Raw genomic sequence first — 91,288 nt, 5'->3', positions numbered from 1 at the left:
AGCCCCACATGACCTGCCGAACCAGCACGCCCACAGCAGCCAGACAGCCCCACATGACCTGCCGAACCAGCACGCCCACAGCAGCCAGACAGCCCCACATGACCTGCCGAACCAGCACGCCCACAGCAGCCAGACAGCCCGACACGACATACCGAGCCAGCACGGCCATAGCGGCCGGCAGGCGCTGCGAACGGGATTCCGGTCAGTTGTCGGCGAGGTCGTCCAGGACGGCGCGGTCGGCCTTGTCCAGTTCGGGCCCGTCGGGGCCGTCGAGCATGTCTGGTCGCCGGAGCGCGGTGCGGCGGAGCGACTCGTCGCGGCGCCAGCGGGCGATTCGGCCGTGGTCGCCTGAGCGGAGGATGTCGGGCACGGCCAGGTCTCGCCACACCGGGGGCTTCGTGTAGACCGGTGCTTCCAGCAAGCCGGCCGCGTGCGACTCCTCGGCCAGCGAGTCGGCATTGCCGAGCACTCCCGGCAACAGACGCACGACGGCTTCCATGATGACCAGGACGGCCACCTCGCCGCCGAAGAGGACGTAGTCGCCGAGCGAGACCTCGGTGACCGGCATGCGGGTTGCGGCGTGGTCGATGACTCGCTGGTCGATGCCCTCGTAGCGGCCGCACGCGAAGATCAGGTGGGATGCTTCGGCCAGTTCGTGCGCAGTCCGCTGAACGAACGGCGCACCGACCGGGGTCGGCACGACCAACCGCGCCTGCGGCGTGGCCAATGCGTCCAATGCCTGACCCCACGGCTCCGGTCGCATCACCATGCCGGGGCCGCCGCCGTAGGGCGTGTCGTCCACCGTGCGGTGCACGTCCGAGGTCCAGGTGCGCAGGTCGTGGACGCCCACGGACAGCAGCCCGGAAGACTGCGCCTTGCCGATCAAGGACAACGACAGCGGCGCCAGGTATTCCGGGAAGATCGTGACTACGTCGACCCGCATCACAGGTCCAGCAGGCCCGCCGGGGCGTCGACCACGATCCTGCCGCCGGCCAGGTCGACCTCGGGCACGATCGCCTTCACGAACGGCACCAGAGCCGAACGGCCGCCGGGCAACGTCAGCACCAGCAGGTCGGATGACGCCGCGTGGTCGATCCGGGAAACCGTGCCCAGCACCTCGCCGGCGGGGCTCACCGCGGACAGGCCGAGCAACTGCTGGTCGTGGAACTCATCCGGATCGTCCGGCATGTCCAGGTCGTCGGAGTCGACGAGGAGCAGCACATTACGGAGATTTTCCACGAGGTCGCGCTCGTAGTAACCGTCGAACAGCACCAGCGGTCGGCCCTGATGGAAGCGGACCTCTTCGACCGTCAAGGTGTCGGGCACGACGGCCGCCGCGGTGGACGCCGTCGGGTCGGTGCGTAACACCGACCCGACGGCGAACCGCTGTTCGGGTTCGTCGGTCCGAACCTCGACGGTGACCTCACCACGGACGCCGTGAGGCCGGCCGATCCGGCCGACGACGAGAAGCATCAGTAGGCGTCGACGATGTCGACCCGGACGCCCCGGCCGCCGATCGAACCGATGACCTGGCGCAGCGCCTTGGCGGTGCGCCCGCCGCGGCCGATCACCGTGCCCAGGTCTTCCGGGTTGACACGCACTTCGAGCCGCTTGCCGCGGCGCGAGTCGACCAGCCGGACGCGCACGTCGTCCGGGTGGTCGACGATGCCCTTGACGAGGTGCTCCAGCGCCGGCCGGAGTGCCACGTCAGGCCTGCTCGCCTGAGTCCGCAACCGCCTGCTCCTCGGACTTGGGTGCCTCAGCCGCCGGCGCGTCGGCCTTCGGCTCCGCGGCCTTCGCCGCCTTCTTCGTGGCCTTGGTCGGCGCCGGAGCCTCGTTGAGCCCGGCGGCGGCCCGCGCCTCGACCTCGTAGGCCTCGCGCCGGTCGACGCGCGGAGCGGCGACCTTCAGCGGCGGCGGAGCCGGGAGGTTCTTGAACTGCTGCCAGTCGCCGGTGCGCTCGAGGATCCGCTGCACAGCCTCGCTCGGCTGCGCACCCACCGACAGCCAGTACTGCACCCGGTCGGACTTGACCTCGATCAGCGACGGCTCTTCCTTAGGGTGGTAGATGCCGACGTACTCGATCGCCCGGCCGTCACGCTTGGTGCGCGAGTCGGCGACGACGATGCGGTATTGCGGGTTGCGGATCTTGCCCATCCGCAGAAGCCGGATCTTTACGGCCACAGTCTGTTCGCTCCTGTTGCGATACGTGGGTGATCGGTCGGCCGACGCAGTGGGGTTTGAGCCGATGACCGTTCGTGGACTGGCAACGCACCCGGGGTAGAGGGCGCCGAGTGCATGCCGGATACCAACCAACCATTCTGCCAGACGGTTTTGAGACGTATCCGCCGGGTCGCACCGAAGGCGGGACGCGGTCCCGGGTTCGTCGGGGGCGCCGTCAGAGACAAACCGGTCAAACCGCCTGGGGACGATCCCAACCGGGCGGCCGAGCGTCCGACACCGACCAGGTCGGATCCGGCCGGAACTCGCACCAGGTCCCGTCGAACGGGAACTTCCCCGCCTCGATCAACTCGATCACCGCGAGACCGTTCGCGCGGATCGTCTCGGCGCCGGCCACGTCCCAGTAACTCGGGCTGCCGGTCTTCGCGGCGAACTCGTCCTCGTCCTTCCACCGCCACGACCGGTCCGGGTCGACCACGATGTCGAGCGCGTGGTCGGACGTGTCGATCCCGGCCAGCCCACCGTCGTCCCACCGCCGGAACGGATCTTCGAGGTTCACGTACCAGCCGTCGAACTCGCCCGTGTGCTGGTCGAAGAACCACCAGACCGACCAGGGCGAACCGTCGGCCGGGTGGAACGGCATGATCGGACCGCCGATCCAGCGCTGGACGGTCAACTCGGTCGGCCCGAGTTCGTCGATCGTGCCGTCGTGGTGGGTACGTCCGTCCGCCGTCATCAACCGCCAGTAGCTGACCCCGGCCGGCTGCCAGAGACGCAGGCCCCGCTCGTCGTCGGCGACCACCACGAACGAGCCGACGAAGCTGATCCGTCCACCGCGCCAGTACCGCCGCACCACCGTGCGGCCCGCCTCAAAACCCATGGAGACACAGCCTACGGAGAAACGCGGGCCGCGGCCGGCCGGTTCCACCCCGCCGGCAACGTCGTCGGCGTCTCCCACGCGGGATCCGGCCGGAAGTCGGTCCAGGTGCCGTCGAACGGGAACTCCCCCGCTTCGATCTGCTTGACCACCCGCCAGCCCTCGTCACGGACGGCGCTCTCGTCGCGTACCCAGTAATGATCTGGAAAGGCCAGTCGCTCGGTGAACTCGTCTTCGTCTTTCCAGCGCCACGTGCGGTCCGGGTCGACCACGATGTCGAGGTCCTGGTCGACCACGTCGATCCCGGCGAGATCACCGTCGTCCCAGCGGACGGCGCGCTCCTCGAGGTTGACGTACCAGTTGGCGAAACGGCCGGCCGCGTCGTGGAACCACCAGACGGAGTGGTCGGCGCCGACCGGGTGGAACTTCAGCACCCCCGGACCGGCCCACGGGTGCTCGCGCAGGCCGTAGGACAGGCTGATCCACTCGGCGAACGGCATCGAGCGCATCCCGCGCCCGTCGGCGGAGACCTCGGATGCCACCACGGTGCCGCGCTCGATCCAGACCAGCAGGCCGCGCTCGTCGTCGCTGACCACCCGGGCGGGGCGGACCCAGCCCAGGCGGTCGTGGCGGACGTTGCGGTGGACGATCAGACGGCCGGTGGCGAACCCCATCAGTAGGAACGGCCGAGGATCGCGACCAGGTCCGGCTCCTCCTGCGAGTCGGGCACCGAGCCGTCGGCCCGGACCAGGCAGCGCACGGTCACGCCCTGGCCGTTGGCCTCGGCCTCGCCGTCGACGCCGACCGCCGACCACGGAACCCGGGCCCAACCGGTCGCGGTCGCGGCGATCGCGTCGGCCAACGTAGGCACAGACACTGTGCGGGACTCGCGGAACTCCAACGCCTGGTCGTACAACTTCTGCTGGTCTTCGTCGAGCACGGCCAGCACCCGACCGACGACGTCGGCCACCGGCACGGCGGTCTTGCTGCCGTCGAAGCGGCGCACGACGACGGCGTTGCCGGCGGTCAGGTCGCGGGGGCCGACCTCGACCCGCACCGGGTAGCCCTTGAGCTCGGCGTCCACGGCCCGCCGCCCGAACGCGGTGTCGACCCGGTCGTCGAGCGCGACCCGCACCCCGGCGTCGCGGAGCGCGTCGCGCAGCTTCGTCGCCGCCGCGGTCACCCCGTCACCGTCCTTGACGACCATGACGTAGGCCTGGATCGGCGCGAGCCGTGGCGGCACCCGCAGCCCGTTGTCGTCGCCGTGGCTCATGATCAGGCCACCCAGCATCCGGGTCGACGTGCCCCACGAGGTGGTCCAGGCATGCTCGACGCCGCCGCTGGCCGCGGAGTAACTGATGTCGAACGCCTTGGCGAAGTTCTGGCCGAGCTCGTGCGAGGTGCCCATCTGCAGCGCCTTGCCGTCGCCCATCATGCCCTCGAGCGTGTAGGTGCTGGTCGCGCCGGCGAACCGCTCACGGTTGGTCTTGCGGCCGACCACGACCGGGATGCCGAGCACGCCGACCATGAAGTCTTCGTAGACCTCGTGCAGGATCTTGCGGGCGTAGTCACGCGCGTCGGCCTCGGTGGCGTGCGCGGTGTGCCCCTCCTGCCAGAGGAACTCGCTGGTGCGCAGGAAGATCCGCGGGCGCAGTTCCCAGCGCACGACGTTGGCCCACTGGTTGAGCAGCAGCGGCAGGTCGCGGTAGGAGTCGACCCACTTGGCCATGAACTCGCCGATCACGGTCTCGCTGGTCGGCCGGACGATGACCGGCTCGGCGAGTTGCTTGCCACCACCGTGGGTGACGACCGCGAGCTCAGGCGAGAACCCCTCGACGTGGTCGGCCTCGCGCTTGAGGTAACTCTCCGGGATGAACAGCGGGAAGTAGGCGTTCTCCGCGCCCGCGATCTTGATCCGCGCATCCATCTCGGCCTGCATGCGCTCCCAGATCGAGTACCCGGCCGGTCGGATCACCATCGTCCCGCGCACCGGCCCGTTGTCGGCGAGCTGGGCCTTGGCGATCAGATCCTGGTACCAGCGGGGAAAGTCCTCCGCACGGGGAGTAAGCACGCGAGCCATAACCGGGAATCCTAGCGAGAGGCGTTTTGATCACCGCGACCGCGCCACTGCCCCACAAGTCGGCCGGCCCTGCCGGGTCCGCGGTGGCGTAAAACCCCGTAAACTACGCTTATGACCGATTCTGCCGCGCTCGACACCGCCGCGCGCCTGCTCGGCCATCCGCTGCTTCTGCCGTTGGGCCCGGGCGAGCCGTCGGTGGGCGCCGAGTTCCGGCGGTTGGCCACCGAGCACACCTTCGGTGACTCCTGGAGCCGGCCCGGCCTCGACGACCGCAGCCGCGCCCTGATCTCGGTGACGATCGCCGCGACGCTGGGCACCCAGGAACCGCTGCGCGGCCAGGTGCGGATCGCCCTGCGCAACGGCGTGACCAAGGCCGAGATCGTGGAACTCTTCATCCACCTGGAGGCCTACGCGGGCGCCGCCCGCGCCTTCGACTCCTACCAGACCGCCCTCACCGTCTTCGCCGAAGACCCGGACAGCTGAGCGGCCGCGCCTCAGCGACGGTCACCCCTCACTGGATCACGCGGCCGCGCAGGACGATGCGGCTCGGGGCCCGCACCACCCGTAGGTCTTCGCGGGGGTCGGCGGCATAGACGACCAGATCGGCCAGACCACCCTCGACCAGGCCCGGGAAACCGAGCCAGGCGCGCGCCGCCCAGGAGGCCGCGGCCAGCACGTCGGCCGCGGGCATGCCGGCCTTCTCGTGCAGCATCAGCATCTCGTCGGCGCAGGTGCCGTGCGCGATGGCGCCGCCGGCGTCGGTGCCGACCACGATCGGGACGCCGGCCTCGTGGGCCGCGCGGACCACCTCGGGGAAGCCGGCGTGCAGGGCGCGCATGTGGGCCGCGTACCCGGGGAACTTGCCCTCGGCCCGGGTCGCGATGTCGTCGAACGTCTCGATGTTGATCATCGTGGGCACCAGGACCGTGCCGCGGCGGGCCATCTCGTCGATGTCTTCCAGCGACAGCCCGGTGCCGTGCTCCACCGAGTCGACCCCGGCACGCACCAATGTGGACACGGCGGTCTCGCTGAACGTGTGCACGGCCACCCGGGCACCGGCGGCGTGCGCGGCGTCGATCGCCGCGGCCAGCACGTCGGGCTCGAAGGTCGGGCCCAGATCGGCGGTCGACCGGTCGAGCCAGTCGCCGACCAGCTTGATCCAGCCGTTGCCGGCCCGGGCCTGCTCGGCCGCCGCACCCGGCAGCTCGTCGGGCGAGCACTCGATCGGGATGCCCTTGAGGTGGGTCTTCGGCGCGGCCAGGTGCCGGCCGGCCCGCGACAGCCGGGGCATGTCAGGGTGGTCGTCGAGCTCCGGGTAGGGGAACGGCGAGCCCGCGTCGCGGATCGCCAGCGTGCCGGCGTCACGGTCGATCACCGCGGCGGCCAGCGCCTGGTCGATGGTGGTGATCGGCCCGCCGCCGGCCGCGATGCCGATGTGGCAGTGCGCGTCGACCAGGCCGGGCAGCACGAACCCGCCCTCGCTGATCGTCTCGGCGCCGGCCACCGGCTCGAACGTCACCCGGTCGCCGACCAGCCAGAGGTCGCGGGTGGTGTCGTCGGGGAGCAGCACTCCCCGCACGTGCAGTGGGGTCAGCTCACGCACAGCTCGTTGCCTTCCGGGTCGGCGAGCGTGACCCAGGTGAACGGGCCCTGCCGCCCGTCGTGCAGGTGGGTCGCGCCCTTGCTGAGCAGCCGGGCCACGACGGCGTCGCGCTCGTCGCCGGTGCGCACGTCAAGGTGCACCCGGTTCTTCACCGTCTTGGGCTCGGGAACCTCTTGAAAGAGCACCCGAGGCGCGCGCTCCAGCCCGTCGGGGTGGCGGATGGCTGCGCCGGTCTTCCACACCAGCGCACCCCGGTGCCGGGTGGTCTCCGCCTCGGTCGCGTGCCCCTCGTCGACCATCTTCCGGATGAAGGCCTCGTCCTGCGGTTCGACGCTCCACCCGAGCGCGTCGGCCCACCAGTCGGCCAACACGTGCGGCTCGGCGCAGTCGACAACCACCTGAAACTCGTAAGCCATCCGGTGATTTTAGGCGGGCCCACCGACAACCCGGCAGGCCCGCCGTCGCTAAGCGCGGTGACGGACGTCGCGCGCGACCTTGGATTTCCAGCGCGAGGTGAGCGCGGGCAGGTCGATCGTGACCTTCCACGGCCACTCGGTCGTGAAGACCTCGGCGGTGTGCGTCGAAGGGACCAACTCGCCGGCCGGCGACAGCACGAACTCGGTCAGGGTGATGTCGTCGTGCTGCGGGTCGAAGACCCAGTAGCGCTGCACACCGGCGCGGCCGTAGAGCCGCACCTTGTCGTAGAGGTCGCGGAACGTCGAGTCAGGAGCGATGACCTCGATCGCGAGGAGCGCGTCTTCGATCGGGATGGGGCTGGTCGTGTTGTGGTCGGGCACGATCACGGCGATGTCGGGACGCGGCTCGCTGCGCCGGTCGACGCGTAGCGAGGTGTCGAGACTGACGTAGTAACTGGTCTTCGGGACAGTTGGCTTCCAGAGCGAGCAGGATGCGGACGCCGAGGTCCTGATGGGGGTAAGTGGGCGACGCCACGATCAACCTTCCGTTGATCAGTTCGTAGCGGAGGTCCCTGGGCAGTTCGCCGAGGTCGTCGACCGTCCACTCCGGCCGCTCGGGCAGGGTCGGTGCCGCGGTCATGGGCTCCTCCTCGGAGTGGTCGCCCGTCACCTAGGTGTTCCTATGATCGCCCGCTGTCCCGAAACACGACTACTGCTCGTTGCCTTCCTGCCGGCGCAGCTTGTTGAAGTCGATCTTCGGCAGCTTGAAGCCCGGCGGCATCCCCTGCGCGCCGTCGCCCTGCAGCGCCGACGGGTCGAAGCCCGGCGGCAGGCCGGGCGGAAGCCCCGGCATCCCGCCCGGGAACCCGGCGCCCGGACGCGGCCGCGAGCCGCCCTTCGTACCCTTGCGCTTGTTCTTCGGGCTCTTGGTGGCCTTGCGGCGGGACCCGGGCAGGCCCATCATCCCGCCCATCTGCTTCATCATCTTCTGCGCTTCGGCGAACCGGTTGAGCAACTGGTTGACGTCCATCACCGTGACGCCGGACCCGCTCGCGATCCGGGCCCGCCGCGAGCCGTTGATGATCTTCGGGTTGACCCGCTCGCCCGGTGTCATCGACCGGATGATCGCCGTGACCCGGTCGAAGTGCTTGTCGTCGAGATCCGCCAACTGGTCCTTGACCTGGCCCATGCCCGGCATCATGGCCAGCACGTTGGCGATCGGGCCCATCCGCCGCATCGCGACCATCTGGTCGAGGAAGTCTTCGAGCGTGAACTGCTCGCCGCCCATCAGCTTGGCGGTCATCTTCTCTTTCTGATCGGCGTCGAAGGCCTGCTCGGCCTGCTCGATCAGCGTGAGAACGTCGCCCATGCCGAGGATCCGGCTCGCCATCCGGTCGGGGTGGAAGACGTCGAAGTCCTCCAGCTTCTCGCCGGTCGACGCGAACAGGATCGGCTGCCCGGTCACCTCGCGGACGGACAGCGCCGCACCGCCGCGCGCGTCACCGTCGAGCTTGGACAGCACGACGCCGCTGATGCCGACCCCGTCGCGGAACGCCTGCGCGGTGTTGACCGCGTCCTGGCCGACCATCGCGTCGACGACGAACAGCACCTCGTCGGGGTCGACCGCGTCGCGGATGTTGGCGGCCTGCGCCATCATCTCGGCGTCGACACCCAGCCGGCCGGCGGTGTCGACGATGACCACGTCGCGGGCCACCCGCTTGGCGTGGTCGATCGACGCCCGCGCCACGTCGACGGGGTCGCCGACCCCGTTGCCCGGCTCGGGCGCGAAGACCTCGACCCCGGCCCGCTCGCCGAGCACCTGAAGCTGGGTGACCGCATTGGGCCGCTGCAGGTCGGCGGCGACGAGCAACGGCTGGTGCCCCTGCCCCTTGAGGAAGCGCGCCAGCTTGCCGGCGAGCGTCGTCTTACCGGAACCCTGCAGGCCGGCCAGCATGATCACGGTCGGCGGCTGCTTGGCCAGCTGGAGCCGCCGGGTGTCGCCACCGAGCACGTTGACCAGCTCTTCGTGCACGATCTTGATGACCTGCTGCGCGGGGTTGAGCGCCTGCGAGACCTCGACGCCGCGCGCGCGCTCCTTGACCCGTGCGATGAACGCGCGCACGACGGGCAACGCGACATCGGCCTCGAGCAGCGCCAGCCGAATCTCCCGCGCCGTCGCGTCGATGTCGGCGTCGGTGAGCCGCCCCTTGCCACGGAGCTTGGTGAAGATCCCGTTGAGGCGGTCGCTCAGGGTGTCGAACACGTAAACATCCCGTTTGTCATAGTTCCAAGGGCGAAGCAGGCCGGAAGGACCCCCGTTAGGGTATCCGGCCAACTGCGCGACAGCCGATCCGCCGGACGTCGAACCGACCGCCACCTCGAACACGAACGGGCAATACCCGGGTTCGCGGTGGGCGCGACCGTCGCTCCCGCCGGGGACCGCTCGCTGACGCGTCGCTTGCCAGGCCCGCCGCCGGTCCGACTCACCCCGTGATCAAGGCGCCCCGACGTAACCGCTGGGGCCGGTGTTCGTCGGTGGGGTCGGTTAGCCTCGGGCGATGACGGTGATGGATTGGTTGCTCGACTCCGACCCTGCCGTGCGCTGGCAGGTGCTGCGGGATCTTGCCGGGGCGCCCGACGACGTGGTCGCGGCCGAGCGGGCCCGGGTGGCCCGCGAAGGGTGGGGTGCGCGGTTGCTCGCCCTACGAGACGACGGTGGCGGCTGGGCCGGCGGAGCGTGCTTCCCCGGCCGGGGCTACCGGCACACCGGCCCCGACCACGAGCCACCGCCCGACGGCGAAGACGGTCAGCCCTGGGTCTCCACCCTGCCGACGCTCGACCTGCTGGTCGAGTTCGGCATCGACCCCCAGGACGAGCAGGTCCGACAGGCCGTCGCGGCCGTGCGCGACACCGTCCGATGGGAATACGACTCCCTGCCGTTCTTCGACGGCGAGGTCGAGGCCTGCATCAACGGGCGCACCGTGCGGATCGGGTCCTACTTCGGTCAGCCCGTCGACGGGATCGTCGACCGGTTGCTGCGCGAGCAATACGACGACGGCGGCTGGAACTGCGAGCTCGAAAACGGCGCCAAGGTCTCCTCGTTCCACAGCACCATCAACGTGCTCGACGGGCTGCTCACTTACCAGCGGGCCGGCGGCACGGCCGACGTGGCGGCGGCCCGGCGCCGCGGCGAGGAATACCTGCTGGAGCGCGCCCTCTTCCGGCGTAAGTCGACCGGCGCCGTGGTCGACGAAGACTGGCTGGCCTTCTCGTTCCCGTTCCGCTGGCACTACGACGTGCTGCGCGCCCTCGACTACTTCCGCGCGGCGGGTGACCCGCCCGACCCGCGTGTCCGCGAAGCCGTCGCGCTGGTCGAGTCGAAACGGCGGCCCGACGGCACCTGGCTGCTGGAAAACACCCACCCCGGGCTCGTCTTCTTCTCGCTGGAGCCGGGCGACGGCCAGCCCAGCCGGTGGAACACGCTACGCGCCGGCCGCGTGCTCGCCTGGGCTCAGAGCGCGACCAACCCCGACTGATACGCGAAGACCACCAGCTGCGCCCGGTCCCGGGCGCCCAGCTTGATCATCGCTCGGCTGACGTGGGTGCGGGCCGTGGCCGGCGAGACCACCAGCCGGGCCGCGATCTCCTCGTTGGACAGCCCCTCACCCACCAGGCCGACGATCTCGCGCTCGCGGTCGGTCAGCGTGCCCAGGTGCGGGTGCGGCTTCAAGGTGCGCGACGGCCGCGTCGAAAACTCGCGCACCACCCGCCGGGTGACCGACGGCGACAGCAGCGCCTCGCCGGCCGCCACCAGGCGGATCGCCCGCAGCAACTCGGCCGGCTTGGTGTCCTTGGTCAGGAAGCCGCTGGCGCCGTGCCGCAACGCGTCGAAGACGTACTCGTCGAGTTCGAAGGTCGTCAAGACGATCACCCGGGTGCGTTCGAGGGCCGGGTCGGCCACGATCCGCCGGGTCGCCTCGATGCCGTCGATGCCGGGCATCCGCACGTCCATCAGCACGATCTCCGGGGCCGTCTCCGCCGCCCGCGCGACCACCTCGAGGCCGTCGGCGGCCTCACCCACCACGCGCATGCCGTCTTCGCTCTCGACGAGCGACCGCAACCCGATCCGGACCAGATCCTGGTCATCGGCGATCAGCACACCGATCTCGTCAGTCACGGTCGTCACCATCCCTCGTCGTCACCGGCACCACGCCTCACCAGCTCTCGCCGTTGCCCGGCAGCTCCGCCACGCCTCACCAGCTCTCGCCGTTGCCCGGCGCCACCGGCAGTTCGGCCCGCACCCGCCAGCCGGCGCCGTCGGGGCGCGGGCCGGCCGACAGCGTGCCGCCGAGGGCGGTCACCCGCTCCCGCATGCCGGATAGCCCGTGCCCGGGCTCGGGCAGCGGCCCGATCCCACCCCGGCCGGTGTCGGTCACCTCGACCATCACGGACTCAGGGGCATAGGTGATCACCACGGCGGCCGTCGCCGCGCCGGCGTGGCGCAGCACGTTGGTCAGCGACTCCTGCACCACCCGGTAGGCGGCCAGGTCGACCGCCAGCGGCAACTCCACCTCGTCGCCGACGACCGCGAGGTGCACCGGCAGCCCCGACTCGGCCAGCCGGTCCCGCAGCGCGGGCACCTGGGCCAGGCCCGGCGCCGGCGCCCGCTCGCCGCGCTGGCGCAGCACCGCCAGGGTGACCCGCAACTCGTCGAGCGCCGCCTTGCTGCTGCGGCTGATCCGGGTCAGCGCGGCCTCCGCCTCCTCCGGCTTGCGGGGCAGCAGGTGCAGCGCGATCTCGGCCTGCATGTTGATCGCGGCCAGCCCGTGGCCGACCACGTCGTGCACCTCCTGCGCGACCCGCAGCCGCTCGTCGTCGGCGATCCGCCGGGCCTCGTCGGCCCGCGACCGCTGCACCGCCTCCCGGCTCACCCGCACCGTCACCCCGATCGCGAACGGCACCGCCACGAACGCCGCCGACGGCAGCAGGCCGTTGAAGTGGGTGTTGGTGAGGTCGCTGATCGGGAAAAACGCATGCAGCGCCAGGAGTACGAACGCGACCGCGCCGGCCCAGGCCGCCTGGCGCAACGTCAGCCCTGCGGCCACCGTGTAGATCACCACCGCGAAGCTGATCAGGATCGGCCCGTACGGATAACCGATGATCAAATAGGCGGCGGTGAGCCCGGCGACCACCGCCAGCGTCGACAGCGGCCAGCGCCGCCGGGCGATCGTCGCGCCGGCGGCGCCCAGGATCAGCGCGTAGCCGAGGACGTCGAGAGGGGCTCGCAGCGTGCCGGTCGCGGCCTGGTTCTCCTGCGCGAAATGCGACCCGCCCCCGCCGATGAACAGCAGAAACGCCGTGATGAGCCCGTCCACGAGCCAGCGGTGAGAACCACCGCGGCGCCTGGCCGAGCTCATCACAGCCTCCACGTCCTAGAGAATGTCACGGCGGCGCAGGACCACCGTGCCGAGCGCGACGAAACCGACCAGGTAGGCCGCGACCACCAACGCCGCCGGGCCGCCACCCATCAGGGAGTCCACGCCCGGCGTGCCGGTCGGCGCGCCGAGCGACGCCACCAGCGCACCGGCGCCGGGGCCGGGCAGGCCGCGCTGCGCCGAGTCGACCCAAGGCAGCAGCGGCGCGGCCAGCGACGAGATCAGGTTCTGCACGGCCAGCATCCAGACCAGGCCGAGCCCGACCGCGAGCGCGACGCCGCGCAGCAGGATGCCCAGCACCGCGCCGAACACCGTCCACATCGTCGCGATCAGCCAGCCCGCGCCGATGCCGCGGACGATGTCGAACGCCGACGGGAACGCCATCGACTCGTTCTCGGCGGCCGCGATCAGCACGCTGGCGATCGAACCCATCGCGAAGATCGCGAGAACGAAGCCGAGCGCGGCGACGGCGAGCACGGCGAACTTGCCGGCCAGCACCGACGTTCGCGACGGGCCCTGGGTGAGCACCGTCTTCCAGGATCCCCAGCCGTACTCCCCGCCGACGAACAGCACGCCCAGCACCACGAGCAGGGCGCCGAGGAAGACCGGATAGCCGCCCAGCGTGTTGCCGACCACGTTGGCCGGCAGGGTCGCGGCGAGGCCGCGGTCGGCGGTGGCACCGGTGGTGCCGGTGGTCGCACCGAGGTAGGGGATCACGTAGGCGAACAGGGCGCCCAGGACCAGCGCGATCCCGAGCAGCAGCCACGTCGCCGGGCGCTTGTTGAGCTTGATCAGCTCTGCGCGGAAACTACCGACCATTGCTCTCGCCTCCGGTGAGCTCGAGGAAGACCTGCTCCAGATCACGTTCGCGGGTACGCAGTTCGCTGACCGAGATCCCCGCTTTGACCAGTGACTCGTTGAGCTCGGCGGCCCGCGAGGGCTCGACCGTCACGTCGAGCGCCCCGTCGACGACGGAGACCGCGCCGGCACCGAGCACCAGCCGCAGCCAGGCGGCCGCGTTGTCCAGCGGCGCCGCCTGGATCCGCAGCCCCGCACCGCTGCGCAACTCGGCGACGGTGTTCTCGGCGACCAGCGCGCCGCGCGCGATGATGCCGACCCGGTCGCAGATCTGCTCGACCTCGCCGAGCAGGTGGCTGGAGATCAGCACGGTCGATCCGGCCGCCCCGAGCCGGCGGATCAGCGCGCGCATGTCCGCCATGCCGGCGGGGTCGAGCCCGTTGGTCGGCTCGTCGAGGATCAGCAACTGCGGGTCCTTGAGCAGGGCCGCGGCCACGCCGAGGCGCTGCTTCATGCCCAGCGAGTAGGTGCCGAACTTGTGCTTGGCCCGCCCGCCCAGGTCGACCAGGTCGAGGACGACGTCGATCCGCCGGTCGTCGACGCCCGCGTAGCGGGTCAGCACCCGCAGGTTGTCGCGCCCGCTCAGGTAGGGATAGAAGGCCGGGCCCTCGATCATCGCGCCCACGCCGCTCAGGTCGCCGGGCGGCTGGCCGTGCAGCAGCACCCGCCCGCCGCTCGGCCTGATCAGCCCGAGCAGCATCCGCAGCGTGGTGGTCTTCCCGGCGCCGTTGGGGCCCAGGAAGCCGTACACCTCGCCGGCCCGGACCGTCAGGTCGAGGTCTTGGACGGCGACCACCTCGCCGTACCGTTTCGTCAGCTTTTCGCACACCACCGGTTCCATGCCCCATACGGTGCCCGGCGGAGAACCAAAGAGCGTCCGAGCCCAAGCGGCATCCCGTGTACGCCCGACTGCGTAGAAGAGCGGGCGACGAAGCGTAGTCGGGGCCCTCAGGACCGGGCGGCGCTCAGCACCGCGGCCTCGACCGCTTCCTCACCGGCCCCGGCGCCGACCAGGTAGAACGCGTCGACGACGTCGCCGCCCAGCGTGGAGATCCGGGCCGCCCGCACCGTGGCGCCGGCCTCGTCGAGCGCGCTGGCCACCCGGTAGAGCAGCGCCGGCGAGTCGGCGGCCCGCAGTTCGAGCACGACCGCGTCGGTCGCCGCCTCCCGGTGCCAGACCACCCGCGGCGGTGCACCGGAGCCGGTCGAGCGCCCACCACGCCCGCGCAGCCGTTGCGTCACCGACACGTCGCCGGTCACCGCCCGCCGCAGGTCGGCCGAGAGCGCGATCGGGTCGGGCGCGGCCCCGAAGCGCGGTTGCACCAGGAACTCGACCAGCGCCCGTCCCTCCACCGTGGACACGTCGGCGCCGAGCACGTCGAGCCGGTGCAGGGCCAGGCAACCGGCCACCGCGGCGAGCAGGCCGCGCCGGTCGGCCGCGGCGACGGCGACCCGGTCGCCGTCGAGGTGGATGGCCGGCAACGGCCCGGCCACCAGCCCCGGGTCGGGCGTCGGTAGCGCCGGCAGCACGCCGGTGTCGAGCGCGGTGTGGGTGCGCCGGACCAGCTCGGCGATCAGCCGGCCCTTCCAGTCGGACCACGCGGCCGGGCCGGTGGCGCGAGCGTCGGCGCGGGCCAGGCCGTGCAACAGGTCGAGGGTGGTGGCGTCGCCCACCGCGGCCGCGACACCGGCGATCGTCTTCGGGTCGGAGAGGTCCCGCCGGGTGGCCACCTCGGGCAGCAGCAGGTGCAGCCGGACCAGCTTCTCGACCAGCGCGACGTCGGCCGGCGGCAGCCCGATCCGGCCGGCGACCGCGGCCGCGACCGGCGCGCCGGCCGTGCTGTGGTCGCCCGGCAGGCCTTTGCCGACGTCGTGCAGGAAAGCGGCGAGCAGCAGCAGGTCGGGCCGGTCGACCTCGCGGGCGAAGCCGGTCGCTTCGGCCGCCGCCTGCACCAGGTGCCGGTCCAGGGTGAACCGGTGCACCGGGTTGTGTTGCGGCAGGCTGCGCATCCGGGCCCACTCCGGCAGCCAGCCGTCGACCAGGCCGTAGCGGTCGCAGGTCTCCCAGGCCGGCACCAGGCCGGGGCCGGAACCGAGCAGGGTGACCAGCGCGGCCAGCGCGGCCGGCGGCCAGGGCGACGGCAGCGGCGGGCAGTAGGCGGCGAGCCACTCGCAGGTGGCCCGCGAGATCGGCAGCCGGGTGGTCGCGGCGGCCGCGGCGACCCGCAACGACAGGGACGGGTCCGGGCGGGCACCGATCGCGGTGCGGGCCAGCACGAGTTCGCCGTCCTGCTCCACCACGTCGCGGGCGACGGGCCGGCGGGCCGGCTTGCCGTCGGCACCGCGCCGGCGGATCACCCGGACCCGGTCGGCGGCGCGCCAGGCGTCGTCGAGGGCGTTGGCGACCGTACGCGCGTCGCTGGCCACCCGCCGCAGCAGCGCGTCACCGTCGTCGAGCCCGAGCAGCCCGGCGACGGCCGACCGCTCCTGCGCCACCAGCCGGTCGACCCGGCGGCCCACCGCGACGTGCAGGGCGTCGCGCGTGTCGAGCAGCCGCAGGTGCGCGGCCCGGACGGCCGGGCGCAGCGCGTCGGTGACGCCGGAGCGCGCGATGCCACGCAGCACGCCGACGTCGCGCAGCCCGCCGGCCGCCTCCTTGAGGTCGCCCTCCAGCAGGAACGCCAGTTCGCCGTGCGCCGCCCAGCGGGCCGTGGTGACCTCCCGCAGCGCCGGCAACTGGCGGATCGCCGTGCGCCGCCACTGGTCTGAAGCCGCCTCGGCGAGCTGGGCGGCCAGCGTCGGGTCGCCGGCCACGTGCCGGGCGTCGAGCAGGCCGAGCGCGACCTTGACGTCGTCGTGCGCGACCGACAGGGCCTCGGGCAATGTGCGCACCGAGTGGTCGAGGCCGAGCCGGGCGTCCCAGACGGGGTACCAGAGCGAGGCGGCCAGCTCGTCCATCCCCGGCACGCCGGCGTGCAGCAGCACCAGATCGAGGTCGCCGAACGGGGCGCACTCGCGGCGGCCGAGGCCGCCGACCGCGACCAGCGCCACGCCCGCGGTGCCGGCCGGAAAGAGATCGCGCAGCCACGTGTCGAGCGCGTCGGCCCGGGCGGCTCGGAACGGCCCACCGATGCCGTCGCGGACGGTGGCCGGAACGACCAGGGGATCGGCGCCGGCGGCGTCCGCCCGCGTCGATCCCCTGGTCATGATCGTTCTCTCAGAGCGCGTCGAGGCCGCGCTCGCCGGTGCGGACCCGGACGACGTCTTCGACCGGCGTCACCCAGACCTTGCCGTCACCGATCTTGCCCGTGCGCGCCGCCGTGACCACCGCGTCGACCACCTTGTCGACGTCGATCTCGTCGGTCAGCACCTCGACCCGGATCTTCGGCAGGAACTCCACCGTGTATTCGGCACCCCGGTAGACCTCGGTGTGCCCCTTCTGGCGGCCGTAGCCCTGCACCTCGCTCACGGTCAGCCCGGCCACCCCGAGGGCGTGCAGGGCGTCCTTGACCGCGTCCAGCTGGTAGGGCTTGATGACCGCGGTCACCAGCTTCATATCCAACCCCTCCATCGCTAGATAACTTAGCCGGCGACCTTCTCGCTGACAGGTTTCTCATCTGGGGCGTTGCTGTCCGGCTTCGGCGCGGTGGTGCCGATGCCGGCGAGCTGGAACGCGCCCGCGCTGCCGCCGGCGGTCGACAGGTCGTAGCCCGACTCGGCGTGCTCCGCCACGTCGATGCCCTCGATCTCGGCCTCCGGCGAGGTGCGCAGACCGATCGTCTTCTTGACCACCCACGCGATGCCCATCGCGAGCACCAGGGAGTAGACCGTGACGATCAGGCTACCGAGGAACTGGCGGCCGAGCTGCGTCGCACCGCCGCCGTAGAAGAGGCCCTCGTTCGCGCCCAGCACGTCGCCGATCGCCGAGTTGACCTGGGTGGTGGCGAAGAAGCCGATCGACAGCGAGCCGATCCAACCACCGACGAAGTGGACGCCGACCACGTCGAGCGAGTCGTCGAAGCCCAGCTTGTATTTCAAGCCGACGGCCAGCGCGCAGACCGCACCGGCGATGGCGCCGACGATGACGGCCGGGATCGGCGCGATGAAGCCGCAGGCCGGGGTGATCGCGACCAGGCCGGCGATGGCACCGGACGACGCACCGACCAGGGTCGGCTTACCGCCCCGGATCCACTCGACGATGATCCAGCCGAGCACACCGGCGGCAGTGGCCACCTGGGTGTTGAGGAACGCGACGGCCGTGGTGCCGTCGACGGTCAGCTCGGAGCCGGCGTTGAACCCGAACCAGCCGAACCACAGCAGGCCGGCGCCGAGGGCGACCAGCGGCACGTTGTGCGGCTTGGTGCTCTCCCGGGGCCAGCCGATCCGCTTGCCGAGGACCAGCACCAGACCCAGTGCCGCCGCGCCGGCGTTGATGTGTACGGCGGTGCCACCCGCGAAGTCGAGTGCGTGGATCTTGGCGCCGATGAACCCGCCACCCCAGACCCAGTGCGCGACCGGGATGTAGACCAGCGTGAACCAGGCGCCGGCGAACAGCAGCCAGCCGGCGAACTTCATCCGGTCGGATGCCGCGCCACTGATCAGCGCCACGGTGATGATGGCGAACATCATCTGGAAGACGAGGAACACGTACACCGGAATGCCGGTCGTGCCCCAGATGTCACCGAGGAAGTTCGTCTCGGTGCCGAGGTACTGGGTGAAGCTGCCGAGGATGTTGTTGACCCCGGAGTTGCCGTTGGAGCCGAATGACAGAGTGAAGCCGTAGATGACCCAAAGTACTGAGATGAGCCCGATGGAGCTGAAGCTCATCATCATCATGTTCAGTACGCCCTTGGACCGGTTGAGGCCGCCGTAGAACAGCGCCAAACCCGGCGTCATGAGCAGCACGAGCGCGGACGACAGAAGTAGCCAGGCGGTGTTCCCGGTGTCGATCTCCACGCTGCCTCCTCTCGGTAGGTTCCTCCCTCCGGCAGGCAGAGCAGCGTCGCCCGACAGCCGGTTCGGGGGGAAGCCTCCCGGGCCGCTGTTTCGCGCAAGGTCGCGAGTCGGTTACCGCGTCGTGACGGGTTGTTTCGTACGTGTGAAGAAACCCGCCCTCAGCGAAGGGCGTATTCCAGCGTGTGACGTTCGTAGTCGAGCAGGCGGAGATCGCGCATCGGCCGCCGAAGGTGACCCTTGTGCACGATCCGGACGAACGCCGGGTCGCCGGCGGCCGCCATCCGGCGGATGCCCTCGACGTGGTCGACGATCCGCTTGCGGATCGTCCGCACCAACCGGTGCCGGTCACGCGGGATCAGCCCGTAGGCATCGGCGAACATCCGCAGCCGCTGCGGCCGGTTGGGCCGCTTCCAGCCGAGCGTGTAGGAGTCCCGGTCGGAGAACAGCGGCACCCAGGTCCATGCCGCGTAGGCGACGTCGTAGATCCGGGCACCCGGCGAGGCCAGGTCGAAGTCGATCAGCGCCAGGGTGCCGTCGGGCCGCCAGATCACGTTGTGTGGCGCCGCGTCGTGGTGGCAGACCACCTCGGTGTCGGGCGGTGGCGGCCCGAACGAGCGCCAGACCGCGGTCGGCGGCGGCGCGAACCCGTATTGCGCGTCGTGGAACATCCGCAGCATGGTGGCGACGGTGATCAGCGCCTCGTCGGTGACCCAGTGCGGCGCCAGCGGATATTCGCCGCACTCCCCTTCGAGGTAGGACAGCACCTCACGGTTGCGCTCGTCCATCCCGAGCACCCTGGGCGAACCGGTGAAGCCGACATATTCCAGATGGCGCAACAGCGCGTGCACCGAGGGCGTCCACGGCCCGGCATTGCGCCGGACGGTGTCGCCGACGCGAACCACCGTGCTGACGTTCCCCCCGCGCAGGGGAACTTCCTGTTGCGTCACGTACGGTCTCCCGAGTCCGGAGGCCTGCGGCTGGTAGGTCACCCGAGGTTACGCGTCCGTGCCAACAAGCGCGTCGACGAACGCCGCCGGCTCGAACGGCGCGAGGTCGTCCGGCCCCTCGCCGAGACCGACGAGCTTGACCGGAATGCCCAATTTGCGCTGTACGGCGATCACGATGCCGCCCTTCGCGGTGCCGTCGAGCTTGGTCAGCACCACCCCGGTCACGTCGACCACCTCGGTGAACACCCGCGCCTGCTCCAGGCCGTTCTGGCCGGTGGTGGCGTCGAGCACGAGCAGCGTCTCGTCGACCGGGCCGTGCTTCTCGACCACCCGCTTGACCTTGCTCAGCTCGTCCATCAGGCCGACCTTGTTCTGCAACCGGCCGGCGGTGTCGACGAGCACGGTGTCGACGCCCGTGTCGATGCCCTTCTTGACCGCGTCGAACGCGACGCTGGCCGGGTCGGCGCCCTCTGGGCCGCGCACCACCTCGGCGCCCACCCGGCCGCCCCAGGTGGCCAGTTGCTCGGCCGCGGCGGCGCGGAACGTGTCGGCGGCGCCGAGCAGCACGGTGTGACCGTCGGCGATCAGCACCCGGGCGATCTTGCCGCAGGTGGTGGTCTTGCCGGAGCCGTTGACGCCGACGACCAACAGCACCGAGGGCTTGCCGGTGACCTTGAGCGAGCGGTCGAGGCTGGGGTCGAGCGCCTCGACGAGTTCGGCGGTGAGCAGCCCGCGCAGTTCGGTGGGGCTGCGGGTGCCGAGCACCTTGGTGCGCTCGCGAAGCCGGTCGACGATCTCCCGGGTCGCCTCGACGCCCACGTCGGCGCCGATCAGGCTGTCTTCGATCTCTTCCCAGGCGTCTTCGTCGAGCCGGTCCCGGGCCAGCACCGCGAGCAGGCCCTTGCCGAACACGTTCTGCGACCGGGACAGCCTCCCGCGCAGCCGGATCAGCCGCCCGGCCGTCGGGGCCGGGGTCTCGATGGTGGGCGCGGGAGGCGCCTCGGCCGGTCGTTCCGGGGCGAGGATCCCCACCCCGGCCTCCTCGGCCGGCTCCTCGGTCGGTCCGGTGGGGCGCGGCGGGGCCGGCGGCACGGCCCGGCGACGGATCCGGGGCACGAGCAGGCCGAGCCCGGCCAGCAGCAGCACGCCGGCCAGGACGATTCCGAGGATCACAAATTCCATACCGAAATCCTGACATGCCCGCCGCAGACTCACGCAGCGGCCGGTGTGAGGTGTCGCGCTGTCCGGCTATGGCGCCTGGGCCCCCGGGTAGAAAGGATGGTCCCGTTCCGTTGCCGTCGTGGAGGTTGAAACGCATGTCGGGCGCACGTCTGCTGATCGGTCCGGTGCTCCGCCGGGTCGTCGACACCCGGGCCACGATCTGGGTCGAGACGGCGGCGCCCGCGGTCGTCACCGTGCGTGCCGAGGGAGGCGCACGAGGTAGTGCGCCGACCTTCACCGCGTACGACCATCACTATGCGCTTGTCGTCGTCGAAGGGCTGCCTGCCGACGCGGTGACCCCTTATGAGGTGTTCGTCGACGACGAGAAGGTCTGGCCCGAGCCCGAGTCGGCGTACCCCCGGAGCGTGATCCGCACCCGGCTCGGCGACGACAGCGGCCAGCCGGTGAAATTGATCTTCGGGTCGTGTCGCGAGGCGACCCCGAAGTCGATGGGTCACAAACTGCCCCCGGACGCGCTCGACGCGTTCGCCCGCCGGCTGATGGCCGACGAAGGGGCCCGGCCCGACCTGATGGTGCTGCTCGGCGACCAGGTCTACGCCGACATGACCTCCCAGGAGGTACGCCGGTTCCTGCGCAAGCACCGCAAGCGGCGCAAGGCCAAGCTCACCGACCCACCGCCCCACCAGGTCGTCTCGTTCCACGAATACACCCAGCTCTACCTGGAGTCGTGGCGCGACCCGGAGGTCCGCTGGCTGCTGTCGACCATACCCAGTGTGATGATCTTCGATGACCACGAGATCATCGACGACTGGAACTCGTCGGCGTCGTGGCGGGTCGCCGCCAAGGAACAGCCCTGGTGGAACGAGCGGATCACCAGCGGGCTCGCCTCCTACTGGGTCTACCAGCACCTGGGCAACCTGCACCCCGACGAGCTCGCGAGCGACGCGCTCTACCCGAAGGTGACCGCCGCCGGCGACGCGACCGAGGTCCTGCGCGAGTTCGGCCAGCGGGTCGACCTCGAGGCCGACGCCGCGCACGACACGGAGCGCTGGCGGGCCACCCAATATCAGTGGTCCTACCGGGTCGACATCGGTCGCACCCGGCTGGTGGTGCTCGACAACCGGTGCAGCCGGGTGCTCGACCCGGCCAGCCGGGCGATGCTGCCGCCCGGCGAGTGGGCCTGGTTCCTCGACCAGGCGCACGGCGACTACGACCACCTGGTGGTCGGCTCCTCGCTGCCCTGGCTGCTGCCGCACGGCGTCCACCACCTGGAAGCCTGGAACGAGCGGCTGGCGGCCTCGCCGCGGGGCCCGGTCGCCGGTTTCGCCGAGCGGATCCGGCGGGCGGTCGACCTGGAGCACTGGGCCGCGTTCCAGCGCTCCTTCGAAGACCTCGGCACGCTGTTCGCCCGGCTCGGCTCCGGGCCGCGCACCGCGGGTGGCGAGCGGGTCGGCGCCGGCCCGGCCTACCCGGCGCCCGCGTCGATCAGCGTGCTCTCCGGCGACGTACACCATTCGTATGTCGCCCGGGTGCGCTTCCGCGATCCTGCGGTGAGCACGCCGGTGCACCAGCTGACCTGCTCGCCGATACACAACCAGGTCCCGGCGGTGATGCGCCCGGTGATGACCCTCGGCTGGTGGCGGGGCCCGTCGTCGCTGGTGCGGGCGATGGCCAAGGCGGCCGGGGTACGCAAGCCGGGCGTCCGCTGGCGCAAGCTGGCCGGCCCCTACTTCGGCAACGCGGTCAGCACGCTGTCGCTGGCGGGCGCGATGGCGGCGGTGACGATCGAGGGCACGCTCCGCGACGGCACGCTGGCCCGGGTCGCGTCGCTGCCGCTGACCGAGCCCGCGGCGGCGGCCCCACCCGCGCCGGCCCAGCCGGAACCGGGCGGCGTCCGCGCCGGCGAACCGGCATGATGCCGGCATGACCTGGGTCGCACCTGATATCAACCGGCGAAGCGAGCCGTTCGTGGCCGGCGAACGCGAGATGCTGCAGGGCTGGCTCGACTGGCACCGCGACACGTTGCTCTGGAAGTGCCGGGGCCTGACCGGCGACCAACTGGTCAAGCGGACCGTCGAGCCGGCGACGCTGAGCCTGCTCGGCCTGGTCCGGCACATGGCCGACGTCGAGCGCAGCTGGTCACACCGCGCGGCGGGCATCGAGTTCAAGGGGATCTTCTACACCGACGACAACCCCGACGGCGACCTGCACGACGGCGTGCCCGAGTCGGCCGAGGCCGACTTCGAGACCTTCCGCGCCGAGTGCGCCAAGGCCGACGAGGTGCTGGCCGACCTCACTCTCGACGCCACGTTCATCAGCAGCCGCGGCAACGAGATCAGCGTCCGCTGGGTCTACACCCACATGATCGAGGAGTACGCCCGCCACAACGGCCACGCCGACCTGATCCGCGAACGCCTGGACGGCGTAACCGGCGACTGACCTTTTTCAGGGCCGGGCGCGCGGCGTCGGAGCGTACCGCGGCGTGGTTGGGCACTCCCCGATCGCTGGTGGTCAGCGGGCCGACCAGCGCGAGGTTGGGGAGGCATGGCGATCGTCGGCGTCAGAGCCCCAGCGCGGCCCGCAGGTAGGGAAGGTCGTCCGGGCCCGTCCAGCGGTAGGCGGCGAGGCCGACCGCGCGGGCGCCGCGGACGAAGCGGTCGCTGTCGTCGACGAACAGCACCTGGCCGGGCGGCGTGTCCAACGCCTGGCAGGCGGCGCCGAAGTATTCGGGTGCCGGCTTCGGGATGTGCAGCTCCGAGGAGTTGATCACCGCGTCGAACTCGTCGGTCAGGCCCAGGGCGCGCAGGTCGGCCTGGAGCAGGTCGGTGCCGTTGGTGGCCAGGCCGACCTTGATGCCGGCGGCGCGGGCGGCGCGGATCAACTCCAACAGCCCAGGTTCGACGGTGCCGCGGTAGCTCTCCCACTCCTTGACCGCGGCCCGGGCCTGGTCCTCGTCGCCGGTCTGGTCGGTCAGGTCGGCGATGATCACCTCGGCCCACTCGTCGTGGGTGAGGTCTCCGATGATCACTGGCATCAGCCTTGACCAGTCGATCGCCGCCGTGTGCAGGGTGCCGGGCGGCAGGCCGTGTGCGACCTCGATGCCGTGGATCACGGCCGGGTCCCAGCGGCGCAGCGTGCCGTCGAGGTCGATCAGCAACGCGGTCGGCTTGGGGCGCATCAGTCCTCCTCGCCACCGAGCCGCTGGCTGATCACTTCGGTGACGCCGTTGCGCATGGTCACGCCGTAGAGCGCGTCGGCGACCTCCATCGTGCGCTTCTGGTGCGTGATGATGATGAGCTGGCTCTTCTCCCTGAGCTGGGCCATCAGCGTGATGAGCCGGCCCAGGTTGACGTCGTCGAGCGCCGCCTCGACCTCGTCCATGATGTAGAACGGGCTGGGCCGCGCGCGGAAGATCGCGACCAGCATCGCGACCGCGGTCAGCGAGCGCTCGCCGCCGGAGAGCAGCGAGAGCCGCTTGATCTTCTTGCCCGGCGGGCGGGCCTCGACCTCGACGCCCGTGGTCAGCATGTCTTCCGGGTCGGTCAGCACCAGGCGGCCCTCGCCGCCCGGGAACAGCACCGTGAAGACCTTCTCGAACTCGCGCGCCGTGTCGTGGTAGGCACTGGTGAACACCTCGAGAATCCGGTCGTCGACGTCTTTGACGACGGTGAGCAGGTCGCGCCGGGTGTTCTTCAGGTCTTCGAGCTGGTCGGAGAGGAACTTGAAGCGCTCTTCGAGGGCCGCGAACTCCTCCAGCGCCAACGGGTTGACCTTGCCGAGCAGGGCCAGTTCGCGCTCGGCCTTCGCCGCCCGCTTCTCCTGGGTCGGCCGGTCGTAGGGCAGCGCTTCGGGCTCCGGTTCACCGGCCGCGGCAGCCGCGGCCAGAGCGACCTGCGTCGGGGGTACGGGCTGGGCCGGCCCGTATTCGGCCACCAGGGTCTCGACGTCGAGCGAGAAGTCTTCGGCCGCCTTGACCTCGAGCTGTTCGATCCGCATCCGCTGTTCGGCCCGGGCCACCTCGTCGCGGTGCACCTCGCTGGTCAGCCGCTCCAGGTCGGCGGTCAGCCGCTTGGCCGCCGCGCGTACCTCCTGGAACTCGGCCTCCCGCGCGGACCGCGCCTTGGCGACGGCGTCGCGGGTCTCTTCCGCGGCCGCGAGCGAGACGGCGACCCGGGCGAGCGCCTCGCGGGCACCGATCTCGACGGCCCGGGCGATGCCGGCACCGCGCACCCGGGCGGCCCGCCGGGCGGCGGCCCGCTCGCGGGCGGCGCGCTCGGCGGCGGCCTGGCGCGCCAGCGACTCGGCCCGGCCGGCGATCGACGCCACCCGTTCCTCGGCGGTGCGGACGGCGAGCCGCACCTCCATCTCGTTCTGCCGTGCCTGGGGCACCATGGCGGCGAACTGGTCGCGCTCCTCGGTGGACGGTTCCTCGTCGATCGGGGTGGTCTCGGCGAGCGACAGCCGCTCCTCCAGCTCGGCCAGCGCGGTCAGGTCGCGGTCGCGGGCCTCTTCGGCGCGGGCCCGGGAGGCGCCCAGCCGCTCGGTCTCCGCCGCGGCGGAACGCGCGGCCGCGCCGAGTTCGGCGAGCCGGCGGGCGGCGGCGTTGCGCTGCCCCTCGGCCGCGCGCTTCTCCCGCTCGGTGACCTGCACGACCTCCTTGCGGCTGGCGACCGCGGCCCGGGCGGCGGCCAGCTGGGTGCGGAGCTGCTCGATCAGCTCCTCGGCGCGGGCCCGGTTGGCGGCCGCCTCGTCGACGGCGGCCTGCAGCTCGATGAAGCTCTGTGCCTTGGCCGACCCGCCGGCGGCGGTGTAGGCACCGACCACGTCGCCGTCGGGGGTGACCGCCCGCAGCTGCGGGTTGGCCGCGACCGCCCGGGTGGCCGACGACAGGCCGTCGGTGAGGATCACGTCGCGCAGCGCCCAGTGCACCGCCGGGCGGATCCGGTCGTCGCAGCGCACCACGTCGGGCGCCCAGCGGGCGCCGTCGGGCAGCGCCGGGCGCAGCGCGTCGGGCGAGCCGATCATGCCGGGGCCGGCGGGCGTGCCGACCAGCAGCGCGGCCCGGCCGGCGTCCTGGATCTTGAGGAAACGCATCGCCTCGGCCGCCTCGTCGACCCCGGCGACGGCGACCGCGTCGGCGAGCACGCCGAGGGCGGCGGCCAGCGCGGCCTCGTGGCCGGGCTCGACGGTCAACATGCCGGCCAGGCTGCCCAGCAGGCCGGGCACCTGGTCGGCGCGGGCCAGCAGGGCCCCGGCGCCGTCCTTGCGGCGCAGGCCGAGGGAGAGCGCCTCCTCGCGGGCCTTCCAGGTCGCGGCGTCCTTCTCGGCGACCCGCTCGCGGTTGGTCAGCTCACGGACCTCGGCCGCGGCCTCCTCGTGTGCGGCGACCGCCTCGTCGTGGCGGGCGTCGAGGTCGGCGTCGGCCAGGTCGGCCTCCGACGACTCGGCGGCGACGGCGTCGACCTCGGCCTGGGCCCGCTGGGCCCGGGCCTGCGCGTCGGCGTGTGCGACGGCGAGGCGCTCGATCTCCTCGCTGCCGCTGGTGCTGCGGGCGCGGGCGGCGTTGACCTGGCCGGTGAGCTTGGCCAGGCCCTCGCGGCGGTCGGCGATCGCCTTGGCGGCGGCGCGCAGCGCCTGCTCGGCCGCGGCGAGCTGGCGTTCGAGGCCCTGCCGGGCCTCCACCGCCTCGGCCAGGTGGGCCTGGTCGTCCTTGAGGGCGGCGCGCAGCCGGTCTTCCTGCTCGCGGACGCGCTCGGACTCGGCGGCCAGCTCGTCGGGGTCGCGCCCCGGTCGCTCGTCGTCGGGGGTGGCGCTCAGGTGCCGCAGCCGCTCGCTGGCCAGCTGCTCGGTGGATCGAAAGCGCTCCTGCAGGGCGGAGAGCTTGTACCAGGCGTCCTGTGCCGCGGCCAGCAGCGGCGCGTCTTCCGCAAGGGCGGCTTCCAGTTGGGCCAGCCGGCGCTGCACCTGCTCGTGCTCGTCTTCGACATACTCGCGCCGCTCGCGCAGCGCCGCCTCGTCGGCGATCTCCTTGTCGAGCGTCGTACGCAATGTGTAGAGATCGTCGGCGAGCAGCCGGAGCCGGGCGTCGCGCAGGTCGGACTGGATGCCCGCGGCGCGCCGGGCCACCTCGGCCTGCTTGCCCAGCGGCTTGAGCTGGCGGCGCAGCTCGGCGGTCAGGTCGGTGAGCCGGTTGAGGTTGGTCTGCATCGCGTCGAGCTTGCGCAGCGCCTTTTCCTTGCGCTTGCGGTGCTTGAGGACGCCGGCCGCCTCTTCGATGAATGCGCGCCGATCTTCCGGTTTGGCGTGCAGAACGGCGTCGAGCTGACCTTGACCGACGATCACGTGCATTTCGCGACCGATGCCGGAATCGCTGAGCAGTTCTTGAATATCGAGCAAGCGGCACGAGTTGCCGTTGATCTCGTATTCGCTTTCGCCGGACCGGAACATCCGGCGGGTGATCGACACTTCGGTGTAGTCGATCGGCAACGCGCCGTCCTGGTTGTCGATCGTGAGAGTGACCTCGGCGCGCCCGAGCGGCGCGCGGCCGGCGGTGCCGGCGAAGATCACGTCTTCCATCTTGCCGCCGCGCAGCGCCTTGGCGCCCTGCTCGCCCAGCACCCAGGAGATGGCGTCGACCACGTTGGACTTGCCGGAGCCGTTGGGCCCCACGACACAGGTGATGCCCGGCTCCAGCCGCAACGTGGTCGCGGATGCGAAGGACTTGAAGCCCTTCACGGTCAAGCTCTTGAGATGCACCTAATCGATCCTCGTCCGACGGCCCGCCGCCGGGGCTCACGTGGTGGTGTCCAGCCTGAAGCCTATCCCGGCAGCAGGGGGCGGGCCCGGCAGCGGGACTTCCCGGCAGTATGGGTGCGGCCGGCGGGTGATGCGGGCGACACGCCGAAGGGCAAAAAGCTGCGCGCCGACACCTGGGTGGCGGCGCGCTTCTGATGGTGCGTGTGGGTCAGCAGGCCGGATGTCTTCCGGCCGTCAAGATCAGGTCAGTGCGGGTTCGGGGAGCCGGAGCAGGCCGTCTGCCTCAGCCGCCGCCGCCGCGAGCCGGTCGTTTTCGGCACGCAACCTCGTGATCTCGAACTCAAGTGCCTGAACCCGGGCACGCAGTCGGGTGACCTCGTCGAGCAGGCGCCGGTCTGGCGCCGCACCCACGTGGCCGTAGAGGGCCTTCGCCATATCGTCTCCTTGTAATGCGCAGCCGGAAATGGCCGGCCAACGCGCGCCCAATGCCTCGCGACGTCTGCCCACGGGCACAAGTGGGCACGATCGGGCGCGACTGGCGACACCTCCATGTTCCGCCTGCGACCCGCGTTCGTCAAGCGCAACAAGAAAGCCTTAGGAATTCCTTAGGCAGATTGCCCGATTCAGCAGGTCACGTATAGCGTCCCGAGCGGCTTGATGCAACAGGTTCGACCCAAAGGGGTCGCGTTAGGAGGGACCCGGGTGCAGGACACCGAGCACGCCGGCACGGGAAAGCACCGCGACCCGCGGCGTACGTTCGGGCCCCTGGGCCTGGCGTTCGTAGTAATGATCATTCTTGGCGGCCTGGGCGCCGGAGCGGCATTCCTGCCCTCCAGCTTCGTGGGCGCCGCGAAGACCTCCACACAGGGCGCCATCGCCGGCCCGGGCGACGGTGCCTTCGACACCGACTCCAGCGGTGTCGAAGACGGCCCGGACAGCGGTGCCTACCCCGACGAGACGCTGTCCGAGCCGTCGCCAACCCCGCCGGTCGCGTCGCCGACCGCCACCGCGAAGCCCAAGCCGACCGCCCGCCGGACGACCACCGCGCCGAAGCGCACCATGTCGTCGCCGGCCAAGCGCTCCACCAGCAGCGGCAGCACGGTCTCGACCAGCGGCGCCGGCGGCACCGAACAGGCCAAGGTGGTCGCCGAGACCAACCGGCAGCGGGCGATGAACGGGTGCGGCCCGGTGACGGTCAACGCCAAGCTGACCAAGGCGGCCCAGTCGCACAGCGTCGACCAGGCGCAGCACAACACGATGTCGCACGACGGCAGCGACGGCAGCACGCCGTGGGACCGGTCGAAGGCGGCCGGCTACGACAACGCCATCGGCGAGAACGTGGCAATGGGCTACCGCGACGCCGCCGCGGTGATGGACGGCTGGATGAACAGCCCGGGCCACCGCGCCAACATCCTCAACTGCTCGGCCAAGGCGATCGGCGTCGGGCTCGCGAAGGCGAGTGACGGCAGCCCGTACTGGACGCAGATGTTCGGATCAGTGGCCTGACCTCGAGCCACGCGGTCAGCACGGCCGCGTAGGCATTTGTCGCTTATTGGACATCGTGCCTTTCGGCGCGGCGCTGGGTCGTTGCCTTCTGCATGACCCAGACCGCCGCCGCCGCGGCGCACGGAGTCCCATCGTGCGCGTCGCACTGATCAACGAAGGCACCTACCCGTACGCGCCCGGAGGCGTCGGCACCTGGTGTCACCAGATCCTGAACGGCCTCGAGGGACACGCGTTCCACGTCGTCACGGTGACCGGCCATGGCGGCTCGCGGGAACCGGTCTACCCGGTGCCCGCCTCGGTGACCGCCGTCGACACGTACCCGGTCCGGGACCGTCCCATCAGCGTCTCCGGCCGGGTCGCTCGGCACCGGCGCCGCCGTGCCGCGTCGGCCGCGGCCGTGCTGCTCTGCCGCGGCCTGCTCGGTGACGACCCGCACAGCGCCGGCATGTTCGCCGACGGGCTGCGCCGGCTGACCGAGTTGTGCGGCGACGGATCACACCCGTTGTTCGGTACGGAACTCCCCGAGGTGCTGCTGGACGCGTGGCAGGCGTCGGCTGGCCCGTCGGCCGGCCGGCCACCACTGCCCCGGCTCTCGCTGCGCGACGCCCGCGCCGCCGCGTCGCTGATCGAGCACGCGGTGCGCCCGCTGGCCTACCGCATGCCCCGGGTCGACCTGTCCCACCCGGCCGCCGCGGGCCTGCCGGTGCTGGTCGCGCTGGCCGCCAAGTGGCGCGCCGGAACTCCGTTCCTGCTCACCGAACACGGCGTCTACCTGCGCGAACGTTATCTGGAGTACGGCGCCGTGGTGCCTGTCGCGGTCAAGACGGTGCTGCTGCGCTTCTATCGCGCGCTGGCCCGGCTCGGATACGCCGAGGCCGAGCTGGTGGCCGCGGTCAGCCGTTTCAACCAGCGCTGGGAACTGCGGCACGGCGCGCATCCGGCCAAGGTCGTCGTGGTGCCCAACGGGGTCGAGCCGCTGCGCTACCCGCCGCTGGCGACCGAGCCGACGGTCCCGACGATCGCCTGGGTCGGCCGGATCGACCCGCTCAAGGACCTGCACACGCTGATCCGGGCGATGCGCACCATCCGCGACGCCGAACCGCTGGCCCGGCTGCGGCTCGCGGGTCCGGTTCCGGAGACCGGCCGGGAGTACGCGGCCAGTTGCCTCGCGCTGATCGAGCGGCTCGGCCTGCGCGCGGCGGTCGACCTGTCCGGGCCGGTGACCAGCAGCCGCCAGGCGTTCGCGGACGGTCACGTGGTCGCCCTGTCCAGCATCTCGGAAGGCCTGCCCTACACGATCATCGAGGCGATGATGTGCGGCCGGCCGACAGTCAGCACCGACGTTGGCGGGGTGGCCGAGGTGGTCGGCCCGGCCGGGCTGATCGTGCCGCCGGGCGATCCGGTCGCGCTGGGCCACGCCTGCCTGGCGCTGCTCGGCGACCCGCACCGGCGGCGGTCGCTCGGCGCCCTCGGCCGCGAACGCGCGCTCGCGCACTTCACCGTCGACCGGATGCTCGCCGCCTACCGCCAGCTCTACGCCGACGTGCGCGCCGGTGCCGGGGCGGTCGCCGCATGAGCGCGCCGCGGCGCCTCGGGCCGTTTCCACCGGCCGGTCCCCCGCCACGGTCCATTGCCGACCTCGCGGAACGGTTCGCGGCCGGCAGCGCGGTCGTGGTCGACGTCGACGAACTCGTGGCGGCGATCGAGGCGGCCGGGATCAGCGACCGGCAGGCGCAGGTGAGGTACGGCGTGCCGACGGTGTTCGCGCTCGGTGAGGCGGTGCTGGCCCGGCTCTGGGCGCAGCGGCACCGGCCGGGTGCGGCGCCGCTCCGGCCGGCCGCGCCGCCGTTCGCGCGGGCCGCGCTGGCCCGGGCGGCGCTGTTCCTCACGCCGGCCCTGGCCGCGGTCGCCGCGGACGCGACGCTGGCCCGGGTCGGCTGGCCGCTGCTCGCGGCGACGCTGCTGCTCGGCTGGTCGGGCGGTCAGGCGCTGGCCTGCGCGGGGTATGCCCGCGCGTCGCACGGCGCGACCGGTGCGGGTGTGCGGCGGATCGTCGCCGGGCTGCTGCTCGGCGCGGGAGTGTGCGCGGCGGCGGTCGCGTTCGGCCCGCCCGGGATGGTCGGCGAGCGGACGGTGGCGTACGCCGTCTGCGGTGTCGAACTGGTCGCCTTCGCCGGCACCGCCGCCGCGCTGGTCGGCGACCGGGTCGGCGCGGTGCTCCGCTGGTCGGTGCCGGCCTGGCTGGTCAGTCTGGCGGGGCTGGCCGGTCTGCTGCCGGCCCGCTACGGCTGGCTGCTCGGCGCCGCGGTCGCGCTGGCCGCCGTGCGCGCGTTCGTGCCGGCGCTGCGCCGCGACCGGCTCCGGACGCCGGCCCGCACGCCGTTGGCCGCCGTGCTGGCCTACCTGGCCATCGGTGCCGGCCAGGCGGGGGCGTTCCTGCTCGTCTGGCGGCTGGTGCCGGGTGCCGGCGGTGCACCCCCGCCGGCGACCGTCCCGCTGCTGCTGGCCGTACCCCTGATCGAGGTGTTCGTCGGTTGGCACGCGGCCGGTGCGGCCGGCGGCCTGGACACCTACGACGACGTGGCCGCCTATCGCCGGCATCTGCGCGGCCTCGGCACGGTGACCCTCGCGGCGCTGCTGCCGCCGCTCGCGATCGGCGCGGCGCTGATGGTGGCCGCGTTCCGGCTGCCCTACGAGCTGTCCCGCCACCCGGACGCGCGGGCGCTGGTGCTCGCGGCCGCGGCCGGTGTGCTGCTGGCCGGCGGCTGGGCGGCGACGCTGCTGCTGGCGACCCGCGGCCGGCTGCTGCTCGCGGCGTTTCTGGCGCTCGCGCCGGTCGCCTTCGCGGCGATACCGGTCGCCGGTTGGCTCGTGGCCGTGCCGGGCGGCGGCGTCGACTCGTTGATCCAGGTGTTGTTGCCCGCGACGGTGGCCGGCCTCGCCGCGACCGCGGTGCTCGGCCTGGCCGCCACCGCGCACACCGTCTTCCATCCCGGGAGCTACCGATGACCGAGCTGCCGCGCCGGGTACCCGGCGCCTCCACCACCGTGCCGGCGCCGACCCGGCTCGTGCCGCTCTACGTGCACCCGCTCGAGGATCCGCAGGCCTGGGAACCGGAGGCGCTCGACGGCGCCACGGTCATCGTGAACGTCCACGATGGACCGGGCTCGGTCGTCGACGAGGACTACGTGCTGGCGACCTCGCGGCTGGCCGCCGCCAGGGTGCCGATGCTGGGGTACGTGGACCTCGGCCACTCCGCACGGCCGATCGCCGACATCCTCGAAGACGTCAACCGCTGGGCCGCGTACCCGATGTCGGGTGTGTTCCTCGATCAGTCACCGACGGGCGCCTTCGGTCTCGGGCCGGTGGCTCTCGCGGTGCGGGTCGCCCGGCGGGCCGGCCTGTTCGCGGCGGTGCTCAACCCCGGCACGCCGACCGACCCGGTCTATCGCGACCTCGGCGTGCCGATCTGCGTGTTCGAGGGCGGCTGGGACGAGTACCAGGAATGGGACGGCGAGGGCGCGCTGCCCGGCGACGGCCACCTGATCCACAGCGTGCCGCCGTGGCAACTCGAGCACGCGCGACGGGTGATGGCCTGGCGCGGCGCGGGTTTCGGCGTGGTCACCGACCGGTGGATGCCGAACCCGTGGCAGGGCCTGCCGTCTGATTCGCCGCGGCCGCTGGCGGTCGTGCCGGGCTGAGCGCCGGCCCCGTTTCCGGAGCCGGCGTCCGTCCTTCTTTTCGTCCTTTTCGTCAGCGGTAGCGGTCGGCCTCGTCGCAGGTCTTCTCCGCGGCGTCGATCCGCTTGTCGAACTGCGATTCGCTCGTCGCGGAGAAGGCTTCCACCAGGAGGTCGAGGCACTTGCTGACAACCTTCTTCTGGCGCTCCTGCTCCTCGCGGTCGTTCTTGGAGCCGTCCAACTCCTGCTGGATCGACTGGTTCTTGGCGTTGACCGAGTCGAGGTTGACCTTCAGCTTGTCGATCTCGGCCTCGTGGTCGGCGATCGTCTGCTTGTGCGCGGCGATCTCCTGCCGGGCGCGGTCGGTCTCACCGCGCTGCGCGACCAGCAGACCGCCCAGCACTCCTGCGCTGACGAACAGCAGCGCCGCGACGACGGCCAGAGCGATCAGCCCGGTGCGACGGGGCTTGGCCGGTTGGGCCGGCGCCATGCCATAGGGCGGTGCGGACAAGGGCTGCTCGGTGTACGGGTAGCCGAAGGCGGGCTGGCTCGAGACCGGCTGGCCCAGGGTCGGCGGGGTGCCGTAGGCGGGCTGGCTCGAGACGGGTTGGCCCTGGGCCGGCGGAGCGCCGTAGGCCGGCTGGCTCGAGACGGGTTGGCCCTGGACCGGCGGAGCGCCGTAGGCCGGCTGGCTCGAGACCGGCTGCGCCTGGGTCGGCGCTGTGCCGTAAGGGGAAGCGGGTTGTGTGCCAGGGGTCGCGTAGGGCGAGGCGGGCGGCGCTGCCGGCACACCGGGGGCGGCGTAAGGCGACGCGGGCTGGCTCGGCTGCGCACCCGCGGCGGCGTAAGGCGACGCGGGCTGGCTCGGCTGCGCACCCGGGGCGGCGTAAGGCGACGCGGGCTGTGCCGGCTGCGCACCCGGGGCGCCGTAAGGCGAAGCCGTCGGCGCCGGCGCTTCGGAGGCGGAGTTGGGCGGCGCCGGCGTGCTCGGGGCGGCGTAGGGCGAGGCCGGCGGCGTCGGCCACGCATCCGGGGCCGGGTAAGGAGAAGCGGGCTGTTCCACGGATCGGGCCGACTGCGCCCCGGGGGCCGTGTGGTGCGCGCCCTGCTGCGGCATGGCGGCGGTCGGCGGCTCGGCCGGTGCGGGAGCGGCCGGCTGGTGGTCGGGTTCGGGGGTTTGCGTCATCGTTCACTCCAGGTGCGCCGGAGGTCTTCTCCGGAGGGGGTTTTGGCAAGCGCCGACCCCGCGGGCGCGTGCGGACACGCGCGCGAGGCAGTACGGAAGATCAGCAGACGGGGAAGAGCCGGCAGACGACGTCGACCGGCACGGCCAGGCCGATGCCTTCGGCGTCCACAGCCTTGGCGGTGGCGACACCGACGACCTGCTTGGCCGAGTTGATGACCGGACCGCCGGAGTTCCCGGGGTTGATGGGCGCGCTGAACTGGATCAGCGGGCCGGGCGAGTCGTCCATCGGACGCATGGCGCTGACCACGCCGGTGGTCACGGAATCGATCAGGCCCAGCGGCGCCCCGACGACGGCGATCTGCTGCCCGGTCTGCACCGGTCCGCTAGCCGTCTTCAGACCGTCGAACGTGGCCTTGGTCGTAAGTTCGGCCAGGTCGTTGTCCTTGTCGACCTTGACGATGGTGGCCGGCCAACGCGCGTCCTTGCGTTCCAGGTAGACCTCACGACCGCCGTCGCCGTAGACGTCTTCGACCACGTGGAAGTTGGTGATCAGGTTGGTGCCACCGCCGGCGGCCGGCGCACCGACCGCCCACGCCGTGCCGGTGACCGGGCCGGCGGCGACCCGGAACACGCTCGGCAGCGCGGCCGCCGCGATCGCCTGCGCGTCGAACGCGCCGCCGACCCGGTCCTCGACGGCGTCGGCGCGGCCTTCGAGCCGGTCGAGACGGGCGCGGTCGTCGCGCAACGCCCGCTCGGCGGTCCCGAGCCGGCCGGACAACTGCCGCACCCAGACCGCCTCGGCGGCCGCCACCAGGGCCAGCACCGCGACGAGCGCGACAACGACATTCCTCCCGCGCCGCCCCCGCGACGTCACGGACCTCGGCACAGCCGCGGAAGCGACCGGCGGCACCACCCACGGCGACGCCCCCACCGACCCGGAAGGCGCAGCCGGCAGCGCGGCTGCCGCGAAAGCCTCACCCGGCACCGACCCGGCCGTCCCGGCGGGTGTCGCCTGGGGCGCGGACGCCGCGAACGCACCAACCGACCCCGACCCGGCAAACCCATACGGCGCGGCCGGCGGCGCGGATGGCGCGAACGCACCAACCGACCCCGACCCGGCCGTCGCGGCAGGCACAGGCTGCGGCGCGGGCGCTGCGAATGGAGGACCCGGGGTTGGCGCGAGGCCCGCGACCGGCGCGGTGGGCCCCGGGGGCGTTGCGGTTGGGGCCGAGGTGGGTGCCGGGAGGCGTCCCGGTGATTGCTCCGCGATACGCGGATCGAACTGTGGCGGCGGCGACCATGCCGGCGCCGGAGGTTGGCCTTCGTCAGGCGCCATGTCCCCGTGCACGCTCCTCCTGGGCCCCCGTTGGCCCCGCAGGAAGGTACCCCCTCGTTGATCTTCATGTCGCCCCTGTTGGATCAAGGACGCATCTCGGACAGATGTCGGAATCGGCCGATGTCCGAAAGGACGCGCCAGGCCTCCCGGCGCCTAGCCGCCGGTGGATTCCGCCGCCGGGCCCGCGAACCTACGACGAGGACCGCCGCAAGGCGCCGCCCATCACCCACCTCACCATGCGCACGTCGACGTGGACGGCGCCCGCTCGCTGCCGGATCTCACCGACGATGCATCGGGCTGATCGCGCCGCGCCCTGACGACGATGGTCAGCGAACCCGCGGCCGGGGCTGGCACTTCGGGCAGGAGAACGACGAGCGGTTCATGAACGCCTCGCGGCGGATCGGGGTGCCGCAGCGGTTGCAGGGCAAGCCTTCCCGGCCGTACGCGTTGAGGCCCCGCTCGAAATAACCGCTCTCGCCGTTGACGTCGACATAGAGCGCGTCGAAGCTCGTGCCGCCCGCGTCGATCGCCTCGCCGAGCACGTCGCGCACGTGGCCGAGCAGCCGCAGCGCCGCGGGTTTGGTCAGCCGGTCGGTCGGGCGTGTGCCGTGCAGTTGTGCCCGCCAGAGCGCCTCGTCGGCGTAGATGTTGCCGACGCCGGAGATCAGGCTCTGGTCGAGCAGAGCGCGCTTGACCTCGGTGCGGCGGCGGCGCAGGTTGGCCACGAATCCTTGGTCCGAGAACTCCGGGTCGATCGGGTCGCGGGCGATGTGTACGATCTCGGCCGGCAGGTCGGCGCCGCCCGCGGAGACCGACAGGCCGCCGAACGTGCGCTGGTCGACGAAGCGCAACTCGGGGTCGCCGTCGTCGAAGCGGAACCGGATGCGCAGGTGGGTCTCGTCGGGCGCGGCGGCCGGTTGCAGCAGCATCTGGCCCGACATGCCCAGATGCCCGATGACCGCGTCGCCGCTGTCGAGCGGGAGCCACAGGTATTTGCCCCGGCGGCGCACGTCGACGACCCGGCGGCCGGCGAGTTGGCCGGCGAAGTCGAGCGGCCCGGGCAGGTGGCGGCGGACGGCGCGCGGGTGGGACACCTCGACGGACGCGATCCGGCGGCCGGCGACATGCTTGGCCAGGCCGGCGCGGACGGTCTCGACCTCGGGTAGCTCGGGCACCGGGTAAACCTATTCGGCGGCGGTCGGCGCGGCCACCTTCTCGGTCACCCGATCGGACAGCTCCCGCCACGCGGTCTCGGCGGCCCGCTGCTCGGCCTCCTTCTTGCTCCGCCCGTCGGCGCCGCCGTAGCGCTTGCCGGCCACCACCACCCAGGCGGTGAACGTCTTGGCGTGGTCGGGGCCGGCCTCGTCGATGCGGTATTCCGGAACGCCAAGGCTCAGCGTCGCGGTCAGCTCCTGGAGGCTGGTCTTCCAGTCGAGCGCGGCGCCGCGGCCGGCGGACTCCTCCATCAGCGGGTCGAACAGCCGGTGGATCACCATGGCGGCGGTGTCGAGGCCGTATTGCAGGTAGATCGCGCCGAGCAGGGCCTCGAGCGTGTCGGCCAGGATGCTGTTCTTGTCGCGGCCGCCGGTGGTCTCCTCGCCCTTGCCCAGCAGCAGGTATGGCCCGAGCCCGGCGGGGCCGAGCCGGCGGGCGACGTCGGCCAGCGCGCGCATGTTGACGACGCTGGCCCGCAGCTTGGCGAGTTGACCCTCGGGCAGGTCGGGGTGGTTGTTGAAGAGAGCGGTGGTGATCACCACCCCGAGCACCGAGTCGCCGAGGAACTCGAGGCGCTCGTTGGTCGGCAGGCCGCCGTTCTCGTAGGCGTAGGACCGGTGGGTCAGCGCCCGTTCGAGGAGGTCGACGTCGAAGCCGATGCCGAACGCGGCCTCCAGGTGTGCGACCGGCGGTCGCCGGCGCTTGTCGTTGCTCATGTGGACACCTCGATCAGGTCGGCAAGCGCCGTCGCGATGCGGGCGATCGCGCGGCGTCGGTGCAGGTGGGCGGCGAGGGCGATGCCCGACGCGAGGTCGTCGCCGGTCGCGCCGCCGTGGCAGACCACGACGGTGCCGGCGACGCCGAGCAGGGCGGCGGCCCGCGGCGCGGCGCCGCCGGGCGGTGGACCGCCGGCCATGGCGTAGGCGCCCTCGATGCCCTTGAGAAGGATGTTGCCGGTGAAGCCGTCGGTCACCACGACGTCGGCCCGTTCGCCGGACGAGACGTCGTAGCCCTCGACGAAACCGACGTAGTGCGCGTCGCCGCCGAGCTTGAGGCCGGCCAGCAGCGGGTCGGCGGTGCGCCGGGCGCGGTCGCCCTTGCCCGGCTCGTGGCCGATGGAGAGCAGCCCGACCCTTGGCCGGGCGATGTCGTGCACGACGGTGGCGTAGGCCGCGCCGAGCAGGGCGTGGCCGGCCAGCGTGATCGGCCGGGGCTCGAGCGAGCCGCCGACGTCGAGCAGCGCCACCGGGCCGGCGATGGCCGGGATGGTGGCGAGCAGTGCCGGCCGGCGGATGCCGGGCCAGCGGCCCAGGCTGAGCACGGCCGCGGTGACGGTCGCCCCGGTGGAGCCGGCCGAGACCAGCGCGTCGGCGGCGCCCTCGGCGACGGCCAGGGCTGCGCCGCGGACCGTCGTGTCGAACCGCCCGCCCCGCTGCGGCGGGTCGGCCATGCTCACGGCGCCGGCCAGCGGCCGGACCGAGACGCGGTGGCGCTCGGCGGCCGCCAGCGCAGCGATCAGCTCGTCGGCCACGTCGTTCGGGCCAACGAGCAGGAGGCGCACGTCGGGATCAGCATCGAGCGCTCGCAGAGCGCCGTCAACCACGACGGCGGGAGCTCCGTCCCCGCCGAGGAGGTCAACGGCGATCCGCACGGCGACCGGTTCCGTGAGTGGTGCGGGAACCGGCGCGCCGGGCGTCGACGCTGCCCGACCGAAGGTCGGGTGCGTCACGCCGAGGTCAGACCTCGATGACCTGACGGCCGTTGTAGGTGCCGCAGACACTGCACGCGGCGTGCGGCAGCTTCGGCGACTTGCACTGGGGGCAGGCCACGGTCGCGACGGCCGTGCTCTTCCAGTTGGCCCGACGGGACCGGGTGTTGCTCCGCGACATCTTGCGCTTGGGAACAGCCACGGTTGTCACTCTCCTTCTCGGTTAAGTTGCGACAGCGCCGCCCACCGCGGGTCGACCTCGTCATGATGGTGATCAGCGGGCAGGTCGTCGAGCAGCCCCCCGCAGTCGGGGCACAGCCCGGGGCAGTCGGCACGGCACACCGGGTTGGGCGGCAGTTCGAGCACCACCGCGTCCCGGACCGCCGGCTCAAGGTCGATCAGATCGCCCTGCAGCCGACCAATCTCGTCTTCTTCGGTCGTCTCGTCCGTGGTGCTGTGCTCGTAGGCGTACAGCTCCTGGATCGTGACATCCACCGAGTCGTCGATCGGGCGCAGGCAGCGGCCGCACTCGCCGGAGATCGGGACGCTGACCGTCCCGGAGACGAGCACACCCTCGGACACCGACTCGAGTCGCAGATCAAGACGCAGGTCGGCGCCTTCCGGCACACCGATCAGCTCGAGGCCGAGGTCGGACGGTGCCGGGACGACGCGTTCGACAGTGCGCATGGCACCAGGGCGCCGTGGTAGCTCTCGGGTATCGAGGACCAGCGGCGACCGGGCGTCGAGGAAGCTTTGCGTGTTTTTTGGCATAGTCAGACTCCGGCCTAGCGAGGCCGACACGCCAGGTTACCCGAGGCGCCCCGGCGGCGTCGAACCGGCCCGGCCCAGGTGAACCGGTCAGAACGGCAGTGGGCGTTCGCTTTCCTCACCGACGAACGTGCCGATCTCCCGCAGGGCGTGCATCTTGTCGCGCCCACGCTCGATCGAGGCCAGCGCCCTGGTCAGGAACTGCTCGAAGTTGGCCAGCGCGGTGTCGACGTAGTCGTCGACCTCTTCCCGGAGGCGCTGCGCCTCGGCGCGGGCCTCGGCGATGATCCGGGCACCCTCGTGTTCGGCGCTCACGGTGATCTCGTTGACCGAGACCAGGCGGGCGTGTTCGGCCTCACCCTCGCTGATGATCCGGTCCGCCTCGCGCTTGCCCGCGTCCATGATCTTGTCGCGCTCGTCGAGCAGGGCCGCCGCCCGCCGCAGCTCGCTGGGCAGGTCGGCACGGAGCTCGTCGAGCTTGGCGATCATCGGGCCGCGATCGATCATGGCGTTGGCCCGCGACATCGGGACGGCGCGGGCGTTTTCCACCATCGCGATGATCTCGTCGATCTGCTCGAACGGATCCACCGCACTCTCCTGTCATCGTCGACCGGCAGCCGGTCTGCTGCTTCATCCATGATGCGGCCAGGAAGCGACACCCGGCCCAATCCGGGTCGGCGCGTCGCCGAGCGTATCGGCGGCCACGCACCCGGTATAGAACCATGACGATAGGTCGGCGACCGACCAACCGAAAGTCAGATCGTCCCGTTGCCGGGCAGTCGCTCACGCAGCGCGGCCAAGACATGGTCGGGGACGTGGGCCGACACGTCGCCGCCCCATTTCGCGACCTCTTTGACCAGGCTCGACGAGAGGAACGAATAGAGCGGGTTGGTGGGCATGAACAATGTCTCGACGCCGGCCAGGCCGATGTTCATCTGCGCCATCTTGAGCTCGTAGTCGAAGTCGCTCACCGCCCGCAGACCCTTGACCACCACGCCGGCCTGCACGGTGCGGCAGAAATCGACCAGCAGCCCCTGGAACGACTCGATCCGCACGTTGCCGTAGCCGCCGGTGGCCTCGCGCAGCATCGCGATCCGCTCGTCGATGTCGAACAGCCCGGTCTTCGACTGGTTGATCAGCACCCCGACGATCACCTCGTCGAACAGCCGGCTGGTCCGGCCGATGATGTCCAGGTGACCATTGGTGACCGGGTCGAACGACCCGGGACACACCGCACGCCTCATGATCGGCGACCGTACCAAAGCGTCGTCTCCCCGTAGCGTCGGCTGCGCTCGGACGTGACCCCCTCCACCTGCGGGATCGCCCCGCCCCGGGTGGCGCGCTCGACGACCAGCACGGCGTCGGTCGCGAGCCAACCGCCGCGAACCAGTGCGGCCATCATCTCGCCGATCTCCAGATCTTCCATGGCGTACGGGGGGTCCGCGAACACCACGTCGTAGGACCCGCCCTCGGGCCCCCGGTCGAGGACCGCGGCGACCCGGTCGGTGACCAGCCGGGCGGCCGGCCCGGTGTCGAGGGAGGCCAGGTTGGCCCGGATGATCCGGGCGGCCCGCGGATCGGACTCGACCAGCAGCACGTGTGCGGCGCCCCGGGACAGAGCCTCGATGCCGACCGCGCCCGAGCCGGCATAAAGGTCGGCGAACCGGGCCCCGTCGAGGTCCAGCATCGACTCGATGCTGCTGAACAGCGCCTCGCGTACCCGATCGGACGTCGGTCTGGTCCCCGCACCCGGCGGCGCCGTAAGCCGGCGCCCACCGAGCGTCCCGGCGACGATCCGGGTCATGACTGCCTACCCATGAGAGTGAACGCTACCTGTCAGCGCGAGTCACCGCCGGGGAGCGCACAGTGACGAGCGGTATATCAACGGTCTCGAATCGGTATCACCATTCTTAGGTCCGGCTGATAGCGGCGCGTTCCATTCAGAAACCACTAAGGTCTGCGCCTATGCCGGCTGCCGCCCAGCCGGCGAAACGTGGCGAAGCCCCTTTCCGAGCCGCAACAGACCTAAGTCGACAGTGGCCGCGGGTGCTTCGACTGTGCCCTGAAACGCCCCTTCCTGTCAGGAGTACGCGTGTTCCAGATCCCAACCGCGCTGCGGCGACCGCTCGCCGTCGCGGGGGCCGCGGTCGTCGGCCTCGCGGCGGCGGTCGTCCTCGGTTCGCCGGCCAGCGCGCACCACCCAGTGGTTTCCGGCACCGCCTCGTGTGTCGAGGGCAAATGGCAGGTCGACTGGACCGTCGCCAACAGCGAAAAGGACCTCGCCGGCGACATCACGGGCGTGACCTTCACGCCGACCGCGACGAGCGAGACCGTCAAGGTGGGCGCGGTGCTCCCCGCGTACACCGGTAACGACGCCGTGCTGAAGACAACGCAGACCCTCGACGTCAGCGTCACCGAGGCCACCCTGAGCGTCAGCGCGCACTGGCTGCGCAATGGCAAGAACATCAACGCGACCAAGTCGGCGACCGTCACGGTGCCGCGGGGTGGCTGCCGCACCGCGAAGCCGGGCGTGACCTTCACCGACGACTGCACCGGCGACGTCACCGTGGTGGTCTCCAACGGCACCGAGGCGACCGGGAAGCTGCGCTACGCCGTGCAGGTCGACGGCAAGTCCGTCGCCAAGGGCGTCGTCGAGATCGGCAAGTCGTCCGAGCCGATCGTGGTGCCGGCCGGCGAGGGCGACACGCCTCCCGTCATCACCGTGGTGAGTCACGGCAAGGAGATCGGCAAGCACAGCTGGACCGAGCCCGAGGGTGGCTGTGTCCCCGACATCGAGATCGAGCAGACCTGCGACACGCTCGGCATCACGGTCATCAACCCGCCGAACGGTCTCGAGTTCGACCTGGTCTTCACGCCGAACACCGGCGAGCCGCAGACCATGAAGGTGGAGAAGGGCAAGACCGCGAAGGTCACCTTCGACGCGTCCGAGGGCCTGGTCGTCACGCCGAGCGTCGGCGAAGACGAACTCGAGCCGATCGCCTGGACGAAGCCGGCCAGCTGCGAAGCCACCCCGACGCTGCCGAAGACCGGCGCCAACACCGGCGCGATCGCCGGTGGCGCGGGTGGCCTGCTGGTCATCGGCGCGGGCCTGTTCCTCATCGCCCGCCGTCGTCGCCTTCGGTTCACCGCCTGACCGCCGGTAACGCCAAGACGCGCCACCCCGTAGCGGGGTGGCGCGTCTTTTTGTGTTCGCTGCCACGTTGACGTCGGCTCACAGCTTCCCCACCGGTGCCGTTTCCTATGCTGGCCGCGTCCGACCGGGGGGAGCGAACAGCGGTGTCCACAATGCCAACCAGAACCTGGGAAGGCATGACCATCCCGGCCCCGGGCCTCTACCGGCTCGACCAGGCGCACAAGCGGGTCGGATTCCTGGCCCGGCACATGATGGTCAGCCCGGTCCGCGGTGAGTTCCGCGAGGCGAGCGCGCAGATCCACGTCGCCGACGACCCGCTCGCGTCATCGGTCAGCGCGACCATCCAAACGGCCAGCCTGACGACACACAACCCGGACCGCGACGTCCACCTGACCAGCCCGGACTTCCTCGATGTGGTGCACTTTCCGACGATGGAATACCGCAGCAACGGGATGACCTGGAAGGGCGCCGACGACCCGATCTTCCAGTGGGCCCGGCTGCGCAACAACAAGCTCAACCGCCGGGCGGCCGTGCCGGAACCGGCCCGCGGCCCGGTCCGTTTCACGCTGCACGGCCACCTGACGGTGCGCGACGTCACCCGCCCCGTCGACCTGCAGGTCGAGTTCGGCGGCGCCCGCCGCGACCCCTACGGCCAGGACATCTTCGGCTTCAGCGCGAGCGCCGAGATCGAGCGCGAAGACTACGGCCTGCTCTGGAACGTCACCCTGGAAAGCGGCGGCGTCCTGGTCGGCAAGACCGTCCACATCGAGATCGCGGGCGAGGCGCTGCGCGCCTAGCCGGCCAGCACCCGCTGGTGGATGGCGGTGACCACGGACCGTGCCGAGACGAACGCGCCGTGCTGCCAGGCGACCTCGTGGCTCAGCCAGTCGCCGGCGAAGTAGACCCGGCCGGAGGGGCGCAGCAGCAGCTGATAGCCCGGAGACGTATAGCGGGGCGAGGTCCAGGCGCCCTCCAGGTATCTGGTCCGGTCCCAGGCCTGCGACCACGACGACGCCAACTCGCTCCGGTATTTCTCGCCATGGATCTTCACGCCCTGTGCCACCGCCCGCGCTTCCCGCTCGGCGTGCGGTAGGGCGCTGTAGGTGCGGGCCGCGGCGCCGGTGTTGTAGTAGCCGACGACCAGACCACGGCGCCCGTGGAAGCCGTACGACGGATACCAGATGTGCTGCAGGTCGAGGTCGGTCTCGGTGATCCCGCCGTAGATCCGGTCGTCCTCCTCCCACCAGCGGCGCCGGTATTCGAGCCCGATCTTCCCGGCGGCGGTGACCCCGAACTCGGACAGCGCCGCGGTGACCGGCGTGCCCAGGTTGTGCGGGATCCGTGCCATCAGGTGCGGCGGCAGCGTCGCCACGCAGTAGTCGGCCCGCACCACCCGGGTGGCGTTTCCCTGCCGGTAGGTCACCGCGACACCGGAGCCGTCGTCGGTCACGTCGGTCACCTCGGCACCGACCTTGATCCGGTGGTGGCCGACGGCCTTCGCCAGCGCCCGCGGGATCTGGTCCATCCCGCCGACCGGCTGGAACATCAGCATCGCCTGGTCATAGCCGAGCTCGAAGGAGAAGTAGCGGCCGACGTTGCTGGCGAACACGTCGGACAGGGCCGGCGGTGCGCCGAGCGGCGTACCCTCGTCGTTTCCGGCTCCTGGGTAGCTCGCGAACCCGCGCCGGCTGCCGCCCGAATAGCCCAAAGTCGCACCGAGCGACCCGAAACCGCGCAGGAACGTGGTCAGCCGCTCCTTGTCCGCCGCGGTCAGTGCCGCGTCCAGCGCACCCTGGTCGGTGGCCTTGGCCAGCAGTTCCGAGACGTAGCCGAAGACGTCTGCCTTGGCGGTGCGGTAGCGCACCGGCGCGGTCATCCCGGCCGACTCGTTGTAGATCAGCGCGTCGGCGTTGGCGTTCGTGAACACCTCGATCGGCACGCCCAGCTCGCGGCAGTAGTCGAGAGTGACCATCCACTGGGCCAGCCGGCCGGGCCCCGCGTTGAGGTAGACGCCGTCGCCGAACCGCGATTTCTGGGTGTGCCCGTCGAGGTCGGTCTGGGTGGTGCCGCCGCGGACGGTGAAGTTGCGGCCGCCGACGATGTCGCGGGCCTCCAGCACGGTGCAGTCGTAACCGGCCTTGCCCAGCTCGTACGCGGTGGCCAGGCCGGCGATGCCGCCGCCGAGGACCAGCACGGCGGCTCGGCCGCGCCCGGTCAGGTGGAAGTCGCCGGGGTTGGGTGCCCGGTAGGCGGGCGCGGCCGCCGCGGCGGCGGTCGGTGCGAGGCCCAGGGCGCCCATGGTCGCGAACATCGCGCCGGCGCCCCCACTCAGACCCACGGCGCGAAGGAATCCTCGGCGGCTGACGGCGGGCGGGATCGGCTGCTGCGTCATGCGTCCCCCTTCGGGAAGATCATCATGACGCGCAGTCTGTAAGGGTCAGATTTCCTCAGCGGCCTTGCCGTGTAACTGACATATTTCGATTCGTCAGCGGGAACCCGCGCAGCCGGCCGGTGGCGTCGCCATCTTGGGCACCGTCTCGATCACGGGGTTGGAGAACACGATCGCCCACTGGCCGGCCGCCTCGTACGCCTTCGGCACCGTGACCTGGATCGAGACCTCGCGGTCGACGGTGGTCAGCACGGTGGCGTCGGCCGTCTCGGCCGAGTGCCAGCAGACCTTGTCGAGCAGGTTGACCAGGTCGGTCGGCGGGAACGTGGGCGCCGGGATGCCGCACGCCAGCGTGATCGCCGGGTCGCCGTAGGCGGCGTTCTGCTCCGTGCCGGCGGTCACCGGGCGCTGCGGCCGGTCGCGCAGGGTCTGGGGCAGTTGCGACAGCAACGCGCGGCACAGCGTCGCGGCCCGCGGCGACAGCGCCGGAGCCGCCATCGTCACGGGTGTGGTCGCCTGTGGGGCCGGGCTGGGGGTCGCCGGTGCGGCCTTCGGGTCGTCGGGCGAGAATCGCCAGACCGACAACAAAACGACGATCAGGGCGAGCGGTAGGGCTACCGCGGTCGCGATCAGCGCGGCCTGGCGGGTCGAACGGTCCACTCAGAGATGCACCACCGAACAGGTGATCGTGCGGGTAATGCCGGGCACGAGCTGCACCCGGGAAACGATCATCTTCCCGAGCTCGTCGAGGGTGTGCGCCTCGGTCAAGGCGATCACCTCGTATGGTCCGGTGACGGCGTCCACCCGGACGACGCCCGGAATATCCGAGATTGACGCGGCCACGTCACGCGCCTTTCCGACCTCGGTCTGGATAAGGATGTACGCCTGGACCACGACCCGTCTCCAATCGCCGCCAACGGCACGAGAAGTGAAACTACCGCAACGGAGCAGGTACCGAACCCGGAGGTTACTGGTGAGTGTGGCGCGCGCGGGCGAGTTCGGGCTGATCGCCCGGGTCACCGCCCGGCTCCAGCCCGGGGCCAGCACCCTGCTCGGTCCCGGCGACGACGCCGCGATCGTCTCCGCGCCGGACGGTCGGGTGGTCGCGTCCACCGACGCCCTGGTCGAAGGACGGCACTTCCGGCGCGACTGGGCCAGCGGCGTCGAAATCGGGCACCGCGCCGCGGCGGCCAACCTGGCCGACATCGCCGCGATGGGCGCCACCCCCACGGCGCTGCTGGTCGCGCTCTGCGCCCCGCCCGGGCTGGACGCACGCTGGGCCGAAGACCTGGCCGACGGGCTGGCGGCCGAGGCGGCCACGGTCGGCGCCGCCGTGGTCGGCGGCGACATGGCCGGCAGCCCGACGCTGACCATCGCGGTGACCGCGCTCGGCGACCTGGGCGGCCGGCGCCCGGTGACCCGCGACGGCGCCCGGGCCGGCGACGTCGTCGCCCTGTGCGGCCGGGTGGGCTACGCAGCCGCCGGCTACACGGTGCTCAGCCGCGGCTTCCGCACCCCGGTGCTGCTGGTCGACGCCTACCGGCGGCCGCGGGTGCCCTACGCCGCCGGGCCGGCCGCCGCCCGGGCCGGGGCCACCGCGATGCTCGACGTCTCCGACGGCCTGCTGCAGGACCTCGGGCACGTGGCGAAGGCCAGCAAGGTGGCCATCGACATCGACCGCGGCGCGTTCGAGGTGCCACCGCAGATGCGCGACGCGGCACAGGCCCTCGGCGTCGATCCCTATCACTGGGTGCTCGCGGGCGGCGACGACCACGCCCTGGCCGCCACGTTCCCGAGAGATCGGAGCCTCCCGGAAGGCTGGCACGAGATCGGCAGGGTCAGCGAGGGTACGGGCGTGACGGTCGACGGCCGGCCGCCCAAGGGTCCGCTCGGCTGGGACCACTTCTCGCAGTAGCGGGGAACCTCGATCGGGCGTCGTGGCAAGAAGGGGTATGACCACGACGACCACGGGAGCCGACACCGGCGCCGACCCGGCGGATCTGGCCGGCATGTTCACCGCCTACGGGCGGGAATTGCTGCGCTACTGCACCCGCCGGGTGGGCGAGCAGGTCGCCGAAGACGTCGTGGCGGAAACGTTTCTCGTCGCGTACGAGCAGCGGTTCCGCTATGACCCCACCCGGGGTGGGCTGTTGCCCTGGCTCTACGGCATCGCCACCAACCTGCTGCGGCGGCATCGCCGCCGCGAGGTCCGCGCGCTGCGGGCGCTCGCCGACACCGAACCCGGCCTGGACGCGGCCGGGGACCGGATCGACGCCGAGCGCACCGTGCGCACGCTGGCCGCCGTGCTCGCCGCGCTCCCCCAGCGGCAGCGCGACGTGCTGCTGCTCTTCGCGGTGGCGGAACTCGACTACGCCGAGATCGCCATGGCGCTCGACATCCCACCCGGGACGGTCCGGTCGGCCCTGCACCGGGCGCGCGCGAAGGTCCGCGCCGCCCTCACCCTTGAAGGAGAAACGCCGTGAACCGCGCTGACCCGGACATCGTCGCCGTGCACGACCTGCCGCCCGGCCTCACCGAGCCCACCGACGAGTCGGTCTCCCGCACCTGGCACACCCTGACCCGGCTGCAGGCACCGCCGGCCCGGACCCGGTTCCGCCGCTGGGTGCCGGTCGCCGCCGCGGTGGTGGTCGCCGGCCTGGCCACGGCCGGGGTGCTGGTCCTACCCGGCGGCGGCGCCGGCCCGGGCGTCCCGGTCGCCGGCGGGCCCGCGACCCCGGCGAATCCCAAGGGCGGCGGTCCGACCGGCGTCGGGCCGTCGGCCGGCGGCGGCAAGATCGAGGCGCCACCCCTCGGTCCGCCGCCGGCGATGGGCGAGAGCACGCCGATCAACGCCCGGCAGTCGCTGGACCGGCTCGCCGCGAAGGCCGCGGGCTCCCCGACCCAGACCGTCCGGCCCGGCCAGTTCGTCTACACCCGGATGTACGGCGTGATCTCGGGCGACAACGCCGGCCAAATGGTCAGCGACGAAACCGAGATCTGGTTCACGCCGGAGGGCATGACGGCCGCCGCGATCACCCGCAACGGCGTCCAGGACCAGTCCGTAGCCGCACCGACCGGGCCGGTCGACCACCCGTCGATCTGGCAGCCGACGCCGGCCTGGCTGGCCGGCCTGCCGACCCAGCCGGCGGCGCTGAAGGCCGAACTGCTGGCCGGTATGGGCGACAACGCCAAGTGGAGCGACGACCACCTGCTGGCCAAGGAGATCGGTGAGCTGCTGGTCAGCTCCGAGACGCTGGTGCCGGCCGGCGTCCGGGTGGCGATGCTCAAGTCGATCAAGAACTGGACGGGCCTGTCGGCCCGGGAGACGGTCTTCGACGGCAAGCGGATCTGGGCGATCCGGCAGACCGAGCAGGCCCGCTTCGACGAGTTGCTCTTCGACCCGGCCACGGGGCGGGCCGTCGGGCGGGCGTCGGGCAGCGGCGACACCGTCGACTACCAGGTCCTCTGGACCCACAAGATCGTCGGGACGGCCGGCGAGCGCTAGGACGTGATCGTCGCGACAGCGGCGGGGGCCGGTTCGACACCGGCCGCCGCCGTACCGTCGTGTCCGTGGAGCATCTGGAGATCCGGCAGTTGCCGTTCACCGCCCCCGAGTCGGTGGGGCTCGTCACCGACCTGTTGGCCGACCTCGGCGCCCGCTACAACAGTTCGGGCGACGACACCCCCGTCGACGCCAGCGAGTTCGACCCGCCCAACGGGGCGTTCCTGGTCGCGTTCCTCGACGGCCGTCCGGTCGGCTGTGCGGGCTGGCGCAGCCACGGCACCGACGGCTCGGAAGCGGAGCTCAAGCGGATGTATACCGCCCCGGCCGGGCGCCGGCGGGGCGTGGCCCGGGCGGTCCTGACGGCCGTCGAGGACTCCGCGCGAGAACACGGCCGCAAGCGGCTGATCCTGGAGTGCGGCACGAAGCAGCCCGAGGCGATTGCCTTCTACACCGCCAACGGGTACGAGCGGATCCCGGACTTCGGCTATTACAAGGGTTACCCGGACGTGCGGTCGTTCGGCCGTACGCTCTGAACACGAGAAGCCGCCGGGTCCACGCGGACCCGGCGGCTGAACGACTCGTCTCGGTCGCGCCTCAGGCGCGCGTGACCTTGCCCGCCTTGATGCAGGAGGTGCAGACCTGCATCTTGCGGGTGTTGCCACCACCGGCCGGGGTGCGCACCGTCTGGATGTTGGGGTTCCAGCGGCGGTTGGTCCGCCGGTGCGAGTGGGAAACGTTGTGGCCGAAGCCCGGCCCCTTGCCACAGACGTCGCACACGCTAGCCACGGGTTACTCCTGGGATTGATTGCTTTGGGGGTTGCCGATGCGACGACGCCGACCGGGCAACCTGACTAGATTACCCGACGCCGGGCGCAGCCAGCGAATCGCCTCCCGCCGCAGCGCGTGGCGGGGTTCACTGGGTGGTATGAGGGTACTGCTCGCCGGCGCCACGGGCGCCATCGGTACGCCGCTGATCCAGCGGCTGGTCGCCTTCGGCCACGAGGTCATCGGCATCACCCGGCTGCTGGCCAACACCCGGCGACTGGAGGCGTTCGGCGCCGAGCCGCTGGTCGCTGACGTGCTGGACCGCGAGGGCCTGCTCCGGGCGGTCTCCGGGATGAAGGCCGACGCCGTGATCAACGAGTGCACCGCGCTGACCAAGCCGCCGCTGCGCTTCCACGACATGGACAAGACCAACGAGTTGCGCAAGACGGGCACCGTCAACCTCATCGCGGCCGCGAAGCAGATGGGCGCGCACCGCTTCCTGACCCAATCGATCGTGTACGGGTACGGGTACGGCGACCACGGCACCCGGGTGCTGACCGAGAGCGACCCGTTCGGTGTCCCGGTGGACGGCCCGGTCGGGCCGATCATGGACGCGTTCCACGAGACCGAGGCCCAGGCGTGCGAGACCGCCGGGCTGGAGGGCGTGGCGCTGCGCTACGGCCTGTTCTACGGCGGCGATCCCGGGACAAAACGGATGATCGACGCGGTACGCAAGCGCCGCCTGCCGGTGATCAAGGGCGGCGGCGGGGAGGCGAACCTGATCCACCTCGACGACGCGGCGGCGGCCACGGTGGCGGCGCTGGAGAAGGGTGCGCCGGGTAGCGCGTACAACATCGTCGATGGCGTCCCCGTCACCTGGGGTGAGTTGCTCGACGAGATGGCCACCCTGGTCGACGCCAAGCCGCCGCTGCGGCTGCCGCCCCAGGTGCTGCGCTTTGCCGCGCCCTACGGCTACACGGCCATGACCACGTCGATGCGGGTCTCCAACGAACGGGCCCAGCACGAGCTGGGCTGGTCGCCGGCGGTGGTCGACTACAAGCAGGGCCTGCGGTTGGTGGCCACCGCCTGACCGGCCGTAGGTCAGACACGGTGAACGCTCTGACCTCCGTGCTCAGAGATCGATCGTCGTCTTGCCGCCGCCATACCGCGTGATGGCCTCCAGGACATCCGCCGCCGGCCGGTCGCCGAAGGTGAGCGACGCGTTGTATGGCGTGCCGTAGAGAAGTTGCAGAATGTCGGCGGGTGCCGAGCCGGCGAGTCCCACCGACCGCGGAAACCGCGCCTTCACGCAGACCCGCTTGTCGATCCCGATCCGCCGGCAATAGACCCGCTCGATCGACGACCACGGCAGCAGATCGGCGGCGAACTGCGGAACCACAGCGCGTTGTCCCCGGACCCGGGTGCTGACCCAGATGCCCTGCGCGTTGAGCGCGAGGATCGGACCACGGCGGCGGTGCTGCACGAGGCGAACGAGAAGGGCGAACGCGGCACCCACGCTGACGGCGGCCACCGGCAACACCAGGGTGCTGCCGGCCAGCAGCACCTCCGAGCCGACCACGGCGACCCAGGTGACCGCCCAGGCGAGGCCGAGCCGGTAAACGTTCATCGCGAATGCGAACGGCTGGTGGTCGGGGATCCTGGCCAGGATTGCCCCCGACCCGCAACCGGGCATTCCGTTACCGACCATCGTGTCGCCTCCGATAGGAGATCAATCGACATGCTAGGTCTTCGCCACCACGCGTGATGTCCCCGAACCGGCAGTGCGCACCGCCCCGCCGGGATCGACGGGGTTGTCGGGGGCAACCGATAGGCTCGGTGCGTGTTGGAGAGCCTCGACGCCGCGGCGCTGCGCCGCTGGTGCGCGGGTGCGTTGGCGGCCCTGCGCCGCCATCAGGGCGAGATCGACGCGCTCAACGTCTACCCGGTGCCCGACGGCGACACCGGCACCAACCTCGTGCTGACGCTGACCTCGGCCAACGAGGCCCTGATCTTCGACCCGGCCGCCGAGGGTGACCCGACCCCACACGGCCAGGTGCTGCGGCTGATGGCCCGCGGCGCGCTGCTGGGCGCCCGCGGCAACTCCGGCGTGATCATCTCGCAGGTGCTGCGCGGGCTGGCCGACGCCACCTCGGCGGTGCCGGTGGTCGACGGGCCGGCACTGGCCCGTGGCCTGCGCGCCGGCGCCGAGGCCGCCTACGGCGCCGTCGCCAACCCGGTCGAGGGCACGATCCTCTCGGTCGCCGCCGCGGCGGCGACAGCCGCCGAGCAGGCCGCCGACTCGGCGACCGACCCGACCACCACCGCCAACCCGATCGAGGACACGCGCCTCTCGGCCGCCGCCCGAGTCACGGCCGTCGGCTTGCCCATCAGGGCCGGCTCGCTGGCCGAGGTGGCCCGGGCGGCGTCCGGCGCCGCGGCCGCGGCGCTGGCCAGGACCCCGGAACAGTTGCCCGCCCTGGCCCGGGCCGGGGTGGTCGACGCCGGCGGGCGCGGGCTCTGTGTGCTGCTCGACGCCCTGGTCGAGGTGGTCACCGGCGAGGCCCGGGTCGAGCCGCTGCCGGCGCCCCGGCCGCGCACCAACCGGCCGCTGGTCGCGGCCCGGGAGAGTGGCTCGGCCGAGTTCGACTACGAGGTGCAGTTCCTGCTCGACGCCGCCGAGCCGGCCGTCGAGAAACTCCGTTCCCGGCTCGCCGAGCTCGGCGACTCGCTCGTCGTGGTCGGCACCGGCGAGGGCGACGAGTCCACCTGGAACGTGCACGTCCACGTCAACGACGTCGGCGCCGCGCTCGAGGTCGGCGTCGAGGCGGGCCGCCCGCACCGCATCACCGTGACCCGCTTCGCCGACCAGGCCGTCCCCGACGGGCCCGACCGCGCGGTCGTCGTGGTCGCCGCCGGCGACGGCATCGCCGCGCTCTTCGCCGCCGAGGGCGCGGCCGTGGTGGCCGCCAACCCGTCGACCCGCGAGCTGCTCGCGGCGATCACCGCCACCGGTGCCGCCCACGTCGTGGTGCTGCCCAACGACCCCAACACCCAGCCGGTGGCCGCGGCCGCCGCGCGCGAGGCGACGGCGGCGGTCCGGGTGCTGCCCACCCGCTCGCCCGTGCAGGCGCTGGCCGCGCTGGCGGTGCGCGACCCGGCGCGCGAGTTCGACGACGACGTGATCGAGATGGCCAAGGCGGCCGGCGCCTGCCGCTACGCCGAGGTCTGCTACGCCAGCCGCGACGCGCTGACCGTCGCGGGCCCGTGCCGGCGCGGCGACGTGCTCGCGCTCGTCGAGGGCGAGGTCCACCTGATCGGCACCGACCTGGCCGAGACCTGCCGTGAGCTGCTCGACCGGCTGCTCGGCGGCGGCGGCGAGCTGGTCACCCTGCTCACCGGCGCGGGTGCGCCGGCCGGGCTGGCCGATGCGCTGCGCGCGCACGCCGCCGCGCACTGGCCGTTCGTCGAGGTGCACACCTACACCGGGGGGCACCCGCACTATCCGCTGCTGGTGGGCGTCGAATGACCACTCTGGACGATCCGCTCAAGAAGGTGCTCGGCGACAAGACCGCCAAGGCCCTCGACAAGCACCTCGACCTGCGCACCGTCGGCGACCTGATCTACCACTTCCCGCGCCGCTACGACGAGCGCGGCGAGCACACCGACATCCGCTCGCTGTCGGTCGGCGAAGACGTCACGGTGCTCGGCCAGGTGCGCCGGGCCACCACCCGGCCGATGCGCCAGCGCAGCGGCAAGCTGCTCGAGGTGCTGGTCGAAGACGGCGCGGGCGGCGTGCTCACGCTGACCTTCTTCAACCAGGCCTGGCGCGAGCGCGACCTGCGGCCGGGGCGGTGGGGCCTGTTCGCCGGCAAGGTCACCGAGTTCCGCGGCAAGCGCCAGCTCAACGGCCCCGACTACATGCTGCTCGGCGACGAGGGCGAGGTCTCCGACGAGATCGAAGAGTTCGCCGGCGCGCTGATCCCGGTCTACCCGGCCGCCGGCGCCGTGCCGACCTGGACGATCGCCCGCTGCGTGCGGGTCGTGCTCGACACCCTGGCGCCGGTCGACGACGTGCTGCCGGCGACCGTGCGGGCGACCCGCCACCTGCTGCCCCTCGACGCCGCGCTGCGCGAGATCCACCGCCCCGGCTCCCGAGAAGACCTGGCCAAGGCCCGCCGCCGGCTCAAGTGGGACGAGGCCTTCGCCGTGCAACTCACCCTGGTGCAGCGCAAGCGCCGGTCGTCGGCGCTGCCGGCCCGGCCGCGCCCGGCGACCCCCGACGGCCTGCTGTCGACGTTCGACAGCCGGCTGCCCTACGAACTGACCGAGGGCCAGCGGCGGGTCGGCGTCGAGATCGCCGCCGACCTGGCCACCGCACACCCCATGCACCGGCTGCTGCAGGGCGAGGTCGGCTCCGGCAAGACGGTCTGCGCGCTGCGGGCGATGCTGCAGGTGGTCGACGCCGGCGGGCAGGCCGCCCTGCTGGCGCCCACCGAGGTCCTGGCCGCCCAGCACTTCCGCGGCATCTCGGCCCTGCTCGGCCCGCTGGGCCGCGCCGGCGAACTCGACGGCGACCCGGCCGGCACCCGGGTCACGCTGGTGACCGGCTCGCAGGGCGCGGCCGCCCGCCGGGCCGCCGCGGCCGACGTCTCCACCGGCACCGCGGGCCTGGTCATCGGCACCCACGCCCTGCTCTACGAGGGTGTCGAGTTCAACGACCTCGGCCTGGTCGTGGTCGACGAGCAGCACCGGTTCGGCGTCGAGCAGCGCGACGCCCTGCGGGCCAAGGCCGACCAGCCGCCGCACACGCTGGTGATGACGGCGACGCCGATCCCGCGCACGGTGGCCATGACGGTCTACGGCGACCTCGAGGTATCGACCCTCTCCCAACTGCCCGGCGGCAGATCGCCGATCGCGTCCCACGTCGTCCCCGCGGCCGACAAGCCCGCGTTCCTCGACCGGGCCTGGCGCCGGCTGCGCGAAGAGGTCGAGGCCGGTCACCAGGCCTACGTGGTCTGCCCGCGGATCGGCGACGGCTCCGCGACCGACAGCGAGGAGCCACCGCCCGACGACGACGGCTCGGCCCGCCGCCCACCGCTGGCCGTGACCGAGGTGGCGCCGCTGCTGGCCGAGGGCCCGTTGCACGGCCTGCGGATCGGCGTCCTGCACGGGCGCCTGCCGGCCGACGAGAAAGACGCGGTCATGCGCTCCTACGCGGCCGGCGACCTCGACGTGCTGGTGGCCACCACGGTGGTCGAGGTCGGCGTCGACGTACCCAACGCGACGGTGATGATCGTGCTCGACGCCGACCGCTTCGGCGTGTCCCAACTGCACCAACTCCGCGGCCGCGTCGGCCGTGGCTCGGCCGCGGGCCTGTGCCTGCTGGTGACCGAGGCGGTCGAGGGCTCCGCCGCCCGCGAACGGCTCGACGCGGTCGCCTCGACCACCGACGGCTTCAAGTTGGCCGAACTCGACCTGGAGCAACGCCACGAGGGCGACGTGCTCGGCGCCACCCAGTCCGGCCGCCGCTCCCACCTGCGCCTGCTCTCGCTCCGCAAAGACGCGCAACTGATCGGCGAGGCCCGCCTGGAGGCGATCGCGCTGACCGACGACGACCCGGAACTGACCGCGCACCCCGCGCTGGCCCGCTCGATCGCCCTCCTGGTCGACGAGGAACGCGCCGAATACCTGGAGAAGGGCTAGCGACCGACCAGGCCGCGTGGTGCCAGGGCCAAGAACACCGGGCCGCGCTGCCCGCACGCCGCAGCGGCCGGGTCGTGGGCGGGCGGTGGCTTCGGCCGGCGCACGCCGCGACAACGGGGCGGACCCGGCCTAGGCTGCGGTGCCATGGATGAGTGCCCTGTCTGTGCCAAGCATCGCGGTGAAGGGCCGCTGTTCGGGCCCGAAATCTGGCGCGACGACATCGTCGCGGTCTCGCACCTGCCGGCCCGTGAGGGGCCGGTGCTGCTGGGCTATCTGTTCGTCGAGCCGCTGCGGCACGCGCCCCATCTCGACGACCTGACCGACGTGGAGGCTTCTGCCGTGGGCAGCGCCGCGCGGCGGGCGGCGATCGGGCTGCGCGCCGAACTCGACGCCGAACACATCTTCTCCGCCATCATCGGCAGCGCCGTGCCGCACTTCCACCAGCACGTGTTCCCGCGCTACCGGGGCACGCCCGCCGAGACGCCCTGGTATGCCAGCAACGGGTGGCCGGAGGCGCCGCGGGGCGGCGATCCGGAGATCGCCGCCCTGGTCGATCGGCTGCGGCCCTACTTCACCGCGGTCTAGGGCCTAGTGCAGGCCGCTGCCGCGGCGGAGGGCGGTGCGGATCAGGCGGTCGACCAGCTTCGGGTATTCCAGGCCGCTGGCCGCCCACATGCGCGGGAACATCGACGTCGCGGTGAAGCCGGGCATCGTGTTTATCTCGTTGAGCAGGACCTCGCCGGCGTCGGTGACGAAGAAGTCGACGCGAGCCAGGCCGGCGCAGTCGAGGGCGGCGAAGGTGCGCACCGCGTAGTCCTGCACCGTGCGGGTCAGGCTTTCCGGCAACCCGGCCGGGATGTCGTATTCGCAGTCTTCGCCGAGGTATTTGGCCTCGAAGTCGTAGAAGTCGTGGCCGCCGCCGGTCACCCGGATCTCGGCCAGCAGCGACGCCTCCGCGGTGCCGCCGGCCTCGGCCTCGAGCACTCCGCACTCGATCTCGCGGCCCACGATCGCCGACTCGACCAGCACCTTCGGGTCGATCTGGCGCGCGGTGGCGATCGCCGCGTCGAGGTCGGCCCAGTCGGTGACCCGGGTGATGCCGTACGACGAACCGGCCCGCGACGGCTTGACGAACACCGGCAGGCCGAGCCGCTCCTTGTCGGCCTCGCTCAGCGAGACACCGTTGCGCAGCACCGCGTACGGCCCGGTCGGGATGCCCTCGGCCGCTGCCAGCTTCTTGGTGAACTCCTTGTCCATGGCCGCCGCGCTGGCGAACACGTTGGCGCCCACGTAGGGAATGCCGGCCATCTCCAGCAGGCCCTGGATGGTGCCGTCCTCGCCGTAGGCGCCGTGCAGCGCCGGGAAGACCACGTCGACGTCGCCGAGCGCGCTGAGCCCGCGGGACGGCTCGACCACCATCAGCCCGTGCGAGGTCGGGTCGCCGGGCAGCACGACCGCGGTGCCGGCGCTCGCCGTGACCTCGGGCAGCCGCGCACCTTCGATCGCCAGCGCGCTGGGATCACCGTCGGTGAGCACCCACTGACCTTCGCGGGTGATCCCGACCGGGATCACCTCGTATTGGTCGGGGTCCAGGACCCGCAGAATGCTGCCCGCGCTGACGGCCGAAATCGCGTGCTCGGTGCTGCGGCCGCCGAACACGACCGCGACGCGGATCTTGTTAGGTCTCGTCACAGGTCAGGACCCTACTCTGCCGGAGCGCGCGAGACCGGCTGCTCCGCCGATCACGCTGCGTGTGCGCAGTTTTCCGAAGCGCACGCCGGGGAACGTTGCGCCCATGACGATGTGGGAGTACGCGCTGCTGATCCGCCGGCGGGCGGCGCGGATCGACGCTGCCGGCTGGGAGGTCACCTTCCACTGGTACGGGCCGGACGGCTCGATGCTCGACGTCACGCCGCTCGGTGACACCGCCCTGACCCACCTCAACAACGCCGGCCGCGAGGGCTGGGACCTGGTGTCGGTGAGCGAGGACCCGAGCATGGAAGGCATCAACGAACTGCACCGCTACCACCTGAAACGCCCGATCGCCGTGCCCGCGCAACGGGCCCGCCTCGGCTCCGGCGGCCGCGGCGTCCGACGGCCGCGCGAATAGGACTCAGGCGTCCAATGCCGCGGTGATGTCGGCGACCAGGTCGGCCGCGTCCTCGATGCCGCACGAGAGCCGCACGAAGCCCGGCGCCGTGTCGTCGCCCCACTGCTCCCGCCGGTCGGCGCTGGTGTGCACGCCGCCGAACGAGGTCGCGGCCGCGACCAACCGCGACGCCGACAGGAACCGGGCCACCCGCTCCGCCGAACCGAGGTCGAACGCGACGACACCGGGAATCCGGCGCATCTGCCGCGACGCGACGGCGTACGACGGATCGCTCGGCAGCCCCGGCCACCGCAGCCCGGTGACGTCGGGGCGCGCCGCCAGCGCCGCCACCACCGCGGCCGCGTTGGACGACTGGCGGGCCAGCCGCACGTCGAGCGTCAGCAGCGACCGGTGCGCCAGCCACGCGTCGAAGGCGCCCGGAATCGAGCCGGTGAGGGTGCGCCACGAGGTCAGCGACTCCAGCAGCGCCGTCGAGCGGGTCGTCACGTACCCCAGCAGCAGGTCTGAATGTCCGGTCAGCGCCTTGGTCCCGGACGCCAGCGAGATGTCGGCCCCGAGGTCCAGCGGGCGCTGACCGAGCGGCGTCGCGGTGGTGTTGTCGACCGCGACCAACGCACCGGCCGCGTGCGCCTCCGAGGCCAGCGAGGCGATGTCACACACGTCGAGGCCCGGGTTGGCCGGCGTCTCCAGCAGCACCAACCGCACGCCCGCGTAGGACGGGTGCGGCCCGGCGGTGGGTGCGAACGAGACCTTGACCCCCAGCTCCGAGAGCGCCGACGTGGCGAAGCCGCGGACCGGGTAGTAGCCGTCGGTGGGCAGCACCACGTGGTCGCCGGGCCGCAGGATCGACAGCAGCACCGCGGACACCGCCGCCTGGCCGCTCGCGAAGGCCAGCGCCGAACCGCCCTCCAGTTCGCCGATCGCCGCCTCCAGCAGCCGCCGGGTGCGGTTGTCGGGCCGCCCGTAGCCGTTGGGCGTCGCGGCCGGGCCGGCCACGGGGTCGAGGTGGTAGGGGGCCGCGAACACCGGGCCGGGCAGGAAGGGCTCACCCGGAACCGCGGGCGGCAGGCCCGCGTGCACGGATCGGGTGCCGTCGCCGTACTCGCTCAATTCACTCGGCTTTCGTGGTGCGGGTCATCAGGATCGTCAGCGCCTCGCGAGGGTCGGCGCCCTCGTGGCAGACCCGCTCGACCTGTTCGGTGATCGGCATCTCCACGTCGTTCTTGCGGGCCAGGTCGCGGATCGCGAGGCAGCTCTTGACGCCCTCGGCGGTCTGCCCCACGGCGGCCTGCGCCTGCTCCAGCGTCTCGCCCCGGCCGAGCCGCTCGCCGAACGTGCGGTTGCGGGAGAACGGCGAGTGGCAGGTGCCGACGAGGTCGCCCAGGCCGGAGAGGCCGGCGAAGGTGAGCGGGTCGGCGCCGAGCGCGACGCCCAGCCGGGCCGTCTCGGCGAGGCCGCGGGTGATCAGCGTGGCCTTGATGTTGTCGCCGAGCCGCATCGCCTCGGCGATGCCGTAGGCCAGCGCGATCACGTTCTTCACCGCGCCACCCAACTCCGCGCCGACCACGTCGTCGTTGGTGTAGGGCCGCATGTAGGGCGTGGTGATCGCGTTCTGCACCAGCGTCGCGCGCCGGATGTCGGTGCCGGCCACCACGGTCGCCGCGGGCTGCCCGAGGGCGATCTCCGGCGCCAGGTTGGGCCCGGAGACCACCACCACCCGGTCGGCCGGCACCTGGGCCGCCTCGATCACCACCTCGCTCATCCGCTTGGTGGTGCCGAGTTCGATGCCCTTCATCAGCGATACCAGGGTCGCGTCGGAGTCGATCGCGCCCCGCCAGTCGGCCAGGTTGCCGCGCAACGTCTGGGACGGCACGGCGAGCACGACGATCTCGGCACCGTCGAGCGCCTTGCCGGCGTCGGCGGTCGCGGTGACCCGCTCGGGCAGGCGTACGTCCGGGAAGTAGTCGGGGTTGCGGCCCGTCTCGCGGATGCCGGTGGCCACCGCCTCGCGGCGGGACCAGATCGTCACGTCACGACCAGCCTCACCGAGGATCTTGGCGAACGCCGTGCCCCACGAGCCCGCGCCGAGTACGGCCACGTGGCTCATACCGGCTCCCCGTTGGGCACGACGGGTGCGGCGCCGTTGGACTTGCGCGGCGGCGACCAGAGCGGCGGCGGGTCGGTCACGCCGCGCATCTCGGCCAGCATGTCGCGCAGGCGCAGCATGATCTCCTCGGTCATGGCGTCGAGCGTCGGCCGGGTCGGCGCCGCGCCGGCCCACCTGGTCAGGTCGACCGGCGGGCCGGCGTTGACCCGCACCGGGATCCGCGGCCGCAGGCCGACCTTGTGGGTACGCGGGTCGAACATCGCCTGCGGCCCGTCCATCACGATCGGGATCACCGGCGCGCCGGTGGTCAGGGCCAGCCGGGCGGCACCGGTCTTGCCCTTCATCGGCCACAGGTCGGGTTCCTTGGTGGTGGTGCCCTCGGGGTAGATGATCACCGAGCTGCCGTCTTTGACGGCCGTGACCAGCGAGTCCAGCGACCGCGCGGCGTCGACCGTGCCGCGCTCGACCGCGATCTGCTGGCACCGCGAGATGATGTAGCCGACCACCGGCGCCCGGAACACGCTGGCCTTGGCCAGGAAGCTCGGCCACCGGCCGGCGTCGTAGAGGTAGTGACCGACGACCACCGGATCGGCGTGCGAGAGGTGGTTGGCCACGATGATCGCGCCGCCGGTCGCCGGGATGTGCTCCATCCCGGTCCAGGTGCGCTTGGTCCAGCCGGTCAGCACCGGCTTGACGAGGACGACCACGAACCGCCGCCAGAAACCCAGCCTCCGCCGTGCCACCCTGCCTCCTCCGGCCACCCGCCAACCGCGCCCGCCAGCGCGGCCCGCAGCGAAATCATGCCTGCTCGGGCCGGCCGAGGGCCACCCGGAGGGTGCGTGCGGGCCTGGCACGATATGCGGGTGCGTGGGAACTGGGCGGTCGTGCTGCCGGTCAAACCGCCGGCGGCCGGCAAGAGCCGGCTGCGTGGCGCGCTGCCCGGAGTGGCCCATGAGCGGCTCGCGCTGGCCCTCGCCCTCGACACGGCGACGGCGGCGCTGGCCTCCAGCGAGGTCGCCGAGGTGATCGCGGTCACCGACGACCCCGGCGCGGCCGCGGCGCTGGCGGCCCTGGGCGCACGAGCCGTGCCGGAGCCGGCCGGCGGCGGGCTCAACCCGGCGTTCGCGCGGGGCGCCGCGAACGCCACGGACGGCCGGCCCGTCGCCGCCCTCCAGGCCGACCTGCCGGCGCTGGCCAGCAGCGAACTCACCGCCGCGTTGGCGATCGCCTCGACGACGGGGGTACGCCGGTACGCCGCAGACGCACCCGGGACCGGCACCGTGCTGTTGACCGCGCCCCCGGGCGTACCCCTGGATCCGCGTTTCGGTGTTGATTCCGCGTCGGCGCACGCCGCGTCGGGTGCCGTGCCCCTGGACGGACCCTGGCCGACCCTGCGCCGCGACGTGGACACGGCGGCCGATCTCGCCGCGGCGGCCGCGCTCGGTCTGGGTCCGCACACGGCGCGCCTTCTGGGCTACGGTGCTGATATGCAGGGCACCGTGGCGACCTACGACCCGGCGAGCCGGTCAGGCACCGTGCTGCTCGACGACGGCAGCGAACTCGCCTATCCCGCGACCGCCTTCGATGCCTCGGGGCTGCGGCTGCTCAGGCTCGGCCAGCGGGTACGGATCGACCAGGACGCCACCGGCACGGTGACTCGCCTCACCATCCCCACCTTCCCCTGAGCTGTCACCAGTCGACCCAAGTGCATTTCACGTTCAGCTCGGTCGGGTAATGATGATGGGGTGACCGATACACCCGGCCGACGCCTGCCACACCCACGCCGCAGAGGAACCGACGGACGGTTCCTCAAAACGACGTCCGACGATCATGGCGCGCTGGTGTCCTCGGTTTCGGAGCTGGTGCCGGTCGGCGGGCCGACCGAGACCCGCGACCCGCCGACGCCGAGCGGCCGCGGCACCCCGTCCGCCGGCCACGGCCCCGCGCCGGAGAACCCGCCGCCGCCGACCGCCAACGACAACGCCGACTCGCCGCCACCCGACGACATCCCGCCGCTCGGCTCGGATCCGCTGCCGGAGGACCGGTTTCTCAACCGCGAGCTGTCGTGGCTCGACTTCAACGCCCGGGTTCTCGCCCTCGCCGAGGACCCGTCGACGCCGTTGCTGGAGCGGGCCAAGTTCCTCGCGATCTTCGCCAGCAACCTCGACGAGTTCTACATGGTGCGGGTCGCCGGCCTCAAGCGCCGCCTGCAGGCCGGTCTCCCGGTCCGCGGCGGCGACCAGATGCCGTTGCGCACCCAGCTCGAGTTGGTCGCCGAGAAGACCACCGACCTGGTCGCCCGGCAGGCCGCCTGTTTCGTCGACGAGGTGCTGCCCAAGCTGAGCGCCGAGGGCATCGAGCTGCTCCAGTGGGACGACCTGGCCGCCGACGAGCGCGAGCAGATGCGCACCTACTTCCGGGACCACGTGTTCCCGGTGCTGACCCCGCTCGCGGTCGACCCGGCCCACCCGTTCCCCTACATCTCCAACCGCTCGCTGAGCCTGGCCGTCTCGGTCCGCGATCCCGACGGCGGCCAGGTGCTGTTCGCTCGGGTCAAGGTGCCCAACAACGTGCCGCGGTTCGTCCGGATCGGCCGCACCAACCGGTTCCTGCCGGTCGAGGAGCTCATCTCGACCCACCTCAGCCAGCTCTTCTCGGGCATGCAGGTGGTCGAGTGCCATCTGTTCCGGGTGACCCGCAACGCCGACGTCGAGGTCGACGAAGACCGCGACGAAGACCTGCTCCAGGCGCTCGAACGGGAGCTGGCGCGGCGCCGGTTCGGCCCGCCGGTGCGGCTCGAGGTCGCCGCCTCCATCTCGGACCACGTGCTCGACCTGCTGGTCCGCGAGCTCGACATGGAGGCCAGCGACGTGCTGCGGGTGCGCGGCCTGCTCGACCTGGCCTCGCTCTGGCAGGTCTACGGCGACGTCGACCGGCCCGACCTCAAGGACAAGCCGTTCGTGCCGGCCACCCACCCGCGGCTGGTCGAGGGCGAGGTGCCGCGCAGCGTCTTCTCGGTGCTGCGCGACGGCGACGTGCTGGTGCACCACCCCTACCACTCGTTCTCGACCAGCGTGCAGCGCTTCATCGAGCAGGCCGCGGCCGATCCCAACGTGCTGGCCATCAAGCAGACGCTCTACCGCACCAGTGGCGATTCGCCGATCGTCGACGCGCTGATCGACGCCGCGACCGCCGGCAAGCAGGTCGTGGTGCTGGTCGAGGTGAAGGCCCGGTTCGACGAGGTGGCCAACATCGGGTGGGCCCGGATGCTGGAACGCGCCGGCTGTCACGTGGTCTACGGCCTGGTGGGGCTCAAGACCCACTGCAAGACCGCTTTGGTCGTACGCCAGGAGGGCAACCAGATCCGCCGCTACTGCCACATCGGCACCGGCAACTACCACCCGAAGACCGCGCGGCTCTACGAGGACTTCGGCATGCTGACCGCCGACCCGGAGGTCGGCGCCGACCTGACGGACCTGTTCAACGTGCTGACCGGCTACAGCCGGCAGACCGCCTACCGCCGGCTGCTGGTGGCGCCGCACGGCATCCGCAGCGGCCTGATCGAGCGGATCGACCGCGAGATCGACAAGGTCCGGCTGGGCGGCGCGGGCCTGGTCCAGATGAAGGCCAACGGCCTGGTCGACGAGGAGATCATCGACGCGCTCTACCGGGCCTCGCAGGCCGGCGTCGACGTCGACCTCATCATCCGGGGCATGTGCACGCTGCGGCCGGGCGTGCCCGGCCTGTCCGACAACATCCGGGTGCACTCGATCCTCGGCCGGTTCCTCGAACACTCCCGGGTCTTCCGGTTCGGCGTCGACCCCGACGACCCGGCGACCGAGTTCTGGATCGGCTCGGCCGACATGATGCACCGCAACCTCGACCGCCGGGTCGAGGCGTTGGTGCTGGTCACCGACCAGGTCGCCCGGGCCGAGCTGAACAGCGTGCTGACCGACTCGATGAGCGACGACATCGACGCGTTCGTGCTGCAGGGCGACGGCAGCTGGATCCGCCGCGCCTCCACTTTGGACCGGCCACTGGAGCACGTGCAGAGTCGCCTGCTGCGCCGCTTCGTCGGCACCGCGGGTTGAGCGACCACGGTTAGGCTGGCCGGCATGCTTGAAGAGGAACGCAAGTTCGGGGCCGACGACGCGTTCCGGCTGCCGGACCTGACCGACCGGCTCCCGACCGGCGGCACCGTCGTCCAGGCACCGCCGGTGACCCTCACGGCCACCTACTACGACACCCCTGACCTGCGACTGGCCCGGTCCGGGGTGTCGTTGCGCCACCGCAAGGGCGACGACCTGCCGTGGACGGTGAAGCTGCCCGCGGCGGTTCCCGGGCTGCGCCACGAGATCTCCCGTAAGGGCCGGCCCGGCAACCCGCCGGCCGACCTGGTGGCGCTGGTGACCGCCTGGTCGCGCGGTGCGGCGCTGGCCCCGGCGGCCCGGATCCGCAGCGTGCGCCAGGCCTACGAACTGCACGACGCCGAGGGCACCGTGCTGGCCGAACTCGCCGACGACGCGGTCACCGTCTTCGACGGCAAGGCCGTGCGGATGGCGTTCCGCGAGATCGAGGTGGAGCGCAAGGACGGCGGGCGCGAGGTGCTCGACGCGGTGGCCGGCGCGCTCACCGGGGCCGGCGCGGTCGAGGGCGAGTTCACACCCAAGCACGTGCGGGCCCTGGGCGCCGCGGCCGCGTTGCCGCCCGACCTGACACCACCGGGCAACCTGCCCGAGCAGCCGTCGGCGGCCGAGGTGGTGGCGGCCGCGGTGCGGTCCGGGATCGGCCGGATCTTCGCGCACGACCCGCTGGTCCGGCTCGGCCAGCCGCTCGACGACGGCGACACCGCCGTGCACCAGATGCGGGTCGGCTGCCGGCGGTTGCGCAGCGACCTGCGTACGTTCGGCGCGTTGCTGGACCGCGCCTGGGCCGACCGGCTGCGCGACGAGTTGCGCTGGATCGCCGGTGTGCTGGGCGAGGCCCGCGACGCCGAGGTGCTTCGCGAACGGCTGCAGCACACCGCCAACGCCGACCCGCTCTGCCCGGTCGACGGCGACGCGGTGGCCCGCCTCGACGCGGCCCTCGACGCCCGGCAACGGCAGGCGCTGACGACCGTGGAGGAGGCCCTGCGCAGCCCGCGTTACCACGCGATGCTCGACCTGCTGATCGCCGCGGCCCGCGAGCCGAAGGTGCTGGCGAGCGCCGCACAGCCGGCACAGCGGCTGCTGCCGCGGATGGTGGCCCGGCCCTGGCGGCGGTTGGCCTACGGCGCCAAGGGTGTCGACGGCGCCGCCGACCTCGACCCGCTGGCCGCCGACGAGCGCTGGCACGCGGTGCGGATCAACGGCAAGCGGGCCCGCTACGCCGTCGACGCGGTCGCCTCCGTCATCGGCGGCCCGGCGGCCAAGCTGGCCAAGGCGCTCGGCCGGGTGCAGAACCTGCTCGGCGAGCACCAGGACGCCGCGGTCGCCGCCGACACCTGGGTCTCGCTGGCCGCCGAGTCGCCCGACGACACCGCGCTCGCGCTGGTCGCCGGCCGGCTCTACGAGCGGGAGCGCACCGCGATCCGGGCCGTCCGGGCCGCCTTCCCGGAGGCCTGGGCGGTGGCCGCCGAGCCGACCCGGACGCGATGGCTACCCTGATCCGCGCCGCCGGCGGAGTGGTGTGGCGGCCGGCCGGCGACGGCGTCGAGATCTGTCTCGTGCACCGCGAGCGCTACGACGACTGGTCGCTGCCCAAGGGCAAGCTCGAGGCCGGCGAGCATCCGCTGGCCGCGGCGGTGCGCGAGGTCTCCGAGGAAACCGGTGTGGCCGCCGTGCCGCAGGTGCGCCTCCCGGGCGTCCGCTACACCGTGCGCGAGGGGTTCCCGAAGACGGTCGACTACTGGTCGATGCGCTACGTCAGCGACGATCCGCGGCTGGTGGCCGAGTCCGACGAGGTCAACGCGATCCGCTGGCTGCCCGTCGACGAGGCGTCGCGGCTGCTCAGCTACAGCCATGACATCCAGGTCGTACGCGACTTCGCCGCCCTGCCGCCGGTCACCGCCGTCTGCGGCCTGGCCCGGCACGCCCACGCCGGCAAGCGCGGCAACTGGTCCGGCCCCGACACCGCCCGGCCACTCGACAAGGCTGGCCGGGCCCAGGCCACCGAACTGGCGGCCCTGCTCGCGCTGGTGCGCCCGGCCCACCTGGTCTCGGCCACGCCCCGGCGCTGCGTGCAGACCCTCGAACCGCTGGCCGAGGCGCTCGACCTGCCGATCGTGGCCGACTCGGCGCTCGACGAGCCCAAGCCGGGCCAGGACCCGCAGGAGAAGGCGCTGGCCGCGGCCGGCCGGCTGACCGAACTGGCCGCCGCCGGCGCCGACTTCGTGGCCTGCAGCCAGGGCAAGGTGATGCCCGGCGCGCTGGCCCGGTTGCTGGGCACGGAGGCCGTCGACGACTACCGCACCCCCAAGGGCGGCGGCTGGCTCCTGGCCTTCTCCGGCGAGCGCGCCGTCGCGGCCGACCGGCTCTGAGCCCCTCCTGGACCACCCCGGCCGGCGGCTGTCGGCTCCTCGGCGATCTCAGCGGGCGCGGCGGGGGTCTCAGGCTACGGTCAGCGTCGCGGCGACCGGGAGGTGGTCGGACGCCTCGGTGCGCGGCGCGACGACCTCGGTCACGGTGATCTCCGGTGACACCAGTAGATGGTCGATCTGCTCGCGGGGCGCGTCGGCCGGCGAGGTGAAAAGCGGCCGGGCGGCGGCGAAGCCGTCGAGCAGCCCGGCGCCGGTGAACGCCGCGAACGCCGGGTCGCCCGGCTGGGTGTTGAGGTCGCCGCCGACGACCAGCGGGCGCCCGGCCGCGAAGCCGCGGGCGAACGCCGCGACCTCACCCGCCTGGCTCACCGGGCCACCGTCGGGCGGTGGCTGCAGGTGGGTGGAGACGACCGCGATCTCGGCACCGCCGGCGTCGAGCACGACACCGAGCGCCTGTGCGCCGGTCGGTGCGCCGGCCGCGCGCAATCGGACCGTCGCCGTGTAGACCACCGGCAGCCGGGTCAGCACCGCGTCGCCCCAGACCGCGTCGGCCGCCGGCGCGAACCGGTAGGGCATCCCGAGCCGGTCGGCGAGCAGCGCGAGCGTGTCGTGGCCGCCGTTGAGCAGCCAGGCCCGGTCGACCTCGCTGAGCAGCACGACATCGGGCCGCTGCGCGGCGATCGCCGTCGTGAGGCCGGCCAGGTCGAGGCGGCCGTCGAGGCCGAAGCCCATCCGGATGTTGTAGGCCACCACCCGCAGCACGCCGGGCGCCGGCGCGCGCCCGTCGCCCGGCACCGGACGCGGCAACACCAGCGCCGCCGCGAACGCGACGATGACGGCCAGCGGAACAGCGGTCCAGGACAAGGAACGACCGACATCCATTCGGGGGTACGGCGGTCGCCCGGCCACAACCGCGACGACGGCCGCGACCGCGGGCGGCACCCACTCGTTGGGGTAGCCGATGTCATATGAGGCGTAGTAGAGCACCGCGGCGACCGCGAACAGGGTCAGGCCGCCGACCGCCGCGAAGCCACGCCGCACAGCGCCGACCGCAGGGTCCGGCCGGCCGGTGCGGAATCCGGTCGCGCACAACACCAGCCCTAGGCCCAACGCGGTAACCGGCATCGCCAGGGTCAGGCCGGATCCCCACGACCGGGTGAAGGCGATGGTGCCGCCGACGAGGGTCACCAGACCCGCGCCGGCCACGGGCACGGTCGGCCTCGGCAGCAGGGCACCGGCCGCCAGTAACCCGACCGACACGGCGACCAGCGCGGCGGCCGGCAACCCCGAACCCAGGCCCGGACCGGCGATCCCGGCCTCCTCGCCGGACGCGTAGGAGACGGCGGTGTTCGCGAGCGCGGGCGAGCCGGCGACCATCGTCCACAACAGCAGGACCGGTCCGGCGACGAACCAGGCTGCCGGACCGGGCACGGATCTGGTTGTGTGGTTGGTCACGGCGGGCAGCAGAGCGCCGAATGCCAGGCACTGCAGCGCTGTCACCGTCCACGCGATCGCGCCGCCGCGCCAGGTGAGGTCGAATGTGCCGACCGCGGCGTGCGTCGCGGTGCCCAGCGCGAGGCCGAGAACGAGGCCGGGAACCGGTTCGGCACCGATGACCGCGGTCGCGGCGAGCCACACCAGACCGGCCAGCAGACCGGCGCTGGAGAGGTAGAGCTGAGCCTGCCCGCCGTCGGTGGCGAGCAACCCGAGCCGGCAGGCGGCGAGCGCGATGCCCGCGACCGACGCCACACCGCGCGGACCGAGGGGGCGCACCAACGGAACGACGGCGAACGCGCCGACGAACCACAACAGCGCGAAGCCGCCCATCAGCTCGGCCGGTGTCGACGCGGCCTGCCCGAAGATGGTGATGATCGAAGGCAGCCAGACGCGGAGCACGTCGGTCAGCAAGGCGACACCGAGCGCGATCCCGGCGGCGGTCAGATAGGTGCGGCGCACCCGAGAGATTCTCAGCCGCCGGCGGCGGCCTCGTCTACGTTCGGTTGGCTCGACAGCGCTGACCGTGAGGTCCACAGCGGACCTTTACGGCCGAAGGCGCCCACCGGGTACCGGTGGGCGCCTTCGGCGTCTCGTCAGGTCAGCGTGCCTTCTTGGCGGGCGCCTTCCGGGCGGGAGCCTTCTTGGCCGCGGCGGTGGTGCGTGCCGTGGTGGTCTTCTTGGCAGCCGCGCTGCTGGTCTTCTTGGCAACGGCCGCCTTGCGGGCGGTGGTGGTCTTCGCCGCGGTCGACTTGGCGGCCGTCTTGGCGGGAGCGGCCTTCTTCGTCGCGGTGGCGGTCTTCTTGGCGGCCGCCGCCTTCGTGGCGGTGGTGGCCTTGGTGCCGGTGGCCTTGGCGGTCGTCGCCTTGGCAGTGGTCTTCTTGGCCGCGGCGACCTTGGGCACCCGACCGCTGGCGACCATCTCCCGGAAGCCCGCGCCTGCGCGGAACGCCGGGACGGACGTCTTCTTGACCTTCACCGCTTCGCCGGTGCGCGGGTTGCGGGCTGTTCGGGCGCCGCGCACGCGCTTTTCGAAGACACCGAAGCCGGTGATGGCAACCCGGTCTCCCTTGGTGACCGCTTGCTGGACCTCGGCGAGGACCGCGTCGAGCGCCGCCGTCGCCGTCTTCCGGTCCCCCAGGCGAGCGGCGAGCGCCTCGATGAGCTCGGCTTTGTTCACAACTTCCCTCCGATGTTTGCATGGCCTCAACGCGAGCCATTCTGCGCGCACCGTATGCCCATTGTCATCGGTACACAAACATATCGCCGAAAAAAGTCGTTGTGTCTCAACGGATTCGCCCCCTCCGGATGACCCGGAGGGGGCGAATTCGAGGCTGCGGCCGGCTGTGTGGCCGATAAAGGGCTAGCCGATAGCCGGCAGGAAAGCCGGTCGACGCTGCTCATACTCCGTGATTTCAGCCTCATGGCGCAACGTCAGGCCGATGTCGTCGAGCCCTTCCAGCAGGCGCCAACGGCTGAAGTCGTCGAGCGGGAACGACCAGACATGGTCACCCGCACGGAGTTCCCGCTTTTCCAGGTCGACCGTGACCGCGGTGGTGGGGTCACCCTCGACCAGAGTCCACAGCTCCTCCACAGCCGGCAGTTCGAGCTCGACCGGCAGCAGGCCCTCCTTGAGCGCGTTGCCACGGAAGATGTCGCCGAACCGGGGCGAGACGACGGCGCGGAAACCGTAGTCCCGCAAGGCCCACACGGCGTGCTCCCGCGATGACCCGGTGCCGAACTCGGGACCGGCGACGAGCACCGTCGCGCCCCCGTAGCTGGGGTCGTTGAGCACGAACGACGGGTCTTCGCGCCAGGCGCTGAACAGGCCGTCCTGGAAGCCGGTGCGGGTCACCCTCTTGAGGTACACCGCCGGGATGATCTGGTCGGTATCCACGTTGGACCGCCGCAGCGGGACCGCGGTGCCGGTGTGCACGGTGAACTTGTCCATCGTTTCTTCTCTCCCTGGTGTCGCCGACGTCACAGGTCCGCCGGCGACGCCAGCCGGCCGCGCACGGCGGTGGCTGCGGCGACGGGCGGCGAGACGAGGTGGGTACGCCCGCCACGACCCTGGCGGCCCTCGAAGTTGCGGTTGGAGGTGGACGCGCAGCGCTGGCCGGGCGACAGCGTGTCGGGGTTCATGCCCAGACACATGGAGCAGCCGGCGAACCGCCACTCGGCGCCGGCGTCGGCGAAGACCTTGTCGAGACCCTCCATCTCGGCCGCCTCGCGGACGGCCGCGGAACCGGGCACGACGAGCATCCGCACGCCCTCGGCGACCCGGTGGCCGCGGATCACGTCGGCGGCCGCGCGCAGGTCTTCCAGCCGGCCGTTGGTGCAGGAGCCGACGAAGACCACGTCGACCGCGATGTCGCGCAGCGGCGTGCCGGGCGTCAGCGCCATGTATTCCAGCGCCCGGGTCGCAGCGGTGCGCTCGCCCTCGAGGGCGAAGTCTTCCGGTGCCGGCACCGTGCCGTCGAGCGCGACGCCCTGGCCGGGGTTGGTGCCCCAGGTGACGAACGGGCTGATCCGGGTCGCGTCGAGGGTCACCTCGGTGTCGAAGACCGCGCCCTCGTCGGTCGGCAGGCTGCGCCAGTAATCGAGGGCGGCGTCCCAGGCGTCGCCCTGCGGCGCGTTGGGCCGGCCCTTCAGATAGGCGTAGGTGGTCTCGTCCGGCGCGATCATGCCGGCCTTGGCGCCCCATTCGATCGACATATTCGCGATCGTCATCCGCCCCTCCATCGAGAGGTTGCGGATCGCCTCGCCGCGGTATTCGACGATGTGGCCGCGGCCACCGCCGGTGCCGACCTGAGCGATCAGCGCCAGCACAAGGTCTTTGGCGGTGACGCCGGGAGCCAGGTCGCCCACCACGTTGACGGCCATGGTCTTCGGGCGCGACTGCGGCAGCGTCTGGGTGGCCAGCACGTGCTCGACCTCACTGGTGCCGATGCCGAAGGCCAGCGCGCCGAAAGCGCCGTGGGTGGCGGTGTGTGAGTCGCCGCACACGATCGTCAAGCCGGGCTGGGTGACGCCGAGCTGCGGCCCGATCACGTGCACGATGCCCTGGTTGTCGTCGCCCAGTGGGAGAAGGCGGATGCCGAACTCGGTGCAGTTGCGGCGCAGCGTCTCGATCTGGGTGCGCGACGTCGGGTCGGCGATCGTCAGCGGATCACCGCGGCGGAGGTTGAACGCGGGGTTGCTGTAACCCGTTGGCGTGTTGTGATCCTCGGTCGCGAGCGTCAGATCGGTGCGCCGCACGGGCCGGCCGGCGGCGCGCAGACCGTCGAACGCCTGCGGGCTGGTCACCTCGTGCAGCAGGTGCAGGTCGATGAAGAGCAGATCTGGCTCACCCTCGGCGGACCGCACCACGTGCGCGTCCCAGACCTTCTCGGCCAGGGTCCTCGGTGACGTTGGCTTCGGAGTGACTCCCACCATCTGGACATCCTAAATTCTGGGAGGTATGTTTCGGCTTGTGGGACACAGTATGAGCGGTGTCGGCGTCCTGGACAAGGCGGTGGTGATCCTCGCGGCCTGTGTCGACGGCGCCAGCCTGGCCGAATTGGTGGAGCGGACCCGGTTGCCGAGGGCCACCGCGCACCGCCTGGCACAGGCGTTGGAGATCCATCGCTTGCTGGTGCGCGACACACAGGGGCGCTGGCGCCCCGGCCCGCGCCTGGGCGAGCTGGCCAACGCGGCGCCCGATGTGCTGCTCACCGCCGCCGAGCCGCTGTTGTCCGCATTGCGGGACGCGACCGGCGAGAGCGCCCAGCTCTATCTGCGCCGTGCCGACGAACGAATCTGCGTCGCCGCCGCGGAACGCGCCAGTGGCCTGCGCGACACGGTGCCGGTCGGTTCGGTGCTGCCGATGACGGCCGGCTCGGCCGCCCAGATCCTGCTCGCCTGGGAGCCGCCGGAGGCGGTCATGCCCCTGCTGCCACGCTGCAAGTTTACCGGCCGCACGCTGGCCGAGGTCAGGCGTCGCGGCTGGGCCCAGAGCGTCGCCGAGCGCGAGCCCGGCGTGGCCAGCGTCTCGGCCCCGATCCGCGACCGCACCGGCCGGGTCATCGCCTCGATCAGCGTCTCAGGCCCGATCGAGCGCCTCGGCCGCCGCCCCGGCGACCGCCACGCCATGGCCGTAGTCCGCGCCGGCCAACGCCTTTCCGGCCTCTGACCCAACCCACAGTGGACAGATCCGCAACCGACCGCGGACCTGGCAAGCGCAGCGAAGCGGAGCGATCCCCGGCGGGAGCAACGGTCCGCACCACCGCGGACCCGGGAAAAGGCCAATGTCAGTAAGAGCAGCGAAGCGGAGCCCCCGGCGGGAGCAACGGTCCGCACCACCGCGGGCCCGGGAAAGGACCAAAGTCAGTAAGAGCAGCGAAGCGGAGCCCCCGGCGGGAGCAACGGTCCGCACCACCGCGGACCCCGGGAAAGCCAGATTTTGATCTCTGGATAAAGCAAAACCCCCCGAGAGATCTCGAGGGGTGCTCTGTAGCCCCGATGGGATTCGAACCCACGCTACCGCCTTGAGAGGGCGGCGTCCTAGGCCGCTAGACGACGGGGCCAGGACTTCTACGATGTCGCGGTGGCGACGGAGCGGAACTCTATCAGAGTCCAACACCGCTGCCATCTCGGCATCGTTGCTGGGGTACCAGGACTCGAACCTAGACTAACTGAACCAGAATCAGTTGGGCTGCCAATTACCCCATACCCCAATGGCGCTTGAAGCGCCGAGTGAGAACTTTACCGGAGGGGTGGTCGGCCGCCAAATCCGCCACCCCCCGGCTCAACGTCACTCGATGGCCGTGACCGGGTTGACCAGCTCGCCGATGCCCTCGATCCGCACCGAGACCGTCTCGCCGGCCAGGATCGGGCTGACCCCGGCGGGCGTGCCGGTCAGGATCACGTCGCCCGGGCCCAGCGTCATCACGTGCGAGATGTAGGACACGATCGTCGGGATGTCGAAGACCATGTCACGGGTGTTGCCCAGTTGCCGCACCTCGAGTTCCTCCGGCGGGCGGCCGACCTCACAGCGCACCTCGAGGTTGCTGACGTCGAGGTCGGTGACGATCCACGGGCCGATCGGGCAGAACGTGTCGAAGCCCTTGGCCCGGGTCCACTGGCCGTCGCTGTGCTGCAGGTCGCGCGCGGTCACGTCGTTGGCGGCGGTGTAGCCGAAGATGGCCCGCTCGGCACCGGCCCGGTCGACCCGGCGGGCGCCCTGCAGGCCGATCACGACGGCCAACTCGGCCTCGTGCTCCACCTGCTTGGACTGGATCGGCAGCTCGATCGCGTCGCCCGGCCCGATCACCGACGACGGCGGCTTGAGGAACAGCAGCGGCTCCTTCGGCACCTGGTTGCCCAGCTCGGAGGCGTGCTCGACGTAGTTGCGGCCGACCGCGATGATTTTGCGGGGCAGCATCGGCGGCAGCAGCCGCACGTCGGCCAGCGCCCAGCGCCGGTTGGTGAACTTGATCTCGCCGAACGGGAGTCCCTCGATCTCGGCGACGGTCAACGCGTCAGCCCCCGCGCCGGTCTCACCCTCGACGACGCCGAACGACTGCCCGTTGGAATGGGCGAACAGAGCGATACGCACGCCCCAAATCTAGCCGTCGCACAGCCTGTCCCCCGATCGGGCAGTCCGGTTGACATGCTGAGTTCATGACGGGAGGTCTCCGGTGACCGCCGACGATCGGCCCAACGTGGCCCGCATGTGGGATTACCACCAGGGCGGCGACCGTGCCGGGCCGGCCGACCGGCGGCTGGCCGACGCGGTCACGACGGCGTGCCCCGAGCTTCCCCGGGCCGCCCAGGCCAACCGGGCCTTCCTCGCCCGCGTTCTGGCCCACCTGGTCGGCGTCGGCGTCCGGCAGTTCCTCGACCTGGGCGCCGGCCTGCCGACCGACCGCAACACCCACCAGATGGCCTGTGGCAGCCGGGTGGTCTACGTCGACACCGACCCGATGGCCGTGCTGCACAACCGGATCGGCGTCGTCGGCAACCCCGACGTGACGGTCGTGCAGGCCGACCTGCGCGACCCCGAACTCGTGCTGCGCCATCGTGACGTGCGGCACTACATCGACTTCCGCCGCCCGGTCGCCGTGCTGGCCCTGGCGGTCTACCACTTCGTGCCCGACGCCGAAGAGCCGGCGACCGGCATCGCGTCGATCTACGACCATGTCGCCCCGGGCAGTTACCTGGCGATCAGCCACGGCAGCGCCGACGACGCACCCGACCGCGTGGCCCGGGTCGCCGGCCTCTACGCCGCCGCCGGGATCCCGCTGCGCCCGCGCAGCCGGTCCGAGATCGCGGCCCTGTTCGACCGGTTCGCGCTCGTCGGCCCCGGCCTGGTGGCCGCGCCGTGCTGGGAGCCCTCGGCGCCGCCACCGGCGCAGCCACGGGCGGCCGGCTGGTACGCCGGGCTGGGCCGGAAAACCGGGGCATAGACCTTGCTCGGTTTTCGCACCCACGGGCGTCCGGCCGGGCCAGGATCTGGGCATGACAGACAAAACCATGCGCTACACCGACCAGGAGCGCGACACCCTGCGCAACGCGGCGATGGGCGCGATGATGCTCGTCTCGAAGTCCGATCCGGGGATCATGGGCACGATCAAGGAGATGTTCGCGGGCTCGAAGGCCCTCAAGAGCGCGTCTCCCGACATGCAGGAGATCTTCAAGGGCAGCGGCGGCATGCCGAAGATGCCGAAGGGCTCGTCGGCCGACATGGAGAACAACGTCATGTCGATGCTGCAGCAGTCGCAGCAGATCCTGTCGAAGGACCCGCAGGACCTGCAGAACTTCCGCAACACCATCATGAGCGCCTGCGACCAGGTCGCGAAGGCTCAGGGTGGGGTCAGCGACAACGAAATGGCCATGATCAACAAGATCCGCTCCGCACTGGGTTCCTGACCTGAGGCCGGCGGTGGCGCCGCACGCGCGGAGGGCGCGGCGCCACCGCTGGCTACCCTGGGCGGGTGGAGGTTCTCGCGCCCGATGCCTGGCGGGCCCGCCGGCTCGCGCACGAGCGGCGGGTCGACGGCTGGGTCGAGCCGCATCTGGCCCGCCGCCGGGCCGGTGAGCGCCACCCCGTCGAAGACTTCCTGTTCACCTACTACTCCCACCGGCCGGCCCAGTTGCGCCGCTGGCATCCCGGCGCCGGGGTGGTCCTGGCCGGCGCCTCCGTCGACGAGTTGGGTCGCGACTACCGCGCCGAGCCCGCCGGTGTCACCGTCGACGCCGCCGCCGTGCGGGCCCGCCGCGCCACCTCCATCGACTGGATCCGCACCCTGCTGACCCGCACCGCCGCCCGCCCGGCCCAGCTGGGCTGCTTCGGCATGCACGAGTGGGCGATGGTCTACCGCCAGACCCAGCAGGAGGTACGCCACGACGCCTGGCCCCTGCGTCTCTCGCCGGCCGACACCGCGGCCGTGGTCGAGGAGCGCGGCGTGCGCTGCAGCCACTTCGACGCCTACCGGTTCTTCACCGCGCCGGCCCGGCCGCTCAACGTGCTGACACCGACCCGGGAGCGCCAGCACGAGCTCGAACAGCCCGGCTGCCTGCACGCGAACATGGACCTCTACAAGTGGGCCTACAAGCTCTCCCCGCTGGTGCCCAGCGAGCTGGTGGCCGACTGCTTCGCGCTCGCCCGCGACATCCGCACGCTCGACATGCGGGCCAGCCCCTACGACCTCGCGGCCCTGGGCTATCCACCGGTACGGATCGAGACCGCGCCCGGCCGGGCCGAATACGCCGCCGCACAGCGCGAGTTCGCCGACCGTGCCGCGCCGCTGCGGGAACGCCTGCTGGCCGCGATCTAGGCTTTTTTCTTCTGGTAGTGCCGGCGGGCCCGGGCCCGGTTGCCGCACATCCGGCTGTCACACCACTGTCTACTGTGGTTGCGGCTCTCGTCGACGAACACCCAGCCGCAGGACTCGCCCGGGCACTGCTTGAGCGGTGGCACGTCGGGTGAGCCGAGCACCGCGACCGCGTCGGCGGCCGACTCCCAGGCCGGCACGTCGAGGCCGGTCCAGCCGGGGCGATAGCCGCGCCCGCTGCCCACGCCGACCCGCAGTTGCCGCATCCCGGCGCGGAAAGCCCGGTCGAGCACGGCCAGGTCGGCGCCCTCGGGCTCCTCGCCGGCGGCGACCGCGGAGAACAGCCGGAACAGCGCCTCCCGCAGGGCCAGGGCGCGGCCGAGGGCGGCCTGGGCGGCCGCCGGGTCGGCGGCGGCCTCGGTCTCCAGGGCCGACAGGGCGGTGTCGTCGATGCCGCCCGCGTCGCGCACGTAGCCGGCCAGCGACGGGTAGTCGGTGATCCGCTCGATCGGGTCGGCCGACCGTCGCCACAGCACGCTGTTGACCAGGGCCAGCGAGAGCCGGCCGCCGAGGGCGTGCGCGACCGGGCGCGCCGGGCGGAGTTCGACGCTCAACACCCTAATGAGTCTAAGGCCCTTGACGCGTTAAACACCGACGCCATACCGTCCCTAACATGTATTCGATGTCACGCTCGTTAGGAGGACCATGCGCTCGCTTCGCACCCTGTCCGCCACCGGGCTCCTCGCGGCGGCACTGCTGACGGGATCGGCGGCGCTCGCAGCGCCGTTGGACGGCACAGCCGTGCCGGCCGCTTCGGCCGGCACCGACCCCTTCGCCTACCGGCGCGGGCCGGTCACCATCACCCAGCACGGCGTGGAGAACCGCGACGGCGTGCTGGTCCGCGACATCACCTACGCCGCCCGCGACGGCGACCCCGTGCGCGCCTACCTGGTCGAGCCGGTCCGCAAGGGCCACTACCCGGCCGTCCTCTACCTGCACTGGTTCGAGCCCCCGAATCCGACCAGCAGCCGCCTGGAGTTCCTCGACGAGGCGGTGGCCCGGGCCCGGCAGGGCGCCGTGGCGCTGCTGCCCGACCTCACCTTTCCCTGGTCGATCGACGTGGTCGGTGACCAGCGCGACGTCGCCAACGTGGTGGCACAGACGGTCCGGCTGCGCCGCGGGCTCGACCTGCTCACCGCGCGCGCCGGCGTGGCGCGGGTCGCGGTGGTCGGCCACGACTACGGCGGCATGTACGGGCTGCTGCTCGCGTCCGTCGACCAGAGCCGGGTCAGCGCCGCGGTGGCGATGAACGTCGACGCCACCTTCAGCAACTGGTTCGCGACGTTCTTCCTCGGCCTCTCCGGCGACGCCACGATCGCCTACGAGAAGCTGTTCGAGCGGGTGGACCCGATCCGCTTCGTCGCCGACCGGCGCGGCGTGCCGCTGCTCTTCCAGTTCGCCGAGCCCGACTTCTTCGTGCCCGACTCGACCCGCCGCACGCTCGTCTCACTCGCGGCGGAGCCCAAGGACTACCACCTCTACCCCGACGCCGGCCACGAGCTCGACGCGGCCGCCCGCGCCGACCGCGAGGCCTGGCTCAGCGCGCACCTGGGGCGTTGACCCGACTCAGCCGCCGCCGGCGATGATCCGGTCGGCCGCCAGGGACGCCTGCTCGATCGGGATCGCGAAGCCGATCCCGATCGAGCCGCCACCCTCCAGCGACGCGATCGCCGTGTTGACGCCGACCACCTCGCCGCGGGCGTTGACCAGCGGGCCGCCGGAGTTGCCGGGGTTGATGGAGGCGTCGGTCTGGATCGCCGTCTGGCGCCGGCCCTTGGGCAGTTGCACCTCGCGGTCGAGCGCGCTGACGATGCCGGCGGTCACCGTTCCCGACAGGCCCAGCGGGCTGCCCACCGCGAGCACCGGCTCGCCGACCCGGGTGGTGCCGGACTTGGCCAGCGGCAACGGCCGCAGGCCGGTGGTCGACGGCACCTTCAACACCGCGATGTCGCGGTCGGGGTCGCGACCGACCAGCGTGGCTGGTATCCGCTGCCCCTTCGGCGTCTCCAGGTAGACCGAGCGGGGCTCGCCGGTGCCGAGCGTGTGGTCGTTGGTGATGACGTTCTGGTTGGTGTCGATCGCGAACCCGGACCCGGTCGACGCGCTGCCGTCGGCGTTGAGCACCTCGATCGAGACCACGCCCTGCAACGTGTTGCCCGCGGCGGCGATCAGGTCGGCCGACCCGGCGCCACCGGCGCCCGCGCTCGCCGACGGGGATGGCTGCGCGCCGACCTTGGTCCGCTCGCGGGCCACGAAACCACCGGCGAGGCCGCCGGAGACCGCGGCGACCACGATCACCGCGGCGGCGGCCAGCGCGGCGCGGCGCCAGCCGGCGGTGGAGAAGGAGCGGCGCTTGCCGGTCGCCGGCGGGCGCCCGTCGCTGCCCAGCAGTTCGAGGTCCGGGGAGACATACTCGGGACCGCGCGGCTCACCGAGGCCCGGTGGCATCGTCGGTGTGGTCGTCATCGGCTCGTCCCCCTTCTCACTCACGGGATCCTGGAGAACCAGAACATCGACGCCAGGGCGGCGGCCATCGCGATGATCAGGGCCAGGCCGATGAACCGCGACGAGACGTCCGCGCGCTCCTTCACATAGCCGACGGAGCTGCCGATGTCGGCGTACACCGCCTGAAGTTCCTCTTTGGAATCGGCCTCGTGATAGCCGCCTTTGGTCTTCTCGGCCACCCCGCGCAGCGTGTCGCCGTCGACCGGCACCGACATCGCGACACCGCCGCGCCGGGCGATCTCCCCGGCCGTGGTGCCGAACGAGATGGTGTCGACCGGCACGTTCATCGTGTTGGCCTCGCCGGCCGCCTCGTCGGGATCCCGGCCGGAGGTGTTGGCACCGTCGGAGAGCAGCACGATGCGGGCCGGCGGCGGGTCCTTGTCGGCCCGCGGGTCGACACTGCGGATCGCGGCCAGCGAGGTGGTGATCGCCTCGCCGATCGCCGTGCCGCCCAGGCCGGCGGTGGTCTCGGAGAGCCGGTCGACGCCCGCCTTGAGCACGTCGCGGTCGGTGCCGGGCGGCACCACGACGGTGGCGTTGCCGGCGAACGCGACCAGGCCGACGTTGAAGTGGTCGGGCAGTTCGTCGGCGAAGTCCCGCGCCGCCTCCTTGGCCGCGCGCAGGCGGTCCGGCCGCACGTCGGTGGCCAGCATCGACGCCGACACGTCGACCGCGATCATCACGGTCGCCCGTTCCTTGGGCACCCGGACCTCGTCGGTCGGCCGGGCGAAGCCGACCACCAACAGCGCCAGCATGGCCAGGAACAGCGCGGCCGGCACGTGCCGCCGCCAGGCCGGGCGGTTCGGCGCGACCTTGTCGAGCAGGCGCAGATTGGTGAACCGCACGGCGTAGCGGCTGCGCCGCCGCTGCATCAGCACGTAGGCGATCGCCACCACCGCGACGCCGACCAGCAGCCAGAGCCGCGCCGGATTGAGGAAGGCGACGTCCGGCATCCCGTTCACCTCGTGCCTCCCATGGGTCGCCGCCTGGCCGGCGCCGCCGCGGCCCGCCGGCGCTGGTGGAGCACGTAGCGCACGATGTCGGCGACCCAGTCCCGGTCCGTCCGCAGTGGAAGGTGGCTGGCGCCGGCGCGGCGCAGAGCGGCGGCCACCGCTTCGCGTTCCTGCCGTGCGGCCGACGCGTACCGCTCGCGCAGCTTGCGGTTTCCGGTCGCGACCTCGCGCCGCCGGCCGGTCTCCGGGTCGACGAAGGTGATCAGGCCGACGTCCGGCAACTCCAGCTCACGCGGGTCGGTCACCTCCACGGCGAGCACCTGGTGCCGGGCCGCCAACCGCTTGAGCGGCCGCTCCCAGCCGGGCTCTCCCCGGTCGAGGCCGTCGTCCAGGAAATCCGAGATGACCACCACCAGTCCCCGGTGGACCGCGGAGCGCTGCATTCCGTCGATCGCGGTGGCCAGATCCTCGCCGTCCGCGCCTTCCCCGTCGCGGTCGGCGCCGAGCAGCTCGCGCAGCAACGCCTGCAGGTGCACCCGGCCGGTGCGCGCCGGCACCCGCCGGGTGCCGTCGCGGCGCAGCACGTGCGCGCCGAGCCGGTTGCCGGTGCCGGCGGTGAGGAACCCGACGGCGGCGACCGCGGCGACCGCCAATTCGCGCTTCTCCACCTCGGCGGTGCCGAAATCCATGCTGGCCGACCCGTCGACCAGCACCCAGGTGGTCAGCTCCCGGTCGGCGTCGACCTCGCGGACGTGCGGCACGTTGGTGCGGGCGGTGACCGCCCAGTCCATCCAGCGCACCTCGTCTTCGCCCGGCCGGTATTCCCGGGAGCCGGAGAACTCCGACCCGGGGCCGGGCAGCAGGCCGAGATACTGGCCCTGCAACATGCCGTCCAGGCGCCGGGTGACCATCAGCTCCAGCCGGCGCAGGCGTTCCTCCGGCGCGAGCTGCCGGACGGTCACCTCGGGCGCCCGGCGGCTCATGCCGCCGCCAGTCCCCGAAGCTCCGCGTCCGGCTCCGCCGCCAGGTGGGGCGGCGGGACGGCGTCGACCAGCTTCTCCACGACCGACTCGGCCGACACGCCGTCGGCGACCGCGTCGAAGGAGAGCACCAGCCGGTGCGAGATCACTTCGCCGGCCAGTTCCCGGACGTCGTCGGGCACCACGTAGTCGCGGCCGCGCAGCACGGCCAGGCCGCGGGCGGCGGCGACCAGGCCGAGCGTGGCCCGCGGGCTGGCCCCGTACGCGAGCTGCTTGGCCACCTCCACCAGGCCGAACCGGGCCGGCTCGCGGGTGGCCAGCACGAGGCGGACGACGTACTCGGCGATCGCGTGATGCACGAAGACCTTGCGGTTGAGCTGCTGCAACTCGCGCAGCCGGGCCGGATCGAGCACCTGCCGTGGGGTGGGCCGGTCGCCGCTCATCCGGTAGAGGATGCCCAGCTCCTCCTCGTCGGTCGGATAGCCGACCACGACCCGCATCAGGAACCGGTCCCGCTGGGCCTCGGGGAGGTGGTAGACGCCCTCGGACTCGATGGGGTTCTGGGTGGCCAGCACAAGGAACGGCTCCGGCACCGGCCAGGATCGGCCGCCGATCGAGACCTGGCGCTCGGCCATCGCCTCCAGCAGCGCCGACTGGACCTTGGCCGGTGCGCGGTTGATCTCGTCGGCCAGCACCAGGTTGGCCATCACCGGCCCGAGCTCGACGTCGAACGACTCGGTCGACGCCCGATAGATCCGGGTGCCGACGATGTCGGAGGGCACCAGGTCAGGGGTGAACTGGATCCGGGCGAAGCTGCCGCCGACGGTCTCGGCCAGGGTCTGCGCGGCGAGCGTCTTGGCCACGCCGGGCACGCCCTCCAGCAGGCAGTGTCCGTTGGCCAGCAGGGCGACGACCAGCCGCTCGACCAGCTTGTCCTGCCCGACGATGACCCGTTTGACCTCGAAGAGGACTTCCTCGAGGACCGCACCGGTGCGCCGCGCGGCGGCCGGGTCCGAGCCGGCCGCGTAGGCCTCGTCGGGGGTCTCCTCCGCGAAGTCGAACTCGGACGGTGGCGGCAAACTGGGCGTCATGAAGTCGAGCGTCCCGGTTGGTCACGGAATTGGGGGCTATTTAGCCCAATTTGTGGCGACTATTCTTATGATCATCTAGGTTCGCGCAGGTCAGCGACGAACACCGGCAGATCATGGAGCCGGTCGGTGGCCGTCCGGTCCAACTCCGCCAGCGGGTAGGGGCCCGGATCATCGCGGCCCAGGGTCGCCCGGATCCGCCAGGCGAGACGGCTGAGCATCAGGCCGGCGCGGCGGGCGAGGCGGTCCGCTGTGGGCGGCAGGTGCCCGCCGTGCGCCGCATAGGCCTCCATACCACCACCGAAGGCGTACGCGGCGTGCGCGGCGACCAGGCCGGCGCTGTCGGGGCCGGCGCCGTCCCAGTCCACGATCACCGGACCGGCCGGGGTGACCAGCACGTTTTACGGCTCGAGATCGCGATGGGTGAACACGTAGTCGCCGGCGCGGGCGAAGGCCCCGGCGACCCATTCCGTCGCCGCGGCCAGGTCGGCGAGGCGCTCGCCCAGCACGCCGGCCCAGGGCCGTCCCTGCGTCCGGCCCTCGTCGTGCCACCCGGCCCAGTCGGCCGGCCGGAAGATGCCGTAGACGTCGGGCTCGGCGGTCGCCAGCGGGCGCAGCCGATGCAGCCGGGCCAGCGTGGCGCCGAGCCAGTCGGCCAGGTCGTCGCCGGGCCCGATCGGCCGGCCGTCGACCCACTCGGAGACCCTTCCCAGGGTTCCGTCCGCCAGCCGCGCGGCACACCCGACCGCGGGATCCGGCGGCCGGACCGGGCTGGGCGCGGGGATGCCGGCGGCGATCGCGTCCTGCTCGAACGCCATCGCGGCGGCCAACTCGGTCTCTCTCCCGGGCGGCACCCGCTTGACGATGAACCGCCCGCCGTCGCCGGTGGTCAGCCGCCAGGTCCGGGCGCTCGACCAGGCGTACGGCTCCAGCGTGGCGCCGCGCTCCGGCAGCCCGAAGGCGGCGCAGACGGCCGGGGCGTCGATGGCCATCCGGTGACCATACGTCGGGTGGATCTTCGCCGGAAGCGCACCAATCCTTCACACCCGCGCTCTAGCGTTCTTCTCATGCGGACGGCGCGCCAACGGACCGGTGACGTCGCGCCCGACCAGCGGGGGCGGTCGGTCGCGACGACGGCGGCCTGTTGGCTCGCCGTCGCGCCGGGCGCGGCCTGGACCGCGGTCCGGCTCGGCGGCTGGGAACGCGGGCCGCTGGTGCAACTGATGGCCTACACGCCCTACGCGGCCGGCCTGGCCGTGCTGCCGTTGATCGGCGCGCTGGCCCTGCGGCGCTGGCGCGCGGCGGCGGTCGCGGCGCTCTCGCTGGTCGCGCTGGCGGGTGTGGTGCTCCCGCGGACCATGCCGGGTGGTGCTGCCGACGCCGGCGGGCCCCGGCTGCGGGTGCTCACCGCCAACATCAAGCACGGCGAGGCCGACCCCGACGCGCTGGTGCGGCTGGTCCGCGAGCACGACGTCGACGTGCTCGCGGTGCAGGAACTCAACGCCGACTTCATCGCGGCGCTCGACAAGGCCGGCATCGGCGAGTTGCTGGCGCACCGGATCGTCGACGACCCGGCGGTCTACGTCAACGGCGGCCTCTACTCCCGCTTTCCGCTCACCGGGGGCGGCATCCACCAGGACGAGTCGGGTTTCACCCAGGCGTACGCGACGGTGACGCTCGACGGCGCCGCACCCCTGTCGATCGAGTCGGTGCACTCGTGCGCGCCGCTGACCGTCGCCGACGTGCCCTGCTGGTTCGCCGGGCTGCGCGGCCAGTCACCGGCCACACCGGACGGTGCGATCAGGCTGTTGATGGGTGACTTCAACGCCACAGTGGACCACGCTCCGCTGCGGGCCTTGCTGGCCACCGGATACGACGACGCGGCGGCCAGGACCGGGCACGGTTGGCACGGCACGTGGCGCCCGATCGACCGGGCCTACACCCTGCCGCCGATCGCGATCGACCACATCCTGATCGACCGGCGGGTGGCGGTGCGCAGGTTCGCGGTGTGGCCGCTGCCCGGCAGCGACCACAGCGCCGTCTTCGCCGAAGTCTCCTTGCCGCCTAGCTGACCACGGGTTCCCGGTCGAGGCCGTAGGTGAGCGCGTCGACCAGTGCGTGCCAGCTCGCCTCCACCACGTTCTCGTGGACGCCCACGGTGGTGAAGTCGCGGCCCCGGCCGTCGTTGGTCTCCACCAGCACCCGGGTGACCGCACCGGAGCCGTGCGAGCCCTCCAGGATGCGCACCTTGTAGTCGGCCAGCACGAACGAGGTCAGCTCCGGGTAGTGCTTCGAAAGTGCCAACCGCAGTGCCTCGTCGAGCGCGTTGACCGGACCGTTGCCCTCGGCGGTCGCGATCACCCGCTCGCCGCGGACCCGGACCTTGGCGGTCGCCTCGGAGACCACCGCGCCGTCTTCACGGTGCTCCACCAGCACCCGGTAGGACTCCAGCGCGAACGGGCGGGTCACCTCGCCCAGCTCGCCGCGGACCAGCAGTTCGAAGCTCGCGTCCGCGGCCTCGAACGACCAGCCGCCGGCCTCGAGGTCCTTGACCCGCTGGGTGACGCGGGAGAGTTCGGCGGGATGGCCGGCCAGGTCGATGCCGAGCTCGCGGCTCTTGAGCTCGATGCTGGCCCGGCCGGCCATCTCGGTGACCAGGATCCGCATGTCGTTGCCGACGACCGAGGGCTCGACGTGGTTGTAGAGCAGGGGATCCACTTTGATCGCACTCGCGTGCAGCCCCGCCTTGTGAGCGAATGCGGCAGCTCCCACGTACGCCTGATGGGTGTCGGGGGCGATGTTGGCGATCTCGGCGATCGAGTGCGAGACCCGCATCGCCTGTTCGAGGCACCCGTCCGGTAGGACGGGCAGCTCCAACTTGAGCGCAAGATTGGCGACGACGGCGAACAGGTCGGCGTTGCCGGGCCGCTCGCCGTAGCCGTTGGCGGTGCACTGGAAGTGCTCGACGCCGGCCTCGACCGCGGCGACGGTGTTGGCCACCGCGCACGAGGTGTCGTTCTGGCAGTGGATGCCGAGCCGGTTGGCGGCGACGCCGAGCCGGCCGGTGAGGTCGGTGATCGCGGCGGTGATCCGCGACGGAAGCATGCCGCCGTTGGTGTCACACATCACCACGACCTCGGCGCCGGCCTCCAGCGCGGCCTGCACCACCGACGCGGTGTAGGCGGGGTCGTGGCGGAAGCCGTCGAAGAAGTGCTCGCAGTCGAGGAAGACGCGGCGGTCGTTGGCGACGAAATGCGCGACCGTGTCCCGCACCATCGCCAGGTTCTCCGCGCCGGTCGTACGCAGCGCCCGCTCCACGTGCCGGATGTCGGACTTCGCGACCAGGCAGACGGCGGGCGTCTCGGCGTCGAGCAGCGCGCGCACCTGCGGGTCTTCGTTGACGGCGACGCCGGCCTTGCGGGTGGCGCCAAACGCGACGAGTTGGGCATGTCGCAGGTCGAGTTCCTTCTGGGCGCGCTTGAAGAACTCCGTGTCCTTGGGCATCGCGCCGGGCCAGCCGCCCTCGATGAAACCCACGCCGAACTCGTCGAGCAGGCGGGCGACGGCGAGCTTGTCGACCACCGAATAGCTGATCCCCTCGCGCTGTGCCCCGTCGCGCAGCGTGGTGTCGTACACCTGGTAGGGCATGATCCTGTCGTCCTTTCACGGGAGCGATGGGGCGTTGCGCCGCAACAAAAAGACCCCCCGCGAAATGCGGGAGGTCTGCGCGCTCGGCGGTGTGGGTTGCCGGCGCGCTAGCTGCCAATAATGAGGGTGGCGAGGTGCGTCACGCTCCGTACTTTGCCACGGTCGGGCCGTGACGCCAACTCCTTGACCACATGTCGGGATCACCCGTTGGTGGGTTTCCGCCGCCCTGCGCGGGGTAGGAAGTTTCATGACCGAGTAAGACAGTCGATACGAGGAGTGAAGGTTCCCATGGACCGGCTCGACCCTCAGACGACACCCAAGGCCATGCCTCCCGCGGCACACGGCGGCGTGCCGAAGGGCACGTTCGACCCGTGGTCGTTCCGCGACGAGGCTGGTGTGACCGGCTCGGAACTGGTCGGCTACAAGGTGGAGGCGACCGACGGCCACATCGGCAAGATCGATGCGGCCAGCTACGAAGTCGACGCCAGCCACCTGGTGGTCGACACCGGCGCGTGGATCTTCGGCAAGAAGGTCATGCTTCCCGCCGGCGTCGTCAACCAGGTAGACCACGACGACCAGAAGGTCTACGTCGACCGGAGCAAGGAACAGATCAAGAACGCCCCGGAGTACGACGCGGAGACGCACACCGATCCGGCCTACCGGGACAAGCTCGGCGGTTACTACGGCGAAACGTACGACCCCGCCCGGCCGCGCTTGTAGTTCGGTCGACCCCGGCGCCCGCCATTCACCTGGCGGGCGCCGGCCTATGTCCATAGTGGAGGATCAGCGGTGCGCTACGGTGTTGGGCATGGAGCGGTCCTATTCCTTTGACGGCGTCTTCAACTTCCGCGACATCGGCGGCTATGCCGGGCTCGACGGCCGCACCGTGCGCTGGGGCCGGGTGTTCCGGTCCGACTCGGTGCACCGGGTCGCGCCCGCCTCACTGCCCGGCCTGGGCGTGCGCACGGTCATCGACCTGCGCCGCCCGCGCGAGGTTTCCCGCGACGGCCGGGTTGTCGACTATCCGGGCCTCGACTATCGGCACATCCATCCGGAGCACCCGGAATGGGGCTTGGCCGCGGAGGGCGAGACGATGGAGCGCTTCATCGCCGACCGCTACCGGGAACTGGCGTCGATCGGCAGCGCCGGCATCGGCGCGGCGCTCAAGGTCATCGCGGACCCGTCGGCGGCGCCGGTGGTCGTGCACTGCGTGGCCGGCAAGGACCGCACGGGCGTGGTCTGTGCGCTCACCCTGTCACTGGTCGGCGTCAGCGACGACGACGTCGCGGCCGACTATGCGCTGAGCACGGCGGCATCGGAACGCTTCTCGGCGTGGCTGCGGTCGTCACTGCCGTCGGCCAAGGAGCCGCCGGCCCCGTTCATGGCCTCGCCCGCCGCGGCGATGCACCTGTTCTTGTCGGAGTTGCGCGCGGAGCACGGCTCGGTCGACGACACTACGCCCGGCACGCCGGCCTGACCGACGACGACCTGGCCGCGCTGCGCTCACATCTGCTGACGTCCGGGGCCGGAGAGCGCTAGGCGCTCCCCGGCCTCCGCCGGTTACTTCTTGATGGGTTCGAGGCAGAGCACGTCGCCGTTGTGGCCCTCGCCCGACCAGAACCAGGCCTCGACCGTCGGGTGGGCGGCGCACCCGGTGTAGTTCTCGCCCGCGGCGTCGAAGTCGTCGTCGCGGACGTCTTCGACCTCGTCGAGCACCGTCCACTCGGCGGAGGCGTCGTCGCAGTCGACGACCTTGATGTCCTCGGAACTCTGGCCGATCAGGCAGTCGCCGGTGCTGGCGATACTCGGGTCGCCGGTCATGACCGACCAGATCGTGCCCACGACGATCAGCAGGACGATCCCGATCGCGCCGCCCGCGAGCTTGCGCAGGGCGATGCTCTTGTTGCTCATCCTGGCCGGGTCGATCATCGTCGGCCCACCGGCGGGAAAGTGACTGGCCGGCGGCGGCGTGAAGGGCGGCAGAGGCACGCCGCTAGGCGTGGTGGGCACCCCGGCCGGCGGCTGCTGCGGCGGGGTCATGGGCTGCTCGGACACGATGTTCCTCTCGAAGATCAAACTCCGTCCGCGAAGATAGATCATCGATGCGCCGCGCGCTGCCCCGGCCATCCATCTGCCTAGCGACTATCCACAATGGTTTTCGCCGGTTACTTGACCGGCTCGAGGCAGAGCACGTAACCGGTGCCACCCTCGGTCCCCGACCAGTACCACGCAGTCGCCGTCGGGTGGCCGCCGCACCCGGCGTAGTCACCGCCCGCGGCGTTGAAGTCGGCCTGGCGCACGCCCTCGACCCGCCCGGCAACCTTCCACGCGGCGTCGGCATCCCCACAGCCGACAACCGTCATGGCCTCGCCGTCCTGACCAACCAGGCAGTCACCGTCCTGGGCGGCGATCCCACCACCGATCGTGGCCGTCCAAACCGTGCCGGCGACAACGAGCGCGACCACCGCACCAACGGCGATGAGCCCCCTACGAACAGCAACCTGCCTCTCGCGACGCGCCCCCACCTCGCCCGTCAGCGGCTTCGGAACTGCAGCTATCTCGTCTGCCGGCTGAGCCGCGGTCGGGTTCATGGTCTGGTCGGACACGGTCTTCCTCTCGGGGTGGAACTCTGAACGGAACGGTAAGCCAGCAGAGCCTCCGCCGTTGCCCCGCTCCCCCTCGCTCAAAGCCATGCGAGCCCGAGCGACCCGCGCCGACTGAACGAGGAGGTCTACCCGGCGGCCGCAGAGGATCGTCACGCGCCGTGTCGGGCATCCCGAATTGACCGTGCGCGTGCTGGTCGCTCGCGTTGACCCGTTCGACCCGCACGCGTCGATCGGCCCGTTGACCGTTGCCACGGCCCGTCAACGCCAGCGCCGACCGTTGACCGCCGACGGTCAACAAGGGCGCGTTGACCGTCATCGGCAGAAGTCAACGAGCGCGCGCCGACGGCTGCCAGCAATCGCCTCTCGACCGTCGACACCGGCCCGCCACAACCAGCGCCCGTTGACCGTTGACCGTTACAGGGCACCCATCGCCCTGCCCTCTGTTGATCGGCCTCACCAAGCGCCGCGCAGCTGTTGACTGGCAAAGGTCAACCAGCGCGCGATGACCAGTGCAAGCAACCGCCAGCAACAGACGACGGACGCCCCTGACCGTTGACATCTGCGTGGCCAACAACGGCCGTTGATTGCCGACCAGACCGTTGACCATTGACCGCCAACGCCCAAACCGCTGTTGACCGTTGACTGGCAACGCCAGGCAACGCCCGTTGACCGTTCAAGGCAACCGACAACCAGCGGGCGTTGACCGCGCCGCACCGAGCGCACTGCCGGCCTATTGCGCGCGGGCCTGGTGCGGTCTCGGTCCGCGCCACACCATGCCACGCCAGAAGGCGGGCACCACTTCGGACAGTCCATAAAGGTCAGACGGAGCTCTCGCTAGGTCGGCTCCGAGCCCGATCGGGGCCGCGCGTCTCCCGCCGCACCGAGTGGCGCCGCAGGGACGGCGACCAGACGAGGGTCTTGGCGCTGAACGCCGCCCGAGTCCTCCAGCCCCTTGGCCGCGGACGGGTCCCACCGCGCGGCTGCGAGGCCCGAATCAGGCGCTTGATTTGCAGCCAACAATTCCGGCATCAGCCGGCGCTTGATTTGGTTGCGGCGCAACCAGACGCGAAGGCCGAGTCCGGCGGGAGCAACGGTCGCGCCCCCGACGGACCCGGGCCATCATCGAGCTCTGTCCTTAAAGGACCTTGTGGACCCAACCGTAAGGATCGGTGGCGCGGCCGCGCTGGATGTCGACCAGTTGCTTGCGCAGCGCCATTGTCTGCTCGCCGAAGCCGCCGTCGCCCATTTTGAAGGAGCCGCCTTCGTAGCGGACCTCGCCGATCGGGGTGATGACCGCCGCGGTGCCGCAGGCGAAGGCCTCGCGGATGCGGCCGCTCTCGGCGTCGGCCTGCCACTCGTCGAACGCCACCGGGCGCTCGATCACGGCGTGGCCGGCGTCGGTGGCCAGGCGCATCACGGCCTCGCGGGTGATGCCGGGCAGGATCGTGCCGAGTGGCGGGGTGACGAGGGTGCCGTCGTCGTAGACGAAGAAGATGTTCATGCCGCCCAGTTCGTCTATCCAGCGCTGCTCGACCGCGTCGAGGAAGACGACCTGGTCGCAGCCGTTGGCCGCGGCCTGTTGCTGGGGCAGCAGCGAGGCGGCGTAGTTGCCGCCGCACTTCGCCGCGCCGGTGCCGCCCGGTGCGGCCCGCGTGTAGTCGGGGCTCACCCACACGTTGACCGGCTTGATGCCGTTCTTGAAGTAGGAGCCGACCGGCGACGCGATCACCACGTAGAGGTATTCCATCGCCGGGCGCACGCCCAGGAAGACCTCGTTGGCGAACATGAACGGGCGCAGGTAGAGGCTGTCTTCGCCGTTGGTGGGGATCCAGTCGCGGTCGATGCTGATCAAACGGCGCAGCGAGTCGACGAAGGCGCCCTCGGGCAGGTGGGGCATCGCCAGGCGGGTGGCCGACGTGGAGAACCGGGCGGCGTTGGCGTCCGGGCGGAACATGGTCACCGTGCCGTCGGCGTTGCGGTAGGCCTTGAGGCCTTCGAAGATCTCCTGCGCGTAGTGCAGGACCGCGCTGGCCGGGTCCATCTGGATCGGCGCGCGAGCCTCGACCCGGGCCTCGTACCAGCCTTTGCCCTCGGCGTAACGGGCGGTCACCATGTGGTCGGTGAATACCCGGCCGAATCCCGGGTCGACCATGAGCGCGGCGCGCTCGGCCGGGTCTACCGGCTGAGGATTCGGACGAATCTCGAAGTCGAGCTTGTCACCACCGCTCATCGCGTTGGACCTCCAGTAATCCGGCGGGCCGCGCCGGCAACGCTCAGTAAGGGCTGCGAAGAAAACTTACCCCGAACGGTCGTTCATGGGGGAGGGGGAGCCCGGCGAAACCACTCAGCCGACAGCGGCGGTGGCGAGCCGGTCGCCGATCTCGGCGGTGCGCAGCGGCGTGCCGGAGTTGCGCCCGGCCAGCTCGGCGGCGACCGCCTCGGCTACTCGGTGTGCGGCGTCGGCGTGCCCGAGGTGGTCGAGCAGCAGCGAGACCGACAGCACGGCGGCGGCCGGGTCGGCCACGCCCTTGCCGGCGATGTCGGGTGCCGAGCCGTGCACCGGCTCGAACATCGACGGGTGGACCCGCTCCGGGTTGATGCACCCGCTGGCGGCCATGCCGATGCCACCGGTCACGGCGGCGGCGATGTCGGTGAGGATGTCACCGAAGAGGTTGTCGGTGACGATGACGTCGTAACGCTGCGGCTGGGTCACGAGGAACATCGCGGCGGCGTCGACGTGCTGGTATTCGGTCGCCACGTCGGGGTGCTCGGCGGCGACGGTCTCGAAGGTGCGGGCCCACAACGAGCCGGCGTGGGTGAGCACGTTGGTCTTGTGCACGAGGGTGACCTTGCGGCGGGGCCGGCGCTCTGCGCGCGCGAACGCGTCACGGATCACCCGTTCGACACCGTGCCGGGTGTTGAGACTCTCCTCGGTCGCGATCTCGGCGGGCGTGCCCCGGTGGAGGCCGCCGCCGGCGCCGGCGTAGAGACCCTCGGTGCCCTCGCGCACCACGATCATGTCGATCTCGCCGGGCTTGACCCCGGCCAGCGGGCTGACCACGCCCGGGAAGAGACGTGAGGGGCGCAGGTTGACGTATTGGTCGAAGGCGAACCGGAGCTTGAGCAGCAGCCCCCGCTCGAGCACACCCGGCGGCACGGTCGGGTCGCCGACGGCGCCGAGCAGGATCGCGTCGTGGCCGCGCAGCTCGTCGAGCACCGAGTCGGGCAGCACCTCACCGGTGCGGTGGTAGCGCGCCGCGCCAAGGTCGTATTCGGTCGCCTCGACGCCCGGGAGCACCGCGTCGAGCACCTTGCGCGCCTGGTCGATCACTTCGGGACCGATGCCGTCACCGGCCACCACCGCGATCCGCGCCACAGACACGTCAAAGCTCCTTCGCCAACGAAACGGTCTAACAAACGTTAAGGCATCGTCCCGACAACCGGTATGCCGCTCCCACTATGCGGAATCGGGCAGAATGCCCCAGGAAACTCTCAGCTGGCGCTCATGCCCCCGTCACCCGCAAATCCTAGGTTTAACGCAGTCACAGCCGGAAGGGGGCCCGATGCGCCCAGACCTACGCCTCGGCGGCGGCCCGGCCAGCACGCTCGCCCATCCCGCCGCCGCCAACGGTGGCCTGGTCGCACACCACACCGTGCAGACCTCCACGGCCGGCTTCACGCTGACCCTGGTCAGCCCCGCGTGGATGAGCCGCCGCACACTCGCCGCCACCATCGCCGACGCGGTCGCCGAACTCCGGGCGGTCGACTTCGCATACAGCCCGATCCGCGAGTCCAGCCTGGTCGCCCGCCTCCGCCGCGGCGAAGTAGCACCGGACGCCTACGCACCCCTGGCCGACCTGGTCGCCCGCTGCGACGCCATGCGCGCGGCCACGGATGGCTGGTTCGACGCGTGGTCGGCACCCGGCGGCTTCGACCCGAGCGCGCTCGTCAAGGGCTGGGCGATGGAAAGAGCGGCAGCGAGGGTACGGGCGGCCGGCATCAGCGACTACGCCGTGGCCAGCGGCGGCGACCTGACCGTCCGCGGCAACGCCCCACATGGCGGTCCGTGGCGGATCGCGGTGCATCACCCGTACGAGGCCCGCCGCAAGCCGGTCCTCCTGGAACTGACGGCCGGCGCGATAGGCACGTCGGGCGTAACCGGCCGCCGCGGCCACGTGGTCGACCCACACCGCGCCACACCGGTCGAGGAGATCCGCGCCGCAACGGTGATGGGCCCAGACCTGGCGGTCGCCGACGCCTATGCGACGGCGCTCTACGCGGCCGGTGAGGCGGGCCTCTCCTGGTTCCCGACCGCGGAGGGCTACACCGGTACCCTGATCCTGGATGCCGTCGCCGCGAGGCGCTAACCGGCCGGCCCGCCACGGCCGTCGAACGTCGCCGTTGGTTGGCGCCGGGTTCGCCGCCGTCACGATGCGCGCGGCCCTCGGGTATGCGCAGTCCCTCAGGCGCGGCCGGGACACCTTCGGTGTCTTGATCCGCCGGCTAACCGGGCCACCATCGCCCGGTCGACCGGCGCCGCCCCGCAGCCAGCGCCGACGGCCAGGCAGCAACCCCAGCCCGGATCGACCAGCGCGCCCGGCAGCCCCTTTCCACCGCCAGGCAGCAACCCCCAGTCCAGATCGACCAGCGCGCCCAACAGCCAGCCCCCACGGCCAGGCAGCAACCCCCAGTCCAGATCGACCAGCGCGCCCGGCAGCCCCTTTCCACCGCCAGGCAGCAACCCCCAGTCCAGATCGACCAGCGCGCCCGGCAGCCAGCCCTCACGCCCAGGCAGCAACCCCCAGTCCAGATCGACCAGCGGCCCGGAGCAAGCCCGACCACTAGCCAGCAACTCCCGGTGGGAGTGACCAGCCCGGGTCCTCCGCACCTCTGGGCGCGACGATCGTGGCGCGTAACCGTTCTCCGGCGCCGCAGGCGCCGACCGACGCCGGCGCTGTCCAGAACGGCGATGCGACCCCTGCGAAAGACAAGCGAACGCGGCGCCCACCCAGGGAAGACCAACCTCACAAGTCCTTGTCCCACCCAGACCAAGACGGAAAACCGCAAACCGTGGCGACTACCCGAGCTGACCCGAACCCTGCACACGCGAGGAAGCGAAGTGGCGCGCTCGTGTCGCGCGGCGCGGCGCTGCCCCGGGCCGGGCGATCGGACCGGTCGCCGCGGTCACCGCGGGCGTGCC

At 71.9% G+C, this 91,288-nt stretch carries 90 protein-coding genes, 2 tRNA genes and 3 pseudogenes; 33 read left to right on the top strand and 62 right to left on the bottom strand.

Features of this window, described 5'->3' with window-relative positions; translation table 11 throughout:
- Positions 1-202: 202 nt before the first annotated feature.
- The 7 genes from trmD to proS form a co-directional block, all read right to left on the bottom strand.
- Complete coding sequence (gene trmD / locus AB0J74_RS33785) at positions 203-943, bottom strand: tRNA (guanosine(37)-N1)-methyltransferase TrmD (protein ID WP_363455525.1); 741 nt, start codon at positions 941-943, stop codon at positions 203-205.
- On the bottom strand, positions 943-1,473 hold the full coding sequence (gene rimM / locus AB0J74_RS33780; protein WP_363455522.1) for a ribosome maturation factor RimM: 531 nt from the start codon (positions 1,471-1,473) through the stop codon (positions 943-945). The genes trmD and rimM overlap by 1 nt, the downstream gene beginning before the upstream one ends.
- Entirely contained in the window at positions 1,473-1,733 is a 261-nt protein-coding gene (locus AB0J74_RS33775; protein ID WP_203784186.1) for an RNA-binding protein, read from the bottom strand. Before AB0J74_RS33775 ends, rimM begins: the two co-directional genes overlap by 1 nt.
- The gene (gene rpsP / locus AB0J74_RS33770; RefSeq protein ID WP_363455517.1) at positions 1,708-2,184 is read right to left on the bottom strand and encodes a 30S ribosomal protein S16; all 477 of its coding nucleotides are present in this window, start codon (positions 2,182-2,184) and stop codon (positions 1,708-1,710) included. Before rpsP ends, AB0J74_RS33775 begins: the two co-directional genes overlap by 26 nt.
- Positions 2,185-2,413: 229 nt before the next feature.
- Positions 2,414-3,061, bottom strand: coding sequence for a DUF402 domain-containing protein (locus AB0J74_RS33765; RefSeq protein ID WP_363455515.1), 648 nt, complete (start codon positions 3,059-3,061; stop codon positions 2,414-2,416).
- An 11-nt stretch (positions 3,062-3,072) separates the two neighbouring features.
- On the bottom strand, positions 3,073-3,732 hold the full coding sequence (locus tag AB0J74_RS33760) for a DUF402 domain-containing protein (RefSeq protein WP_363455512.1): 660 nt from the start codon (positions 3,730-3,732) through the stop codon (positions 3,073-3,075).
- Complete coding sequence (proS, locus tag AB0J74_RS33755) at positions 3,732-5,138, bottom strand: proline--tRNA ligase (protein WP_363455509.1); 1,407 nt, start codon at positions 5,136-5,138, stop codon at positions 3,732-3,734. Before proS ends, AB0J74_RS33760 begins: the two co-directional genes overlap by 1 nt.
- A gap of 111 nt (positions 5,139-5,249) precedes the next feature.
- Between proS and AB0J74_RS33750 the strand changes: the two genes are divergently transcribed.
- Positions 5,250-5,621, top strand: coding sequence for a carboxymuconolactone decarboxylase family protein (locus tag AB0J74_RS33750; RefSeq protein ID WP_363455506.1), 372 nt, complete (start codon positions 5,250-5,252; stop codon positions 5,619-5,621).
- Positions 5,622-5,649: 28 nt separating this feature from the next.
- Here AB0J74_RS33750 and AB0J74_RS33745 read toward each other — a convergent pair whose 3' ends face one another.
- The 4 genes from AB0J74_RS33745 to ffh all read right to left on the bottom strand — a co-directional run bounded on the left by AB0J74_RS33745 (position 5,650) and on the right by ffh (position 9,420).
- Positions 5,650-6,732 carry an amidohydrolase family protein gene (locus AB0J74_RS33745; protein WP_363455605.1) on the bottom strand — a complete coding sequence of 361 codons (1,083 nt, stop codon included), beginning with the start codon at positions 6,730-6,732 and terminating at the stop codon, positions 5,650-5,652.
- A complete protein-coding gene (locus tag AB0J74_RS33740) occupies positions 6,729-7,157 on the bottom strand; it encodes a VOC family protein (protein ID WP_363455503.1) in 429 nt (142 codons plus the stop codon). The genes AB0J74_RS33745 and AB0J74_RS33740 overlap by 4 nt, the downstream gene beginning before the upstream one ends.
- A 48-nt stretch (positions 7,158-7,205) precedes the next feature.
- Positions 7,206-7,670, bottom strand: coding sequence for a Uma2 family endonuclease (locus tag AB0J74_RS33735; RefSeq protein WP_363455602.1), 465 nt, complete (start codon positions 7,668-7,670; stop codon positions 7,206-7,208).
- A 196-nt stretch (positions 7,671-7,866) separates the two neighbouring features.
- Positions 7,867-9,420 (bottom strand): signal recognition particle protein, encoded by a 1,554-nt coding sequence (gene ffh / locus AB0J74_RS33730; RefSeq protein WP_363455500.1) that lies wholly within the window; start codon positions 9,418-9,420, stop codon positions 7,867-7,869.
- A gap of 295 nt (positions 9,421-9,715) precedes the next feature.
- Here ffh and AB0J74_RS33725 point away from each other — a divergent pair, with 295 nt between their 5' ends.
- On the top strand, positions 9,716-10,693 hold the full coding sequence (locus AB0J74_RS33725; protein ID WP_363455497.1) for a hypothetical protein: 978 nt from the start codon (positions 9,716-9,718) through the stop codon (positions 10,691-10,693).
- On the opposite strand, the gene AB0J74_RS33720 is transcribed toward AB0J74_RS33725, so the two are convergent.
- The 9 genes from AB0J74_RS33720 to ftsY all read right to left on the bottom strand — a co-directional run bounded on the left by AB0J74_RS33720 (position 10,669) and on the right by ftsY (position 20,535).
- Positions 10,669-11,334, bottom strand: coding sequence for a response regulator transcription factor (locus tag AB0J74_RS33720; RefSeq protein ID WP_363455494.1), 666 nt, complete (start codon positions 11,332-11,334; stop codon positions 10,669-10,671). The genes AB0J74_RS33725 and AB0J74_RS33720 overlap by 25 nt on opposite strands.
- Before the next feature lie 76 nt (positions 11,335-11,410).
- The gene (locus AB0J74_RS33715) at positions 11,411-12,532 is read right to left on the bottom strand and encodes a sensor histidine kinase (protein ID WP_363455491.1); all 1,122 of its coding nucleotides are present in this window, start codon (positions 12,530-12,532) and stop codon (positions 11,411-11,413) included.
- A 57-nt stretch (positions 12,533-12,589) separates the two neighbouring features.
- Positions 12,590-13,411: an ABC transporter permease gene (locus AB0J74_RS33710; protein ID WP_363455488.1), complete on the bottom strand. Its 822-nt coding sequence runs from the start codon at positions 13,409-13,411 to the stop codon at positions 12,590-12,592.
- A complete protein-coding gene (locus AB0J74_RS33705; protein ID WP_363455485.1) occupies positions 13,401-14,291 on the bottom strand; it encodes an ABC transporter ATP-binding protein in 891 nt (296 codons plus the stop codon). Before AB0J74_RS33705 ends, AB0J74_RS33710 begins: the two co-directional genes overlap by 11 nt.
- Before the next feature lie 107 nt (positions 14,292-14,398).
- A complete protein-coding gene (locus AB0J74_RS33700; RefSeq protein ID WP_363455482.1) occupies positions 14,399-16,657 on the bottom strand; it encodes a [protein-PII] uridylyltransferase in 2,259 nt (752 codons plus the stop codon).
- Between the two features lie 10 nt (positions 16,658-16,667).
- Positions 16,668-17,006 (bottom strand): P-II family nitrogen regulator, encoded by a 339-nt coding sequence (locus AB0J74_RS33695; RefSeq protein WP_363455599.1) that lies wholly within the window; start codon positions 17,004-17,006, stop codon positions 16,668-16,670.
- Positions 17,007-17,032: 26 nt separating this feature from the next.
- Entirely contained in the window at positions 17,033-18,406 is a 1,374-nt protein-coding gene (locus AB0J74_RS33690) for an ammonium transporter (RefSeq protein ID WP_363455479.1), read from the bottom strand.
- Between the two features lie 158 nt (positions 18,407-18,564).
- Positions 18,565-19,395 (bottom strand): aminoglycoside phosphotransferase family protein, encoded by an 831-nt coding sequence (locus AB0J74_RS33685; protein WP_363455477.1) that lies wholly within the window; start codon positions 19,393-19,395, stop codon positions 18,565-18,567.
- A 6-nt stretch (positions 19,396-19,401) separates the two neighbouring features.
- The gene (ftsY, locus tag AB0J74_RS33680) at positions 19,402-20,535 is read right to left on the bottom strand and encodes a signal recognition particle-docking protein FtsY (protein WP_363455474.1); all 1,134 of its coding nucleotides are present in this window, start codon (positions 20,533-20,535) and stop codon (positions 19,402-19,404) included.
- A gap of 134 nt (positions 20,536-20,669) precedes the next feature.
- Here ftsY and AB0J74_RS33675 point away from each other — a divergent pair, with 134 nt between their 5' ends.
- Complete coding sequence (locus tag AB0J74_RS33675; RefSeq protein ID WP_363455471.1) at positions 20,670-22,451, top strand: alkaline phosphatase D family protein; 1,782 nt, start codon at positions 20,670-20,672, stop codon at positions 22,449-22,451.
- A gap of 7 nt (positions 22,452-22,458) precedes the next feature.
- On the top strand, positions 22,459-22,974 hold the full coding sequence (locus tag AB0J74_RS33670) for a DinB family protein (RefSeq protein ID WP_363455468.1): 516 nt from the start codon (positions 22,459-22,461) through the stop codon (positions 22,972-22,974).
- A 121-nt stretch (positions 22,975-23,095) separates the two neighbouring features.
- Here AB0J74_RS33670 and AB0J74_RS33665 read toward each other — a convergent pair whose 3' ends face one another.
- The 3 genes from AB0J74_RS33665 to AB0J74_RS33655 all read right to left on the bottom strand — a co-directional run bounded on the left by AB0J74_RS33665 (position 23,096) and on the right by AB0J74_RS33655 (position 27,726).
- Positions 23,096-23,716 carry an HAD-IA family hydrolase gene (locus AB0J74_RS33665; RefSeq protein ID WP_363455596.1) on the bottom strand — a complete coding sequence of 207 codons (621 nt, stop codon included), beginning with the start codon at positions 23,714-23,716 and terminating at the stop codon, positions 23,096-23,098.
- Positions 23,713-27,291, bottom strand: coding sequence for a chromosome segregation protein SMC (gene smc, locus AB0J74_RS33660; RefSeq protein WP_363455466.1), 3,579 nt, complete (start codon positions 27,289-27,291; stop codon positions 23,713-23,715). The genes AB0J74_RS33665 and smc overlap by 4 nt, the downstream gene beginning before the upstream one ends.
- Before the next feature lie 240 nt (positions 27,292-27,531).
- Positions 27,532-27,726, bottom strand: a complete 195-nt coding sequence (locus tag AB0J74_RS33655) for a hypothetical protein (RefSeq protein WP_116069188.1) — start codon at positions 27,724-27,726, stop codon at positions 27,532-27,534.
- Between the two features lie 267 nt (positions 27,727-27,993).
- On the opposite strand from AB0J74_RS33655, the gene AB0J74_RS33650 reads away from it, so the two are divergent.
- The 4 genes from AB0J74_RS33650 to AB0J74_RS33635 all read left to right on the top strand — a co-directional run bounded on the left by AB0J74_RS33650 (position 27,994) and on the right by AB0J74_RS33635 (position 32,498).
- Entirely contained in the window at positions 27,994-28,797 is an 804-nt protein-coding gene (locus AB0J74_RS33650; protein ID WP_363455463.1) for a CAP domain-containing protein, read from the top strand.
- Positions 28,798-28,930: 133 nt separating this feature from the next.
- Positions 28,931-30,373 (top strand): GT4 family glycosyltransferase PelF, encoded by a 1,443-nt coding sequence (pelF, locus tag AB0J74_RS33645; RefSeq protein ID WP_363455460.1) that lies wholly within the window; start codon positions 28,931-28,933, stop codon positions 30,371-30,373.
- The gene (locus tag AB0J74_RS33640; RefSeq protein ID WP_363455458.1) at positions 30,370-31,806 is read left to right on the top strand and encodes a hypothetical protein; all 1,437 of its coding nucleotides are present in this window, start codon (positions 30,370-30,372) and stop codon (positions 31,804-31,806) included. The genes pelF and AB0J74_RS33640 overlap by 4 nt, the downstream gene beginning before the upstream one ends.
- Positions 31,803-32,498, top strand: a complete 696-nt coding sequence (locus AB0J74_RS33635; RefSeq protein WP_363455455.1) for a spherulation-specific family 4 protein — start codon at positions 31,803-31,805, stop codon at positions 32,496-32,498. Before AB0J74_RS33640 ends, AB0J74_RS33635 begins: the two co-directional genes overlap by 4 nt.
- 52 nt (positions 32,499-32,550) lie before the next feature.
- On the opposite strand, the gene AB0J74_RS33630 is transcribed toward AB0J74_RS33635, so the two are convergent.
- The 10 genes from AB0J74_RS33630 to rsmD all read right to left on the bottom strand — a co-directional run bounded on the left by AB0J74_RS33630 (position 32,551) and on the right by rsmD (position 40,494).
- Complete coding sequence (locus AB0J74_RS33630; protein ID WP_363455452.1) at positions 32,551-33,663, bottom strand: hypothetical protein; 1,113 nt, start codon at positions 33,661-33,663, stop codon at positions 32,551-32,553.
- A 100-nt stretch (positions 33,664-33,763) separates the two neighbouring features.
- Positions 33,764-34,537, bottom strand: a complete 774-nt coding sequence (locus AB0J74_RS33625; protein WP_363455449.1) for a S1C family serine protease — start codon at positions 34,535-34,537, stop codon at positions 33,764-33,766.
- Between the two features lie 788 nt (positions 34,538-35,325).
- Positions 35,326-36,174: a bifunctional DNA-formamidopyrimidine glycosylase/DNA-(apurinic or apyrimidinic site) lyase gene (mutM, locus tag AB0J74_RS33620; RefSeq protein WP_363455447.1), complete on the bottom strand. Its 849-nt coding sequence runs from the start codon at positions 36,172-36,174 to the stop codon at positions 35,326-35,328.
- A 9-nt stretch (positions 36,175-36,183) separates the two neighbouring features.
- Positions 36,184-36,930, bottom strand: a complete 747-nt coding sequence (rnc, locus tag AB0J74_RS33615) for a ribonuclease III (protein ID WP_363455444.1) — start codon at positions 36,928-36,930, stop codon at positions 36,184-36,186.
- Positions 36,927-37,865, bottom strand: coding sequence for a phosphate acyltransferase PlsX (locus AB0J74_RS33610; protein WP_363455442.1), 939 nt, complete (start codon positions 37,863-37,865; stop codon positions 36,927-36,929). Before AB0J74_RS33610 ends, rnc begins: the two co-directional genes overlap by 4 nt.
- 85 nt (positions 37,866-37,950) lie before the next feature.
- The gene (gene rpmF / locus AB0J74_RS33605; protein ID WP_116076379.1) at positions 37,951-38,124 is read right to left on the bottom strand and encodes a 50S ribosomal protein L32; all 174 of its coding nucleotides are present in this window, start codon (positions 38,122-38,124) and stop codon (positions 37,951-37,953) included.
- Between the two features lie 5 nt (positions 38,125-38,129).
- Complete coding sequence (locus AB0J74_RS33600) at positions 38,130-38,693, bottom strand: DUF177 domain-containing protein (RefSeq protein WP_363455593.1); 564 nt, start codon at positions 38,691-38,693, stop codon at positions 38,130-38,132.
- Positions 38,694-38,780: 87 nt separating this feature from the next.
- Positions 38,781-39,278 (bottom strand): hypothetical protein, encoded by a 498-nt coding sequence (locus AB0J74_RS33595; RefSeq protein WP_363455439.1) that lies wholly within the window; start codon positions 39,276-39,278, stop codon positions 38,781-38,783.
- Between the two features lie 167 nt (positions 39,279-39,445).
- Positions 39,446-39,934 (bottom strand): pantetheine-phosphate adenylyltransferase, encoded by a 489-nt coding sequence (gene coaD, locus AB0J74_RS33590; RefSeq protein ID WP_363455437.1) that lies wholly within the window; start codon positions 39,932-39,934, stop codon positions 39,446-39,448.
- Positions 39,931-40,494 (bottom strand): 16S rRNA (guanine(966)-N(2))-methyltransferase RsmD, encoded by a 564-nt coding sequence (gene rsmD, locus AB0J74_RS33585; protein WP_363455434.1) that lies wholly within the window; start codon positions 40,492-40,494, stop codon positions 39,931-39,933. The genes coaD and rsmD overlap by 4 nt, the downstream gene beginning before the upstream one ends.
- 288 nt (positions 40,495-40,782) lie before the next feature.
- On the opposite strand from rsmD, the gene AB0J74_RS33580 reads away from it, so the two are divergent.
- A complete protein-coding gene (locus AB0J74_RS33580; RefSeq protein WP_363455431.1) occupies positions 40,783-41,844 on the top strand; it encodes an LPXTG cell wall anchor domain-containing protein in 1,062 nt (353 codons plus the stop codon).
- Positions 41,845-41,996: 152 nt separating this feature from the next.
- Positions 41,997-42,641 carry a YceI family protein gene (locus AB0J74_RS33575; RefSeq protein WP_363455428.1) on the top strand — a complete coding sequence of 215 codons (645 nt, stop codon included), beginning with the start codon at positions 41,997-41,999 and terminating at the stop codon, positions 42,639-42,641.
- On the opposite strand, the gene AB0J74_RS33570 is transcribed toward AB0J74_RS33575, so the two are convergent.
- The 3 genes from AB0J74_RS33570 to AB0J74_RS33560 form a co-directional block, all read right to left on the bottom strand.
- On the bottom strand, positions 42,638-44,236 hold the full coding sequence (locus AB0J74_RS33570) for an FAD-dependent oxidoreductase (protein WP_363455425.1): 1,599 nt from the start codon (positions 44,234-44,236) through the stop codon (positions 42,638-42,640). The two genes, AB0J74_RS33575 and AB0J74_RS33570, sit on opposite strands and share 4 nt — an antisense overlap.
- 93 nt (positions 44,237-44,329) lie before the next feature.
- Positions 44,330-44,893 (bottom strand): DUF3515 family protein, encoded by a 564-nt coding sequence (locus AB0J74_RS33565; protein WP_363455422.1) that lies wholly within the window; start codon positions 44,891-44,893, stop codon positions 44,330-44,332.
- Positions 44,894-45,127: an Lrp/AsnC ligand binding domain-containing protein gene (locus AB0J74_RS33560; protein ID WP_089254975.1), complete on the bottom strand. Its 234-nt coding sequence runs from the start codon at positions 45,125-45,127 to the stop codon at positions 44,894-44,896. It abuts the gene before it with no gap.
- A gap of 79 nt (positions 45,128-45,206) precedes the next feature.
- Between AB0J74_RS33560 and AB0J74_RS33555 the strand changes: the two genes are divergently transcribed.
- From AB0J74_RS33555 to AB0J74_RS33540, 4 genes are all read left to right on the top strand, one after another.
- Entirely contained in the window at positions 45,207-46,148 is a 942-nt protein-coding gene (locus tag AB0J74_RS33555) for a thiamine-phosphate kinase (protein ID WP_363455418.1), read from the top strand.
- A gap of 37 nt (positions 46,149-46,185) precedes the next feature.
- Positions 46,186-46,716 carry a sigma-70 family RNA polymerase sigma factor gene (locus AB0J74_RS33550; RefSeq protein ID WP_363455415.1) on the top strand — a complete coding sequence of 177 codons (531 nt, stop codon included), beginning with the start codon at positions 46,186-46,188 and terminating at the stop codon, positions 46,714-46,716.
- The gene (locus AB0J74_RS33545; protein ID WP_363455412.1) at positions 46,713-47,738 is read left to right on the top strand and encodes a hypothetical protein; all 1,026 of its coding nucleotides are present in this window, start codon (positions 46,713-46,715) and stop codon (positions 47,736-47,738) included. The genes AB0J74_RS33550 and AB0J74_RS33545 overlap by 4 nt, the downstream gene beginning before the upstream one ends.
- A gap of 65 nt (positions 47,739-47,803) precedes the next feature.
- Positions 47,804-48,271, top strand: a complete 468-nt coding sequence (locus AB0J74_RS33540; protein ID WP_363455410.1) for a GNAT family N-acetyltransferase — start codon at positions 47,804-47,806, stop codon at positions 48,269-48,271.
- A gap of 61 nt (positions 48,272-48,332) precedes the next feature.
- Here AB0J74_RS33540 and rpmB read toward each other — a convergent pair whose 3' ends face one another.
- On the bottom strand, positions 48,333-48,524 hold the full coding sequence (gene rpmB, locus AB0J74_RS33535; protein WP_089254979.1) for a 50S ribosomal protein L28: 192 nt from the start codon (positions 48,522-48,524) through the stop codon (positions 48,333-48,335).
- 139 nt (positions 48,525-48,663) lie between these two features.
- On the opposite strand from rpmB, the gene AB0J74_RS33530 reads away from it, so the two are divergent.
- Positions 48,664-49,593: an NAD(P)-dependent oxidoreductase gene (locus tag AB0J74_RS33530; RefSeq protein WP_363455407.1), complete on the top strand. Its 930-nt coding sequence runs from the start codon at positions 48,664-48,666 to the stop codon at positions 49,591-49,593.
- 42 nt (positions 49,594-49,635) lie between these two features.
- On the opposite strand, the gene AB0J74_RS33525 is transcribed toward AB0J74_RS33530, so the two are convergent.
- Positions 49,636-50,130 (bottom strand): hypothetical protein, encoded by a 495-nt coding sequence (locus tag AB0J74_RS33525; protein ID WP_363455404.1) that lies wholly within the window; start codon positions 50,128-50,130, stop codon positions 49,636-49,638.
- Positions 50,131-50,343: 213 nt separating this feature from the next.
- Between AB0J74_RS33525 and AB0J74_RS33520 the strand changes: the two genes are divergently transcribed.
- The 3 genes from AB0J74_RS33520 to AB0J74_RS33510 all read left to right on the top strand — a co-directional run bounded on the left by AB0J74_RS33520 (position 50,344) and on the right by AB0J74_RS33510 (position 54,791).
- On the top strand, positions 50,344-52,029 hold the full coding sequence (locus AB0J74_RS33520; protein WP_363455401.1) for a DAK2 domain-containing protein: 1,686 nt from the start codon (positions 50,344-50,346) through the stop codon (positions 52,027-52,029).
- Complete coding sequence (gene recG, locus AB0J74_RS33515) at positions 52,026-54,206, top strand: ATP-dependent DNA helicase RecG (protein ID WP_363455398.1); 2,181 nt, start codon at positions 52,026-52,028, stop codon at positions 54,204-54,206. Before AB0J74_RS33520 ends, recG begins: the two co-directional genes overlap by 4 nt.
- Before the next feature lie 144 nt (positions 54,207-54,350).
- Positions 54,351-54,791, top strand: a complete 441-nt coding sequence (locus tag AB0J74_RS33510) for an HIT domain-containing protein (RefSeq protein WP_363455395.1) — start codon at positions 54,351-54,353, stop codon at positions 54,789-54,791.
- 3 nt (positions 54,792-54,794) lie between these two features.
- Here AB0J74_RS33510 and AB0J74_RS33505 read toward each other — a convergent pair whose 3' ends face one another.
- Positions 54,795-55,898, bottom strand: coding sequence for a D-alanine--D-alanine ligase family protein (locus tag AB0J74_RS33505; RefSeq protein ID WP_363455392.1), 1,104 nt, complete (start codon positions 55,896-55,898; stop codon positions 54,795-54,797).
- A gap of 103 nt (positions 55,899-56,001) precedes the next feature.
- On the opposite strand from AB0J74_RS33505, the gene AB0J74_RS33500 reads away from it, so the two are divergent.
- Positions 56,002-56,316 carry a hypothetical protein gene (locus tag AB0J74_RS33500; protein WP_363455390.1) on the top strand — a complete coding sequence of 105 codons (315 nt, stop codon included), beginning with the start codon at positions 56,002-56,004 and terminating at the stop codon, positions 56,314-56,316.
- A gap of 3 nt (positions 56,317-56,319) precedes the next feature.
- Here AB0J74_RS33500 and AB0J74_RS33495 read toward each other — a convergent pair whose 3' ends face one another.
- The 3 genes from AB0J74_RS33495 to AB0J74_RS33485 are packed head-to-tail and all read right to left on the bottom strand — an operon-like array spanning position 56,320 to position 59,166.
- Complete coding sequence (locus AB0J74_RS33495) at positions 56,320-57,426, bottom strand: cystathionine gamma-lyase (protein WP_363455388.1); 1,107 nt, start codon at positions 57,424-57,426, stop codon at positions 56,320-56,322.
- A 1-nt stretch (position 57,427) separates the two neighbouring features.
- Positions 57,428-58,423, bottom strand: coding sequence for an NAD(P)H-dependent glycerol-3-phosphate dehydrogenase (locus AB0J74_RS33490; RefSeq protein WP_363455385.1), 996 nt, complete (start codon positions 58,421-58,423; stop codon positions 57,428-57,430).
- Positions 58,420-59,166 carry a lysophospholipid acyltransferase family protein gene (locus AB0J74_RS33485; RefSeq protein ID WP_363455381.1) on the bottom strand — a complete coding sequence of 249 codons (747 nt, stop codon included), beginning with the start codon at positions 59,164-59,166 and terminating at the stop codon, positions 58,420-58,422. The genes AB0J74_RS33490 and AB0J74_RS33485 overlap by 4 nt, the downstream gene beginning before the upstream one ends.
- Before the next feature lie 120 nt (positions 59,167-59,286).
- Here AB0J74_RS33485 and cofC point away from each other — a divergent pair.
- The 5 genes and pseudogenes from cofC to AB0J74_RS33460 all read left to right on the top strand — a co-directional run.
- Positions 59,287-59,898: pseudogene (cofC, locus tag AB0J74_RS33480) on the top strand (2-phospho-L-lactate guanylyltransferase); the annotation flags it as partial.
- A 12-nt stretch (positions 59,899-59,910) separates the two neighbouring features.
- Complete coding sequence (locus AB0J74_RS33475) at positions 59,911-60,108, top strand: cold-shock protein (protein ID WP_363455590.1); 198 nt, start codon at positions 59,911-59,913, stop codon at positions 60,106-60,108.
- A 156-nt stretch (positions 60,109-60,264) separates the two neighbouring features.
- Positions 60,265-62,514 (top strand): RNA degradosome polyphosphate kinase, encoded by a 2,250-nt coding sequence (locus tag AB0J74_RS33470; RefSeq protein WP_363455378.1) that lies wholly within the window; start codon positions 60,265-60,267, stop codon positions 62,512-62,514.
- Between the two features lie 24 nt (positions 62,515-62,538).
- Positions 62,539-64,068: a CYTH and CHAD domain-containing protein gene (locus AB0J74_RS33465; RefSeq protein WP_363455375.1), complete on the top strand. Its 1,530-nt coding sequence runs from the start codon at positions 62,539-62,541 to the stop codon at positions 64,066-64,068.
- Positions 64,056-64,940 carry a bifunctional NUDIX hydrolase/histidine phosphatase family protein gene (locus tag AB0J74_RS33460; protein WP_363455373.1) on the top strand — a complete coding sequence of 295 codons (885 nt, stop codon included), beginning with the start codon at positions 64,056-64,058 and terminating at the stop codon, positions 64,938-64,940. Before AB0J74_RS33465 ends, AB0J74_RS33460 begins: the two co-directional genes overlap by 13 nt.
- Before the next feature lie 69 nt (positions 64,941-65,009).
- Here the strand turns inward: AB0J74_RS33460 and AB0J74_RS33455 are convergent, their stop codons facing one another.
- The 4 genes from AB0J74_RS33455 to leuC form a co-directional block, all read right to left on the bottom strand.
- The gene (locus AB0J74_RS33455; protein ID WP_363455370.1) at positions 65,010-66,896 is read right to left on the bottom strand and encodes an endonuclease/exonuclease/phosphatase family protein; all 1,887 of its coding nucleotides are present in this window, start codon (positions 66,894-66,896) and stop codon (positions 65,010-65,012) included.
- A gap of 139 nt (positions 66,897-67,035) precedes the next feature.
- A complete protein-coding gene (locus AB0J74_RS33450) occupies positions 67,036-67,614 on the bottom strand; it encodes an HU family DNA-binding protein (protein ID WP_363455587.1) in 579 nt (192 codons plus the stop codon).
- Positions 67,615-67,797: 183 nt separating this feature from the next.
- Entirely contained in the window at positions 67,798-68,385 is a 588-nt protein-coding gene (gene leuD / locus AB0J74_RS33445; RefSeq protein ID WP_363455367.1) for a 3-isopropylmalate dehydratase small subunit, read from the bottom strand.
- A gap of 29 nt (positions 68,386-68,414) precedes the next feature.
- The gene (gene leuC / locus AB0J74_RS33440; protein ID WP_363455364.1) at positions 68,415-69,869 is read right to left on the bottom strand and encodes a 3-isopropylmalate dehydratase large subunit; all 1,455 of its coding nucleotides are present in this window, start codon (positions 69,867-69,869) and stop codon (positions 68,415-68,417) included.
- Positions 69,870-69,918: 49 nt separating this feature from the next.
- Between leuC and AB0J74_RS33435 the strand changes: the two genes are divergently transcribed.
- Positions 69,919-70,605 (top strand): IclR family transcriptional regulator, encoded by a 687-nt coding sequence (locus AB0J74_RS33435; protein WP_363455361.1) that lies wholly within the window; start codon positions 69,919-69,921, stop codon positions 70,603-70,605.
- A gap of 321 nt (positions 70,606-70,926) precedes the next feature.
- Here the strand turns inward: AB0J74_RS33435 and AB0J74_RS33430 are convergent.
- The 3 genes from AB0J74_RS33430 to AB0J74_RS33420 form a co-directional block, all read right to left on the bottom strand.
- Positions 70,927-70,999: transfer RNA gene (locus AB0J74_RS33430), tRNA-Glu, on the bottom strand.
- 78 nt (positions 71,000-71,077) lie between these two features.
- Positions 71,078-71,149: transfer RNA gene (locus AB0J74_RS33425), tRNA-Gln, on the bottom strand.
- Between the two features lie 77 nt (positions 71,150-71,226).
- Positions 71,227-72,030, bottom strand: coding sequence for a fumarylacetoacetate hydrolase family protein (locus tag AB0J74_RS33420; RefSeq protein ID WP_363455358.1), 804 nt, complete (start codon positions 72,028-72,030; stop codon positions 71,227-71,229).
- Positions 72,031-72,112: 82 nt separating this feature from the next.
- Between AB0J74_RS33420 and AB0J74_RS33415 the strand changes: the two genes are divergently transcribed.
- From AB0J74_RS33415 to AB0J74_RS33405, 3 genes are all read left to right on the top strand, one after another.
- Complete coding sequence (locus AB0J74_RS33415) at positions 72,113-72,880, top strand: SAM-dependent methyltransferase (RefSeq protein ID WP_363455355.1); 768 nt, start codon at positions 72,113-72,115, stop codon at positions 72,878-72,880.
- 52 nt (positions 72,881-72,932) lie between these two features.
- Positions 72,933-73,343, top strand: coding sequence for a hypothetical protein (locus tag AB0J74_RS33410; protein ID WP_363455352.1), 411 nt, complete (start codon positions 72,933-72,935; stop codon positions 73,341-73,343).
- A gap of 65 nt (positions 73,344-73,408) precedes the next feature.
- Positions 73,409-74,251 (top strand): 3-methyladenine DNA glycosylase, encoded by an 843-nt coding sequence (locus tag AB0J74_RS33405; RefSeq protein ID WP_363455349.1) that lies wholly within the window; start codon positions 73,409-73,411, stop codon positions 74,249-74,251.
- Here AB0J74_RS33405 and AB0J74_RS33400 read toward each other — a convergent pair.
- Positions 74,248-74,865 (bottom strand): CGNR zinc finger domain-containing protein, encoded by a 618-nt coding sequence (locus AB0J74_RS33400; protein WP_363455346.1) that lies wholly within the window; start codon positions 74,863-74,865, stop codon positions 74,248-74,250. The two genes, AB0J74_RS33405 and AB0J74_RS33400, sit on opposite strands and share 4 nt — an antisense overlap.
- A gap of 88 nt (positions 74,866-74,953) precedes the next feature.
- Here AB0J74_RS33400 and AB0J74_RS33395 point away from each other — a divergent pair, with 88 nt between their 5' ends.
- Positions 74,954-75,868 (top strand): alpha/beta fold hydrolase, encoded by a 915-nt coding sequence (locus AB0J74_RS33395; RefSeq protein ID WP_363455343.1) that lies wholly within the window; start codon positions 74,954-74,956, stop codon positions 75,866-75,868.
- 6 nt (positions 75,869-75,874) lie between these two features.
- Here AB0J74_RS33395 and AB0J74_RS33390 read toward each other — a convergent pair whose 3' ends face one another.
- From AB0J74_RS33390 to AB0J74_RS33365, 6 genes and pseudogenes are all read right to left on the bottom strand, one after another.
- Entirely contained in the window at positions 75,875-76,774 is a 900-nt protein-coding gene (locus tag AB0J74_RS33390; RefSeq protein WP_363455340.1) for a trypsin-like peptidase domain-containing protein, read from the bottom strand.
- 20 nt (positions 76,775-76,794) lie between these two features.
- Positions 76,795-77,766, bottom strand: coding sequence for a VWA domain-containing protein (locus tag AB0J74_RS33385; protein WP_363455337.1), 972 nt, complete (start codon positions 77,764-77,766; stop codon positions 76,795-76,797).
- Between the two features lie 5 nt (positions 77,767-77,771).
- Positions 77,772-78,749 (bottom strand): DUF58 domain-containing protein, encoded by a 978-nt coding sequence (locus tag AB0J74_RS33380; RefSeq protein ID WP_363455334.1) that lies wholly within the window; start codon positions 78,747-78,749, stop codon positions 77,772-77,774.
- Positions 78,746-79,714 (bottom strand): annotated as a pseudogene (locus tag AB0J74_RS33375) (MoxR family ATPase); the annotation flags it as partial. The gene AB0J74_RS33380 and the pseudogene AB0J74_RS33375, both read right to left, overlap by 4 nt.
- A gap of 194 nt (positions 79,715-79,908) precedes the next feature.
- Positions 79,909-80,232, bottom strand: a complete 324-nt coding sequence (locus AB0J74_RS33370; protein ID WP_363455331.1) for a hypothetical protein — start codon at positions 80,230-80,232, stop codon at positions 79,909-79,911.
- A gap of 3 nt (positions 80,233-80,235) precedes the next feature.
- Positions 80,236-80,826: a phosphotransferase gene (locus AB0J74_RS33365; protein ID WP_363455328.1), complete on the bottom strand. Its 591-nt coding sequence runs from the start codon at positions 80,824-80,826 to the stop codon at positions 80,236-80,238.
- A 75-nt stretch (positions 80,827-80,901) separates the two neighbouring features.
- Between AB0J74_RS33365 and AB0J74_RS33360 the strand changes: the two genes are divergently transcribed.
- A complete protein-coding gene (locus tag AB0J74_RS33360) occupies positions 80,902-81,906 on the top strand; it encodes an endonuclease/exonuclease/phosphatase family protein (protein WP_363455325.1) in 1,005 nt (334 codons plus the stop codon).
- Here the strand turns inward: AB0J74_RS33360 and cimA are convergent.
- Positions 81,899-83,482, bottom strand: coding sequence for a citramalate synthase (gene cimA, locus AB0J74_RS33355; RefSeq protein ID WP_363455322.1), 1,584 nt, complete (start codon positions 83,480-83,482; stop codon positions 81,899-81,901). The two genes, AB0J74_RS33360 and cimA, sit on opposite strands and share 8 nt — an antisense overlap.
- Positions 83,483-83,806: 324 nt before the next feature.
- On the opposite strand from cimA, the gene AB0J74_RS33350 reads away from it, so the two are divergent.
- Entirely contained in the window at positions 83,807-84,202 is a 396-nt protein-coding gene (locus AB0J74_RS33350; protein WP_363455583.1) for a PRC-barrel domain-containing protein, read from the top strand.
- Positions 84,203-84,290: 88 nt separating this feature from the next.
- Positions 84,291-85,021: pseudogene (locus tag AB0J74_RS33345) on the top strand (tyrosine-protein phosphatase).
- A gap of 21 nt (positions 85,022-85,042) precedes the next feature.
- On the opposite strand, the gene AB0J74_RS33340 reads toward AB0J74_RS33345, so the two are convergent.
- The 4 genes from AB0J74_RS33340 to AB0J74_RS33325 all read right to left on the bottom strand — a co-directional run bounded on the left by AB0J74_RS33340 (position 85,043) and on the right by AB0J74_RS33325 (position 89,464).
- Entirely contained in the window at positions 85,043-85,537 is a 495-nt protein-coding gene (locus AB0J74_RS33340) for a hypothetical protein (protein ID WP_363455319.1), read from the bottom strand.
- 110 nt (positions 85,538-85,647) lie between these two features.
- On the bottom strand, positions 85,648-86,088 hold the full coding sequence (locus tag AB0J74_RS33335) for a hypothetical protein (protein WP_363455316.1): 441 nt from the start codon (positions 86,086-86,088) through the stop codon (positions 85,648-85,650).
- Between the two features lie 1,135 nt (positions 86,089-87,223).
- Positions 87,224-88,318, bottom strand: coding sequence for a branched-chain amino acid aminotransferase (locus AB0J74_RS33330; protein ID WP_363455313.1), 1,095 nt, complete (start codon positions 88,316-88,318; stop codon positions 87,224-87,226).
- Between the two features lie 114 nt (positions 88,319-88,432).
- Positions 88,433-89,464 carry a 3-isopropylmalate dehydrogenase gene (locus AB0J74_RS33325; protein WP_363455580.1) on the bottom strand — a complete coding sequence of 344 codons (1,032 nt, stop codon included), beginning with the start codon at positions 89,462-89,464 and terminating at the stop codon, positions 88,433-88,435.
- A 187-nt stretch (positions 89,465-89,651) separates the two neighbouring features.
- On the opposite strand from AB0J74_RS33325, the gene AB0J74_RS33320 reads away from it, so the two are divergent.
- On the top strand, positions 89,652-90,455 hold the full coding sequence (locus tag AB0J74_RS33320; RefSeq protein ID WP_363455310.1) for an FAD:protein FMN transferase: 804 nt from the start codon (positions 89,652-89,654) through the stop codon (positions 90,453-90,455).
- A gap of 95 nt (positions 90,456-90,550) precedes the next feature.
- Here AB0J74_RS33320 and AB0J74_RS33315 read toward each other — a convergent pair whose 3' ends face one another.
- Positions 90,551-90,886, bottom strand: a complete 336-nt coding sequence (locus AB0J74_RS33315; protein ID WP_363455308.1) for a hypothetical protein — start codon at positions 90,884-90,886, stop codon at positions 90,551-90,553.
- Between the last annotated feature and the right edge of the window lie 402 nt (positions 90,887-91,288).

The organism is Asanoa sp. NPDC049573, from assembly GCF_040676615.1.
In the GTDB taxonomy this organism is placed as follows: Bacteria; Actinomycetota; Actinomycetes; order Mycobacteriales; family Micromonosporaceae; genus Asanoa.
This window is presented reverse-complemented; position numbering and strand designations above follow the sequence as displayed.

Excerpts from the sequence above, each read along its gene's own strand:
- AB0J74_RS33725 (WP_363455497.1), top strand. The coding sequence starts at position 9,716 with ATGACGGTGATGGATTGGTTGCTCGACTCCGACCCTGCCGTGCGCTGG.
- coaD (WP_363455437.1), bottom strand. The coding sequence starts at position 39,934 with ATGAGGCGTGCGGTGTGTCCCGGGTCGTTCGACCCGGTCACCAATGGT.
- AB0J74_RS33740 (WP_363455503.1), bottom strand. The coding sequence starts at position 7,157 with ATGGCTTACGAGTTTCAGGTGGTTGTCGACTGCGCCGAGCCGCACGTG.
- AB0J74_RS33640 (WP_363455458.1), top strand. The coding sequence starts at position 30,370 with ATGAGCGCGCCGCGGCGCCTCGGGCCGTTTCCACCGGCCGGTCCCCCG.
- AB0J74_RS33390 (WP_363455340.1), bottom strand. The coding sequence starts at position 76,774 with ATGACGACCACACCGACGATGCCACCGGGCCTCGGTGAGCCGCGCGGT.
- AB0J74_RS33695 (WP_363455599.1), bottom strand. The coding sequence starts at position 17,006 with ATGAAGCTGGTGACCGCGGTCATCAAGCCCTACCAGCTGGACGCGGTC.
- AB0J74_RS33320 (WP_363455310.1), top strand. The coding sequence starts at position 89,652 with ATGCGCCCAGACCTACGCCTCGGCGGCGGCCCGGCCAGCACGCTCGCC.
- AB0J74_RS33600 (WP_363455593.1), bottom strand. The coding sequence starts at position 38,693 with ATGCCAAAAAACACGCAAAGCTTCCTCGACGCCCGGTCGCCGCTGGTC.
- AB0J74_RS33510 (WP_363455395.1), top strand. The coding sequence starts at position 54,351 with ATGGATGAGTGCCCTGTCTGTGCCAAGCATCGCGGTGAAGGGCCGCTG.
- AB0J74_RS33395 (WP_363455343.1), top strand. The coding sequence starts at position 74,954 with ATGCGCTCGCTTCGCACCCTGTCCGCCACCGGGCTCCTCGCGGCGGCA.
- AB0J74_RS33490 (WP_363455385.1), bottom strand. The coding sequence starts at position 58,423 with ATGAGCCACGTGGCCGTACTCGGCGCGGGCTCGTGGGGCACGGCGTTC.
- cimA (WP_363455322.1), bottom strand. The coding sequence starts at position 83,482 with ATGCCCTACCAGGTGTACGACACCACGCTGCGCGACGGGGCACAGCGC.
- AB0J74_RS33655 (WP_116069188.1), bottom strand. The coding sequence starts at position 27,726 with ATGGCGAAGGCCCTCTACGGCCACGTGGGTGCGGCGCCAGACCGGCGC.
- AB0J74_RS33385 (WP_363455337.1), bottom strand. The coding sequence starts at position 77,766 with ATGCCGGACGTCGCCTTCCTCAATCCGGCGCGGCTCTGGCTGCTGGTC.
- AB0J74_RS33435 (WP_363455361.1), top strand. The coding sequence starts at position 69,919 with ATGAGCGGTGTCGGCGTCCTGGACAAGGCGGTGGTGATCCTCGCGGCC.
- AB0J74_RS33365 (WP_363455328.1), bottom strand. The coding sequence starts at position 80,826 with ATGGCCATCGACGCCCCGGCCGTCTGCGCCGCCTTCGGGCTGCCGGAG.
- AB0J74_RS33530 (WP_363455407.1), top strand. The coding sequence starts at position 48,664 with ATGAGGGTACTGCTCGCCGGCGCCACGGGCGCCATCGGTACGCCGCTG.
- AB0J74_RS33525 (WP_363455404.1), bottom strand. The coding sequence starts at position 50,130 with ATGAACGTTTACCGGCTCGGCCTCGCCTGGGCGGTCACCTGGGTCGCC.
- AB0J74_RS33710 (WP_363455488.1), bottom strand. The coding sequence starts at position 13,411 with ATGGTCGGTAGTTTCCGCGCAGAGCTGATCAAGCTCAACAAGCGCCCG.
- AB0J74_RS33570 (WP_363455425.1), bottom strand. The coding sequence starts at position 44,236 with ATGACGCAGCAGCCGATCCCGCCCGCCGTCAGCCGCCGAGGATTCCTT.
- AB0J74_RS33500 (WP_363455390.1), top strand. The coding sequence starts at position 56,002 with ATGACGATGTGGGAGTACGCGCTGCTGATCCGCCGGCGGGCGGCGCGG.
- AB0J74_RS33350 (WP_363455583.1), top strand. The coding sequence starts at position 83,807 with ATGCCTCCCGCGGCACACGGCGGCGTGCCGAAGGGCACGTTCGACCCG.
- AB0J74_RS33550 (WP_363455415.1), top strand. The coding sequence starts at position 46,186 with ATGACCACGACGACCACGGGAGCCGACACCGGCGCCGACCCGGCGGAT.
- recG (WP_363455398.1), top strand. The coding sequence starts at position 52,026 with ATGACCACTCTGGACGATCCGCTCAAGAAGGTGCTCGGCGACAAGACC.
- AB0J74_RS33635 (WP_363455455.1), top strand. The coding sequence starts at position 31,803 with ATGACCGAGCTGCCGCGCCGGGTACCCGGCGCCTCCACCACCGTGCCG.
- rsmD (WP_363455434.1), bottom strand. The coding sequence starts at position 40,494 with ATGACCCGGATCGTCGCCGGGACGCTCGGTGGGCGCCGGCTTACGGCG.
- AB0J74_RS33760 (WP_363455512.1), bottom strand. The coding sequence starts at position 3,732 with ATGGGGTTCGCCACCGGCCGTCTGATCGTCCACCGCAACGTCCGCCAC.
- AB0J74_RS33670 (WP_363455468.1), top strand. The coding sequence starts at position 22,459 with ATGACCTGGGTCGCACCTGATATCAACCGGCGAAGCGAGCCGTTCGTG.
- ftsY (WP_363455474.1), bottom strand. The coding sequence starts at position 20,535 with ATGGAATTTGTGATCCTCGGAATCGTCCTGGCCGGCGTGCTGCTGCTG.
- leuC (WP_363455364.1), bottom strand. The coding sequence starts at position 69,869 with ATGGTGGGAGTCACTCCGAAGCCAACGTCACCGAGGACCCTGGCCGAG.
- AB0J74_RS33330 (WP_363455313.1), bottom strand. The coding sequence starts at position 88,318 with ATGAGCGGTGGTGACAAGCTCGACTTCGAGATTCGTCCGAATCCTCAG.
- AB0J74_RS33675 (WP_363455471.1), top strand. The coding sequence starts at position 20,670 with ATGTCGGGCGCACGTCTGCTGATCGGTCCGGTGCTCCGCCGGGTCGTC.
- AB0J74_RS33750 (WP_363455506.1), top strand. The coding sequence starts at position 5,250 with ATGACCGATTCTGCCGCGCTCGACACCGCCGCGCGCCTGCTCGGCCAT.
- AB0J74_RS33380 (WP_363455334.1), bottom strand. The coding sequence starts at position 78,749 with ATGAGCCGCCGGGCGCCCGAGGTGACCGTCCGGCAGCTCGCGCCGGAG.
- rnc (WP_363455444.1), bottom strand. The coding sequence starts at position 36,930 with ATGAGCAACGACAAGCGCCGGCGACCGCCGGTCGCACACCTGGAGGCC.
- AB0J74_RS33700 (WP_363455482.1), bottom strand. The coding sequence starts at position 16,657 with ATGACCAGGGGATCGACGCGGGCGGACGCCGCCGGCGCCGATCCCCTG.
- AB0J74_RS33460 (WP_363455373.1), top strand. The coding sequence starts at position 64,056 with ATGGCTACCCTGATCCGCGCCGCCGGCGGAGTGGTGTGGCGGCCGGCC.
- AB0J74_RS33360 (WP_363455325.1), top strand. The coding sequence starts at position 80,902 with ATGCGGACGGCGCGCCAACGGACCGGTGACGTCGCGCCCGACCAGCGG.
- AB0J74_RS33765 (WP_363455515.1), bottom strand. The coding sequence starts at position 3,061 with ATGGGTTTTGAGGCGGGCCGCACGGTGGTGCGGCGGTACTGGCGCGGT.
- AB0J74_RS33630 (WP_363455452.1), bottom strand. The coding sequence starts at position 33,663 with ATGACGCAAACCCCCGAACCCGACCACCAGCCGGCCGCTCCCGCACCG.
- AB0J74_RS33475 (WP_363455590.1), top strand. The coding sequence starts at position 59,911 with ATGCAGGGCACCGTGGCGACCTACGACCCGGCGAGCCGGTCAGGCACC.
- trmD (WP_363455525.1), bottom strand. The coding sequence starts at position 943 with ATGCGGGTCGACGTAGTCACGATCTTCCCGGAATACCTGGCGCCGCTG.
- proS (WP_363455509.1), bottom strand. The coding sequence starts at position 5,138 with ATGGCTCGCGTGCTTACTCCCCGTGCGGAGGACTTTCCCCGCTGGTAC.
- AB0J74_RS33410 (WP_363455352.1), top strand. The coding sequence starts at position 72,933 with ATGACAGACAAAACCATGCGCTACACCGACCAGGAGCGCGACACCCTG.
- leuD (WP_363455367.1), bottom strand. The coding sequence starts at position 68,385 with ATGGACAAGTTCACCGTGCACACCGGCACCGCGGTCCCGCTGCGGCGG.
- rimM (WP_363455522.1), bottom strand. The coding sequence starts at position 1,473 with ATGCTTCTCGTCGTCGGCCGGATCGGCCGGCCTCACGGCGTCCGTGGT.
- AB0J74_RS33705 (WP_363455485.1), bottom strand. The coding sequence starts at position 14,291 with ATGGAACCGGTGGTGTGCGAAAAGCTGACGAAACGGTACGGCGAGGTG.
- AB0J74_RS33575 (WP_363455428.1), top strand. The coding sequence starts at position 41,997 with ATGCCAACCAGAACCTGGGAAGGCATGACCATCCCGGCCCCGGGCCTC.
- AB0J74_RS33465 (WP_363455375.1), top strand. The coding sequence starts at position 62,539 with ATGCTTGAAGAGGAACGCAAGTTCGGGGCCGACGACGCGTTCCGGCTG.